At 68.7% G+C, this 114,444-nt stretch carries 98 protein-coding genes and 1 pseudogene (2 of these 99 running past the window's edge); 58 read left to right on the top strand and 41 right to left on the bottom strand.

Annotated features, from left to right (window positions below; all coding sequences use genetic code 11):
• From AC27L4_RS06705 to AC27L4_RS06695, 3 genes are all read right to left on the bottom strand, one after another.
• Positions 1–1,547, bottom strand: partial view of an adenylate/guanylate cyclase domain-containing protein gene (locus tag AC27L4_RS06705; RefSeq protein ID WP_487141295.1) — the 5' portion only. It extends 130 nt beyond the left edge of the window; only the first 1,547 of its 1,677 coding nucleotides appear in the window; the start codon lies at positions 1,545–1,547; its stop codon lies beyond the left edge, outside the window.
• 74 nt (positions 1,548–1,621) lie between these two features.
• On the bottom strand, positions 1,622–2,068 hold the full coding sequence (locus AC27L4_RS06700; protein WP_487141294.1) for a cyclic nucleotide-binding domain-containing protein: 447 nt from the start codon (positions 2,066–2,068) through the stop codon (positions 1,622–1,624).
• Positions 2,069–2,108: 40 nt separating this feature from the next.
• Positions 2,109–4,784: an ABC transporter transmembrane domain-containing protein gene (locus AC27L4_RS06695; protein ID WP_487141293.1), complete on the bottom strand. Its 2,676-nt coding sequence runs from the start codon at positions 4,782–4,784 to the stop codon at positions 2,109–2,111.
• 792 nt (positions 4,785–5,576) lie between these two features.
• Here AC27L4_RS06695 and AC27L4_RS06690 point away from each other — a divergent pair.
• Genes AC27L4_RS06690 through AC27L4_RS06650 form a run of 9 tightly spaced genes read left to right on the top strand, consistent with a single transcriptional unit; the run spans position 5,577 to position 18,684 of the window.
• Complete coding sequence (locus AC27L4_RS06690) at positions 5,577–6,863, top strand: glycosyltransferase family protein (protein ID WP_487141292.1); 1,287 nt, start codon at positions 5,577–5,579, stop codon at positions 6,861–6,863.
• Positions 6,860–8,131 carry a glycosyltransferase gene (locus tag AC27L4_RS06685; RefSeq protein WP_487141291.1) on the top strand — a complete coding sequence of 424 codons (1,272 nt, stop codon included), beginning with the start codon at positions 6,860–6,862 and terminating at the stop codon, positions 8,129–8,131. Before AC27L4_RS06690 ends, AC27L4_RS06685 begins: the two co-directional genes overlap by 4 nt.
• On the top strand, positions 8,131–9,276 hold the full coding sequence (locus AC27L4_RS06680) for a glycosyltransferase family 4 protein (RefSeq protein WP_487141290.1): 1,146 nt from the start codon (positions 8,131–8,133) through the stop codon (positions 9,274–9,276). The genes AC27L4_RS06685 and AC27L4_RS06680 overlap by 1 nt, the downstream gene beginning before the upstream one ends.
• Positions 9,273–11,183 carry a glycosyltransferase gene (locus tag AC27L4_RS06675; RefSeq protein ID WP_487141289.1) on the top strand — a complete coding sequence of 637 codons (1,911 nt, stop codon included), beginning with the start codon at positions 9,273–9,275 and terminating at the stop codon, positions 11,181–11,183. Before AC27L4_RS06680 ends, AC27L4_RS06675 begins: the two co-directional genes overlap by 4 nt.
• A gap of 48 nt (positions 11,184–11,231) precedes the next feature.
• Positions 11,232–13,163, top strand: a complete 1,932-nt coding sequence (locus AC27L4_RS06670; protein ID WP_487141918.1) for an ABC transporter ATP-binding protein — start codon at positions 11,232–11,234, stop codon at positions 13,161–13,163.
• The gene (locus tag AC27L4_RS06665; RefSeq protein ID WP_487141288.1) at positions 13,160–15,103 is read left to right on the top strand and encodes an ABC transporter substrate-binding protein; all 1,944 of its coding nucleotides are present in this window, start codon (positions 13,160–13,162) and stop codon (positions 15,101–15,103) included. The genes AC27L4_RS06670 and AC27L4_RS06665 overlap by 4 nt, the downstream gene beginning before the upstream one ends.
• Entirely contained in the window at positions 15,100–16,119 is a 1,020-nt protein-coding gene (locus AC27L4_RS06660; protein WP_487141287.1) for an ABC transporter permease, read from the top strand. The genes AC27L4_RS06665 and AC27L4_RS06660 overlap by 4 nt, the downstream gene beginning before the upstream one ends.
• A gap of 4 nt (positions 16,120–16,123) precedes the next feature.
• Positions 16,124–17,302 (top strand): ABC transporter permease, encoded by a 1,179-nt coding sequence (locus tag AC27L4_RS06655; RefSeq protein ID WP_487141286.1) that lies wholly within the window; start codon positions 16,124–16,126, stop codon positions 17,300–17,302.
• A 35-nt stretch (positions 17,303–17,337) separates the two neighbouring features.
• Positions 17,338–18,684: a nucleotide sugar dehydrogenase gene (locus AC27L4_RS06650; protein WP_487141285.1), complete on the top strand. Its 1,347-nt coding sequence runs from the start codon at positions 17,338–17,340 to the stop codon at positions 18,682–18,684.
• 9 nt (positions 18,685–18,693) lie between these two features.
• Here the strand turns inward: AC27L4_RS06650 and AC27L4_RS06645 are convergent, their stop codons facing one another.
• Positions 18,694–19,173, bottom strand: a complete 480-nt coding sequence (locus AC27L4_RS06645) for a class I SAM-dependent methyltransferase (protein ID WP_487141284.1) — start codon at positions 19,171–19,173, stop codon at positions 18,694–18,696.
• A gap of 180 nt (positions 19,174–19,353) precedes the next feature.
• Here AC27L4_RS06645 and AC27L4_RS06640 point away from each other — a divergent pair, with 180 nt between their 5' ends.
• The 6 genes from AC27L4_RS06640 (at position 19,354) to AC27L4_RS06615 (ending at position 28,994) form a co-directional block, all read left to right on the top strand.
• Positions 19,354–21,576 (top strand): mechanosensitive ion channel family protein, encoded by a 2,223-nt coding sequence (locus AC27L4_RS06640; protein ID WP_487141283.1) that lies wholly within the window; start codon positions 19,354–19,356, stop codon positions 21,574–21,576.
• 178 nt (positions 21,577–21,754) lie between these two features.
• Entirely contained in the window at positions 21,755–23,338 is a 1,584-nt protein-coding gene (locus AC27L4_RS06635) for an ABC transporter substrate-binding protein (RefSeq protein ID WP_487141282.1), read from the top strand.
• A gap of 194 nt (positions 23,339–23,532) precedes the next feature.
• Positions 23,533–24,480, top strand: coding sequence for an ABC transporter permease (locus AC27L4_RS06630; protein WP_487141281.1), 948 nt, complete (start codon positions 23,533–23,535; stop codon positions 24,478–24,480).
• Positions 24,481–24,490: 10 nt separating this feature from the next.
• Entirely contained in the window at positions 24,491–25,324 is an 834-nt protein-coding gene (locus AC27L4_RS06625; RefSeq protein WP_487141280.1) for an ABC transporter permease, read from the top strand.
• Between the two features lie 5 nt (positions 25,325–25,329).
• Positions 25,330–26,970, top strand: coding sequence for an ABC transporter ATP-binding protein (locus AC27L4_RS06620; RefSeq protein WP_487141279.1), 1,641 nt, complete (start codon positions 25,330–25,332; stop codon positions 26,968–26,970).
• A gap of 20 nt (positions 26,971–26,990) precedes the next feature.
• Positions 26,991–28,994, top strand: a complete 2,004-nt coding sequence (locus tag AC27L4_RS06615) for a CocE/NonD family hydrolase (RefSeq protein ID WP_487141278.1) — start codon at positions 26,991–26,993, stop codon at positions 28,992–28,994.
• Positions 28,995–29,028: 34 nt separating this feature from the next.
• Here the strand turns inward: AC27L4_RS06615 and AC27L4_RS06610 are convergent, their stop codons facing one another.
• The 4 genes from AC27L4_RS06610 to AC27L4_RS06595 form a co-directional block, all read right to left on the bottom strand.
• Entirely contained in the window at positions 29,029–30,561 is a 1,533-nt protein-coding gene (locus tag AC27L4_RS06610) for a SpoVR family protein (RefSeq protein ID WP_487141277.1), read from the bottom strand.
• Positions 30,558–31,874 carry a YeaH/YhbH family protein gene (locus tag AC27L4_RS06605; RefSeq protein ID WP_487141276.1) on the bottom strand — a complete coding sequence of 439 codons (1,317 nt, stop codon included), beginning with the start codon at positions 31,872–31,874 and terminating at the stop codon, positions 30,558–30,560. The genes AC27L4_RS06610 and AC27L4_RS06605 overlap by 4 nt, the downstream gene beginning before the upstream one ends.
• Positions 31,875–31,893: 19 nt before the next feature.
• Positions 31,894–33,843 carry a PrkA family serine protein kinase gene (locus AC27L4_RS06600; RefSeq protein WP_487141917.1) on the bottom strand — a complete coding sequence of 650 codons (1,950 nt, stop codon included), beginning with the start codon at positions 33,841–33,843 and terminating at the stop codon, positions 31,894–31,896.
• Positions 33,844–34,528: 685 nt separating this feature from the next.
• A complete protein-coding gene (locus AC27L4_RS06595; protein ID WP_487141275.1) occupies positions 34,529–35,437 on the bottom strand; it encodes an SDR family oxidoreductase in 909 nt (302 codons plus the stop codon).
• Positions 35,438–35,530: 93 nt separating this feature from the next.
• Here AC27L4_RS06595 and AC27L4_RS06590 point away from each other — a divergent pair, with 93 nt between their 5' ends.
• Positions 35,531–36,100 (top strand): TetR/AcrR family transcriptional regulator, encoded by a 570-nt coding sequence (locus AC27L4_RS06590; RefSeq protein WP_487141274.1) that lies wholly within the window; start codon positions 35,531–35,533, stop codon positions 36,098–36,100.
• A 14-nt stretch (positions 36,101–36,114) separates the two neighbouring features.
• Here AC27L4_RS06590 and AC27L4_RS06585 read toward each other — a convergent pair whose 3' ends face one another.
• From AC27L4_RS06585 to AC27L4_RS06570, 4 genes are all read right to left on the bottom strand, one after another.
• Entirely contained in the window at positions 36,115–36,933 is an 819-nt protein-coding gene (locus tag AC27L4_RS06585) for an inositol monophosphatase family protein (protein ID WP_487141273.1), read from the bottom strand.
• A 54-nt stretch (positions 36,934–36,987) separates the two neighbouring features.
• The gene (locus AC27L4_RS06580) at positions 36,988–38,052 is read right to left on the bottom strand and encodes an ABC transporter ATP-binding protein (protein WP_487141272.1); all 1,065 of its coding nucleotides are present in this window, start codon (positions 38,050–38,052) and stop codon (positions 36,988–36,990) included.
• Positions 38,049–40,280, bottom strand: a complete 2,232-nt coding sequence (locus tag AC27L4_RS06575; RefSeq protein WP_487141916.1) for an ABC transporter permease — start codon at positions 40,278–40,280, stop codon at positions 38,049–38,051. The genes AC27L4_RS06580 and AC27L4_RS06575 overlap by 4 nt, the downstream gene beginning before the upstream one ends.
• Positions 40,281–40,446: 166 nt before the next feature.
• Positions 40,447–41,472, bottom strand: a complete 1,026-nt coding sequence (locus AC27L4_RS06570) for an ABC transporter substrate-binding protein (protein WP_487141271.1) — start codon at positions 41,470–41,472, stop codon at positions 40,447–40,449.
• A gap of 177 nt (positions 41,473–41,649) precedes the next feature.
• On the opposite strand from AC27L4_RS06570, the gene AC27L4_RS06565 reads away from it, so the two are divergent.
• Positions 41,650–42,723: a LacI family DNA-binding transcriptional regulator gene (locus AC27L4_RS06565; RefSeq protein WP_487141270.1), complete on the top strand. Its 1,074-nt coding sequence runs from the start codon at positions 41,650–41,652 to the stop codon at positions 42,721–42,723.
• Complete coding sequence (locus AC27L4_RS06560; protein WP_487141269.1) at positions 42,723–43,166, top strand: NUDIX hydrolase; 444 nt, start codon at positions 42,723–42,725, stop codon at positions 43,164–43,166. Before AC27L4_RS06565 ends, AC27L4_RS06560 begins: the two co-directional genes overlap by 1 nt.
• 168 nt (positions 43,167–43,334) lie before the next feature.
• On the opposite strand, the gene AC27L4_RS06555 is transcribed toward AC27L4_RS06560, so the two are convergent.
• From AC27L4_RS06555 to AC27L4_RS06535, 5 genes are all read right to left on the bottom strand, one after another.
• Complete coding sequence (locus AC27L4_RS06555) at positions 43,335–44,513, bottom strand: mandelate racemase/muconate lactonizing enzyme family protein (RefSeq protein ID WP_487141268.1); 1,179 nt, start codon at positions 44,511–44,513, stop codon at positions 43,335–43,337.
• A gap of 170 nt (positions 44,514–44,683) precedes the next feature.
• On the bottom strand, positions 44,684–45,565 hold the full coding sequence (locus AC27L4_RS06550) for a branched-chain amino acid ABC transporter permease (RefSeq protein ID WP_487141267.1): 882 nt from the start codon (positions 45,563–45,565) through the stop codon (positions 44,684–44,686).
• Between the two features lie 5 nt (positions 45,566–45,570).
• The gene (locus AC27L4_RS06545) at positions 45,571–46,275 is read right to left on the bottom strand and encodes an ABC transporter ATP-binding protein (RefSeq protein WP_487141266.1); all 705 of its coding nucleotides are present in this window, start codon (positions 46,273–46,275) and stop codon (positions 45,571–45,573) included.
• A gap of 4 nt (positions 46,276–46,279) precedes the next feature.
• A complete protein-coding gene (locus AC27L4_RS06540; RefSeq protein WP_487141265.1) occupies positions 46,280–47,455 on the bottom strand; it encodes an ABC transporter substrate-binding protein in 1,176 nt (391 codons plus the stop codon).
• A complete protein-coding gene (locus tag AC27L4_RS06535; protein ID WP_487141264.1) occupies positions 47,448–49,310 on the bottom strand; it encodes a branched-chain amino acid ABC transporter ATP-binding protein/permease in 1,863 nt (620 codons plus the stop codon). The genes AC27L4_RS06540 and AC27L4_RS06535 overlap by 8 nt, the downstream gene beginning before the upstream one ends.
• A gap of 122 nt (positions 49,311–49,432) precedes the next feature.
• Here AC27L4_RS06535 and AC27L4_RS06530 point away from each other — a divergent pair, with 122 nt between their 5' ends.
• Genes AC27L4_RS06530 through AC27L4_RS06520 form a run of 3 tightly spaced genes read left to right on the top strand, consistent with a single transcriptional unit; the run spans position 49,433 to position 51,755 of the window.
• Positions 49,433–50,323, top strand: a complete 891-nt coding sequence (locus AC27L4_RS06530) for a MurR/RpiR family transcriptional regulator (RefSeq protein WP_487141263.1) — start codon at positions 49,433–49,435, stop codon at positions 50,321–50,323.
• On the top strand, positions 50,320–50,982 hold the full coding sequence (locus AC27L4_RS06525; protein ID WP_487141262.1) for a cysteine hydrolase family protein: 663 nt from the start codon (positions 50,320–50,322) through the stop codon (positions 50,980–50,982). Before AC27L4_RS06530 ends, AC27L4_RS06525 begins: the two co-directional genes overlap by 4 nt.
• Positions 50,979–51,755, top strand: a complete 777-nt coding sequence (locus tag AC27L4_RS06520) for an N-formylglutamate amidohydrolase (protein WP_487141261.1) — start codon at positions 50,979–50,981, stop codon at positions 51,753–51,755. The genes AC27L4_RS06525 and AC27L4_RS06520 overlap by 4 nt, the downstream gene beginning before the upstream one ends.
• A 112-nt stretch (positions 51,756–51,867) precedes the next feature.
• Here AC27L4_RS06520 and AC27L4_RS06515 read toward each other — a convergent pair whose 3' ends face one another.
• Positions 51,868–53,952 carry an oxidoreductase gene (locus tag AC27L4_RS06515; RefSeq protein WP_487141260.1) on the bottom strand — a complete coding sequence of 695 codons (2,085 nt, stop codon included), beginning with the start codon at positions 53,950–53,952 and terminating at the stop codon, positions 51,868–51,870.
• A gap of 237 nt (positions 53,953–54,189) precedes the next feature.
• Between AC27L4_RS06515 and AC27L4_RS06510 the strand changes: the two genes are divergently transcribed.
• From AC27L4_RS06510 to AC27L4_RS06500, 3 genes are read left to right on the top strand one after another with little or no spacing between them, the layout of a single operon-like run.
• Positions 54,190–55,062, top strand: a complete 873-nt coding sequence (locus AC27L4_RS06510) for a MurR/RpiR family transcriptional regulator (protein WP_487141259.1) — start codon at positions 54,190–54,192, stop codon at positions 55,060–55,062.
• A gap of 25 nt (positions 55,063–55,087) precedes the next feature.
• Positions 55,088–56,401, top strand: a complete 1,314-nt coding sequence (locus AC27L4_RS06505; protein WP_487141257.1) for a type I glutamate--ammonia ligase — start codon at positions 55,088–55,090, stop codon at positions 56,399–56,401.
• Between the two features lie 10 nt (positions 56,402–56,411).
• A complete protein-coding gene (locus AC27L4_RS06500; protein WP_487141256.1) occupies positions 56,412–57,545 on the top strand; it encodes an amidohydrolase family protein in 1,134 nt (377 codons plus the stop codon).
• Between the two features lie 134 nt (positions 57,546–57,679).
• Here AC27L4_RS06500 and AC27L4_RS06495 read toward each other — a convergent pair whose 3' ends face one another.
• The 4 genes from AC27L4_RS06495 to AC27L4_RS06480 form a co-directional block, all read right to left on the bottom strand.
• Positions 57,680–58,453: an SDR family NAD(P)-dependent oxidoreductase gene (locus AC27L4_RS06495; protein ID WP_487141254.1), complete on the bottom strand. Its 774-nt coding sequence runs from the start codon at positions 58,451–58,453 to the stop codon at positions 57,680–57,682.
• 70 nt (positions 58,454–58,523) lie between these two features.
• Complete coding sequence (locus AC27L4_RS06490) at positions 58,524–59,501, bottom strand: substrate-binding domain-containing protein (protein WP_487141252.1); 978 nt, start codon at positions 59,499–59,501, stop codon at positions 58,524–58,526.
• A gap of 70 nt (positions 59,502–59,571) precedes the next feature.
• Positions 59,572–60,522, bottom strand: coding sequence for an ABC transporter permease (locus AC27L4_RS06485; protein ID WP_487141250.1), 951 nt, complete (start codon positions 60,520–60,522; stop codon positions 59,572–59,574).
• Between the two features lies 1 nt (position 60,523).
• Positions 60,524–62,068, bottom strand: coding sequence for a sugar ABC transporter ATP-binding protein (locus AC27L4_RS06480; protein ID WP_487141249.1), 1,545 nt, complete (start codon positions 62,066–62,068; stop codon positions 60,524–60,526).
• Positions 62,069–62,384: 316 nt separating this feature from the next.
• Here AC27L4_RS06480 and AC27L4_RS06475 point away from each other — a divergent pair, with 316 nt between their 5' ends.
• Positions 62,385–63,116: a GntR family transcriptional regulator gene (locus tag AC27L4_RS06475; protein ID WP_487141247.1), complete on the top strand. Its 732-nt coding sequence runs from the start codon at positions 62,385–62,387 to the stop codon at positions 63,114–63,116.
• A 37-nt stretch (positions 63,117–63,153) separates the two neighbouring features.
• On the opposite strand, the gene tkt is transcribed toward AC27L4_RS06475, so the two are convergent.
• Complete coding sequence (tkt, locus tag AC27L4_RS06470) at positions 63,154–65,181, bottom strand: transketolase (RefSeq protein WP_487141246.1); 2,028 nt, start codon at positions 65,179–65,181, stop codon at positions 63,154–63,156.
• A gap of 252 nt (positions 65,182–65,433) precedes the next feature.
• Here tkt and AC27L4_RS06465 point away from each other — a divergent pair, with 252 nt between their 5' ends.
• Positions 65,434–66,669, top strand: coding sequence for an AGE family epimerase/isomerase (locus AC27L4_RS06465; RefSeq protein WP_487141245.1), 1,236 nt, complete (start codon positions 65,434–65,436; stop codon positions 66,667–66,669).
• Positions 66,670–66,676: 7 nt separating this feature from the next.
• On the opposite strand, the gene AC27L4_RS06460 is transcribed toward AC27L4_RS06465, so the two are convergent.
• Positions 66,677–67,030 carry an antibiotic biosynthesis monooxygenase family protein gene (locus AC27L4_RS06460; RefSeq protein ID WP_487141244.1) on the bottom strand — a complete coding sequence of 118 codons (354 nt, stop codon included), beginning with the start codon at positions 67,028–67,030 and terminating at the stop codon, positions 66,677–66,679.
• Between the two features lie 249 nt (positions 67,031–67,279).
• Here AC27L4_RS06460 and AC27L4_RS06455 point away from each other — a divergent pair, with 249 nt between their 5' ends.
• From AC27L4_RS06455 to AC27L4_RS06385, 15 genes and pseudogenes are all read left to right on the top strand, one after another.
• On the top strand, positions 67,280–68,422 hold the full coding sequence (locus AC27L4_RS06455; protein ID WP_487141915.1) for a transporter substrate-binding domain-containing protein: 1,143 nt from the start codon (positions 67,280–67,282) through the stop codon (positions 68,420–68,422).
• Between the two features lie 9 nt (positions 68,423–68,431).
• Positions 68,432–69,049: an ANTAR domain-containing response regulator gene (locus AC27L4_RS06450; RefSeq protein WP_487141243.1), complete on the top strand. Its 618-nt coding sequence runs from the start codon at positions 68,432–68,434 to the stop codon at positions 69,047–69,049.
• Positions 69,050–69,297: 248 nt separating this feature from the next.
• On the top strand, positions 69,298–70,545 hold the full coding sequence (locus tag AC27L4_RS06445) for a transporter substrate-binding domain-containing protein (protein ID WP_487141242.1): 1,248 nt from the start codon (positions 69,298–69,300) through the stop codon (positions 70,543–70,545).
• 86 nt (positions 70,546–70,631) lie between these two features.
• Positions 70,632–71,522, top strand: a complete 891-nt coding sequence (gene urtB / locus AC27L4_RS06440; protein WP_487141240.1) for an urea ABC transporter permease subunit UrtB — start codon at positions 70,632–70,634, stop codon at positions 71,520–71,522.
• 29 nt (positions 71,523–71,551) lie between these two features.
• Positions 71,552–72,673, top strand: coding sequence for an urea ABC transporter permease subunit UrtC (gene urtC / locus AC27L4_RS06435; RefSeq protein WP_487141239.1), 1,122 nt, complete (start codon positions 71,552–71,554; stop codon positions 72,671–72,673).
• A 38-nt stretch (positions 72,674–72,711) separates the two neighbouring features.
• Positions 72,712–73,512 (top strand): urea ABC transporter ATP-binding protein UrtD, encoded by an 801-nt coding sequence (gene urtD / locus AC27L4_RS06430; protein ID WP_487141238.1) that lies wholly within the window; start codon positions 72,712–72,714, stop codon positions 73,510–73,512.
• Positions 73,505–74,200, top strand: coding sequence for an urea ABC transporter ATP-binding subunit UrtE (gene urtE, locus AC27L4_RS06425; protein WP_487141236.1), 696 nt, complete (start codon positions 73,505–73,507; stop codon positions 74,198–74,200). The genes urtD and urtE overlap by 8 nt, the downstream gene beginning before the upstream one ends.
• Before the next feature lie 11 nt (positions 74,201–74,211).
• Positions 74,212–74,673 (top strand): urease accessory protein UreE, encoded by a 462-nt coding sequence (gene ureE, locus AC27L4_RS06420; protein ID WP_487141235.1) that lies wholly within the window; start codon positions 74,212–74,214, stop codon positions 74,671–74,673.
• A complete protein-coding gene (locus tag AC27L4_RS06415; protein WP_487141234.1) occupies positions 74,670–75,347 on the top strand; it encodes an urease accessory protein UreF in 678 nt (225 codons plus the stop codon). Before ureE ends, AC27L4_RS06415 begins: the two co-directional genes overlap by 4 nt.
• A gap of 21 nt (positions 75,348–75,368) precedes the next feature.
• Positions 75,369–76,070, top strand: a complete 702-nt coding sequence (locus tag AC27L4_RS06410; RefSeq protein WP_487141232.1) for an urease subunit beta — start codon at positions 75,369–75,371, stop codon at positions 76,068–76,070.
• A gap of 4 nt (positions 76,071–76,074) precedes the next feature.
• Positions 76,075–77,787, top strand: a complete 1,713-nt coding sequence (gene ureC / locus AC27L4_RS06405) for an urease subunit alpha (RefSeq protein ID WP_487141231.1) — start codon at positions 76,075–76,077, stop codon at positions 77,785–77,787.
• On the top strand, positions 77,784–78,428 hold the full coding sequence (gene ureG, locus AC27L4_RS06400) for an urease accessory protein UreG (protein WP_487141230.1): 645 nt from the start codon (positions 77,784–77,786) through the stop codon (positions 78,426–78,428). Before ureC ends, ureG begins: the two co-directional genes overlap by 4 nt.
• A gap of 2 nt (positions 78,429–78,430) precedes the next feature.
• Positions 78,431–79,309, top strand: a complete 879-nt coding sequence (locus tag AC27L4_RS06395) for an urease accessory protein UreD (RefSeq protein WP_487141229.1) — start codon at positions 78,431–78,433, stop codon at positions 79,307–79,309.
• A 364-nt stretch (positions 79,310–79,673) separates the two neighbouring features.
• A pseudogene (locus tag AC27L4_RS06390) lies at positions 79,674–79,910 on the top strand (helix-turn-helix domain-containing protein); the annotation flags it as partial.
• A gap of 88 nt (positions 79,911–79,998) precedes the next feature.
• The gene (locus AC27L4_RS06385) at positions 79,999–80,940 is read left to right on the top strand and encodes a LysR family transcriptional regulator (RefSeq protein ID WP_487141228.1); all 942 of its coding nucleotides are present in this window, start codon (positions 79,999–80,001) and stop codon (positions 80,938–80,940) included.
• Positions 80,941–81,162: 222 nt separating this feature from the next.
• Here the strand turns inward: AC27L4_RS06385 and AC27L4_RS06380 are convergent, their stop codons facing one another.
• A complete protein-coding gene (locus tag AC27L4_RS06380) occupies positions 81,163–81,993 on the bottom strand; it encodes an alpha/beta fold hydrolase (protein ID WP_487141227.1) in 831 nt (276 codons plus the stop codon).
• On the opposite strand from AC27L4_RS06380, the gene AC27L4_RS06375 reads away from it, so the two are divergent.
• Together AC27L4_RS06375 and AC27L4_RS06370 are read left to right on the top strand one after the other, a co-directional pair.
• On the top strand, positions 81,992–82,345 hold the full coding sequence (locus tag AC27L4_RS06375) for a hypothetical protein (protein ID WP_487141226.1): 354 nt from the start codon (positions 81,992–81,994) through the stop codon (positions 82,343–82,345). The two genes, AC27L4_RS06380 and AC27L4_RS06375, sit on opposite strands and share 2 nt — an antisense overlap.
• A 100-nt stretch (positions 82,346–82,445) precedes the next feature.
• Positions 82,446–82,625, top strand: coding sequence for a hypothetical protein (locus AC27L4_RS06370; RefSeq protein ID WP_487141225.1), 180 nt, complete (start codon positions 82,446–82,448; stop codon positions 82,623–82,625).
• Positions 82,626–82,910: 285 nt separating this feature from the next.
• Here AC27L4_RS06370 and AC27L4_RS06365 read toward each other — a convergent pair whose 3' ends face one another.
• The 8 genes from AC27L4_RS06365 to AC27L4_RS06330 all read right to left on the bottom strand — a co-directional run bounded on the left by AC27L4_RS06365 (position 82,911) and on the right by AC27L4_RS06330 (position 91,181).
• Entirely contained in the window at positions 82,911–83,603 is a 693-nt protein-coding gene (locus tag AC27L4_RS06365; protein WP_487141224.1) for a response regulator transcription factor, read from the bottom strand.
• Positions 83,604–83,620: 17 nt separating this feature from the next.
• Positions 83,621–83,983, bottom strand: a complete 363-nt coding sequence (locus tag AC27L4_RS06360; RefSeq protein ID WP_487141222.1) for a response regulator — start codon at positions 83,981–83,983, stop codon at positions 83,621–83,623.
• Positions 83,984–83,985: 2 nt separating this feature from the next.
• Positions 83,986–84,627 carry a response regulator transcription factor gene (locus tag AC27L4_RS06355; RefSeq protein WP_487141220.1) on the bottom strand — a complete coding sequence of 214 codons (642 nt, stop codon included), beginning with the start codon at positions 84,625–84,627 and terminating at the stop codon, positions 83,986–83,988.
• On the bottom strand, positions 84,617–87,547 hold the full coding sequence (locus AC27L4_RS06350) for a PAS domain-containing protein (protein WP_487141219.1): 2,931 nt from the start codon (positions 87,545–87,547) through the stop codon (positions 84,617–84,619). Before AC27L4_RS06350 ends, AC27L4_RS06355 begins: the two co-directional genes overlap by 11 nt.
• Positions 87,548–87,864: 317 nt before the next feature.
• Complete coding sequence (locus AC27L4_RS06345; RefSeq protein ID WP_487141218.1) at positions 87,865–88,812, bottom strand: mechanosensitive ion channel family protein; 948 nt, start codon at positions 88,810–88,812, stop codon at positions 87,865–87,867.
• Positions 88,813–88,880: 68 nt separating this feature from the next.
• The gene (locus AC27L4_RS06340; protein WP_487141216.1) at positions 88,881–89,306 is read right to left on the bottom strand and encodes a cupin domain-containing protein; all 426 of its coding nucleotides are present in this window, start codon (positions 89,304–89,306) and stop codon (positions 88,881–88,883) included.
• Positions 89,307–89,369: 63 nt separating this feature from the next.
• Complete coding sequence (locus AC27L4_RS06335) at positions 89,370–90,122, bottom strand: SDR family oxidoreductase (RefSeq protein WP_487141214.1); 753 nt, start codon at positions 90,120–90,122, stop codon at positions 89,370–89,372.
• 141 nt (positions 90,123–90,263) lie between these two features.
• A complete protein-coding gene (locus AC27L4_RS06330; RefSeq protein ID WP_487141212.1) occupies positions 90,264–91,181 on the bottom strand; it encodes an MBL fold metallo-hydrolase in 918 nt (305 codons plus the stop codon).
• 691 nt (positions 91,182–91,872) lie between these two features.
• On the opposite strand from AC27L4_RS06330, the gene AC27L4_RS06325 reads away from it, so the two are divergent.
• The 6 genes from AC27L4_RS06325 to AC27L4_RS06300 are packed head-to-tail and all read left to right on the top strand — an operon-like array spanning position 91,873 to position 97,778.
• Positions 91,873–92,508: an ABC transporter ATP-binding protein gene (locus AC27L4_RS06325; protein WP_487141914.1), complete on the top strand. Its 636-nt coding sequence runs from the start codon at positions 91,873–91,875 to the stop codon at positions 92,506–92,508.
• Between the two features lie 17 nt (positions 92,509–92,525).
• The gene (locus AC27L4_RS06320) at positions 92,526–93,419 is read left to right on the top strand and encodes a branched-chain amino acid ABC transporter permease (RefSeq protein ID WP_487141210.1); all 894 of its coding nucleotides are present in this window, start codon (positions 92,526–92,528) and stop codon (positions 93,417–93,419) included.
• Positions 93,416–94,513, top strand: coding sequence for a branched-chain amino acid ABC transporter permease (locus AC27L4_RS06315; protein ID WP_487141209.1), 1,098 nt, complete (start codon positions 93,416–93,418; stop codon positions 94,511–94,513). The genes AC27L4_RS06320 and AC27L4_RS06315 overlap by 4 nt, the downstream gene beginning before the upstream one ends.
• 43 nt (positions 94,514–94,556) lie before the next feature.
• Entirely contained in the window at positions 94,557–95,756 is a 1,200-nt protein-coding gene (locus tag AC27L4_RS06310) for an ABC transporter substrate-binding protein (protein ID WP_487141208.1), read from the top strand.
• A gap of 39 nt (positions 95,757–95,795) precedes the next feature.
• On the top strand, positions 95,796–96,500 hold the full coding sequence (locus tag AC27L4_RS06305; protein WP_487141207.1) for an ABC transporter ATP-binding protein: 705 nt from the start codon (positions 95,796–95,798) through the stop codon (positions 96,498–96,500).
• Positions 96,501–96,515: 15 nt separating this feature from the next.
• A complete protein-coding gene (locus tag AC27L4_RS06300; RefSeq protein WP_487141206.1) occupies positions 96,516–97,778 on the top strand; it encodes an amidohydrolase family protein in 1,263 nt (420 codons plus the stop codon).
• 121 nt (positions 97,779–97,899) lie between these two features.
• Here the strand turns inward: AC27L4_RS06300 and AC27L4_RS06295 are convergent, their stop codons facing one another.
• The 4 genes from AC27L4_RS06295 to ehuR all read right to left on the bottom strand — a co-directional run bounded on the left by AC27L4_RS06295 (position 97,900) and on the right by ehuR (position 102,650).
• Positions 97,900–98,802 carry a 2-hydroxy-3-oxopropionate reductase gene (locus AC27L4_RS06295; protein WP_487141205.1) on the bottom strand — a complete coding sequence of 301 codons (903 nt, stop codon included), beginning with the start codon at positions 98,800–98,802 and terminating at the stop codon, positions 97,900–97,902.
• A gap of 84 nt (positions 98,803–98,886) precedes the next feature.
• Positions 98,887–100,659: a glyoxylate carboligase gene (gene gcl / locus AC27L4_RS06290; protein ID WP_487141203.1), complete on the bottom strand. Its 1,773-nt coding sequence runs from the start codon at positions 100,657–100,659 to the stop codon at positions 98,887–98,889.
• 183 nt (positions 100,660–100,842) lie between these two features.
• Complete coding sequence (locus AC27L4_RS06285) at positions 100,843–101,130, bottom strand: hypothetical protein (protein WP_487141202.1); 288 nt, start codon at positions 101,128–101,130, stop codon at positions 100,843–100,845.
• Between the two features lie 116 nt (positions 101,131–101,246).
• Positions 101,247–102,650, bottom strand: coding sequence for a MocR-like ectoine utilization transcription factor EhuR (gene ehuR, locus AC27L4_RS06280; protein WP_487141201.1), 1,404 nt, complete (start codon positions 102,648–102,650; stop codon positions 101,247–101,249).
• Positions 102,651–102,803: 153 nt separating this feature from the next.
• On the opposite strand from ehuR, the gene AC27L4_RS06275 reads away from it, so the two are divergent.
• From AC27L4_RS06275 to AC27L4_RS06235, 9 genes are all read left to right on the top strand, one after another.
• Positions 102,804–104,012: an ABC transporter substrate-binding protein gene (locus tag AC27L4_RS06275; RefSeq protein ID WP_487141200.1), complete on the top strand. Its 1,209-nt coding sequence runs from the start codon at positions 102,804–102,806 to the stop codon at positions 104,010–104,012.
• Positions 104,013–104,146: 134 nt separating this feature from the next.
• Positions 104,147–105,007 carry a branched-chain amino acid ABC transporter permease gene (locus tag AC27L4_RS06270; RefSeq protein ID WP_487141199.1) on the top strand — a complete coding sequence of 287 codons (861 nt, stop codon included), beginning with the start codon at positions 104,147–104,149 and terminating at the stop codon, positions 105,005–105,007.
• Positions 105,008–105,017: 10 nt separating this feature from the next.
• Entirely contained in the window at positions 105,018–106,034 is a 1,017-nt protein-coding gene (locus tag AC27L4_RS06265) for a branched-chain amino acid ABC transporter permease (RefSeq protein ID WP_487141198.1), read from the top strand.
• 4 nt (positions 106,035–106,038) lie between these two features.
• On the top strand, positions 106,039–106,809 hold the full coding sequence (locus tag AC27L4_RS06260; protein ID WP_487141196.1) for an ABC transporter ATP-binding protein: 771 nt from the start codon (positions 106,039–106,041) through the stop codon (positions 106,807–106,809).
• The gene (locus tag AC27L4_RS06255; RefSeq protein ID WP_487141195.1) at positions 106,806–107,522 is read left to right on the top strand and encodes an ABC transporter ATP-binding protein; all 717 of its coding nucleotides are present in this window, start codon (positions 106,806–106,808) and stop codon (positions 107,520–107,522) included. The genes AC27L4_RS06260 and AC27L4_RS06255 overlap by 4 nt, the downstream gene beginning before the upstream one ends.
• Positions 107,523–107,532: 10 nt before the next feature.
• A complete protein-coding gene (locus tag AC27L4_RS06250) occupies positions 107,533–108,270 on the top strand; it encodes an aspartate/glutamate racemase family protein (protein ID WP_487141194.1) in 738 nt (245 codons plus the stop codon).
• Between the two features lie 37 nt (positions 108,271–108,307).
• On the top strand, positions 108,308–109,213 hold the full coding sequence (gene puuE / locus AC27L4_RS06245) for an allantoinase PuuE (protein WP_487141193.1): 906 nt from the start codon (positions 108,308–108,310) through the stop codon (positions 109,211–109,213).
• A gap of 47 nt (positions 109,214–109,260) precedes the next feature.
• A complete protein-coding gene (locus AC27L4_RS06240) occupies positions 109,261–110,508 on the top strand; it encodes an allantoate amidohydrolase (protein WP_487141191.1) in 1,248 nt (415 codons plus the stop codon).
• A gap of 2 nt (positions 110,509–110,510) precedes the next feature.
• Complete coding sequence (locus AC27L4_RS06235) at positions 110,511–111,773, top strand: M20/M25/M40 family metallo-hydrolase (RefSeq protein ID WP_487141190.1); 1,263 nt, start codon at positions 110,511–110,513, stop codon at positions 111,771–111,773.
• A 670-nt stretch (positions 111,774–112,443) separates the two neighbouring features.
• On the opposite strand, the gene AC27L4_RS06230 is transcribed toward AC27L4_RS06235, so the two are convergent.
• The 4 genes from AC27L4_RS06230 to AC27L4_RS06215 form a co-directional block, all read right to left on the bottom strand.
• Positions 112,444–112,926 carry a hypothetical protein gene (locus tag AC27L4_RS06230; RefSeq protein ID WP_487141189.1) on the bottom strand — a complete coding sequence of 161 codons (483 nt, stop codon included), beginning with the start codon at positions 112,924–112,926 and terminating at the stop codon, positions 112,444–112,446.
• Positions 112,927–112,977: 51 nt separating this feature from the next.
• Positions 112,978–113,172 carry a hypothetical protein gene (locus AC27L4_RS06225; protein WP_487141187.1) on the bottom strand — a complete coding sequence of 65 codons (195 nt, stop codon included), beginning with the start codon at positions 113,170–113,172 and terminating at the stop codon, positions 112,978–112,980.
• Between the two features lie 382 nt (positions 113,173–113,554).
• Positions 113,555–114,112, bottom strand: a complete 558-nt coding sequence (locus tag AC27L4_RS06220) for an HlyD family secretion protein (RefSeq protein WP_487141186.1) — start codon at positions 114,110–114,112, stop codon at positions 113,555–113,557.
• Positions 114,113–114,145: 33 nt separating this feature from the next.
• Positions 114,146–114,444 carry the 3' portion of a hypothetical protein gene (locus AC27L4_RS06215; RefSeq protein WP_487141185.1) on the bottom strand. The gene runs 220 nt beyond the window's last position, so 299 of the gene's 519 nt are visible here — the last part of the coding sequence; its start codon lies off the right edge, out of view; the stop codon is at positions 114,146–114,148.

Here is a 114,444-nt window from a genome sequence, read left to right as displayed (position 1 = left end):
CCGGACGCCTTGGCGGTCTGGGCCGACACCAGCACATCGGTCAGATAGTCCTTGGTGGCGCTCTCCAGGCGGCTGGCGATCGTCACCGTCTCGCCGAGCGCCGTCATCATGACGCCGTGCTCGGCGTCGCCGATCTGGGCGATGATGGCCGGGCCGGTATGGATGCCGATGCCGACCCGCAGCGGGATCGGCAGCGCCGCGCCGAACTCGCGGTTGAGGCCTTCGACCACCTTCATCATCGCCCGTGCCGCCAGCACGGCCTCCCTGGCGCCGGCGTCGGCGGTCGAGCCCAGGCCGAAGATCGCCATCAGTCCGTCGGCCATGAAGGAATCGACCCGGCCGCCATGGGCGGTGGCGGCCTGCGTCATCTCGCCGATGAAGCGGTTGAGCAGCAGCACGAGATCGTAGGGCAACTGCTTGCGGGCGAGCGTGTTGAAGGCGCGTATGTCGACGAACAGCACGGTGACATTGCGCTCGACGCCCCAGCGATAGGCCTCGTCCTTGGCGGTCAGACGCCCGCCGGTCGGCAGGATCGGCAGCAGGATCTGCACCGCCAGGTTGCTCGTCGGTCGCAACTGGCAGCCCAGGCGCACATTGGGCGGGGCGGAGATGCGCTGCAGCATCGCCCGCTCGGTCGGTCCGAGCGACGGCAGGTCGTCGACGCCGGCGATGACGGCGACCCGGCAGGTCGAGCAGCGGCCGCGGCCGCCGCAGATCGCCGGATGGGGGATGCCGTTGATGCGGCTGGCTTCCAGCACGGTCGTGCCGCGGCCGATCTGGACGGAGCCGTGGCCGATATATTTGATGGTGATCAGGCCGGAGCGGTGGCGCTCCATGATCCGCCACAACACGATCGCCAGGACGGAAAGCAGCCCGGCGATGAAGATGGCGAGGGACCAGCGGATGGCGCCGAGCAGCTCGAAATAGTCGGCGCGGGTCAACGGCCGGGTCTGCAGGGCCATGCCCTCGACCTCGCGGGCCGCCGAGACGAAGCCGGCCAGGGCGAGCAGCGGCAGCAGCCCGGCGAAGACCATCAGCGGGTCGCGCCAGCGGACATACCAGCTGCGGCCGCGGAAGGTCTGGCCGATGCCGATGCAGCCATGGGTCCAGGCGCAGATGACCAGGGCCGTCTGCTTGATGGCGGGGTCGCCCCACAGCCGCAGCAGCACGTTGCGATAGTCCTGGGGATAACCCAGCAGCGACTGGCCGCGGGTGCCGACGACATGGTCGATGATCAGGAAGGGAATGAGCACCCCGAGGGCGATCTGCAGCGCCTCGTCCGGAGGCAGGCGCGAGAAGCGCCGCCGCGCCATGCGCTTGAGGGCCAGGACGATGTGCACGAAGAAGGCGCCGTAGAGCAGGAGGGTGCCGGGCACCGACTGCCACAGCGCCATGCGTGGCCTTTGCACAGCTTCCATCACCGCGACGCCGAAGACGCCGAGCGCATGGTTGAGCAGATGCATCGTCACGAAGACGAACAGCACGATGCCCGCCCCCAGGCGCGCCTCGCGCTCCCACGCCCAATGCTTGGTGAGGGCGTCGATCATCCGCGGCGTCGCGGGCGGCTGGCCGCTATCGCTCATCGGACTGATGACACAGGATTGGCCCCGGGCGCCACGCCCTAATGGGTGATCTCGTTGCCGGCCCGCTCGGCCAGCCGCAGCACGCGGTGCGCCAGCTCCCGGGCGATCGACATGGAGAATTCGGCATTGTCCTGCATCAGCTGCAGCAGGGATTCCTTGTTGATGCGCATCACCGAGAGCGGCGTGACCGCCCGCACCGAGGCGAAGCGGTCGCGGTCGCACAGCAGGCCGACCTCGCCGAAGATGGTGCCCTTGCCCTGGCGTCCGAGGATGGTGAGGCCGGTGGGCGTGTCGACGACGAACTCGACCTCGCCGGAGAGGATGAGGTAGGCGGCATCGGAGGGCTCGCCGTGTCGGCAGATATATTCGCCCGCGTCAAAGGCCTGCTGCTCGCTCATGCAGCAAAGGAGACGGGTCTTCGAGGCGCAGAGCCCCTCGAAGATCGGTGCGCTACGGATGGTTCTCACTTCCGTGTCGAGATCCATGCGGGCCCTCCGTCGGCGGATTGGCGGAACTGAGGCAAATCTATGATGAAAGCGCGGGTTCTTCAACCTCCCGGGCGACGATGCGGGCGCCCTGGAAACGAATCACGCGGCTGAATCCGTGGATGGGCGCATTTGTCGCGACCGTCGCGATCAGCGTGCGACCCTGGAACTCGGTCTGCAGCCGCGCCATCATGGCGTCCGCCTCCGCCGCCGGCAGGGCTCCGAGCGCGTTCTCCATGACCAGGATGTCGGGGTGGCCGATCAGCGCCCGTGCCACGGCGATGCGGGTGCGCTGGGCCGGCTGCAGCAGCTTGCCGGCGCGGCCGACCTCGAAATCGAGGCCGAGGCCGTAGATGAAGGGGTCGAGCCCGAGCTCGTTCAGGACGGCCCGGGCGATGGTGATGATCTTGGGCTGGGCGTTGGCGACGCCGTAGGCGATGCGCCCGAACAGGATGTTGTCGCTGAGCGGGGCGGCGCGCATGTAGCGGTCGGGGTCGTAGAATTCGACGGCGCCGGCATAGTGGATCGGCAGGTAGCGGCGGAAGCTGGCGCGGGCGCGCAGCACGCGCAGCGTGAACGGCGTGTCGATCAGGCCCAGGCGGTGGCGCGGCTCGACATAGGCGAGCCCGACGGCGAGGAGCTTGCTGCGGGCGGAGGCGGACAGGCCGGCGGCGCTGCCGCGCGCGCGGACGGAATCGACGATCTCCTTGTAGCGATCGAGGTCGCTCGGCTGGATCACGGAGTAGCGCTCGAACACCGGATGTTCCGGCGGCAGGCCGACGAAGGTCTCCACCGCCATGTCCGCCAGCCTGAGCCCGATGTCGATCAGCGGCTCCAGCAGCGCCTCGGCCTCGAGGATGGAGCGCATGAACGGGTCGCTGGCCAGCCCATCCTGGGCCAGCCGGGTGCCGACGGCGACGCCGAACAGCAGGTTCTCGCCCACCGGCGCGCTCATGTTGTAGCGCGCGGGATCGAAGGGTTCGACCAGGTTGGACAAGCCCTTCTCGCGCATGCGGGCCCGGATTTCGCGACGGGCCTCGACGAAGCGGTCGAACACTTCCGGCGGCTGGTCGCGGTCGAAGCGCCCGAGGACGCCGAGGCGATAGACATCTTCCAGCGCGCCCGCCACCCCGAGCGCCTGCAGCAGCGCGGCGTCGATGTCCCCGGCGAGGCGGATGTGCATGGCCTCGTAGTCGATCCAGTCGGCATCGGCCGAGACCAGCGGGTTGCCGGACCGGCGCGCCTCCTGGCGGCGGCGGCGCTCGCTCTCGTCGACGTCGCGGTCGTCGAGGCTGGGCGCACGCCGGCGCACCGAGAACAGCAGGTTGTCGCGGATCGACGTCGGGTGCAGGGCCGGATCCGGGCCGAGGAAGGTCAGGAAGCGGCTCAGCGTGCTGTCGGAGAAGGTGGACATCTCGACATGGCCGATCCGCACCGAGCCCTGGTAGGCGAGGATCTGGCGGCCGAGGACGCGGGCGAACACGTCGCGGCTGCCGCCGGCCTCGCCGACCAGGGCGACCAGCGCCGGGCGTTCGATGACGACATTCAGGCGGTCGAGCAGGGCGGTGCCGCGGGCGTCGGCGACGACAAGGCCGGCGATATCGATCGGCGCATCGGCGGCCGGCGGGGGCTCGTCCGACGCCTGGCCGTTGTCCGGCAGCAGCTGCGGCGGCGAGAACTGCGCCGCCACCTGCTCATATTTGATCGCCACGTCCTGGCGCTGCTGGTCCCAGTCGATCAGGTCCTTGATCGGCGGCGGCAGGTCGCGATAGGCGGCGATGACCGCGACGAGCTGGCCGATGTCGAGCTGCTGCTTCAGCGCGAAATAGCCGCCGACGGCGTAGAAGATGAACGGCGTCACCTGGGCCAGCAGGTTGTTGAGGAACTTGACCGCGAACTTGCGGCGGAACAGGTCGGCGCGGATGGTGAAGAGATGGCCGAGCCGGTCGCCGATCTCGGCTTCGACATAGGGCGAGGCGCCGTAGCTGTGCACGGACGGCGCCGTCTCCACCACCTCGCCGATGCGTCCGGCGAGCTGGCGCGAAGCCAGCTGGCGCTCGCGGCCGAGGCGCAGCTGCTCGCGCCGCAGGATCGGAATGATGATCGCCTGGACGAGGACGACGACCGCGGCGGCCAGGCCCATCCAGAAGCTCTGGACCATGATGAACAGCAGCGCCGTCGCCGCCTGGCTGGCCAGGAACACCGGCTGGATGAAGGCGTCGCCGATGAAGCCGCCGATCGGCTCGACCTCGTCCTTGATCATGCTGGCCACCTCGGCCGGCTTGACCACCGCCACGTCCTCGGGGCGGAAGCGCATCAGCAGCGCGAACAGGTCGAAGCGCATGCGCCGCAGCATGCGCTCGCCCAGGATGCCCTTGCGGATGTTGATATAGTATTTGAAGGCGCCGTTGATCAGGACCAGCACCAGGAACCACAGGCTCAGCCCGAGCAGGAAGGGCAGCTGCTCCAGCTCAAGGCCCCTGAACAGGGTGAGCTTGCCGCCGCCGAGGAAGCCCGGCACCGAGACGGTCCATTCCAGCAGCACTGCCGTGGACTTGTTGGTGAAGGCTCGGCCCTGGATGGCGTCGTTGACGATCTGCTTGGGGACCTCCAGCGAGATCCAGTAGAAGGGCAGCGAGGCAAGAATGACCAGCAGCAGGAAGATCTGCTCGCGGCGGCTGTTCTTCCAGATGTAGCGAAAGAGGCTGGAGTCCAAGGGGCGTGCCCGGCGGCGCTATCCATGGCGGGAAGGGCAGCCGCAGCCCGTCCCGCCTTCCGGCGCGATCCTTCCGCGAACGGCCGGGGGCTTGGTTCGTGGGGGACCGCTTCGAACGCCGCGCCGACCGCCCCTCCCACCCGCCGGGACAAGATCGCCGACGCTACGCTCCACTCATCGAAATCCGCCGGGAGGCACGATCCGCAAGGCCATCGACATGGTCCTCCGCAGGTATGATCGTGCATCCCGTTCGTCAACGCCGATCTCACCCCGGGGCGAGGTCGAGTGCCCCGGGCATTATCACACAAATGCCGGAAATCGCTGGCTCTGCCGTCATGATTCCGTCACCCGGTCCCGGGGCAAAGGCGGAGCTTGTGGCTTTCCGGCATCACCTTTGCCCGGCTCGCCGCAATGGCCGATTGTCCCGCCCGGAGCGGGACGCTATCATGGGAGACGCTGCGCACGGCGGACGGCTTGCCCGTCCGCCGTGCGCAGGCACGGTGGGCCGGTGGCCCTTGCTGGAATGTCGGGGCCTCACGTGACGGTACAGTCCGACCGCACTCGTCCACGTTGCGCAGGCGCTTCCCTCCCGCAGGCGGCGTGGCGCATCCTGTCCGACCCGGCCACGGGAGACCGGAAGCCGGCCTGGAACCGCCGGAACGCCGCGGCATGGCCGGGGCGACCCGGTCCCGTTGCGCCCGGCTTGCCCGGCGCGGCCTGACCGCCCACCTTATCGACCCAACAGACAAGCGTTTGCTCGACCCGGTGCGACACTTCGGAGATCATTGAGGCATGTTGCACTATCTCAGCGGAGGAGGGGGGGCTCGCCATGGGCAGCGTGAGCGTCGCCCGCCGCGCGTGCTGATCTACAGCCACGACACCTTCGGTCTCGGACATCTGCGTCGGTCGCGCGCCATCGCCAACCGGCTGGTGCAGGCCAATCCGAGCGCATCGGTCGTCATTATCTCCGGATCGCCGATCATCGGCAGCTTCGAGTTCGGCGACGGCGTCGACTATGTGCGGGTGCCCGGCGTGGTGAAGCTGCCGAACGGCGACTACACCACCCTCAGCCTCAACCTGCCGCTCGACGAGGCGGTGGCGATGCGCGAGGCGATCATCCTGCAGACGGCGCGGACGCTGCGGCCGGACCTCGTCATCGTCGACAAGGAGCCGACCGGCTTTCGCGGCGAGCTCCTGCCGGCGCTCGAGGAGATGCGGTCGCAGGGCGCACGCATCGTCCTGGGCATCCGCGACGTGATGGACGACCCGTCGGTGCTGGTGCCGGAATGGGAGCGCAAGGGCGCGGTCGACGCCCTGATCCGCTATTACGACGACGTCTGGGTCTACGGCCTCAGCGAGATCTACGAGCCGCTGGCCGGGCTGCCCCTGCCCGACAGCATGATGCGGCGCATCGTCTACACCGGCTATCTCCGCCGCGAGGTGCCGCCGCAGCCGGGCCTGGTTCGCTATCCCAAGCTCACCAAGGGCCCCTTCGTGCTGGTGACCACCGGCGGCGGCGGCGACGGCCATGAGCTGATCGACTGGGTCCTGTCGGCCTACGAGACCGATCCGAGCATCCCGACGCCGGCGCTGATCGTGTTCGGCCCGTTCGTCGCCCGCGACAAGCGCGGCCGGTTCCTGGAACGGGTGTCGCGCCTGGCCAATGTCGACGCCATCAGCTTCGATGCCAAGATCGAGCACCTGATGAGCCGGGCGACCTCGGTGATCTCGATGGGCGGCTACAACACGTTCTGCGAGATCCTGTCGCTCGACAAGCGCGCCCTGATCGTGCCGCGCAAGACACCGCGCCTCGAACAGTCGATCCGGGCAGAGCGTGCCGCCCGCCTCGGCCTGCTGCGCCAGCTCGACGGCGCCAACCTCGATCCGGACGCGGCGCGCGACCCGATGGAGATGGCGCGGGCCATCCACGCCCTGTCCGACCAGCCGCTGCCGTCCAAGGCGTTCCTGCCGCACCTGCTCGACGGCCTGGTGCAGATCGAGCGGCTGACGACGCCGTGGTTCGAGGCGGGCGGGCGCATGGCGCCGGTCGAGGTGCTCGGCAAGGCGGCGGGCGAATGACGCCTGGGGCTCCGGTCGCCTCGGCCTCGCGGATCGCAGTGGTGGTGAAGGGCTATCCGCGCCTGTCGGAGACCTTCATCGCCCAGGAACTGCTGGCGCTGGAGCAGGCCGGCCTGCCGCTCGAGATCTGGTCGCTGCGCCGCCCGACCGACAAGGCGGTGCACGAGCTGCACCTGCGCATCGCCGCGCCCGTGCACTACCTGCCGGAATATCTCTACCGGGCGCCGATCCGGGTGCTGAAGGGGGCCATCGCCGCCCTGCGCCGACCGCGGCTGCGCCAGATGCTGGCGACGTTCTGGCGCGATCTCAGGCGCGATCCGACCGCTAATCGCGGCCGGCGCCTCGGCCAGGCCCTGGTCCTCGCGCGCGAGCTGGACGAGGACGTCGCCCATATCCACGTGCATTTCCTGCACACGCCCGCTTCGGTCGCCCGCTACGCCGCGCTGCTGACCGGCCGCACCTTCAGCTTCTCGGCCCATGCCAAGGACATCTGGACGACGCAGGACTGGGAGAAGCGCGAGAAGATCGCCGACAGCGCCTGGGGCGTCACCTGCACCTGCGTCGGCGCCGACGAGCTGCGGCGGCTGTCGCCGCAGGACCGGCCGGCCAAGGTCTCGCTGGTCTATCACGGGCTCGACCTTGCCCGCTTCCCCGAGCCGCCGTCGTCGCGGCCGCCGGCCGATGGCCGGGACCCCGGCCAGCCCGTGCGCATCGTCGCCGTCGGCCGGGCCGTGGCCAAGAAGGGCTTCGACGACCTGCTCGAGGCGCTGGCGCGGCTGCCGGCCGATCTCAACTGGCGCTTCACCCATGTCGGCTCCGGCGAGTTGCTGCCGGGCCTGAAGCAGCAGGCCGGGCGGCTGGGCCTTGCCGAGCGGATCGTCTGGAGCGGCAGCCTGCCGCAGCACGACGTGATCGAGGCGCTGCGGGACGCCGACCTCTTCGTCCTGCCTTGCAAGGAAGGCGAGGCGGGCGACCGCGACGGGCTGCCCAACGTGATCATGGAAGCGGCGACCCAGGCCCTGCCGATCCTGTCGACGCGCTTTGCCGGGGTGCCGGAATTCGTGCGCGAGGAGGTCGACGGCGTCCTGGTGCCGCCGGCCGACATCGCCGCCCTGGCGTCGGCGCTGGAGGCGCTGATCCGCGACCCGGCCCGCCGCGCCGCGCTCGGCGCCGCCGCCCATGCCCGGCTCCGGAGCGCCTTCTCGTTCGAACGAGGCATCGCCGAGCTGGTCGCCAAGTTCGACGCGACGCTGGCGCGCGCCGCCTGATGGCCTCGCCCTTTCCCGTCGCCTTCTATGCGCCGCTGAAGCCGCCCGGCCATGCCACGCCGTCCGGCGACCGGGAGATGGCGCGGCTGATGCTGCGGCTGATCGAACGTGGCGGCGGCCGGCCGGAGGTCGCCTCCGAGTTGCGCAGCTTCGACGGCGCAGGGGATCCGCTGCGGGCCATCGCGCTGATCGTCGAGGCCGACCGGGAAGCGGCGCGCCTCGTCTCGGCCTATCGGGAGCGTCCCGCCGGGGAGAGGCCGGCCCTCTGGTTCACCTACCACGTCTATTACAAGGCGCCGGATCTGGTCGGGCCGCGCGTCGCACGGGCCCTGGCCATCCCCTATGTGGTGGCGGAGGGGTCGCGGTCGCCCCGGCGCGGCGAGGGGGCCTGGGCCGTCGGCCACGGCCAGGCCGAGGCGGCGCTCGATGCCGCCGACCTCATCCTCATCCTCAATCCGAAGGACCGGCCGGCGCTCGAAGCCGCCCGGCCGCCCGGGCAGCGGCTGGAGACGCTGGAGCCCTTCCTCGACCCGGAGGACTGGCGCGCGACGCTGGAGGACAGGCCGCGCCTGCCGGACGGCAGGCCGCTGCGCTTCCTCGCCGTGGCGATGATGCGCGCCGGCGACAAGCTCGCCTCCTACCGCCTGCTGGCCGAGGCGCTCGCCGGCCGCGCCACGCCGGACTGGCGGCTCGACATCGTCGGGGACGGACCGCGGCGAGCCGAGGTCGAGGCGCTGTTCGCGCCCTTCGGCGAGCGCGTCCGCCTTCTCGGCCTGGTCGAGGAGCGCGGCGACCTCGGCCGGCTCTATGCCGGTGCCGACCTGCTGCTCTGGCCGGCGGTGAACGAAGCTTTCGGCATGGTGTTCCTGGAGGCCGCGCTGCACGGCCTGCCGGCGGTGGCCGGCCGGTTCGGCGGCGTCGGCGCGGTGGTGCGGCACGGCGAAACCGGGCTGCTGGCCGAGCCCGGCAGCGCTTCGGCCTTCGCAGCCGGCATCGACCGGCTGGCGGCCGACGCCGGCCTGCGCCGGCGGCTCGGGGCCGCGGCCCGGGCCTTCGTCTGTGCCGAGCGCTCCCTCGACAGCGCGGCAGCGACCTGCGGCGCGATGCTGCGCGACCTGCTGGCGCACCGGCGGGAGGCGTCATGAGGCTGTCCGTCCTGATCGTGGTGACGCATCTCCTGGGCGTCGGCCACCTGACCCGCGCCGCGGCGCTGGGGCGAGGCCTGGCTGCGGCCGGGCACCGCGTCACCCTGGCGAGCGGCGGCAGGACCGCGCCGCTGGTGCCGCGGGACGGGCTCGACTGGGTGCAACTGCCGGCGGTGCATTGCCGCGGCGTCGATTTCCGGACGCTGTTCGCCGATGACGGCGAGCTGGCCGGCGCCGACCTGCTCCGGGCTCGCATCGACGGGCTGCTCGCGGCCTTCGCCCGCGCCGATCCGGATGTCGTCGTCACCGAGACCTTTCCGTTCGGGCGGCGGCAACTGGCGGCGGAGTTCCTGGCGCTGCTGGAGGCGGCCCGGGCGCGGCCGCGGCCGCCGGCGATCCTGGCCTCGATCCGCGACATCCTCAACCCGCCGTCCAAGCCCGGGCGCGCAGACGAAGCGCTGGAACGCCTCGGGCGCTTCTATGACGGCGTGCTGGTGCATGGCGATGCGGCGGTGACGCCGCTTTCCGCTTCCTGGCCGGTCGGCGCCGGGCTCGAAGGGCGGCTGACCTATACCGGCTACATCGGCGACGCCGGCGCGCCTGCCGTTGACACCCAGCCGGAAGACGGCGGCGAGATCCTGGTCTCGGGCGGCGGCAGCGCGGCCGGCCTGCCGCTGTTCGAGGCCGCCGTCGAAGCGGCCGGCCTGCTGGCGCAGCCGCAGGCCTGGCGAGTGCTGGTCGGTCACGGTGTCCCGGACGCGATCTTCGAGGCCCTGGCGGCGCGGGCCGGCGAGGGGGTGACGGTGGAGCGGGCGCGGCCGGACTTCCCGGCGCTTCTCGCCGGTGCGGCGGTCTCGGTCAGCCAGGCCGGCTACAACACCATGATCGAGCTGGCGGTCGCGCGGGCGCGTTCGGTGCTGGTGCCGTTCGAGCGCGGCAACGAAGCCGAGCAGCGCCTGCGCGCCGAGCGCTTCGCCGCCAGCGGCGCGGCCGAGATCGTGCCGGAAGCCGGATTGACGCCGGCGAGCCTGGCCCGGGCGGTGGCATCGGCGCTGGCCAGGCCGCGTCCCCGGGCCGCGGCGCTCGATCTCGATGGCGTCGCCGGCAGCGTCCGCGCCATCGAGGACCAGGCCCGCCGCCGGGACGAACGGGCATCCGCCTGGGAGCGGCTCGACCGGGCGCTCGCCGGGGCGGAGGCCGCGCGGCGGACGATCCGCCTCTGGTGGCGCGACGACGACGCGACGGCGCCGGGAGAGGCGCTGGACCGGCTGCTGGCGCTGGCCCGCCGGCACGCTGTTCCTCTCGCCCTGGCGGTCATCCCGGCCGAGGCGCAGCCGGCCCTGGCCGAGCGGCTCGCGCGGGAGCCGCTGGCGAGCGTGCTGGTGCATGGCTTCCGTCACCGCAACCATGCGCCGCCGGGCGCGAAGAAGCAGGAGCTCGGCCATCGCGGCATCGCCGCGGTCGAAGCCGAGCTCGGTGAAGCGCTGGCGCGGCTCGCCGGGCTGTTCGGTGCCCGCTGCCTGCCGGTGCTGGTGCCGCCCTGGAACCGCATCGACCCCTCGCTGGTGCCGCGCCTGGCCGGGCTCGGCTTCGCCGGCCTGTCGACCTACGGGGCGCGAACCGCGACGCGGCTGGGAGCGGATCTCGCCGTGGTCAACACCCATCTCGATCCGATCGACTGGAAGGGCGGGCGCGGCCTCGCCGACGAGGCCGGGCTTATCGCCGGGCTCGCCGGCCATGTCGAGCGCCTGGCAGGCGAGGCAAGCAGCGAGCCCGTCGGCATACTGACACATCATCTGGTGCATGATGCCTGGGTGTGGGGCTTCATCGACCGCCTGCTGGCGCGCCTAGCCGCCAGTCCCGCCGTGCACTGGGCCTCGGCGTCGGATGTGTTCGTCCGGCGGTGAACCGGAGAAGACGCTGGATCATCGGACGGCAGGCGAATAGGGTTGTCGGTGTTGGTGCATCCCCGGCTGGTCGAGGGCAAGAGTTTGGGCAACGAGCCTCTGCTGAGCGTTCGCGATCTCAGCGTCGATTTCGAAAGCGACGCCGGCCTCGTCCATGCCGTCCGTTCGGTCAGCTTCGACATCATGCCGGGCCGGACCTTCGCGGTGGTCGGCGAGTCCGGCTCGGGCAAGTCGGTGACCTCCCAGGCGATCCTCGGCATCCTGTCGAAGCGGGCCCGCATCGTCAGCGGTTCCATCCTCTTTCGCGACCCGCGCGGCGGCCCGCCGATCGACATTGCCAGGCTCGACCCGGATTCGGCGGCGATGCGGGCCATCCGGGGCGGGCGCATCGCCATGATCTTCCAGGAGCCGATGACGTCGCTGTCGCCGGTCCACACCGTCGGCGACCAGGTGACCGAGGCGCTGCTGCTGCACGCCAAGGTCAGCCGGCGGGAGGCGGACGAGGTTGCGCTCAAGCTGTTCAACCTGGTCGGCTTCCACAAGCCGCAGCGCATGCTGACGACCTATCCGTTCGAGCTCTCGGGCGGCATGCGCCAGCGCGCCATGATCGCCATGGCGCTGATCTGCAAGCCGGCGCTGCTGATCGCCGACGAGCCGACCACCGCCCTCGACGTCACCACGCAGGCCCAGATCCTGGCGCTGATCAGGGATGTGCAGGCCGAGAAGGGCACGGCGGTGATGCTGATCACCCACGACCTCGGCGTGGTCGCCAACATGGCCGACGACGTGCTGGTGATGTATCGCGGCGAGGTGATGGAGCGCGGCGGGCGCGACGACATCTTCCTCAGGCCCCAGCACCCCTACCTCAAGGCGCTGATCCGGGCGGTGCCGCATTTCAACATGCCGCAGGACCAGCGGCTGATGCCCTTGCGCGAGATCGCGGTGTCGGGCGTCGGCGTCTACTCCCGGCACCACAAGGTCGGCGTTCCGGCCGGCGGCAGGCCGGTGCTGGAGATCGACGGCGTCAGCAAATCCTTCACCCTGCGCGCCGGCCTGTGGTCGGGCCGGCGCGAGACCATCACCGCGCTGTCGCGGGCGAGCCTGTCGATCCCGGCGGGCCGTACCGTCGGCCTCGTCGGCGAGTCCGGCTCGGGCAAAACCACGCTCGCCCGCATCATCATGCGCGCGATGCCGCCCGATGCCGGGCATGTGCGGTTCGACGACGGCACCGGCCCGCGCGACGTGTTCGCGCTCGATGCGGCGGCGCTGAAGGCCTATCGCCGCACCGTGCAGTTTGTGTTCCAGGACCCGTTCTCCAGCCTGAACCCGCGCATGACGGTGTACGACATCCTGTCGGAGCCGCTGATCGTCCACGGCATCGGCAGCGAGGACGAGCGGCATGCGCGGGTGAAGACGCTGCTCGACCTGGTCGGCCTCGACCCGCGATACCTCAGGCGCTATCCCCATTCGTTCTCGGGCGGCGAGCGCCAGCGCATCGGCCTGGCGCGCGCCCTGGCGCTGTCGCCGTCGGTGATCCTGTGCGACGAGCCGACCTCGGCGCTCGACGTCTCGGTGCAGGCGCAAATCCTCAACCTCCTGAAGGACTTGCAGAAGGCGCTCGGCATCTCGCTGCTGTTCGTTTCGCACAACCTCGCCGTGGTCGACTACATGGCCAGCGAGATCGCGGTGATGTGCCGCGGCCATATCGTCGAGCAGGCGCCGCGCGACCTCTTGTTCCGGGCGCCGCAGCACCCCTACACCAAGGCGCTGCTGGCGGCGATCCCGGAGCCGGACATCCATCGGCTGCTCGATTTCGCCGTGGTGCGCGAGGCGACCTATTCCGATCCCGCGCGCTGGCCGGCCCCTTACACGATCCGGCCGGACGGGCCGCCGCCCGCCATGGTCGAGGTCGCGCGTGGGCACTGGGTCCGGGTCGGCGAGACCGCGGCGGCCGAGCCGGCGAGGATGGCGATCGCATGATGAAGCGTCTTGGCCGGATCCTGCTCGTTGCGCTCGGCGCCTGCCTGCTGGCGCCGCCCGCCGACGCACGCGAACGCAGCCACATGGAATACAGCGAGGCGCCGATTCTCGCCGCCGCTGTGGCCGCGGGCAAGCTGCCGCCGCTGGCCGAGCGCCTGCCGAGGACGCCCCTCGTCTCCGACCTGGTGGACCGCAGGCGCGAGATCGGGCGCTATGGCGGCGAGATCCGCTCGCTCGCCGTCAAGGCCCGCGACCTGCGCTATGTCACCGTCAACGCCTATACCAGGCTGGTCGGCTACGACGAGAACCTCAACCTCCGGCCCGACATCCTGGAGAAGTACGAGAACGACGGCGACCGGGTCTTCACCTTCACGTTGCGCGAAGGACATCGCTGGTCGGACGGCCAGCCGTTCACCACCGAGGATTTCCGCTACTACTGGGAAGACATCGCCAACAATGAGAAGCTGACGCCTGCCGGCCCGCCGGATCTGTTCCGGGTCGACGGCAAGTTGCCCAAGGTCGAGATCCTGGACGAGCGGCGTATCCGCTACAGCTGGGACAAGCCCAACCCGCGCTTCCTGCCGTCCCTGGCCCTGCCGCGCCCGATCTTCATCTATTCTCCGGCGCACTACCTCAAGAAGTTTCACGCCAAGTACGCGGATCCGGAGGAGCTGGCCAAGCTCGCGGCCAAGAAGAAGATGACCTCCTGGGCGGCGCTGCACAACAAGCTCGACGATCCCTACGAGGCGGGCAATGTCGACATGCCCGTGCTCGATCCCTGGGTCATCGTGACCAAGGCCCCGGCCCAGCGCTTCGTCTTCGAGCGCAACCCCTATTTCCACCGCGTCGATCCGGCGGGGCAGCAATTGCCCTATGTCGACCGCATCGTGGTCGACATCGCCGCCTCCGGCCTGTTCGCGGCCAAGGCCAATGCCGGCGAGGTCGACCTGCAGGCGCGCGGCCTGGTGATGGGCGATGCGCCGGTGCTGAAGGAAGGGGAGAAGCTGCATGACTACCGCACCCTCCTGTGGCCGATCGCCCGCGGCTCGGCCTTCGCCCTCTACCCCAACCTCACCACGAACGATCCGGTCTGGCGCGCGCTGCTGCGCGACGTGCGCTTCCGGCGAGCGCTGTCGCTGGCGATCGACCGGCACACCCTGAACAACGCCCTGTGGTTCGGCCTCGGCATCGAGGGCAACAACACGGTGATGCCCGAAAGCGCCCTCTACCAGGAGGAGTTCCGCTCGACCTGGGCGCAGTTCGATCCGGCACGGGCCAACGAGATCCTCGACGATATCGGCCTTTCCCGGCGCGACAGCTCGGGCTTCCGGCTGCTGTCGGACGGGCGCCTCCTGGAGATCCTGGTCGAAGTCGGGGGAGACGCCGCCGACCTGATCGACGCCCTGCAGATCACCACGGAATTCTGGGCCGATATCGGCGTCAAGCTGGTGGTCAAGCCGCAGGATCCGTCCAACCTGCGCCAGCGCAGCTTCGCCGGCGAGACGGTCATGGTCGCCGCGCCGGGCTTCGACAACGCGCTGCCGACCGCGCTGATGTCCCCGGGCGAGCTGGCGCCGTCGCGTCAGGACAATTTCGCCTGGCCGAAATGGGGCCAGTACTTCGAGACGGGCGGGCTCGCCGGCGAGCCTCCCGACACGCCCGAAGCCGAGCGGCTGATGCAGCTCTACCGTGACTGGCTGGCCTCGAGCGACCTTTCGGCCAAGAGCCATGCCTGGACCGAGATGCTGCGCCTGCATGCCGAGAACCAGTGGATCATCGGCACGGTGGCCGGCAGCATCCAGCCGATCGTCGTGTCCTCGCACCTGAAGAACGTGCCGACCAGGGCCGTGTTCTCCTGGGAGCCCACCGCCATGCTCGGCGCCTACCACGTCGACGAGTTCTTCTTCGACAACCCGCCAGCACCGAGCGCCACGCAATGATCGTCTACCTGCTCCGCCGCCTTTTGACGATGGCCGTGACGCTGTTCATCATCTCGGCGCTGGTGTTCGTCATCATCAAGCTGCCGCCTGGCGATTTCCTCACCAACCAGCTCGACGAACTGCGTGCGCAGGGGGATGCCGCCAGCGCCGCCAAGGCCGAGATGCTGCGGGCCGAATACGGCCTGGACAAGCCGGTCTGGCAACAATACGCCACCTGGGTCGGCATCTGGCCGGGGCCGAGCGGCTTTTCCGGCCTGCTGCAGGGCGACTGGGGCTGGTCGTTCGAATACCAGATCCCGGTGAGCGAGGTGGTGGGCAGCGCCCTGGCCATGACGCTCGTGGTCAATCTGGCGACGGTGATTTTCATCCATCTGGTGGCGATCCCGATCGCCATCTACGCGGCGACGCACCGCAATTCCGTCGGCAGCCACATCGTCACGTTCCTGGGCTATATCGGGCTGGCCACGCCGAGCTTCCTCCTGGCGCTGGCGCTGCTGTTCTATCTCAACCGATGGTTCGGCATCTCCATCGGCGGCATGATGGATCCGGTCTATGCCGACGCGCCGATGTCCCCGGCCAAGTTCGGCTCGATCGTCGGCCACCTGATCGTGCCGGTGACGGTGATCGGACTGGCAGGAACGGCCGGCATGATCCGGCGCATGCGCGCCAACCTGCTCGACGAACTCACCAAGCAGTACACCGTCACCGCCAAGGCCAAGGGCATGCCGCCGATGCGGGCGCTGCTCAAATATCCGTTCCGGATCGCCCTCAATCCCTTCGTCGCCGATATCGGCAACATCCTGCCGCACATCGTCTCCGGCTCCGTGCTGGTGTCGCTGGTGCTCAGCCTGCCGACGGTCGGACCGATCTTGCTGCAGGCGCTCAAGATGCAGGACCAGTATCTCGCCGGCTTCATCCTGATGTTCGTGGCGGTGCTGACCGTGGTCGGCATGCTGATCGCCGACCTGGCGCTGGCGGTCCTCGACCCGCGCATCCGCCTGGGCAAGCAGGGCTGAGCCGATGGCTGTTTCAACCACCGACGCCGCACCGCCCGACGAGGGCCACTACGTCAATCCGGCGCCGTTCGACCCGCATGTCACAAAGGCGCTGACCGCGGCGGAGGAACGGTTCTACCGCGCCTCCTCGCTGCAGCTGATCTGGTGGAAGTTCTGCAAGAACCGCGTCGCCCTGGCCGCCGCGGTCTTCCTGCTGGCGCTCTATGTCAGCCTGCCCTTCGTCGAGATGCTGGCGCCCTATCCGCTGGCGCAGCGCCATGGCGACTTCATCTATGCGCCGCCGCAGCCGGTGCACCTGTTCCACCAGGGACGCTTCGTCGGGCCGATCGTCTATCCCTACACCTTCAAGTTCGACCTGGAGACATTCCGGCGCACCTATGTCGTCGACAAGAGCCAGCCGCAGCCGGTGCGCTTCCTGTGCCGGGGCGAGCCTTATCGTTATTGGGGCGGCATCACGCTCGACGTCCACCTGATCTGTCCGCCGAAGGACGGCACCATGTTCCTGTTCGGGACGGACAGGCTCGGCCGCGACCTGTTCTCGCGCATCATCTACGGCGCCCGCATCTCCCTCACCGTGGGCCTTGCCGGCATCCTGGTCTCCTTCGTCATCGGCCTTACCCTCGGCGGTCTCGCCGGCTACGTCGGCGGCTGGATCGATGCGGTGGTGATGCGCCTGATCGAGGTGCTGCGCTCGCTGCCGGAACTGCCGCTCTGGCTGGCTCTGTCGGCGGCGCTGCCGGCGAACTGGAGCCCGATCCTGGTGTTCTTCGGCATCACCATCATCCTCGGCCTGCTGGACTGGCCGGGCCTCGCCCTGGCCGTGCGCGCCAAGCTGAAATCGTTGCGCTCGGAGGACTTCGTCCATGCCGCCGAGCTGATGGGCGCTTCGCGAGCGCGCATCATCGCCCGCCACCTCATCCCCAACTTCATGAGCCATCTGATCGCCAGCGCCACCCTGTCGATCCCGGCGATGATCCTGGGCGAGACGGCGCTGTCCTTCCTCGGCCTCGGCCTGCGCCCGCCGGTGACCAGCTGGGGTGTGCTGCTCAACGAGGCGCAGAACCTCGCCGCGGTCGACATCTATCCCTGGCTGATGATTCCGATGATCCCGGTGATCCTGGTGGTGCTGGCCTTCAATTTCTTCGGCGATGGGCTTAGAGACGCAGCCGACCCCTATCACTGACCGCTGCCCGGGAGGCGGCGAGGGACGATTGCGACATGACCTCTGCAACGAGCGCGGCCGCGGCCGATCTTGCCGCCCGTATCCGCGACCGGCGCGCCCTCGTCGGCATCATCGGCCTGGGCTATGTCGGGCTGCCGCTGGCGCTGGCGATCTGCGGCGCCGGCTTTCGCGTGCTCGGCTTCGACATCGACGAGCGGCGCGTGGCGCATCTCAACCGCGGCGACAGCCTGATCAGGCATATTCCGTCCGAGCCGATCCTGGCGGCGCTGGAGCGCGGGCTGTTCGAGGCGACCGCCGATTTCGACCGCCTCACGGAGCCGGACGCGATCCTGATCTGCGTGCCGACGCCGCTGACGAAGCAGCGCGAGCCCGATCTCTCCTTCGTGGCGAAGACGGCTGCCTCGATCGCCGAACGCCTGCGGCCGGGCCAGCTGGTGGTGCTGGAATCCTCGACCTATCCCGGCACGACCGACGAGGTGGTGCGGCCGGTGCTGGAGCGGGCGGGCCTCACCTCGGGCCGGGATTTCTTCCTGGCCTATTCGCCCGAGCGCGAGGACCCCGGCAATGCCAGCTTCAGCACCCAGACCATCCCCAAGGTGGTCGGCGGCGACGGCCCCGACGCCCTTGCCCTGGCCGCAGCGCTCTACGATGCCTTCGTGACGCGCACCGTGCCGGTGTCGACCCCGGCCACGGCCGAGGCGGTGAAGCTGACCGAGAACATCTTCCGGGCGGTGAACATCGCCCTCGCCAACGAGCTGAAGGTCATCTACGGGGCCATGGGCATCGACGTCTGGGAGGTGATCGACGCAGCCAAGACCAAGCCCTTCGGCTTCATGCCGTTCTATCCCGGCCCCGGGCTCGGCGGCCATTGCATCCCGATCGACCCGTTCTACCTGACCTGGAAGGCCCGCGAGTTCGACGTCACCACCCGCTTCATCGAGCTCGCCGGCCAGGTTAACACGGCAATGCCGCGCTATGTCGTCGACCGCCTGGCCGAGGCGCTGGACCGGCGCTTCCGACGCGGCCTCAACGGCGCGCGCATCCTGATCCTCGGCGTCTCCTACAAGAAGAATGTCGACGACACCCGCGAGAGCGCCTCGTTCAAGCTGATCGAGCTCCTGGAGGAACGCGGGGCCGAGACCGCCTACCACGACCCGCATGTCGCGGTGCTGCCGCAGACCCGCGAGCATCCCGGCCTCGCCGGCCGGCGCTCGCTGGCGCTGGAGCCGGCCGTGCTGGCGGAGCACGACGCGGTGCTGATCGCCACCGACCACGACGGCGTCGACTACGCGCTGGTCGCCGGCCATGCCCGCCTGGTGGTCGACACGCGCAACGCCTGCGCCCGGGCGGGGGCGTCGCTCGACCGGGTGGTGCGGGCGTAAGGAGGCGGCTCAGCGCCTGCGATAGATGAAATAGCGGTCCTCCGGCACCTCGGCCGGAGGCTGCAGGCGCTCCAGCCCGGGGTGGGCCAGGGCCAGCCCGCTGGCGACGATGCCGCCGGCGCGCAGGGCCTGCGCCGCAATGCGCGGCAGCCAGCCGGCCGTCTCCTCGTCGATCTCGGCATAGCCTGTCTCGATGTCGGCATGCAGGAGGGCGGCGCCGACGCCGGCGAAGGCGGCCGCGGTGGCGCGGATCTCGCCGAGCACCAGATCTTCGCCGGACGGGGTCGAGCCGCGATGGGCCGCGAGCGCCCGGTCGAAGGCAATGATGCGCCGGCCGGGCAGGTTTTCGCGCAGATGGTCGTAGGTGCGGCCATTGCCGAGGCCAAGCTCCAGCACCGGCCCGTCGAGCGTCGCGATCAGGCTGCAGACGTGGTCGAGCACGGCGCGCTGCGCCGTGACGCGGCGGATGAAGCTGTCGAGGCGGCTCATGGGGGCGGCAGGTCCGGGGTGAGTTTGGCTCGGGCGGGTTCTCTCCCATGCGAGCGCGCGCAAGCCAAGTCCGGCCGCCCGGATCTCGTGCTTGATTCCCGGCCGATGTCGCGCGCATAGCTATGGTGCCGGCTGCCGCCACGGGATGCTGCGAGAGGCGGTGCGATCCGGGGGAAGATCATGCGTTGTCTGTGCCGCGTCCTGATCGCGCTCATGCTGCTGGCGCTGCCGACGCTTGTTCGGGCTCAGGCTCCGGCTGCGCCACCGCCGGCCCCCCTGACCCAGCAGCAGTTCGACGGCCTTGTCGATCAGATCGCCAAGGCCGTGGCGCAGCGCCTGAAGGAAGATGCGGCGAAGCCGGCATCGGCCGCGCCCGCCCATCCGGCAGCGGGCGCCGCAAGCCCGATGGCGACGGTGGGGATGGACAGTGAGACCGACCGGGCCTTCATCGCCTTCATCGGGCAGGCCCGGCAGGTCGTCATGGCCTTTCCCGATCTGCTGGCCAATCTTGCCCGGATCCCCTCCTTCTTCGAAGACTCGATGAACGAGGGGCGAAGTCCCTGGGCCTTCTTCGTCCTGCTGGCGATCGCCGCGATCGCGGCTGTCGGCGTGGAGACGGCGTTGCGCTGGGCGGTGGCGCCGCTGCAGCAGCGTCTCGCAGCGCATATCCACGGGCCGCAGGGACTGTGGCGCCTGGCCGGTATCGCCTGCTTCGACGCCCTCGCTCTCGCCATGGTCTGGTTGGTCAGCTACGGCTTCGTCGTCGTCTGGTTCCAGGGCGTCACGCCGCAGGCCCGCTTCGCCTATCTCGTCCTCACCGGCATCTTCGCCTGGCGCCTGTTCATGGTGGGGTTCCGCATCGCCCTGAGGCCTGCGCTGGCGGCGGCACGCCTCGCTTCGATCGACGATGCCGACGCCAAGGCGATCTACCGGCGGATCAGTGCCGTCGTGGTGCTGACCTTGATCCTCATGGACGTCGTCCGCATCCTCTCGGCGATCGACACGCCGCCCCACGCCGTGGCGCTGGCGGATATCTTCAATGCGATCATCGTTCCCGGCGCTTTCATCTGGGCGGCGGTGAGCGTGCGCGAGCCGGTGGCGCGCTGGTTCCTCGGCCTGTCGCGGGCCGGCCAGCCCGGACGCGTTCCGGCGGCCCTGGCCGAACACTGGCTGGTGATCGCCGTTCCCTATTTCGTCGCCCTCGGCCTCGCCCGCGCCTACGGCTCGATCGCGGCGCAGGCGGCGATCCCCAATGCCGTCATCCTGACCATGGAGATCCTGATCGGTCTCCTGCTGCTGGAAACGCTGCTCGACAGGGCCGGGCGGCTGCTCGGACGCGACCCGGACGACACCGTCGGGTCGACGCGCCAGCGTATCGTCGAGATCCTCGTGCGCTGCCTGCGCGTCGCCGTGCTGATCGCGGCGGTCGGCGGCCTCGCCGGGATCTGGCTGGTCGACGCGATCGGCGTGATGGACAAGTCCGGCTATCGCAGCATGCAGGCCCCGTTCCTCGCCGCCGGCATCACCCTGCTCGCGGCCTACTGCGCCTGGCAGTTCGTCAAGTTCCTGACGGACACCTACACCGTCGCTTCCCGCCCGGTCGTGCCGGGCCACCCGGACGACGGCGGCGGGGGCGCCGGCGGCTCGCGCCTGGGAACGTTGATGCCGCTGCTGCGCGTCGCCGCCCTGGTGGTGATCTGCATCGTCGCGGTGCTGACGGCGCTGTCGCAACTCGGCGTCAACATCACGCCGCTGATCGCCGGCGCCTCGATCGCCGGTCTCGCCATCTCCTTCGGCAGCCAGACGCTGGTGCGCGACATCGTCTCGGGCGTGTTCTACCTCGTCGACGACGCCTTCCGCGTCGGCGAATACATCGACTGCGGCAAGGCCAAGGGCACGGTGGAGGGCTTCACCCTGCGCTCGATCAAGCTGCGCCACCAGAACGGGCCGGTGCACACCATCCCGTTCGGGCAGCTCGGGCAGATCACCAACTTCAGCCGCGACTGGGCGACGCTGAAGTTCAACCTGCGCTTCGCCCGCAACACCGACCTGGAGAAGCTGCGCAAGCTGGTCAAGAAGATCGGCCAGGATATGCTGGAGGATCCGGAGATGAAGGACGAGTTCCTCGTCCCCCTCAAGATGCAGGGCGTCGCCGACGTCATCGACAGCGCGCTGATCTGCCGTTTCAAGTTCACGGTGAAGCCGAGCAAGCCGACCTTTATCCAGCGCGAGGCGATCAAGCGCATGATCCGGCAATTGCCGGAGGCCGGCATCGAGTTCGCCAACGCCACCGTGGCGGTGCAGACCCTGGGCGGCTCGGCCGAGCAGGCGGCCGCGGCGGCCGCCGCCAGCAGCGCCCTGGCCAAGGCCGCAGCCGAGCGCGCTGCCGCCGCGGCGGGCTGACCGGCGCCGGCCGCCGGTCTCCCGCAGCGCAAAAAAATCGACGAACGTCGCGCAGCTTTCAATTGTTGTCGTTTGTAGGTTGCTTGCCTGGAGCCCGCCGAACCACGATAGTGGGCGAGGCGAAAGCTCATCCAAAAGAGCAAGCCGACCAGACGGATACTTGCAGGGGACAACGAACATGGCAGACAAGCAATCCAGGCAGGGGTCGTCGGGGCTGATCCTCGACCGCCGCGAGCTGATGGCAGGCGCCGCGGCGCTCGGTCTCGGATTCGGCTTCGGCACGGGACCGATGATGGGACCGGCTCTGGCGCAGGAACAGCCGAAGAAGGGCGGGACGCTTCGCCTCGGCATGGAGGGCGGCAGCGCCTCCGACAGCCTCGACCCGCGCACCTACGCCGACTCGATTCCGATCTCCTATGGCTGGCAGATCTGGAACGGTCTGACGGAGGTCGACGAGAAGGGCGACATCGCCCCCGAACTGGCGGAGAGCTGGGAGGCCAAGCCCGGCGCGACCACCTGGATCTTCAACATCCGCAAGGGCGTGACCTTCACGTCGGGCAAGACGCTCGACGCCGACGACGTCATCTATTCGCTCAACCTGCACCGCGGCGAGACCAAGTCGGGCGCCAAGGACCTGATGAGCGGCATCGCCGACGTCAAGAAGCTCACCCCCAACCAGATCGAGATCACGCTGAAGAGCGGTGATGCCGACCTGCCCTTCGTCTTCGCCGACTATCACATCCTGATCGTGCCCAACGGCTTCACCGACTGGTCGAAGGCTGACGGCACCGGCGCCTATGCCCTGGAAAGCTTCGAGCCCGGCGTGCGCGTCATCACCAAGAACAAGGGCAACTACTGGAAGCCGAACCGCGGCAATTTCGACAGCATCGAGCTGCGCTACATCCCCGACGCGGCGGCCCGCACCCAGGCGCTGATCTCCGGCCAGGTCGATGCGATCAACCGGCTCGAGGCGCGCACCGTCGACCTGCTGATGAAGGCTCCGACCGTCCACGTGGTGCGCACCAAGGGCACCGGCAACCGCTTCGCCTTCGTGGCGCGCTGCGTCGACGACCCCTACACCAACAACGACATCCGCCTCGCCCTCAAATACGGCATCGATCGCCAGAAGATCATCGATACCGTGCACAAGGGCTATGCGACCATGGGCAACGACACCACGATCGCGCCCTCGGCCAAGTACTATGCCAAGGACGTACCGCAGCGCCCCTATGACCCGGACAAGGCGGCCTTCCATTTCAAGAAGGCGGGGATGGCCAACGCCAAGCTGGAGCTGCAAGTGTCCGAGGGCGCCTTCTCCGGCGCGACCGACTCGGCGGTGCTCTACCAGGAGGCGATCAAGAAAGCCGGCATCGACCTGCAGGTCAAGCGCGTGTCGGGCGACGGCTACTGGGACAATATCTGGCTGAAGGTGCCGTTCTGCGCCGTCTACTGGGGCACCCGCCCGACCGTCGACAACCAGTTGTCGCAGACCTTCCTGTCGACGGCGAACTGGAACGACACGGCCTGGAAGCGTCCCGACTTCGACAAGATCATCTTCGAGGCCCGCGCCGAGCTCGACGAGGCCAAGCGCCAGCAGCTCTATTCGGAGGCGCAGCGGATGATCAACGAGGACGGCGGCATGGTGTGCTTCGCCATCGGCGATTATCTCGACGGCTATTCCAAGAAGGTGAAAGGTACGGCGCCGCATCCGCACTACGACATGTGCGACCAGCGCATCGCCGAAAAAGGCTGGTTCGCCTGACGGGCGCCTTTCGCCCGGGCCGGCCGGCGCGGATCGCAGACCTGTCCGGTCCATGGCGGTGCGCAGAGCCTGGGCGATGCTCGGGGAGTCCGGGGAGCCCCGGACCGTGTCCTGACTTCCCACGGGGGCGACCGATCCGGCCCGGATCGGTCGCCCTCCAGGTCAATCTTCCTCCGACATGAAAGGACTTGCCTTTGCTGCGTCTTGTCGCGACACGGGCCGGCCTCGGGATCTTGACCCTCTTTGCGGTTTCGGTGCTGATCTTTTTCTGCACGCAGATCCTGCCCGGTGACGTTGCCTCAGCCGTGCTCGGCAACCAGGCGACGCCGGAAGCCCTCACGGCCTTCAGGCTCGAGCTCGGCCTCGACCGGCCCGCCTATCTGCGCTACCTCGACTGGTTGTGGGGCGTTCTGCATGGCGATCTGGGCAAGGCGCTGACCAACAAGCGCGACATTCTCAGCGAGCTGTGGCCTCGCTTCCTCAACACCCTGTTCCTGGCCGGCTACGCGGCCCTGATCGCCGTGCCGCTCGCCGTGGGCCTCGGCATTCTGGCCGCCATCCGCGAGGGCCGCTGGTCGGATCGGCTGTCGAACGTGCTCACCCTGGTCGCGATCTCGATGCCGGAGTTCTTCATTGGCTATCTCCTGATCATCCTGCTGGCGATCCAGTTCCCGCTCTTTCCGTCGCTTGCCACGGTCTTCTCCGGCATGCCCGTGGGCGAGCGCTTCTACGTCACCACGCTGCCGGCGCTGACGCTGACGCTGCTGGTCACCGCGCACATGCTGCGCATGACGCGCAACTCGGTGCTGGCGATCATGTCGACGCCCTATGTGGAAATGGCCTTCCTCAAGGGGATGACGCGCTCGCGCGTGGTCTCGCGCCATGCCCTGCCCAACGCCGCCGGCCCGATCGTCTCGGTGGTGGCGCTCAACCTCGCCTATCTCGTGGTCGGCGTGGTCGTGGTGGAGAACGTCTTCACCTATCCCGGTGTCGGGCAATACATGGTCGATGCGGTGTCCAAGCGCGACGTGCCGGTGGTGCAGGCCTGCGGCCTGGTCTTCGCCGGCGTGTTCGTCATCCTGAACACCGTCGCCGACATCGCGGCGATCCTGGTCAATCCGCGCCTTCGGCATCCAAGGTAGAGAGGCGCCCATGACCCTGCTCGGACACAAACCCCCGCTCACGGCGCAGATCGGCATCCTGATCATCGCGCTCAACCTGTTCGTGGCGATCTTCGGACCCTGGCTCGCGCCCTACTCGGAATCCCAGTCGGTCGGGGGCACGTGGGATCCGGCGTCCCCGGCGATGTGGCTGGGCGCCGACCAGATCGGCCGCGACATGCTCACGCGCCTGATCTACGGCGCTCGCATGACCATCGGCATCGCGCTGGCCACCACCCTGATCTCCTTCGCCATCGGTGTAACGCTCGGATTCGTTGCCGCCGTGATGGGCAAATGGGTCGACGTGATACTGTCGCGCCTCGTCGACGTTGTGCTGTCGATTCCGCTCCTGATCTTCGCCCTGATCATTCTGGGCGTGTTCGGCTCGTCGATCCCGGTACTGGTGCTGACCATCGCGGTGCTCGACTCCACCCGCGTCTTCCGTCTCGCCCGCGCGCTCGGCATGAACCTGGCGGTGCTCGAATTCGTCGAGGTGGCGCGCCTGCGCGGCGAGGGGCTGTGGTGGGTGATCAGCCGCGAGATCCTGCCCAACGCCGCCGCGCCGCTGATGTCGGAGTTCGGCCTGCGCTTCTGCTTCAACTTCCTGTTCGTCGCGGCGCTGAGCTTCCTCGGGCTCGGCGTGCAGCCGCCCTATGCCGACTGGGGCGGCATGGTCCGCGAAAACGCGGCTGCGATCAATTTCGGCATGTTCGCGCCGCTCTACCCGGCGGCGGCGATCGCCCTGCTCACGGTCGGCATCAACCTGGTGGTCGATTGGCTGCTGTCGATCGACGCCCGGCCGTCGGGCGCACAAGCGGAGATGTGAGGGCCATGAGCGGCACGACCACACGCGAGAAGACCGCGGGCGAGGACAACATCCTGGTCCTGGAGAAGCTGCGGGTCGAGACCATCTCCGGCAAGGTGTTGGTCCACGACGTCGACGTCACGCTGAAGCGCGGCGAGATCCTCGGGCTGATCGGCGAGTCCGGCGCCGGCAAGTCGACGATCGGCCTGGCCTCCATGGCCTATGCCCGCGCCGGCATGCGCATCACCGGCGGCAAGATCATGCTCGACGGCACGGAGCTGCGGGCCTCGACCGCCGCGCACCGGCGCACGATGCGCGGCAAGAGCATCGCCTATATCGCCCAGAGCGCCGCCGCCTCGTTCAACCCGGCCATGTCTCTGATGGACCAGGTGTGCGAGGCCCCGGTCGTGCATGGGGTGATGACCCGCCCCGAGGCCGAGGCCTACGCCAAGAAGCTGTTCCGGACGCTGCAATTGCCCAACCCCGACACGTTCGGGGACCGCTACCCCCATCAGGTCTCGGGCGGCCAGTTGCAGCGCGCCATGGCGGCCATGGCGATGAGTTGCCGGCCGGATGTGATCGTGCTCGACGAGCCGACCACGGCGCTCGACGTGACCACGCAGATCGAGGTTCTGGCGCTGCTGCGCGACCTGATCCGCGAGTTCGGCACGGCCGGGCTCTACATTACCCACGACCTCGCCGTGGTGGCGCAGATCGCCCATCGCATCATGGTTCTGCGCCACGGCAAGATGGTCGAGGTCGGCGGCGCCAAGCAGATCCTGGAAGAACCCAGGACCGATTATGCCCGCGCCCTGGTCAATGAGCGGCGTGACGCCGAGCACCATGCCCTGGAGGAGCCGCCGCGTCATGTCGAGCCGGTGCTGCGCATCGACAATGTCGATGCGGGCTACGGGCCGGTGCTGGTGGTCAAGAAGGCCAGCGCGGTGATCGCCAAGGGCGAAACCCTGGCCGTGGTCGGCGAGTCCGGCTCGGGCAAGAGTTCGATGGCCCGCATCGTCGTCGGCCTGCTGCCGCGCTGGAGTGGCGACGTCAGGCTGATGGGCGAGAGCCTGTCGCCGGCCTTGGCGCAGCGCCCGCGCGAGGTGTTGCGCCGCCTGCAGATGGTGCACCAGATGCCGGACGTGGCGCTCAACCCGCGTCAATCGCTCGAGGCGATCATCGGCCGCCCGGTGGATTTCTACTTCAAGCGGTCGGCCAAGGCCGTGCGCGAGCGGGTGATGGAGTTGCTGACGCTGGTCGGCCTGCCGACCGAGTTCGCCAGCCGCCGGCCGGGCCAGCTCTCCGGCGGCCAGAAGCAGCGCGTGTGCATCGCCCGCGCGCTGGCGGCGGAGCCGGATGTGATCATCTGCGATGAGCCGACCTCGGCGCTCGATCCGCTGGTGGCCGAGGAGATCCTCAAGCTGCTGAAGCGCCTGCAGGACGATCTCGGCCTCGCCTACATGTTCATCACCCACGATCTCGGCACGGTGCGCCGCATCGCCCATCGCACGGCGGTGATGCTGAAGGGCGAGATCATCGCCCAGGGGCCGACGGCCGACATCTTCGCGCCGCCGTTCCATCCCTATACGGAGAAGCTGATCTCCTCCGTACCGGAAATGGACACGACCTGGCTCGACCAGATCCTGGCCAAGCGCAAGGTTGCCTGAGCCTGGCGCCGGAGCCTGCCATGACCGACGGCGTCGACGTCACCGAGCACCTGCTCATCCCGCTGGCCGACGGCACGCGGCTGGCCGCCAGGCTCTGGCTGCCGAAGACGGCGCTGCAGCGCCCGGTCCCGGCTATCCTGGAATATATCCCCTATCGCAAGCGCGACGGCACGCGTGGGCGCGACGAGCCGATGCACGGCTGGTTCGCCGCCCAGGGCTATGCGGCGATCCGCGTCGACATGCGTGGATCCGGTGAGTCCGACGGGCTGATGGCGGACGAATATCTGCAGCAGGAGCTCGACGATGCCTGCGAGGTGATCGCCTGGCTCGCGGCCCAGCCCTGGTGCTCGGGGCGGGTCGGCATGATGGGCAAGTCCTGGGGCGGCTTCAATGCGCTGCAGGTGGCGGCGCTGCGGCCGCCGGCGCTGCATGCGATCATCACCGTCTGCTCGACCGACGACCGCTATGCCGACGACATCCACTACATGGGCGGGGCGCTGCTCAATGACAATCTGTGGTGGGCGACGATCATGCTCGGCTACCAGTCCCGCCCGCCGGATCCGGCGCTGGTGGGCGAGGGCTGGCGGGAGCAATGGCTGGAGCGGCTGGAGAACCTGCCCTTCTTTCCGGCGCTGTGGCTGGCGCATCAACGGCGCGACGCCTATTGGCGGCACGGCTCCGTTTGCGAGGATTTTTCCGCCATCACCTGCCCGGTGTTCGCCGTCGGCGGCTGGGCCGATGCCTATTCCAACGTGGTGCCGCGCCTTCTCGCCGGGCTCTGCGTCCCGTGCCTCGGCCTGATCGGCCCCTGGGCGCATGTCTATGCCCAGGATGGCAACCCGGGCCCGGCGATCGGCTTCCTGCAGGAGGCGCTGCGCTGGTGGGACCATTGGCTGAAGGACGAGGACCGCGGCATCATGGCCGAGCCGATACTGCGCGCCTTTGTCGAAGAGTGGACGCCCCCGGGCCATCGCAACCCCGTGCCGGGCCGGTTCGTCGGCGAGACGGTCTGGCCATCGCCGCGCATCCGCCCACGCAGCTTCGCGCTCGACCGGTCCGGCCTGCGCGGGGCCGGGGGCGAGCCGGCCGATCTGCCTGTCCGCTCCCCGGCCTGGACCGGTCTTGCCGTCGGCGAATGGATGGGCACCGGCGTCGCCGGCGAGGAGGCGGCCGACCAACGCCATGACGATGCCTTCTCCCTGGTGTTCGACAGCGAGCCGCTCGGCGAGCGCATGGAGATCCTCGGCGCGCCGGAGCTTATGGTCGAGCTCGCTTCCGACAAGCCGGTGGCGCAGCTCTGCGCCCGGCTGTGCGACGTGGCGCCCGACGGCTCCTCGCGCCGCGTCGCCTACGGCGTGCTCAACCTGACCCACCGCGACAGCCATGCCGAGCCGGCCGCGCTGGAGCCCGGCCGCTTCGTCCCCGTCCGGCTGCAACTCAACGATTGCGGCCATGCCTTCGCGCCGGGCCATGTCGTCCGGCTGGCGCTGTCGAGCGCCTACTGGCCGCTGGTCTGGCCGGCGCCCGAGGCGGCGACGCTGACGCTGCGCTGTCCCGGCCGGCTCGTCCTGCCGGAGCGCCCGCCGAGCGAGGCGGACGCGACCATCCGCTTCGAGCTGCCCGTGCGCGGCAGGCCGGCGGCGACCAGCAGGGTGGCCGAGGGGCGCATGACCCGCACCACGGCGCTTGACCTGCTCACCGGGGTCGCGACCTACGTCACGCATGGCGAGGGAGGGCTGTTCGGCGAAGGCGTGCTGCGCTTCGACGAGATCGACACCACCCTGTCCCACAGCCTCAGGCGCGAGCTGACGATCGGGCGCGACGATCCGCTCAGCGCCCGCTACCGACTCGCCCAGGACTACGAGATGGGCCGCGAGGGGTGGCGCATCCGCATCGAGACGCGCACGGCGATGCGGGCGACGCTGACCGAATTCGTGCTGGACGGTGCCGTCGACGCCTATGAGAACGGCACCCTGGCCGCTTCGCGCCGCTGGTCGCAGACCATCCCGCGCGATCTGCTGTAGCGCGCCTCTCCGGGCCGGAAAGGCGCGGGCAGGCCTACGCGTCGACGGAGTCCTCAAGCCGGACGTCATAGCCCCAGAGGCCGCGGATATGACGCAGCACCTGGTCCCGGTTGTGATCCGACAGGCCGACGCCGTTGCGTGCGGTGTGCCGGAGCAGGAGCTCGCGGTTGCCGAGCAGGTCGACGTCGGCCACCTGGACGTCCGGGTCCGCGGCGCCGGCATCGTAGCTGTCGGCGAGCGCGTTGCGCACCCGACGATAGCCATCCTCGTCGTGGATCGCGTCGATGCGGTAGGTCGGCTCCTCGGCCCTGTCGGTCAGGAGAAAGAGCTTCAGCTTGCGGATGAGGTTCGGGCTCAGGAACTGCCGGATGAAGGATTCGTCGCGATAATTCGCCCAGATATCCTTGAGCGTGCCGCACCAGTCGCCGTTGCCGGCGATATCGGGGAACCACTCCCGGTCCTCCCGGGTCGGGGCGACGCAGATGCGCTCGATGTCCTGCATCATGGCGAAGCCGAGGGCATAGGGGTTCATGCCGCCATAGCGCGGATCGTCGAAGCCGGGCTGGAACACCACATTGGCGTGGCTGTGCAGGATCTCCAGAAGGGCGCCTTCCGAGATCAGGCCCTTGTCGTAGAGCCGGTTGACGATGGTGTAGTGGACGAAGGTGGCGCAGCCCTCGTTCATCACCTTGGTCTGGCGCTGGGGATAGAAGTACTGCGCCAGGTTGCGAACGATGCGCAGCAACTCGCGCTGCCAGTCCTTCAGGGTCGGGCTGTGCTTCTCCAGGAAGTAGAGGAGGTTCTCCTCCGGCAGCCGCAGGCCCTGCTTGCGAGCCTGGATCTCGACCTCGCTGAGCGTCGGCTGATGGGCGCGCCCGGTGGTCGGCACGGTGCGCCAGAGATCGCGATAGGTGCGATCCTCGTGCTGCAGCCGTTCGCGGCGCCGCTTCTCGTACTCGCCCATCTTCAGCTTGGCCGGGCGCTTGTAGCGGAACACGCCCTGGTTCATCAGGGCATGGGCGGCGTCCAGAACCGGCTCGACCGCGTCGATGCCATGGTGCTCCTCGCATTCGGCGACATAGTGCTTGGCGAAGTCGAGGTAGTCGAGGATGCCTTCCGGGTCGGTCCACTGCTGGAAGAGGTAGTTGTTCTTGTAGAAGTGGTTGTGCCCGAAGGCGGCATGGGCGAGCACCAGCGTCTGCATCGCCATGGTGTTCTCTTCCATGTAGTAGCTGATGCAGGGGTTGGAATTGATGACGATCTCGTAGGCCAGCGCCTGGTAGCCCTTGCGGTAAAGCATCTCGTCGCGGACGAAGCGCTTGCCGAACGACCAATGGGCATACATCAGCGGCATGCCGATCGAGCAATAGGCGTCGAGCATCTGCTCGGCCGAGATGATCTCGATCTGGTTGGGGAAGACGTCGAGGCCGAGCTCGCCGACCGCGATCTCCTTGATCGCGTCGAAGGTGCGCTGCATCGTCTCGAAGTTCCAGTCGGCCGCTTCGAACAGCAGGCGGGTCCCGGCCCGGCCGGCGCCCGCAGCTGCGTGACGGGTCGCGTGGGTCATCGCACCGCCCCCTTCCGGTTCTGCTTGGCGAAGAGCTCGCGGAACACCGGGTAGATGTCGGCCCGTCCTCCGACCTGCTTCATGGCGAAGTTGGGCGCCTTGCCAGCCAGCGTGGAGTAGCCGCGCCACAGTTCCTTGGCGCGTGTGGGCACCACCGGGCTGTCGTCGAGGCGGTCGGCGATCTCGATATAGGCGTAGTACTGCGACAGCGGCAGGATGGCGGTGCGGATGAGCTCGACGCAGCCGAGCGTGTCGCTGCCCGGGTTGTCGCCGTCCGAGGCCTGGGCACAATAGACGTTCCAGTCGGCGACGGGATAGCGCTTCTCGCGGATCTCCAGCATCTTCTTCAGGGCCGAGCTGACCACCGTGCCGCCCGACTCCCGGCCATAAAAGAATTCCTGCTCGTCGACCTCCGCCGCCTCGTGGGTGTGGCGGATGAAGACGATGTCGACCCGGTCGTAGCGGCGCTTGAGGAAGAGGTGCAGCAGGATGAAGAAGCGCTTGGCGAGGTCCTTCTCGCGTTCCCCCATCGAGGCCGAGACGTCCATCATACAGAACATCACCGCCTTGGTGCGCGGCACCGGCTGCGGCTCGAAGCGGTTGAAGCGCACGTCGATCGGGTCGATGTAGGGGATGGCGCGGCGGTGGCGCTTCAGCCGCTCGATCTCGGCGAAGGTCTCGGCAATGCGTTGGCGCTGGGCGATGTCGGGGGAATCCTCCTCCTGCAGCGCCGCCAGCTCGTCGTCGAGCTGCCGGATCTGGTCTGCCGTCGGCCGGCGCAGGGCGAGGCGCCGGCTCAGGCTGTGGCGCATGGTGCGCCGGATATTCATGTTGGGCGTGGTGCCGTCGCTGGAATAGCCGGCACGGCGGAATTCCGTGGCCGTACTCTCCTTCAGCGAGGCCTTGACTAGGTCGGGCAGCTCGAGATCCTCGAACAGAATGTCGAGGAACTCGTCCTCGGACAGGGCGAAGGCGAAATTGTCCTCACCGTCGCCGCCGTCGGACGGCTCCCGGCCCGAGCCGCTGCCGCCTCCGGAAGGCTTGTCGATGCGGTCGCCGGGCACGAACTCCTTGTTGCCGGGAAAGACACGCTCCCGACTGCCCCCGACATCGGAGAGCTGGAACTGCGGCTCGCCGATGCCGCCGGACGGGATCGAGACCGATCCGCCCTTGGCGGCGTCGGCGACGGTGCGGTCACGGACTGCCTTGTCGACCGCCTCGCGGAGCTGTCCCCGGGTGCGGCGGAGGAAGCGCTGTCGGTTACCCAGGCTTTTGTCCCTGGGATTGAGGCGGCGGTCGATAAACTGTGGCATTGCCGTTACTCACTGTCCATCACCCGGCCTTGTTGACCCGCATATACCATTCAACCAGACGGCGGACCTGTCGTTCCGTGTAGCCGCGAGCCTTCATCCGATCGAGGAAGTCGGCATGCTGCTTCTCGGTCTTGGAGTCCTTCTTGGTGCCGAAGCTGATGATGGGCAGCAGATCCTCGACCTGGCTGAACATTCGCTTTTCGATAACCTCCCTGATCTTCTCATAGCTGGTCCAGGCCGGGTTGCGGCCCTGGTTGGCGGCGCGCGCCCGCAAGGCGAACTTGACGATCTCATTGCGGAAGTCCTTGGGATTGGCGATGCCCGCAGGCTTCTCGACCTTCGACAGCTCGGCGTCGAGGATCTGGCGGTCGAAGACCTGGCCGGTGTCCGGGTCCTTGAAATCCTGCTCCTCGATCCAGGCGTCGGCATAGGCGATGTAGCGATCGAACAGGTTCTGGCCGTACTCGCTGTAGGATTCGATATAGGCTTTCTGGATCTCGCGGCCGATGAACTCGGCATAGCGCGGCGCCAGGATCGACTTGATGAAGTCGAGGTAGCGCTCCTCCATCTCCCGGGGGAACTGCTCGCGCTTCAGGGCCTGCTCGAGGACATACATCAGGTGCACCGGATCGGCTGCGATCTCCTCGGTGTCGTAGTTGAACGTCTCGGACAGCACCTTGAAGGCGAATCGTGTCGAAATACCGGTCATGCCCTCGGAAACGCCGGCGGCCTCGCGATATTCCTGGATCGACTTCGCCTTGGGGTCCGTGTCCTTCAAGTTCTCGCCGTTGTAGACGCGCAGCTTGGAGAAGAGCGGGGAATTCTGATGCTCCTTCAGGCGCGAGAGCACGCAGAAGCGGGCCAGGATCTCCAGCACCTCCGGCGCGCGCGGGGCGCCACCGAGGTCGCTGCCTTCCAGCAGCTTGGCATAGATCAGCGCCTCCTCGTTGGCTCGCAGGCAGTAGGGCACCTTGACCACGCAGATGCGGTCGAGGAAGGCTTCGTTGTTCTTGTTGTTCTTGAAATGCTCCCATTCCGACTCGTTGGAATGGGCCAGGATCAGGCCCTGGAAGGGCAGGGCGCCGAGGTTCTCGGTGCCGGCATAGTTGCCCTCCTGCGTCGCGGTCAGCAGCGGATGCAGCACCTTGATCGGCGCCTTGAACATCTCGACGAACTCGAGCAGGCCCTGGGTGGTGCGGTTGAGTCCGCCCGAATAGCTGTAGGCGTCCGGATCGTCCTGGGCGAAGTGCTCCAGCTTGCGGATGTCGATCTTGCCGACCAGGGCGGAGATGTCCTGGTTGTTCTCGTCGCCCGGCTCGGTCTTGGCGACGCCGATCTGGCGCAGCTTCGAGGGGTACATCTTGATGACGGAGAACCTCGACAGGTCGCCCTCGAACTGGTCGAGCCGCTTGGTCGCCCAAGGCGAGCAGATGCCGGTGAGGCGGCGGGGCGCGATGCCGTACTCCTTCTCCAGGAGGGGCGCCATCGTCTCCGGCCGGAACAGGCCGAGGGGCGACTCGAACACCGGACTGACCTCGTTGCCGGCCGCCAGGACATAGATCGGCTGGGCCTCCATCAATTGCTTGAGCCGCTCGGCCAGCGAGGACTTGCCGCCGCCGACCGGACCGAGCAGATAGAGGATCTGCTTGCGCTCCTCGAGGCCCTGGGCGGCGTGCTGGAAATAGCTCACCACCCGCTGGATCGTGTCCTCCATGCCGAAGAAGCCGGCCATGGTCGGGAAAATCTTGATCGTCCGATTGAGGAAGATGCGGCCGAGGCGGGGATCGGTGCTGGTATCGATCACCTTCGGGTTGCCGATGGCGGTCACCATCCGCTCCGCCGCCGTGGCATAGAAGCTCGGGTCCTCCCGGCAGCCCGCGAGGTAGTCGGTCAGGCTCATGACCTCGCGCCGCTCCCGCTCATAGGAGGAGGAGAAGAGGTTGAAGATTTCCGCGCTTTTCATCGACATGGCATGGACCGTATCGGCAATGCTGGTCTCAGCCAGCACACGCGCCGCCTTGGCATTCATTGCGAACCTCCAATGCGATCAAGAAAACTCCCGATGCATTCGAGGCTGGGCCCGAATAGTTAAAAAGGTATTTAAATTTGTGTCGATCTGAGACGATGTCAACCTCCGAGGCATTTCCGCACACCCTCGGCCGGGGGATGCGGCGGATGCTGGCAGGTCGGGCGATCTGAGGAGAGTTTGCACAAGGACTTCGTGGGCGTACTGCCCCTTTGCGCACTGTCGACAGCCGATGCCCAGCCTTCCATAACTCTCTCTGGCAACGTGGTGCTGACCATAGGGGACAGCAAGTGCGGTCACGAGATCGTGAGATCTATACTGCCACGGGCTCGTCTTGTTCCCCAGTTACAATAACTTCATTCTACTCAGAAATATTTCCCGGCCTGTTTCTCAGGAAGCACGCTGGCGCCGTCATGTGCAACGAAATTCCAGGGTGGGTGCAACTCGTCCCACGGCCCCGTCCACCATCGGGACAGTCGGTACCTCGCTGGCAGTCAAGCAAAAGTCGGGCCAGATTCTGCCGCCGTCTGGCGCAGAGAGGGCGTCGTGGGGATGTTTCGTTCAGGGGCGGCATGATCCAGGATCGGCACAGGCCGGTGTGCCATGCCGGCCGGCTTCCGGCGGCCCCTCAGCGATAGCCGGTGGCGTCGGCCGGCTTGCCGGCGTCCTGCACCTCCACGACATAGCGCCAGGCATCGGGACGGGAGCCGTCGAGGTCGGTGAAGCCGTAGACCTTCGCGAGATCGCCGCTCGACAGGGACTGGCCGTTCCAGCGCCCCCGGTCCGGATCGGCGGCGAGGGCGGCGACGGCGCGGCCGACGAAGCGCGGCGTCTCGGAGATGATGAAATGCGGCACGGCACGCGTCGCCTCGCGCCAGGTCGCCTCGGTGACGCCATAGGTCGCCAGCATCATCTCCGAGCGCAGCCAGCCGGGCGTCAGCGACAGGGCCGTCGCACCGTGGGGGGCGAGGTCCTTGGCATGGGCCCAGGCCATGCGGTTCACCGACACCTTGGCGAGGTCGTAGAAAGGCGAGAGGCGGTAATGGCCGGCATTGTAGGCTGCCGTGCCGTCGGTGACCTCGACCAGCAGGCCGCCCGGGCGCTCGATCAGCAGCGGCAGGGCGTGGTGGGCGGTGATCAGGTGGGTGTCGACGCCGAGCCGCAGCAGCCGCAACCCGTTCTCCAGATTGTGGTCCCACACCGGCTTGTTCCACTCGAACAGAAGTTCGCCGCCCCAGACGTCGTTGACCAGAATGTCGAGCCTTCCCTGCTCGGCGCGGATGCGCTCGACCAGGACGCGAACCTCGTCGCTGACGAGATGGTCGACGCGCACCGCAATGCCGCGGCCACCGGCGGCCGAGACCAGATCCGCGGTCTCCTCGATGGTCTCGGGCCGGGCATAGTCGGATCGATGCTCGCGGGTGGTCCGTCCGGTCACGTAGACGGTGGCGCCAGCCGCCCCCAACTCGACTGCGATGCCGCGCCCGGCGCCGCGGGTCGCACCGGCGACAAGCGCCACCTTTCCCTGCAATGTCATGAGAATCTCCCCGGCCGCGCTGCCCAAGAGCAGGTTGGCTCTCGTCGTTGCGGTGATATATAAACAATCGTTCGGTTATATTTGGAAGTCAAGATGCCCCGCCCCAAGACGCGCCCCGACAGCGACGTGCTGGCTGCCGCCCTGCAGATCATCCATGCGCGGGGCCCGGAAGCGCTGACCTTCGCCAGTCTTGCCCAGGCCTGCGGCCTTTCGGCGGCGACGCTGGTGCAGCGCTTCGGCAACAAGGAGGAGCTGAAGCGCGCCGCCCTGCTGCATGCCTGGGACCGGCTCGACGCCGAGACCCGGCGCCTTTCGGCGGCGTTGCCGCGCACGCCCGACGGCGCGGTCCGGATGCTGGTGGCACTGTCGGGCAGCTATGGTGGCATCGAGGCCTATGCCGAAGGCCTGCTGGTGCTGCGCGAGGATCTGCGCGACCCGGCGCTGCGCGCCCGCGGCGGCGCCTGGAAGGCGATGCTGGTCGAGGCGCTCGACGGATGCTTCGCCGGCATGCCCGGCGCGCCGCGCGACATCGGCTTGCTGGCGGCCTCGCATTGGCAGGGCGCCCTGCTGTGGTGGGCCTTCGAGCCGCAGGGCGCGGTGGCCGATCAGGTCGAGGCGAGCCTGCGGCGTTTCGTGGCCGCCCTGGCCGTGCCCCGCGCCTGAGCGGGGGGCGGCGCTCAGGCCGCGTCGGCCTCGGGCGTCGCTTCGATCAAGCGCACCAGCCCGTCCCAGGCGCCCGGCGCCGCGGCGACGACGCGTGCACCGTCGGCAAGCGTGCCGCGCTCGAGGAACTCCTCGGTCCGGCCGCCGGCCTCGCGGACCAGGCAGAGCCCCGCCAGACAGTCCCAGGCGTTCATGTGCGGCTCGTAATAGGCGACGAGCCGGCCGGCCGCGACATAGGCCAGCATCAGCGCCCCCGAGCCGTTGCGGATGAACATGCCGCCTTCGTGGAGCAGGCGGTTGAGGAAGCCGGTGATCGCTTCCGGCGGGACGCGGTGGTTGGCGCCGATGCCGAGAACGCCGTCGGCGAGGCTGCGGTCGCCGGCGAGCCGCAGCGGCGCTCCGTTCAAGGTCGCGCCGCCGCCGATGGTGGCCGCGAAGAGCTCGTCGCGGACGGGGGCGTGGATGACGCCGAGCACGGTCTGCAGTCCGAGGGTCACCGCCACCGAGACGCACCAGGACGGCAGGCCGAAGACGAAGGGGCTGGTGCCGTCGACCGGATCCATCACCCAGCAATAGCCTGACGTGCCGGCCTCCAGGCCGTATTCCTCGCCGAGCAGGCTGTCCTGCGGGAAGGAGGCGTGGATGCGCTCGCGCAGCAGCCGCTCGCACGCCTTGTCGGCGGCGGAGACCACGTCCTGGGCATTGGTCTTGGTTTCGACCGCGAGCGAGGCGCGGTCGTTGAAATAGCCCAGCGCCAGGGCGCCGGCCTCGCGGACGGCGCTGCGGGCGAGGTCGAGGCGGGCGGCGATCTCGGCGGTCTGGGGGGCGGTCATGGTCGGTCCGATGCAAGGGGCGGGAGCAGCCCGGTTCCGGGATGGCGGGCGGTGTCAGCCCGGTACGAGGGCGAGGCCGCGATGATGCAGGTCGAGGCCCACGGTCGTGCCGGGTGCCAGGATGCGGTCGGTGCCGCCGTCGATGACGAAGAGACGGCCGGCCGCGGTGTCGATCTCATATTCGACATGGTCGCCGAGATAGGCGGCGTGGCGCACCTCGCCCGACAGCGCCGCGTCGCCCTCGACGCGCAGGGTCACGGCATTGGGGCGGATGGCGAGCTTGGCCGGGCCGGGCTCGAGGCCATGATCGGCGAGGCTGTGCTCGCCGCTGCCGAGGCGGATGCGGGCCTGGCCGCCGGCAACCGCCATCACCTCGCACGCCACCACATTGGCCTCGCCGATGAAGTCGGCGATGAAGGCGGAGGCCGGCCGCTCATAGAGCTCGCGCGGCGTCCCCGCCTGGGCGATCCGACCCTGATGCATGACGATCACCCGGTCGGAGACGGCGAGCGCCTCCTCCTGGTCGTGGGTGACATAGACCGCGGTGAAGCCGAGGCGCTGCTGCAGGTCGCGGATCTCGGTGCGCACGCGCCGGCGCAGCCGCGCGTCGAGGTTGGACAGCGGCTCGTCGAGCAGCAGCACCTGCGGCTCGATCACCAGGGCCCTGGCGACGGCGACGCGCTGCTGCTGCCCGCCCGAGAGTTCGCTCGGCAGCCGCTCGCCATAGCCGGAAAGGCCGACCAGGGCGAGGCCGTCGGCCGCCTTCTCGCGCGCCTCCCGCTTGCGCAGGCCGGAGGAGACCAGGCCGTAGGCGACGTTGTCGAGGACGCTGATATGCGGGAAGAGCGCGTAGGACTGGAACACCATGCTGACGTCGCGCTCATTGGCGGGCAGGGCGGTCACGTCCTGGCCGCCGATGGCGATGCGGCCGGCGGTCGGATGCTCGAGGCCGGCGATCATGCGCAGCGTCGTGGTCTTGCCGCAGCCGGAGGGGCCGAGCAGCGTCACCAGCGTGCCCGGCTCGATGGCGAGGGACAGGCCGTCTATGGCCCTGACCGATCCGAAGCTCTTGCCGACGCGTTCGAAGGTGACCGAGCCCGGCCGGATGTCGATGCTCATGCCGGGGTCTCCCTGGCGATGGGGGGCGAGGATGGCGAAGGCCGGCCGGCCACCCGGGTCTCGCGGCGCAGCCGCCGTTCGCCGACCAGGGCCTGGAAGCAGCCGATCACCGCCACCATCACCACGATCAGCACGCTGGAATAGGCGATCGCGACGCCATAGGCGCCGTTCTCGACCAGGCCGACGATATAGGCCGTCGCCATGTTGTGTTCGGCGCTCACCAGGAAAATGACGGCGCTGATCGAGGTGATCGAGCGCACGAAGCTGTAGACCAGGGCCGCGACGATAGCCGGGCGCAGCAACGGCAGGATGACGCGGCGGGCGGTGGTGAAGCTGTCGGCCCGCAGCGTCAGCGAGGCCTCGTCGAGGCTGCGGTCGATCTGGCTCATGGCGGCGACGCCGCCGCGCACGCCCACCGGCATGTTGCGGAACACGAAGCAGACGACCAGGATCAGGGCCGTGCCGGTCATCTCGACCGGCGGCAGGTTGAAGGCCATGACATAGCTGACGCCGATGATGGTGCCGGGGATGGCGAAGCTCATCATCAGCGCGAACTCGAACGCCGAGCGCCCGACGAAGCGCTGGCGCACGATGATGTAGGCGGTGAGCAGGCCGACGGCTGCGGTCAGCGGCGCGGCGATCAGCGCGATTTCCATCGTCGTCCAGAACGAGCCCCAGGCGACGCCGCGCCAGAGCAGCCGGCCGTTCTCGAAGGCGATGGCGAAGGCCTTGACATAGTGCTCCAGGGTCAGGGTGTGGTCGAGGCCCCAGGTTCGCACGAAGCCGCCGAACATGATCATGGCGTAGACCACGAGCGTGAACAGGCCCCAGACCAGGACGACGCCGATGCACAGGGCGGCGAGGCCGCGGCTGAGGCCGGCATGCTGGCCTGAATCGCCCTTGCCGGTCACCGTGGTGAAGCTCCTGCCGCCGAGCCAGAGGCGCTGGGCGACAAAGGCGGTCAAGGTGAAGGCGAGCAGGATCAGCGCCAGCACAGCCGCCCGGGCCGGGTCGGTCTGGGCGCCGACCACGGCGAAGAAGATCTCGGTCGACAGCACGCCGCGGCTGCCGCCCAGCACCATCGGGTTGCCGAAATCGGCGAGGCTCTCGATGAAGCCGACCAGGAAGGCGTTGGCCAGGCCCGGGCGCATCAGCGGCAGCGACACCGTCAAGAAGGTGCGCCAGCGGTCGGCCCGCAGAGTCTGGGCCGCCTCCTCCATCGACGGGCTGACGCCCTGGACCACACCGATCAGCACCAGGAAGGCGATCGGCGTGAAGGACAGGACCTGGGCGATCCAGATGCCGGTGAGGCCGTAGAGCCAGCGCCCGGGAGGGATGCCGAGCAGGGCGGCGAGAGCCTGCGTCACCACGCCCGAGCGGCCGAACAGCAGGATCAGGGCAAGGCCGATGACGAAGGGCGGGGTGATGATCGGCAGGATGGTGAGCATGCGCAGGCCGCGCTTGAACGGAAAGCGCGTGCGGGTCGCGACCAGGGCGAAGGCGAGGCCGAGCAGGGTGGAGCCGGCGCCGGTGGCGACGGCCAGGGCGAGGGTGGTCCAGGCGACGCCGCAACGCCCGGCGCCGGCGAGGCAGCCGAGCGTCCAGATCGAGGGATCGCCGAGCTTCCTGAGGAAGCCGGCCGGGTCGAAGGCGCCGTCGACGTCCTGGACGGCGCCGACCAGAACGGAGCCGACGGGATAGAACACGAAGGTGGCGACGAGGGCGATCAGCAGGGTGATCGAGGCGACGATGAAGGCGTCGCCCCGCATGGCGCCGCGCTCCGCCAGGCCGAAGCCGAGCAGCAGCAGGAAGGCGGTCGCGAGCGCCGTCGCACCGACGCCCATGGCCTGCTGGCCGACGGGCAGCGGGCCGAACAGGCCGGCGAGAGCGGGCCAGTGCCAGCCGTCATAGCTGATGGCGAAACCTTCCAGTGCGAGCAGGAGCGTCCCGGCGATGCCGGACGCGACAAGCAGCCCGGCACGGCCGTTGCCGGCGGCCTTGAGCCGCGCCAGCACGGCCGGCACCAGGGCGGCGACCGGCGGCAGGAGCCACCAGCGGCCATGCCGCAGCATCTGAAGCAGGGCCGGGGCCGCATCCTCGCCGCCGGGATAGTGCGCCAGCCAGGCGGTCGAGGCGAAGCCGGCCTCCAGGCGATACCAGGGCAGGACCAGGACGCCGAGCGCCGCCAGACAGAGGACCCAGTCGAGGCGCCGGTTGCGGCGATGCATCGTCGTCATCCCTTTCCGCTGCGGCGGGACCTCCGGGCGGCCCGGCCAAGCAGGTTCTCTCCGGCCTGCTTGGCCTGGTAAGTTTGAGCAGCATTGATTTTGCATTGAAAATGCCAAATCACCCGTGGCGAGAGCCACGAGAAGCTGCCTGGGAGCGGGGACGGCCTCAGTTGGCGTTGGCGCCGATTTCCCGGTCCCAGCGTTCCAGCAGGGCCTTGCGGGTGGCCGGCGCGCCGTATTTGGCGAAGTCGTAGTCGATCAGCTTGATGTCCTCGAAGCGGGGCGCCTCCGGCGGCGGCTCGGCCGCCTTGTTGGACGGCAGTTGGAACGACTTGACGGTCTTGGCCAGCGACTGGATCTCCGGCTTCAGGGCCCAGTCATACCATGTCCTGGCGCTGTCGAGGTTGCGCGCGCCCTTGATGATGCTCATCGAACCGATCTCGTAGCCGGTGCCTTCGCAGGGCGCGACCGCCTTGACCGGGAAGCCCTCGGCGGTCTGGGCCACGGCGTCGTGCATGAAGACGATGCCGATGGTGGTCTCGCCGCGGGCCGCTGCCTTGACGGGCGCCGAGCCCGACTTGGTGTATTGGGAGACGTTGGCGTTGAGCTTGCCGAGATAGTCGAACGCCTTGTCCTCGCCCATCAGCTGCGCCAGCGTGGCGAGGGCGGTGTAGGCGGTGCCGGAGGAATTGGGGTTGGCGATCTGGATCTCGCCCTTGTAGGCGGCGTCGACGAGGTCGGACCAGCAGGCCGGCGCCTTCAGGCCCTTCTGGGCCAGCAACTCGGTGTTGTAGCCCCAGCCGAGGGCGCCCGCATAGATGCCGACCGTGCGGTAGCCGGACTGCTCGGCCTGGCGCTTGGCCCAGTCCTGCAACTGGTCGAGCATGGGCGACTTGTATTCGAGGGTCAGGCCCTCCTGCGCAGCCTGGAGATGCGGGTCACCGGTGCCGGCCCACCAGATGTCGGTCTTCGGATTGGCCGCCTCGGCCCGGATCTTGGCATAGGTCTCGCCCGACGACAGGCGCACCATGTTGACGCCGATGCCGGTGTCCTGCTCGAACTTGTTCTTCATCATCTCGCAGATCGCCACGTCGGCGCTGCAGATCAGGTTGAGCGAGCCTTCGGCCCGTGCCGCGGCTGGCAGCATCGGCACGGCGGCCAGGGTTGCCGCCACGGCAAGAATCCTCAGCATTTTTCCTCCTCGGCGCGTCGTTTGTCGATATTTTGCACGCGTGTGCAGAGGCTGCATCAGCGACAAGGGCGTGTCAACACGCCGGACCGGCCGGCGATGTCGGGGCTTGCATGCGCTGTGATCCCAGGGGCTTGATCGATCTTGAAAACGCGTGCAAACCGTGCCGCCATGTCTGTGATGCGCACCGATTCGGCCAAGTCCAGCCGATCCTTCGTCAGCGCCCAGGAGGTCGCCGACCTTGCGGGCGTGTCGCGTTCGGCCGTGTCGCGCACCTTCACCCCGGGCGCCAGCGTATCGCAGGACACGCGGCGGCGCATCCTCGATGCAGCCGAGGCCCTGGGCTACCACGTCAACCACCTCGCCCGCGGGCTGATGCGCCAGCGCAGCGGCATCGTCTGCCTGATCGTCGCCGCCGTCGAAACCCCGCTGCAGTCGCGGTTGGTCAAGCTCATCACCGGCCGCCTGCAGGAGGCGGGCAAGGTGACGATGGTGATCAACTCCTCCGGTGCCGAGGCGGACGTGGCCGCCGCCCTGCGCCTGACCCTCAACTATCGTGCCGACGCGACGGTCGTCGTCTCCGGCACGCCCGACCGTTCCATCGCCAAGACCTGTCTCGACAACGGCCAGGACCTGATCCTGATCAACCGGGACCAGGACTTCGAGGAGGCGCACAGCATCGTCGTCTCCAACCGGGCGGCGGCGCGCCAGGCGGCGCTGGCCTTTGCGCGCGCCGGCTGCCGGCAGCTCGCCTGCGTCACCTCGGCGGCCGGCACGCCGAGCTTGGTGGAGCGCGAGCGCGCCTTCGTGGAAGCGGTGCGCGAGCAAGGCCTCGAGCCGCTGATCTGGCGCCAGGGCCGCACCACCTATGAGAGCGGCGCCGCGGCGGCGCGGGCGCTGTTCACCGGCGAGGCCGTCCCGGACGCCGCCTTCTGCGTCAACGACCTGATGGCCTGCGGCTTCATGGATGTGGCCCGCCGTGCCTTCGGCCTGCGCGTGCCCGAGGATCTCTGCGTCATCGGCTTCGACGATATCGAGCAGGCCGGCTGGGGCTCCTACGACCTCACCACCTTCGCCCAGCCGCTCGAGGCCATCGCCGACCATGTCATCGCCCTGCTGGAGGCCGATCCGCAGGCGGGGCGGCTGGGGGTGCGCCGGTGTTTCGACGCACCGCTGGTCTGGCGCGGTTCCGTGCGCCAACCGCGGCTGGCTCGCGGGGCGGCGGGCGAGGCTTGCGAAGCGGAGCCGGCGTGATGGCGAAGCGAGCGCGAGCCGTGCGGCCCAAGAAGGAGACCGGAGACGAGCGGGTGCAGGTCGCCGCGCTGCCGCTGCGCGTGCGCAACGGCCGGCGGGAGGTCTGCCTGATCACCACGCGCCAGACCCGGCGCTGGACCATCCCCAAGGGATGGCCGATGAAGGGGCGGAAGGACCATGCCGCGGCCTCGATCGAGGCGGAGGAGGAGGCGGGCCTCGTCGGCGAGATCGCCACGGAGCCGGTGGGCTCCTACCTCTACTGGAAGCGCCTCGACGCGCATTTCGCCCTGGTGCGCGTCGTCGTCTACCAGCTTGACGTCACCGGCCAACGTGACAGCTGGAGCGAGCGCGGCCAGCGCGACATGCGCTGGTTCTCGCCGGCGGATGCGGCGCGCCTCGTGGAGGAGGCCGGCTTGGCGTCGCTGCTCGAACGCACGGCCTGAGAGCCGGCCAGGCGGAAGCCGATGGACCGGGCCAAGCTGGTGCCGCCCCGGAGCCGGCGTATCTGCGCTCACCGCCGGGCGTCAGACCCCGAACGCTTCCAGGCGGTAGCGGATCGACGGCGGCCTCTCCGGATCGAGCTGCGGCGCCGGCGAGCGCGACCGGGGCCATCAGAGCAGCGCCGGGGTCGAGAACAGGCGCTGGCCGCGGACCTTGATCTCGACGTCGACGATGTAGTCGCGGATGGCGGCCTCGCTCACCGCGATGCCGAGGCCGGGCGCGTCGGGCGCGACGATCTCGCCGGCATCGTCGCGAGTGATGTGGTTGGCGGTGAGATCCCGGGCCAGCGCCTTCGGTGCGGCGGGATACTCGCAGATGCGGTGGTCGGCGAGGCCGGCATAGGGCTGCAGCGAGGCGCTGAGGGCGAGGTGCGAGGTGAAGGTGTGGTTGACATAGGTCACGCCCTTGGCGACCGCATGGTCCGCCACCTTCTTGGCCGGGCCGATGCCGCCGATGCGGCCGCAGTCGATCTGCACGAAGCCGATGCCGCCATAGTCGATGAGGTGGCGGGCCATGTGCACGTTGTGGGCGCCCTCGCCGCCGGCCAGCCGGACCTTGGGGCTGCGCCCGGCGAGGCCGCCATAGGCTTCGAGCGCGGCGGCCTGGAACGGTTCCTCCAGCCAGACGGCGCGGGCCGCTTCCAGCGCCGGCAGCCGCGCCGCGGCGGCCTCGACGTCCTCGCCGAAGATCTGGCCGACATCGACCAACAGGATGCCGTCCGGGCCGATGCCTTCGCGGGCCGCGGCGAAGTGATCCGCGTCGGTGGGCACCCCGCCGCGGCCGATCGGCCCCCAGCCGAACTTGACCGCCCGGAAGCCGCGGTCGCGCGCCCGGCGGCCGAGCTCCAGGGTCTGCTGCGGCGTGTCGCCGAACAGCTGCGAGGCGTAGGGCGTCTTCTTCTCCGAGCGGGCATAGCCGAGCAGCTTCCAGACCGGCTCGCCCCGGGCCTTGCCGAGGAGATCCCACAGCGCCATCTCGATGCCCGACCAGGTGTGCGCCGCCTGCAGCAGGTCCATGCTGTCATATTCGACGATCGCGGCGATGCGGGCGATGTCGGCCGGGCCCTCGACCTCCTGGCCGAGCACCGAGGCGCCGACCGGACGGCAGGCGCCGTGCGACATCGGGCAGACGAAGGCGGCGATCGAGACCAGCGGCGAAGCCTCGCATTCGCCCCAGCCGACATGGCCCCCGGCGCTGACGCGCACCAGCAGGGCGTCCTGGCTGCCGTCCGCCTCGGTGGTGACGACGGGCATGGCGAGGTAGAAGAAGTCGACGGCGTCGATTTTCATGAAGGGGAGAACTCCAGGGGGCGGAGCGCGCGGTTGCCGGCGCGTCGTTGGGCAAGGCCGATGGCTCGGGATGCAAGGAGCCGCGACAGGGTGATATATCGTATTATTCGATCCATGCGGAAAGCATGGCCGGCGCCACCGGAGAGATGGCGGCCGCCGTCGGCGAGGGCTCAGCTCCTCTGCGCGGTCGCGGCCGGGATCAGGCCCTGCGGGCGCAGCAGCAGCACCAGGATGACGCCGGCCAGCACCAGGGCGTCGCGATAGGCGGCGAGGTTCGCCGGCAACACCGCCTGGAGCGTCACCTCGATGGCACCGAGCAGCAGGCCGCCGGCGACCGCGCCGGGCAGGCTGCCGAGCCCGCCGACCACCGTGGCGATGAAGGCCTTCAGCACGGGCGTGAAGCCCATCAGGGGATCGACCGAGGCGCGCTGCGCCACCCAGAGCAGGGCGGCGATGCCGGCGAGCATGCCCGACAGCATGAAGGCCGTGGCGATGACGCGGTTGGCGGGAATGCCCATCAGGCGCACGACGTTGAAGTCCTCGGCGGCCGCGCGCATCGCCTTGCCCATGATCGTGCGCCGCAGGAACAGCTCGAGGGCGGCCAGCGCCAGCACCGTGGCCAGGATCGAGATCAGCGGTCCGACGCCGATCGAGACGCCGGCGAGGGAGCAGGCGCCGGTCATCCATTCGGGCATCGCCACCGGCTTGCCGCGGGCCGAGACGCCGTTCTGCAGGAGCACCTTCAGCAGGCTGGAGACGGCGAAGCTGGTGAGCAGCAGGCTGGTGACGCTCGCCCCGCGCATCGGCCGGAAGGCGACGCGCTCCATCGCCACCGCCGCCATCGCCCCCGTCGCCACCGCCACGAGGGCGGCCACCGGCAGCGGCAGGCCCATCAGCAGGCAGGCGAGCAGGCCGTAGCCCGACACGGTCATCAGCTCGCCATGGGCGAAGTTGATCAGGCCGACGATCGAGAAGACGATGGCGAGGCCCAGCGCCAGCAGCGCGTAGACGCCGCCGAGGCTGATGGCATTGACGATCTGCTGCAGCAGCATGCCGGTCAATCTCCGAGATAGGCCTGCCGGACGAGGTCGGAGGCCGCCAGCTCCCGCGCCGTGCCGGCAAGGACGACCTCGCCATTGGCGAGCACGACGGCGCCGTCGGCGATCTCCAGGGCCAGCGCCACGTTCTGCTCGACCAGGAGGATGGTCAGGCCCTTGCGCCGGAGTTCGGCGATGAGGTCGAACACCGCGTCGATCACCTGCGGTGCCAGGCCGAGCGAGGGTTCGTCGAGCATCAGGAGCTTGGGCTTGGACATCAGAGACCGGGCGATCGCCAGCATCTGCTGTTCGCCGCCGGAGAGGTTGCCGGCCTTGCCACGGTAGAGCCGGCGCAGCGCGGGGAAGAGGTCGAGCATCTCCTCCTCGCGCATCCGCAGCTCCTCGCGCGGCAGGTGCATGGCGCCGCCGAGCAGCAGGTTGTCGGCCACCGAGAGGTTGGCGAAGACCCGACGGCCTTCCGGCGTCAGGGCGATGCCGAGGCGCGCGCGCGCCTCGGCCGGCAGGCCGGCGATGTCGGTGCCCTCGAAGCGGATGCGCCCGGCCGCCAGCGGCGCGAGGCCGCTGATCGCCGCCAGCGTCGTGCTCTTGCCGGCGCCGTTGGCGCCGACCAGCGCCAGGATGCGCCCGGCCTCGACGACGAGGTCGAGGCGCCGCACGGCTTCGACCTCGCCGTAGCTGACCTTCAGGCCTTCGACCGCGAGCATCGGGTCACTGCGCCGGCGGCGGGACGTCCCCGAGCGGCGGCACCTGCGCCTTGACGAAGGTCCGCACCCCGTCCTGATAGCGGATCAGCGACACCGAGCGCAGCGGCATGCGGTCGGTGCCGGCATAGGTGATGGTGCCGTTGATGCCTTTCAGCTCCTTGATGCCGGCGATGCCGTCGCGGATCGCCTTGGAATCGCTGGAACCGGCCGCCTTGACGGCGGCGTCGAGGATCAGGCCGACCTCGTAGCCGTTGGCCTCGTAGGCGGACTCGGCATCGTGGCCGGTCGCGGCCTTGTAGCGCTTGTTGAAGGCCTCCAGGTCGCTGCCCTCGGTCGGATAGCCTGCCGCGGTGTAGACGGTGCCGTCGACGACCTTGCCGAGGCCGAGGACGGTGGCGGTGCCGATGGCGTCGGCCCCGTAGACCGGCATGGTGACGCCGGCAGAGCGCAACTGCTGCATGAAGGCCGGGAAGTCCGGCTCATAGGCGGCGGTCATGATCAGATCCGGCTTGTCGGGCAGGTTCTTGATGGCGGTGACGATGGCCGAGAAGTCCGGCTGGTTCATCGAGAAGCTGGACTCGCCGAGCACGGTCCCGCCCTTCTTCTTGAACACTTCCGCGAAATATTCGGGCAGCTTGGCGGTGTAGCTGGAGTCGGGCGAGACCACGAGATAGGCCTTGCGGAAGCCCTGCTCATAGGCGAATCCGGCCAGCACGGCCGCCTGGAGGTTGTCGCCGGGATAGGTGCCGAACAGGGCGTCGCCGACCGCCGTGGCCAGGATCGGCGCGGTGCCGCAGAAGGTCAGCGTCGGGATGGTGAGCGGCTGGGTGATCTGGCCGGCGGCGATGGTCGGATCGGCGTCGCAGGGCGTGATGATGATCTTGGCGCCGGCGTCGACCAGCTCCTGCACCGCCGTGACCGTGGCGGCCGTGTCGGTGCGGGTATCCTTGATCGCCAGCTTGGCCGGATACTGGCCGCCGAGGCCGCCGCGGGCATTGATCTCGTCGATCGCCATGCGCAGGCCGGCGAGGGAGGGCTGGTCGTAGGGGGCGAGGCCGCCGGTCTGGGCGGTGGCGACGCCGATGGTGATGTCCTCGGCGCGGGCGCTCCCGGCGCCGGCGAGGGCGAGGGCCAGGACGGCGAGGCCGCAGCCGCGCATCAGGATGGTCGATCTAGGCATGTGACAGGTCCCCTCTGTTCCGTTGGCCTTGTTGTTGGTGCGTCTGTGCCATCACCCGCGCGCCGGTGCGGCTGCCGAGATAGGCCTGGATGACGCCCGGATCGGCCTTGACCGCCTCGGGCGTGCCCTCGGCGATGACGCGGCCGTGGTCGAGCACGACGATGTGCTCGCACAGCTTCATCACCAGGCGCAGATCGTGCTCGATCAGCGCGATGCCGAGGCGGCGGCTGCGGCGGACCTCGGCGAGCAGGGCCATCAGCTCCGCGGTCTCCACGGGGTTCATGCCCGCCGCCGGCTCGTCGAGCAGCAGGAAGGCCGGGCGCAGGGCGAGGGCCCGGGCGACCTCGAGGCGGCGCCGCAGGCCGTAGGGCAGGGTGCCGGCGAGGCGGTCGCGCTCGGCCGCGAGCCCGATCCGGTCGAGCTCGCGCAAGGCGGCAGCCTCGGCGGCGGCAAGATCCGGCTCGACCTGGCGGGCCGCCACCGCGACGTTCTCCAGGACGGTCAGGCGCGGGAAGATGCGGATGTTCTGGAAGGTGCGGCCGACGCCGGCGCGGGCGACCCGCCAGGCCACGGGCCGGTCGATGCTCCGGCCGCCGATGAGGATATGGCCGCCGCTCGGCGGCACATGGCCGGAAATCAGATTGAGCAGGGTGGTCTTGCCGGCACCGTTCGGGCCGATGATGCCGACGATCCGGTCGGGCGGCAGCTCGATCGACACGTCCTCGACCGCGGCGACGCCGGCATAGCGCTTGCCCAGCCCTTCGGTGCGGATCGGCGGCGCCGCCGCGCCGGCCTCCGGCTCCGCGGCCGGCGCGATGCCGCGACCCCTGCCGAAGCGGCGCAGCAGGTTGAGCTCGTGGCCGCCGCACAGGCCCTCCGGGCGGCGCCAGATGATCAGGATCATGCTGATCGCCAGCGCCGCCTCGGTCAGGCCGAAGATCTGCGGCACGTGCAGGCCGAGCACATCGCCGCCCTCTTCCAGGCGGCGCACCACCTCGATCAGCAATGTCGTGACCGCGACGCCCGAGAGGGCGCCGAGGGTCGAGCCCATGCCGCCGACGATCAGCATGGCCAGGGTCTCGAAGGCAAGGTCGAAGTAGAAGTCCTGCGGCTTGAAGGCGCCGAGGAACTGGGCGGTGAGGCCGCCGGCGACCATGGCGACGATGACGCTGATGACCCAGCTCGCCATCACGCCGCGCCGCCGGTCGATGCCGAGGGAGGCGGCGCCGCGCTCGTCGCTGGCCACGGCCCGCGCCTCCAGGCCGATCCGCAGGTCGCGATAGAGGCGGGCGACGACGAGCACGGCCACGGCGATCCCGGCGGCCGTCCACAGGCCGACCCCGCGCGGCACGCCGTAGAAGGGCTGGCTGCCGCGGGTGATCTCGCGCGCCGCCGCCAGCACGGTGACGATGATGATCAGCATGGCCAGGGTGGCGATCGAGGCGCTCGATCCGGCAAGGCGCAGCAGCGGCGCGCCGCTGGCCAGGCCGACGACGAGGCCGAGCAGCACGACGACGGCGAGGGCGGCGGCGAGGCTGAGCTGGTGGCCGGCCAGGAAAGCCGGCAGGTCCTTCAAGGCCGTCGCCTGGACCTGCGGGCTCACGGTCAGCACGCCGACCGCATAGGCGCCGAGCCCGGCGAAGCCGGCATGGCCGAAGGAGACGATGCCGGTGTTGCCGGAGAAGATCTGCAGGCCGACGACGGCGGTGAGCAGGATGGCGGCGTTGGTGCCGACCCGCTGCCAGGCGGGCGTGCCGAAGAGCGCAAGGGCGAGGGCGACCGCGAGCAGGATCGCCGCCATGGCGGCGGCATCCACGGCCGCCCCTTTCAATCCCATGGACAGCCTGACAGGCATCCGCCCTCCGATCCTTGCCGCGCGGGGCAGTTAAGGACCGTTGCGCGAGAGTGTCAATATCATTTCAGAATTGACGTCATCGGCTTCGAATGTCATTTCATCAACATTGGGAGGCCGATGGAATGCGCGTCCGCGAGCTGCTGACACGGAGCGACCTGACCTTGACGCCGTCCGAGGCGAAGATCGTCCAGGTGCTGCTGGCCGACTATCCGCTCGGCGGGCTCGGCACCGCGGCGGCCCTGGCCAAGCGGGCGGATGTCAGCGGCCCGACCGTGGCGCGGCTGATCGCCAAGCTCGGCTTCGACGGCTTCGCCGACTTCCAGGGGCGGCTGCTGGCCGAGGTGGAGTCGCGCATCCATTCGCCGCTGCTGATGATGGAGGCGAAGCGTCCCGCCGCCGCGAGCGACCATGCCGCCGCCACCTATCTGCAATCGGTGGCGCGGCAGGTGGCGGCGACCTCCGACAGCGTGCCGCCCCAGGTCTATGACGAGGTCTGCAACCTGATCATGGCGACGAGCGGCCGCGTCCTGCTGCTCGGCGGGCGGTTCAGCCGGCACCTGGCCGGCATGTTCGCGGGCTATCTCTGCCAGTTCCGGCCGGGGGTGCGCGATCTCGGCGTGTGCTCGTCCGAGAGCTTCGACCTGCTGGTCGATCTCGGCAGGCGCGACCTCCTGCTGGCGTTCGACTATCGGCGCTACCAGTCGGACGTGGTGCGCTTCGCCGAGCAGGCGGCGCGGCGCGGCGTGCGGATCGTGCTGTTCACCGATCCCTGGCTGTCGCCGGTGGCCGAGCATGCCGAGGCTGTGGTCGTCTCGCCGGTCGACGTGCTCTCGCCCTACGACACGCTCGTACCGGCCATGGCCCAGGTCGAGGCGATCTGCACCCAGATCATCGCCCGGCGCAACGAGCGCATGCAGGACCGCATCGAGGACCTGGAACAGGCCCGCAAGGCGAACGGCGTCACCGTCGACGCGCCCGAGCGCGGCCGCCCCAAACCGGATGGAGCAGCATGACCCAAGCCTTCGACCCCCGGCGGGACGCGCCCTACGAGCCCGGCGAGGTGGCGCTGCTGCTCGTCGACATGCAGCGCGTCTGGCTGGAGCCGGGACTGGATCCGGCGCATCGCGACCTCGGCCCGGATCACCCCTTCTACCGCTGGACCGCCACGCGGACCGTCCCCAACCAGCAGCGCCTGCTGGCCGCGGCGCGGGCGAGCGGGGTGGAGGTGCTGCACACCATCATCCGGAGCCTGACCCGCGACGGCCGCGACCGCTCGCTCGACCACAAGCTGACGCCGATCCACGTGCCGCCCGATGCGCCCGAGGGTCTGCCGGTGCCGGCGCTGGCGCCGGCCGGCGACGAGATCCTCCTGCCCAAGACCTCGTCCGGCGTGTTCGGTTCGACCAATATCGACTATGTCCTGCGCAATCTCGGCATCCGCAGCCTGGTCATCGCCGGCATCGTCACCGACCAATGCGTCGACATGGCGGTGCGCGGCGCCGCGGATCTCGGCTACCGCGTCACCTGCGTCGCCGATGCCTGCGCCGCCTGGAGCCAGGAGCGGCACGAGGGCGCCCTGCGTGCCTTCGGCGGCTATTGCTGGATCGCCGACACCGACACCGTCGTCGCCCGTTTCGAAGCGCTGGCCGGCGCCGGCCGGAGGACGTCATGACACTGCCGCGGCCCGATGCGCAGATCCCGCCCGAGGCCGGCCCGGACTGGCCGCCGCCGGTCGAGGTGCTGAACGAGGAGGGGCGCTCGCCCTTCGTGCTCCTGTGCGAGCATGCCAGCGTCCATGTCCCGCGCGAATACCGGCAGCTCGGCCTCGACGAGGCGGAGCTGCGGCGTCACATCGGCTGGGACATCGGCGCGGCCGAGGTGACGCGGCGCCTGGCGGAGCGCCTCGACGCCCCGGCCTTCCTCGGCACTTATTCGCGCCTGCTCATCGATCTCAACCGGCCGCTCGCCGCCGCCTCCAGCATGCCGGCCCGGTCGGAGCTGACCGAGATCCCCGGCAATGTGAGCCTGACGCCGGCTGAGATCCGCCGCCGCGCCGACACGATGTTCGCGCCCTTCCACGCCCGGGTCGCCGCGCATCTCGACCAGCGGCGGCGGCAGGGCCGGGAAACGATCCTGGCGACGATCCACAGCTTCACGCCGGTGTACAAGGGCGTGGCCCGGCCCTGGCATTGCGGTATCCTGTTCGGGGCGTCCGAGGCCTATGCCGGGCGGATCCTCGGCCGGCTCGCCCGGGACACCACGCTCAACGTCGCGGCGAACCAGCCCTACGAGATCACGGCCGAGGAGGACTACGCCATCCCGATCCATGGCGATGCCCGCGGCCTGCCGGCCGTGCTGGTCGAGATCCGCAACGACCTGATCGACACGCCGGCCGGGGCGGCCCTCTGGGCGGACCGGCTGGCCGAGTCGCTGCCCGACCGCTGAGGCAGCCGGAGACGCGGCGATGACCGGCCCAGCCCCCGCTCCGCGCCCTGCCGGCCGCCGCACGCGGGCCGGCGCCGTCCGGGACGGGGGAGGAAGCGCGGAACGCCCGGCGCTACGGCGCCAGGCTCGGCATCTCGCGCCGGAAGAACTGCGCCTCGATCTCGGCGACGGGTTCCTCGAAGGCCCGCGCCGCCGCATGGCCGGAATAGACCGCGGCAGCGATCAGCCCCGGCGCCAGGGCGTCGCCGATCACCTGCAGCGTGCGGATGCCGGCCGCCTCGAGGCGTTCGGGCCGGGCGGCGAGGGCCGTGGCGAGCCCGTCGTTCGGGCGGCGCTCCGTCACCGCGACGATGGCGTCGCAGGCGATCCGGGTCAGGCGGCCGGTGTAGACGCAGGCGAGATCGGCGCCGTCGGCATGCAGGGCGGCCGGCGCCTGCGCGGTGAGGACGCGCACGCCCTGCTCGAGCAGGCGGCGCTGGATGCGTGCCTGCTCCAGGGTGTTGACGGTCCAGGTCGAGACTTCCGACGCCGGCGTGACCAGGATGGTGTCACGGCCGGCGGCGCGGATCGCCTCGGCGACGACGCCGCCGAGATAGGCATGGTCGTCGTCATAGACCATGACCGTGCCGGCCGGGATGGTCCCGGCCATGATGTCGTCCGGGCCGAGGCTGCGCCCTTCCGCCTGCCAGCGCTCGATGCCGGGGATCGGCGAGCGGGTGCGCCGGCCGACGCCGTCGGTGCGCCAATGCGCCCCGGTGGCCAGGAACACATGGGCGAAGCCGAAGGACAGCACGTCGTCCTCGCCGAGGCTGCTCTCGCGATAGATCTCGACATGGGGCAGGGTGCGCAGCAGGCCTTCGCGGTAGCTCGCCACCCGCGAATAGCTGGCGAGGCCCGGCAGGCCCGCCTCGCGCAGGGCCCGGCCGCCGAGCTGGCGGGAGGCCTCGGCCAGGGTGACGGGGTAGCCGCGCCGGGCGAGCTGCAGGGCGCATTCGAGGCCGGCCGGGCCGGCGCCGACCACCAGCACCGGGTCCTCCGACCGCCGGGCCTGGATGCGTTCGGGGTGCCAGCCGCGGCGCCATTCCTCGCCGACCGTCGGGTTCTGGGTGCAGCGCATCGGCACGGTCCGCATGTCGCCGGAGACGCAGATGTTGCAGCCGATGCATTCGCGGATGTCCTCGAGCCGGCCGGTGCGGATCTTCTCCGGCAGGAACGGGTCGGCGATCGAGGGCCGCGCCGCGCCGATCAGGTCGAGCATGCCGCGGCGCACCTGGGAGACCATGACGTCGGCGGAGGTGAAGCGGCCGACGCCGACCACGGGACGGGTGGTCAGGCGCTTGACGAAGCCGGTATAGCTCTCCTGGTAGCCCTCGTTCGGCTCGAAGCGGGCGGTGACGCTGTCGTTGCTCCAGCCCGAGACGTTGACATCCCAGAGGTCGGGGTGCTCGGCCAGCATGCCGACCACGTCCTCGGCCTCGGCGGCGGTGAAGCCTTCCTCGCCCATCAGTTCGTCGACGGCGAAGCGGAAGGCGACGGCGCAGTCGTGGCCGACGGCCTCGCGCGTGTCCTCCAGCAATTCACGGGTGAGCCGGACGCGGTTCTCCAGGCTGCCGCCATAGGCGTCGGTGCGCTCGTTGAAGCGCCGCAGCATGAAGTGCTGCGCCAGCGTCATGTTGTGCCCGGCATAGACGTAGATGACGTCGAAGCCGGCCTCCCGCGCCCGCAGCGCGGCCTGGCGGTGCCAGCGGCGCAGGTCGCGGATGTCGGAGAGCGACATCGCCCGCGCCTGGACCGGGTCGAGGTTGTCGATGACCATGTGCCCGGGCGCCAGCGGCGGCATGCGCGAGATCAGGTTCGCCGCATGCCGGCCGTTGTGCACCAGTTCCACCGCCGCCAGGGCGCCGTGGCGATGCACCGCCTCGGTCATCAGGCGCAGCGCCGGGATATCGCGATCGTCCCACAGCCGCTGCTCGGTCGCGGGTCCGATGTCGGAGGTCGGATGGATCTCGGCCTCCTCGGTCGAGATCACGGCCCAGCCGCCCTCGGCCTTGACCTCGCGCATCGCCGCATGGGTGCGCGGCCGCAGATGGCCCATGCCGTTGCAATGCGGCACCTGGAAGAAGCGGTTACGCGCCAGCTTCGGGCCGATGCGGACGGGCTCGAACAGCACCGCGAACCGGCTTTCCAGATCCGTCATGTCATCCTCCCAAGCGCCGTTGCGGCTTCCGTAGAACTATTCTATGGTCAATTTCGGATCGCATGGCCAGAGGATTTTTCGGCGTATCCTGCGCTACGCGAAGGGACGATTGTGCAGATCGTCGAAGTTTGGCACGATCTGCGTTTTCCTATTTTGACGAACTTGGAAAATAATGTATCGAACTGGAAACCCGTTGTCGGAGGGCTTTCCGGTTTGTCGGGCCTGGATCATCCACCCATGCTGGGCCGGCGGCTGCGCCAGGCCCTGCCGTCCCTGACCCCGGCCGAGCGGCGGCTGGCGCGGCTGCTGCTCGGGCAGGGCGAGGCCTCGGCCTTCGACACGCTGCAGCGGCTGGCGGAAGCCTCCGGCACCAGCCCGCCGACCATCCTGCGCTTCGCCGACAAGCTCGGCCTGACCGGCTATGCCGCGCTCAAGGCCGCGGTGCTGGAGGAGACGCAAGCGCGGCGGGACTCGGCGCTGAGCCAGTTCACCCGCAGCCGCGGCGTGGCCTCCCGGCAGGGGCGGCACAGGGAACGGGCCCGTGACCACTATCCCGCCGCCCTGGCCGAGACCTTCGCGACGACCGCGGAGGCGGACTTCGATGCGGCTGCGGCGCTGCTGGCCGACACCTCCCGCCAGCTTGTCTTCGCCGGCGGGCGCTTCAGCCAGTCCGTGGCCGAGCAGTTTTACCGGCACATGACGCTGCTGCGCCCGGGGGTCGACCTGATCGCCTACGGCGCGCAGAACCGGCTCGAGCGGGCGGCGGATCTCGGGCGCGGGCACATCCTGTTCATCCTCGACTTCCGCCGCTACCAGGCCGACAGCGTCAACCTGGCGCGCCTGGCCAAGCGCAACCGCGCCATGGTGGCCCTGCTCACCGACCCCTGGCTGTCGCCGATCGCCGACCGCGCCGACCTGGTGCTGACCGTGCCGGTCGCCTCCGCCTTCGCCTTCGACACGCTGGTGCCGGCCTTCGCCCTGGCCGAGGCGCTGGTGGCGGCGGCGGCCGAGCGGCTGGGCGAGGGCGCGACCGTCCGCCTCGAGCGCATGGACGACCTCAACCGCGCCTTCGACCGGCTCGCCGGGCCGGACGGCGCCGCCGAACGATGACACCCGAACCGGGCATGGAGCGATCATGACGCGCGAGCCGATCACCTACCTCCTGTGGAGCGACCTCGTCGGCGTCGTGCGCACGCGCGGCGTCCCGACGGCCGACCTCTCCGGCAAGCTTGAGACCGGGCTCGGCTGGGCCTGCGCCGGGCAGGCGCTGACCGCCTTCGATTCCATCGTCGACAATCCCTGGGGACCGATGGACGAGGTGCGCCACATCCCCGACACCCGCACCCGCTTCTCCTACGCCAGCGCCGTGACGGGCGAAACCTGGGATGCGGTGATCTGCGACTCCAGGGCGGCGGTCGACCGGGACTGGGACTGCTGCGTGCGCAGCTTCTATCGCCGGGCGCTGGCGGAGCTGGAGGCGGAGACGGGGCTGACGCTCGCGGCCAGCTTCGAGCACGAGTTCCTGGTCGAGGCTCCGACCCCGCCGGAAGCATCGTTCTCCTTCGCGGCCGCCCGGCGCGGCAACGCCTTCCTGCAGGCCTGCTGCGCCGCCTTGCGACAGGCCGGCGTGATGCCCGAGAGCCTGGAGCCGGAATATGGCTCCTCGCAATACGAGATCAGCTGCGCGCCGGCCATCGGCGTCGCCGCCGCCGACGCGGCTCTCATCGCCCGCGAGCTGATCCGCGCCGTCGCCGCCGATCACGGCCTCAGGGCGAGCTTCACGCCCAAGCCGGGGCGCAGGGCGGTCGGCAACGGCGCCCATATCCATTTCAGCCTGGTCGAGGCCGGCAGCCATGCCAACGTCACCCATGCGCCGGAACGCCCGCTCGGCCTCAGCGAGACCACGGCCTGGTTCTGCGCCGGCATCCTCGACCATCTCGAGGCGCTCGTCGCCATCACCGCGCCGACGCCCGTTTCCTATTATCGCCTGACGCCGCATGCCTGGAGCTGCGGCTTCAAGGCGATCGGCATGCAGAACCGCGAGGCGGCGCTGCGGATCACGCCCTCGGCCTCCGCCGATCCGGCCCGGCGGGCTCGCGGCTTCAATGTCGAATATCGCCCGGCCGACGCCTGCGCCTCGCCCTATCTCACCCTCGGCGCGCTGGTGCTGGCCGGGCTCGACGGCATCCGCCGCAAGCTCGTCCTGCCGCCCCCCATCGACCGCGACCCCGCCGATCTCAGCGCCGCCGAGCTGGCCGCCGCCGGGATCACGCCGCTGCCGTCCTCGCTCGATGCCGCGCTCGCCGCCCTCGACGCCGACCCGGTCGCCCGCAACTGGTTCTCGCCGACGCTGCTCGACGTCTATCGCCGGCTGAAGCTCTGGGAATGCGCCCAGGCCCATGACAGCGAGGAAGCCGCATTGTTCACCCGCTACAAGTCCGCCTATTGAGGAGGCCGCCATGCGTTCGTTCATCGAACAGGTTCCGCTGATCGATCATCACTGCCACGGCGTGGCCAACCGTGACCTCGACCGGGCCGCCTTCGAGGCGCTGTTCAGCGAGGGGCACCGGCCGGTGCCGGGCTGCACCCAGTTCGACAAGCCGCTCGGGCTGATGATCCAGCGCTGGTGCGCGCCGGTGCTCGGCCTGGAGCCGCACGCGGCGCCGGAGGACTATGTCGCGGCGCGGTTGAAGCTGGGCGCGGCTGAGGTGACCCGCCGGCTCGCCGGCGATACCGGCGTGTCGCTGATGATCGTCGACACCGGGCACCGGGCCGACTCGATCCTCGACACGGACGGCATGACCGCGGCCACGGGCGTCGCCTCGCGCGAGGTGGTGCGGATCGAGGCGGTGATGGAGGAGGTCGCGCGTGCCGGCGCCGCGAGCGGCGCGGCGCTGCGCCGGGGCTTCGACGTGCGGCTGGCGGAGAGGGCGGCCACGGCGGTCGGCCTGAAGTCGATCGTCGCCTACCGCACCACCTTCGACATCGACCAGACCACGCCCTCCGAGGCCGAGGTCGAGCGGGCCGGCGACGCCTGGCTCAAGGCGCTCGCCGCCGGCACCGCGCGGCGGCTGGAGGATCCGGTCCTGATCCGGCACGCGCTCTGGCAGGCCGGCGCGCTGTGCCGCCAGCACCGCTATCCGCTGCAGCTGCATGTCGGCTTCGGCGACCGCGACATCCTGATGCCGAAATGCGATCCGACCGTGTTCACCCCCTTCATCGCCGCGATGGAGGAGTGGGACGTGCCGATCACGCTGCTGCACTGCTATCCCTTCGTCCGGGAAGCGGGCTGGCTGGCCGAGGTGTTCTCGAACGTCTACATCGATATCGGCGTGATCCAGAACTACACCGGCCCCTCGGCGCCGCGCATCCTGGCCGACGCCATGGAGCTGACGCCGTTCTACAAGCAGCTCTACAGCTCCGACGCCTTCGGCCTGGCCGAGCTGCACTTCCTCGGGGCGCGGCTGTTCCGTAACGCCCTCGCCGAGGTGCTCGACGGCTGGATCGCCCGCGGCGACCTGACGACGGCGCGCGCCGAGGCGATCGTCACGGCGCTCGCCTCGGGCAACGCCCGGCGCATCTATCCGGTGTGAGGTCGGCGAGGGGCCGGCGGCCGCGCATGGCTTGGCGCCGGCGGGGGGCCGGTCGAGGCGGTCGCCGGACCGGCAGGCCCGCCGATGCCCTCGCGCCTTGTCCGGGCGAGCTCCGGGCCGGCCCCGGGGCCGGCCTACCAGGCGGTGTAGCCGCCGTCGGCGAGGACGATCGAGCCGGTCATCAGGCTCGCGGCCTCCGAGGCCAGGAACAGGACGACGCTGGCGATCTCGGAATCCTTGCCCATGCGGGCCATCGGCGTCCCGTCGATCCAGCGCCGGTACATGTCCGGGTTCTGCTCGACCAGGGCATTGAGCGGGGTGTCGATATAGGTGGGCGCGACGGCGTTGACCCGTACGCCGCGCGGCGCCCATTCGGCCGCCAGCGAGCGCGTGAGGTGGTGCACCGCCGCCTTGGAGGCGTTGTAGTGCGCCTGTGGCTGCGGCCGGTTGACGATGAAGCCCGACATCGAGCCGATGTTGACGATCGAGCCCTTGCCCGCCGCCAGCATGTGGCGCCCGAAGGCGCGGCAGCACCAGTAGGTGCCGTTGAGGTTGACGTCGAGCACCTTGAGCCAGCGCTCGTCGGTCATGTCCTCGGCGGGAATGTCGCTGAGGGCGATGCCGGCATTGTTGACCAGGATCGAGGCGCCGCCGGCCGTGGCGGCGAGCTCGTCGGCGATCTCGGCGACGCGGGCCGACTGGGTGACGTCGCACAGATGGGCGCTCGCCTCGTAGCCCTTGGCGCGGAGCCGGGCGAGGCCGCTTTCGGCCAGGGCCGGATCGTGCTCCAGGATCGCGAGCCGGGCGCCCGCCTCGCCGAGCGCCTCGGCGCAGGCCAGGCCGATGCCGCGCCCGCCGCCGGTGACGACGGCCAGCTGATTTTCAACCTTGAACAGTTCGAGATACATGGGCCGTGCGGTCCTGGCTGGGATGAAGGCGGAGAGGGATGGGGCAGGGTGCCCCATCCCGGCAGGCGGATCAGAAGGTGCTCTCCGGATCGTAGAACTCGCCGATGTTCTCGCAGCCGATACCGGCGACCTTCGTGAAGACGAAGGGCTGGTCGTGGGTGGGCTGCTTGGTGCCGGTGGCGACGTCGAGCGCCAGCTGGAAGGCGTCGCGGGCGGCGAGCGTCGGCGAGTTCAGGCCGGTCGAGACGTAGCGCCCTTCACAGCCGCCCTCCTTGATGGCCTTGAAGGCTTCCTTCTGGCCGTCGATGCCGCCGACCAGGATCTTGGAATCGGGCTTGAGCACGGAGAGAGCGCCGAGCGCCATGGCGTCGTTGTAGCCGAAGATGACGTTGAGGTCGGCATGGGCGGTCAGCATGTCCTCGGTGGCGGGCACCGCCTGGTCCTGGGCATAGCCGGCCTTGCCGCGGACGACGACCTCGTACTTGGTGCCGCCCTCGGTCAGGCCGGCGAGAAAGCCGCGCTCGCGCGCCGGCCCGACGAACTTGTCGGCCGGGAAGCCTTCCAGGATGCCGATCTTTACCGGGCCGGCGCCGGCGCGCTTGGCCATGATCTTGCCGGCGAGCCTGCCGATGCCCTCGTTGTCGGCGCCGAAGGTGGCGTTGGCGCCGACGCTGGGGATCTCGGTGTCGACGAAGACGACCTGCAGCCCCTTGGCGATCGCATCCTTGACCGCGGTCTCGGTGGTGACGGGGTCGACGGCGTTCATGACCACCGCGTCGACGCCGCGGGCGACCATGTCCTCGAGCTGCTGCATCTGCTTGACGGGGTCGCCGTCGGCCTGGCTGGCGACGAGCTTGAAGCCCTTCTCCGCCGCCAGGCGCTCGGCCTCCTTCCACATCGCGACATAATAGGGCGCGACCATGGTCCGCTGCAGGAAGCCGATGGTGACGTCCTTGGCGTCCTTGGCGCCGGCGAAGGTCGCCGAGCCCAGCAGCGTGGCGGCGGCAGCCGTCATCGCCAGGAATTTTCCGAGTTTGCTCGAGGTCATGTTTCCTCCTTGCGGCCCGCCCCCGGGGCGGGCCCGTTACCCCTTGCAGGGGATCGAGACCGGCGCGCCGTCAGCGGCCGCGGAGGTTGCCGAAGATCATCGCCGCGATGATGATCGCGCCGCGCACGGCGTCCTGCCAGAAGATGGGGACGTTCAACAGGTTGAGGATGTTGACGATCAGCACCAGGATGATCGTGCCGACCACGGTGCCCGAGACCGTGCCGCGACCTCCGGCCAGGCTCGCCCCGCCGATGACGACGGCGGCGATGGCGTCGAGCTCGTACATCTGGCCCATGGTCGGCGTGGCGACGCTGACGCGGGAGGTGAGCAGGATGCCGGCGATGCCACTGAGCAGGCCGCTGATCGTGTAGACTGCGAACAGCGTCCAGCCGATCGGCACGCCGGAGGCGAAGGCGGCGTTGCGGTTGCTGCCGACGGCGAAGACGCGCCGGCCGAACACCGTCCGGGTCAGCACGAAGGTGACCACCAGGATCAGCGCCAGCCAGAACAGGCCGATGGTCGGCAGGCCGAGGATCTCGCCGCGGCCGGGGAACACGAAGATCTCGCGCGTCTCGGCCGCCGGCTGCAACGGCCCGCCCTCGGTGTAGGCGTAGGTCAGGCCGCGGGCGAGGGCAAGCATGCCGAGCGTCATCACGAAGGGCGAGACGCGCAGGAAGGCGATGATGGCGCCGTTGAAGGCGCCGAGGCCGACGCCGACGGCGAGGCCGGCGAGGATGGCGACCGGCAGCGGCAGGTGGGCCTGGGTGCCGACGGCGATCACGCCGGCGAGCGCGGCCATGGAGCCGACGCTGAGGTCGATGCCGGCGGAGATGATCACCAGCAGCATGCCGAGCGAGATGATGCCGATGACCGAGCTCTGCCGGATGAGGTTGAGCTGGTTGACCTCGGTGAGGAACTTCGGGACGAGCAGGCAGGCCAGCAGATAGATGCCGAGCAGGATCAGCAGCGGATAGTTCTGCGCCAGCCGGCTGGCCCAGCGGGGAAGCGGTGCGGCGGCCATGTCAGGTCCTTCCATTCGCGGCGCGGCGCGCGCGCAGCTCGTGCCCGAGCGCGATCGAGATCAGTTGCGTCTTGTCGTAAGCGCCGGCGGCAAGCTCGGCGGCGATCTCGTACTCGACCATCACCAGCGCCCGGTCGGCGAGGTGCATCAGCTCTTCGGCCTCCGAGGAGATCAGCAGCACGCCTTTGCCCTCGCGGGCGAAGCGCTCGATGATGGCGTAGATCTGGCGCTTGGCGCCGACGTCGACGCCCTTGGTCGGCTCGTCGATGATGAACAGGCGGGCCGAGGACGCCGCCCATTTGGCGACGCAGACCTTCTGCTGGTTGCCGCCGGAGAGGTTGACGGTCATGCCGTCCAGCGTGCCCTTGATCTGGAACTCTTCGATCAGCCGCGTGCCGAGCCGCGCCTCTTCCCGGCGGTCGACGACGCCGCGCCGGGAGAGCTTGTCGAGGGTGACCAGCGACATGTTGAACTGGTTGGAGAAGTCGGGGACGAAGCCTTCCCTGTGGCGATCCTCGGTGAGGTAGCAGACGCCGGCGGCGATGGCTTCGCGCGGCGAAGCGATGCGGGCCAGCCGGCCGTCGACGGCGAGGCCGTCGGCGGAGAAGCCGAAATGGCCGCCGAGCGCCTTGCCGATGGTCGAGCGGCCGCTGCCGACCAGCCCGTAAAGGCCGACGATCTCGCCCGGGCGGACGGTGAGGTCGATGCCCTGCACGCGGCCGCAGTGGAAGCCCTTGAGGTCCAGCACCGGGGTCGCTTCCGCGGCCGCCGGCGAGGCCTTCGGCTCGAGCGCCGACAGGCGCTCGCCGATCATCATGGCGCTGATGTCCTCCTCGGTGCGGCCGGCGGCGGGAACCACGTCGATCAGGCGGCCGTCGCGCAGCACCGCGATCCGGTCGGCCAGGACCTGGACCTCGTTGAGCTTGTGCGAGACGAAGATGATGCAGCTGCCGGCCGCCCGCTGCTCGCGGACGATGTCGACGACGATGTCGAAATGCTCCTCGTTGGTCGAGGCCGTGGTCTCGTCGAGGATCAGGAGCTTGTGCGGGACGACGAAGACGCGGGCCAGCGCCAGCATGTGCCGGTTGCCGGGCGTCAGCTCGCCGGCCGGCTGGTCGAGGTCGATGCCGTGCAGGCCGACCTTGTCGAGCAGGGCGCGGCTGCGGGCGCGGTCGCGGCGCAGCGTCAGGGCGGACCAGGGGCGATTGAGGTCGAACAGCCAGAGGTTCTCCTCGACGCTGAGATCCTCCACGACCAGCGGTTCCTGGTACATCATCAGGACGCCCGCCTCGATGCCGTCGCGCGGCATGGTGTGGCGCAGCGGTGCGCCGGCAAGGCGGATCTCGCCGGCGGATGGCGGCATGAGGCCGGCCAGGAGCTTGGAGAGCGTCGACTTGCCGGCGCCGTTCGCCCCGCAGATCGCCAGCACCTCGCCGGGATATCCGGCGAGCGTGACGTCCTCCAGGGCGCGCACCCCGGGATAGGTCTTCGACACCGCCGCGACCTCGAACACGGGAGCCGACGATGACGCGGCGGCCGGGGTCATACGCTCCTCCTTGTCACAGTGCGGGCCGGGCGACGGCGGGCACCGGCCTGCATCCGATTTGTTATCGGCATATGCGGTTGTCCGTATAACCTATCAAGCTGCTATCTTGAGTCAATCGGATTGTCGGTTGAGGCGCCTGGAAATAGGGCCGACAATCGAATTTGGATGGAAATCCAGGCTGATGGCCCGGATTCGCAAGCAACCGGACGGCCGGGGCGGTCCGTCCCGGAGCGAGGGCGGGGGCGGAGGCAATCCTGTTGTGCGGACATCACGCCTGGTATAGGCTCCGACTTGAAAGAGCCGTTCCAGAGTGCCCATGCTCGATCGAACCACGCCGATTCCGCTCTACTTCCAGCTCGCCGAGACCATCCGCGCCCAGATCGCGGCCGGCACCTATGCCAGCGGCGGCAAGCTTCCGTCCGAGCATGAGTTGTGCACGCAGTACGATGTGTCGCGCAGCGTCGTGCGCCAGGCGCTGCAGGCGCTGTCGCAGGACGGGCTGATCGAGACCGAGCGCGGACGCGGCGCCTTCGTGCGCGAACGCAAGGTGCCGATCGCCCTGACGCAGCGGCTCGACCCGCTGCATCAGGACCTGGCCAAGGCCGGCTTCAAGCTGACCACCAAGGTGCTGCAGCAGCGCCTGATCGATGCCCCGCCGCGCATCGCCGAGCGAATCAACGACGCCAAGGCGGTCTATCTGGAGCGGCTGCGCTACGCCGACGGGCAGGTGCTGCTGCTGGTGCAGAATTACCTGCCGGCAGGGCGGGTGCCGGGGCTCCTCGACTTCCAGGGCCTGGAGACCGTGTCGCTCTACGATCACCTCAAGGAGCAGTTCGGCATCATCGCCACCACCGGCCAGCGCATCATCGAGATCGGCCGGGCCAGCGAGGAAGTCGCCCGCCACCTCGGCCTGGAGCCGGGCGAGCGCGTGCTGTTCAACCGCGAGGTCACCTATGACCAGGACGGCGCGGCGGTGGAATACTACGAGTCCTGGCACCATCCCGACCGGACGCGCCTGACCATCCAGCTCAACCGCCAGGCCGACTGAGCGGCCCCGGCGCGCCCCGTGAGGCGCGCCGCCGCGGTCAAGCTTCCAGCGAATGCACCTCCGACGGCAGATAGGTGCGGGCCTGCGCCAGAATCCGGTCGGCGGTGAGGCCGAAATGGACGTAGAGCTCGGGGCCGGGCGCCGACTCGCCGAAGCTGTCGATGCCGATCACCGCGCCGGGGCCGCGCAGGAACTGATACCAATAGAGCGGCGAGGCGGCCTCGATGAAGAGGGTCGGCACGTCCGCGGGCAGGACCGCGTCGCGATAGGCCTGCGGCTGGCGCGCGAACAGGTTGCCGTTCGGCACCGAGACCACCCGCACGGAATGGCCTTCGCCGGCCAGCGCCCTGGCCGTCTCGACCGCGAGGCCGAGTTCGGAGCCGGTCGCCGCCAGGACGAGGTCGGGGCGTGACCGGCTGCCTTCGGACAGGACGTAGCCGCCCCGGGCGATCCGCTCCTCGTCGCCCGCGGCGTGGGCGATGGGCGCGGCGTCCTGGCGCGCGGCGACGATGACGCTCGGGCCGTTGCGCCGAAGCGCCTCGGCCCAGGCGACGGTCGCCTCCAGCTCGCTTGCCGGGCGCCACAGCGACATGCCGGGGATGGCCCTGAGCGCCACCAGCTGTTCCGCCGGCTGGTGCGTCGGCCCGTCCTCGCCGACGCCGATGGAATCATGCGTGTAGAGGAAGACGGTGCGCAGCTTCATCAGCGACGCGAGACGGACGGCGTTGCGGCTGTAGTCGCTGAAGACGAGATAGCAGGCGCCGTAGGGGATCAGGCCGCCATGGGCGGCCATGCCGTTCATGATCGCCGACATGCCGAATTCGCGCACGCCGTAATGCACGAAATTGCCGGAGATGTCGTTCGGGCGGATCGACTTCGATGCCGAGGTCCAGGCCAGCGTCGACTGCGACACGTCGCCCGAGCCGCCGATCACCTCCGGCAGCACCGCCGCGAGCTTGCCGAGCACCGTGTTCGAAGCCTTGCGGATCGGCTGGCGGCCGGGCGGCGTCGCATGCAGCGCCGCGACATGCGCGGCGACGGTGTCGTCGAACCCGGCCGGCAGCTCGCTGGCCATGCGGCGGCGGACCTCGGCGGCAAGCTCGGGATGCTTCTGCGCATAGGCGGCGAACAACTCGTCCCACCGGGCCTCGGCGTCGGCGCCGCGGGCGCGGGCGTCCCAGCCGGCCCTGACATGGTCGGGCAGGACGAAAGGCGGGTGATGCCAGCCGAGCGCCTCGCGGGTCAGCGCCACCTCGGCGGCGCCGAGGGGAGAGCCGTGGACCTCTTCCTTGCCCTGCTTGTTGGGCGAGCCGAAGCCGATGATGGTCTTGCAGCAGATCATGGTCGGGCGGTCGGCCGAGCGGCGCGCCGCGGCGAAGGCCGCCTGCACCGCCGCGGCGTCGTGGCCGTCGACATCGGCGATCACGTTCCAGCCCATGGCGCGAAACCGCATGGCGGTGTCGTCGGCGAACCAGTCCCTGACCTCGCCGTCGATGGAGATGCCGTTGTCGTCGTAGACGGCGATCAGCTTGTTCAGCTTCAGCGCGCCGGCGAGCGAGGCGGCCTCGTGGGAAATGCCTTCCATCAGGCAGCCGTCGCCGACGAAGACATAGGTGTGATGGTCGAAGACCGGGAAGCCGTCGCGGTTGAACTCCCCGGCCAGCTTCTTCTCCGCCAGCGCCATGCCGACGGCGTTGGCGAAGCCCTGGCCCAGCGGACCGGTGGTGGTCTCCACGCCCGGCGTGATGCCGTATTCGGGATGGCCGGGCGTCTTCGAGCCGAGCTTGCGGTGGGCGCGCAGATCGGCCAGCGACAGGTCGTAGCCGGCGAGGTGCAGCAGCGAATAGATCAGCATCGAGCCGTGGCCGTTCGACTGGACGAAGCGGTCGCGGTCGATCCAGCCGGGATTGGCCGGATTGTGCTTGAGGAAGCCGTTCCACAGCACCTCGGCGATGTCGGCCATGCCCATGGCGGTGCCGGGATGGCCGGTCTTGGCCTCCTGCACCGCATCGACGGTGAGGAAGCGGATGGCGTTCGCCAATTCGCGATGTGGACGCTCGTTCATGGACGCGATATCCCCCGAAGTCTGCCGCCTCAGCCGGTGCATCCGCTGCCCGGTGATCCGTGCTTGAGCTGCCTATGTTGTCATCCTGTACGTACATCTAGAGGGGATGATGGGACGTGTCAAACGCCATCTCCGGCCGCGGCGGGGCGGCTTGATTCCGCCGGGTGCTTATGGGCAATCTCCCGCCGCCCCGGGCTTTCGCCGGCGGGCTTGCCCGGCACTGCCCTGCCTCTTCCCGACGACGAGACCGACATGACCGCATCGAGCACCGCGCGCGCCTGGACCAGCCTGCCGAGCCATCGCCACTGGCTGTTCGCGCAGGCCGGCAGCCTCCTCGACTTCTTCCAGGGCGCCATCGACCCGAGCGGCGGTTTCCACGACCTCGACGATGCCGGCCGGCCGCTGCCGGGCGCGAGCGGGCGCCAGCTCCACACCACCACCCGCATGGTGCATTGCTACGCCATCGGCCAGCTGATGGGGCGGCCGGGCTCGGACCTCGTCGTCGACCACGGCCTCGACTTCCTGTGGAACGGCCATCGCGACACCGTGCATGGCGGCTATGTCTGGGGCGTCGGCTCGGACGAGGCCAAGCAGGCCTATGGCCACGCCTTCGTGCTGCTGGCCGCCTCGAGCGCCAAGGTCGCCGGCCATCCCGACGCGGACCGGCTGCTCGCCGACATCTCCGATGTGCTGATGCAGCGCTTCTGGGAGGAGCGGCACGGGGCGGTGGCCGAGGAGTTCTCGCGCGACTGGACGCCGCTCGGCCCCTATCGCGGCCAGAACTCCAACATGCACCTGACCGAGGCGCTGATGGCCGCCTTCGAGGCGACGGGCGATGCCCAGTACCTGCGCATGGCCGAGCGCGTCGCCGACCTGATCGTCGCCCGCCATGCCGCCGCGAATGGCTGGCGGCTGCCCGAGCATTTCGACGCGGAGTGGCGGCTGGACCGGGAGTATTCCGGCAGCCCGGTGTTCCGCCCCTATGGCACCACCCCCGGCCACTGGCTGGAATGGGCGCGGCTGCTGCTCCAGCTCTGGGAGCTCGGCGGGCGCACGCTCGCCTGGCTGCCCGACGCGGCGCGGGCGCTGTTCCTGCAGGCGGTGGGCGAGGGCTGGGATGCGGTGAAGGGCGGCTTCTACTACACGCTCGACTGGAGCGGTGCGCCGCGCATCCGCGACCGCTACTGGTGGCCCTGCACCGAGGGCATCGGCGCCGCCTATTTCCTGCAGGCGACGACCGGCGAGGCCGTGTTCGAGGATTGGTACCGCCGCATCTGGAATTTTTCCGCCGCCCGTTTCATCGACCGGCGCAATGGCGGCTGGCATCCCCAGCTCGACGACGACCTCGTGCCGAACACCAACCCGTTCCACGGCAAGCCCGACATCTACCACGCGCTGCAGGCCTGCCTGATCCCGCTGCTGCCGACGACCGGCAGCATCACGCGCGGACTGCAGGCGGGAGGCATCGTGCTCGAAGGACAGGGGTGAGGGGGCTTCACCCGGCCCCGTGCCGTGCCTGGCTGTCGGCCGGAGCCTGGTCGCGGCGCTCGGTCATGCCGTAGTCGCGCACCACCTCGGCGACCCGCAGGCGGTAGTCGGCGAAGATGCCGCCGCGGCCGGTGGCCTGGGTGGCGCGGTGGCGCTCGTGGTTGCGCCAGCGGGCGACGGCCGCCTCGTCGCGGAAGAACGACAGCGACAGCATCTTGCCCGGCTCGCTCAGGCTCTCGAAGCGCTCGACCGAGATGAAGCCGTCGATGGCTTCGAGCTCGGCGCGCAGGCGCGCCGCGTGGTCGAGATAGGTGTCCCGGCGGCCTTCTGCCGGCCGGACCTCGAAGATGACGGCGATCATCGGCTCCTCCCTCGCTTTGCGGCCGAAGCCGCCTTGATGGGCCTCGTCGCGACGATCCGGTTGACGCGGATCGGCGGCTGCGACAAGCATGATGCTCCCGTCCAGGCCGCGCGTCGGCCGGACGCCGCAACGAGGCGGCGGCAGGACGGGCAGGCAGCGCCGCCATTCGACAATCCTGCATCCGGGCTCCGCCGCCGAGATGCGGGATCACGCCCCACCCCGCGCAAGCCGGAGTAACCAATCTTGAGCATGCCTCCCTGGAAGGTCGGGATCCTCGCTTCGCAGACCGGCGTCACCGCCGCGACGGAACGCACGCTCCTGGCTGCGGCCCTGCTCGCTATCGAGGAGATCAACGCCGCCGGCGGCGTCGACGGCCGGGAGATCGTCCCGGCGATCTACGACCCCGGCGGCAACCCCGAGCACTGCGCGGCCCAGTGCAAGCAGCTGGTCGCGCATGACAGGGCCAACATCATCTTCGGCTGCTACACCTCGTCCCAGCGCAAGGCGGTGCTGCCGGTGATCCACGCCCATGACGCGCTGCTGTGCTATCCGACCATGTATGAAGGGTTCGAATACTCCGACAACATCTTCTATGCCGGAGCAGCGCCGAACCAGAACAACCTGCCGCTCGCCGAATACATGATGAAGCATTGCGGCCACCGGTTCTGCATCGTCGGCTCCGACTATCTCTTTCCGCGCGAGGCCAGCCGCATCTTCAAGGAGGCGGTCGGCCAGCGCGGCGGCAAGGTGCTGTCGGAGGTCTACCTGCCGATGAACGCCTCCGGCGAGCATATCAAGCCGGTGGTCGAGACCATCCTGCAGCTCAAGCCCGACGCCATCTTCTGCGCCCTCGTCGGCGACTCCGTCATCCCCTTCTACCAGGGCCTGCATCGCGCCCGGCGCGGGGCTGCCGGCATCACCGTCGGCAGCCTGAACACCAGCGAGGCGGATCTGGTCTCGATCGGGCCGGAGGCCTCGCACGGGCATCTCCTGTCGATGCCCTATTTCTCCAGCGTCGAGACGGCGGCGAACCGCGCCTTCGTCTCGCTCTACCACCGGCATTTCGGCGCCTCGAGCAGCATCACCAGCTGCTCGGAGGCCGTGTATTTCCAGGTCCACCTGGTGGCGCGCGCCCTCGCCGCGACCGGGGCCGACGACCGGCGCCTGCTGCTCGATGCCCTGCGCGGGGCGGAGTTCGACGCGCCGCAAGGCCGCATCCGCGTCGATCCCGACAACAACCACACCTATCTGTGGCCGCGCATCGGGCGGATCGAGAACGGCGCCATCCGGGTGGTGGAGAGCGGCAGCGAGCCGGTGAAGCCCGATCCCTATCTCGTGCATCCCTCGCCGGTGACCGGCGAGAGCGGTGTCCGCGACGACGTCACGGCCTGAGGGACGCCGATGTCGCCGGTCACCGACGCCCTGCTGCGAGACATCCGCCTGCTGCGTGTCGCGGTCGGCCACCCGGAGGACACGGATTGCGAAGTGCTGGTGCGCCAGCTCATCCGCATCGGCTGCCGGCTGGAGATCGTCTGGCCGCTGGGCGAGGCCGTGCCGCTCTGGGCGGACGTGCTGTTCTTCAAGGCGGACCAGGCCATGGATGCGGGCTTCCGCAACAGCCTGACCGGGCTGTCGGCCCAGGATATGCCGGCGCTGATCGCCCTGGTCGACTTCGAGGATCCGACCACCATGCGCGCCATGCTGGAGCTGCGGCCGAATGCGGTGATCGGCAAGCCGATCCAGCCGCTCGGCGTGCTCGCCAACCTGGTGGTGGCGCGCCAGGCGCGCCTCAGGCTGCGCGAGATGACGGCGCACGCGGAAAAGCTGGAGCGCAAGCTCAGCTCGATGAAGACGGTCAATCTCGCCAAGTCCATCCTCATGCGCCAGCTCGGGCTCGCCGAGCCCGAGGCCCACGACCTCCTGCGCAAGCAGGCCATGGAGAGCCGGATCTCGATCGAGGACATGGCCGAGAGCGTCGTGCGCTCCAGCAACATCTTCGCCCGGGCAAGCAAGCCCTGATCGGATCGATCGCGATCGACGGCTTGACAACAGGGCAAGGCCGCGCTTAGCTTGATGCCGGCACAAATCGCTGACGATTTGCGTCCCCATAATCTGGGCAAAGACGCCCGGACTTGAAGCATTGAAGCTCCGTCGAGGTTTTTACCTCACGGGGTTTTTTTGTTTTTGTCATCCATCCCAAGCCCAGCAAGCGCGTTTCGACCGAAACATCTCAACCGTCCGCCAGAGACGGCCCAGGGGAGGACACGATGAATCCAATCGACAGGCGGAGTCTGCTCAAGGCGTCCGGCCTCGCGGCTGCCGGGGTGTTCGCGCCGGCGATCCTGCGCGGCTCGGGCAGCGCCTGGGCGGCGGAGGAGATCCCCGTCGGCGTGATGTATTCGCTGACCGGCACCACCGCGATCGTCGAGAAGTCGATGAACCAGTGCGCGCTGATGGCGATCGCCGAGATCAACGCCCGGGGCGGCGTGCTCGGGCGCCAACTCAAGCCGATCGTCGAGGACCCGGCTTCCGATCCGCGCACCTACAGCGAGAAGGCGCGAAAGCTGATCATCGACGACCAGGTGCCGGTGGTGTTCGGCTGCTACACCACCGCCAGCCGGAAGGCGGTGCTGCCCGTGGTCGAGCGGCGCAAGAGCCTGCTGGTCTGGCCGACCTGGTACGAAGGCGAGGAGTGCTCCAAGAACATCCTCTATGCCGGCTCCGCCGTGCCGAACCAGCAGCTGGAGAATTCGTTGCCCTGGCTCAAGAACAAGCTGGGCAAGAGCAAGCTGTTCATCGTCGGCTCCGACTACGCGTTCCCGCGCGGCATGGCCAAGACGTCGCGGACCATCTGCCAGAAGATCGGCATGGAGGTGGTGGGCGACGAATACCTACCGCTCGGCCACACCGAATGGGCGTCCCTGGTCTCGAAGATCGGCTCGAGCGGAGCCGACGTGATCTTCTCCAACGTCGTCGGTGATTCCATCGTCGCCTTCTATCGCGAGTTCAAGAACCAGGGCTACGACTTCGAGAAGCTGCCATTGTGCTCCTCGACCACCACCGAGGTCGAGATCAAGGCCATGGGGCCGGAATATGCCCTCGGCAGCTATGTGTCGCTGCCCTATTTCCAGACGGTCGACACGCCGCAGAACAAGGCCTTCGTCCCGGCCTTCAAGGCCTTCGCCGGTGCCGACGCCGTGACCCATGCGGCGATGGAGGCGGTCTATATCGGCGTCAACATCTGGGCGATGGCGGCCGAGAAGGCCAAGGACGCCTCGCCCAAGGCCGTGCTCGCCAATGTCGGCGGCCTGTCCTTCGACGCGCCGCAGGGCAAGGTGACGATCGACCCCGCCAACCTCCACACCTATCTGACGCCGCGCATCGGCCGCACCCGCGCCGACGGCCTGCTCGACATCGTCGACCAATATGCCGAGCCGCTGGTCCCGCTGCCCTATTCGAGCGCGGGCGAAACGGCGGACAAGCGCATCTGCACGGAAAAGGGCGCAACCCTCTGACGTGTGGGTGCAGCCTCGGCAATGGCCGCCGGCGCCGCTCCTCCCGGCGCCGGCGGTCCTCCTGCTCCAGGCATGGGTAGCTGGCTATGGAAACCATCGTCATCGGGCTGAGCATCGCCTCGATCCTGTTCATGGTCGCGCTCGGCCTGGCGATCATATACGGGACGATGAAGGTCATCAATCTTGCCCATGGCGAGATGCTGATGCTCGGCGCCTACGTCACCGTCCTCGCCACCAAGCATCTGGGCCTCAGCCTCTATGCCTGCATTCCGCTCGCCTTCCTGGTCGCCGGCCTCTTCGGCATGCTGATCGAGCGCCTGGTGGTCTGCCATCTCTACGGCCGCGTCCTCGACACGCTGCTGGCGACCTGGGGCATCTCGCTGATCCTGCAGCAGCTGATCCGCATCCATTTCGGCCTGGCCCTGTTCGGCATCCACATCGACGGACTCGGCTCGGACCTGCAGAACGTGCCGGTGCCGCCGGAACTGCAGCGCGCCTTCGTACTGTTCGGCGCCCAGGTGCCGGTGTACCGCGCCTTCGCGCTGCTCGTGGCGGTGCTGCTCGGCCTCGTCAGCTGGTGGCTCATCTACCGCACCCGCTTCGGCAGCCAGTTGCGCGCCGTCGCGGTGGCACGCAACACCGCCGCGGCCTGCGGCGTCAACGACAGCCGCGTCAACGCGCTCGCCTTCGCCTACGGCTCGGGCCTGGCCGGCGTCGCCGGCGTGGTGGTGTCCGGCTTCAAGACTGTCTCGCCCGACATGGGCACGCCCTATGTCGTCGACGCCTTCCTGGTGGTGGTCGCCGGCGGCGTCGGCCATCTCGCCGGCACGGTGTTCGCCTCCGGCATCCTCGGCGAGGTCCAGGCGTTCGTGGCGATGCTGCTCAACGACGTCTACGGCCGCACCGTGCTGTTCGCCGTCGTCATCCTCATCCTCCTGTTCAAGCCCGCCGGCCTGTTCGTCACCAGGAGCCGCTGAGTGCCGGACCAAGACCCCTGGAGCGACGCATGAGCCGCCGGACCGTCACCATCGCCGCCTATGCCGCCTTCTTCGCGGTGATCCTCGCCCTGCCATTGGTGCTGAACGGCTTCTGGACCAACCGTATCGCCACCTATCTCGTCTATGCCATCTGCGCGGTCGCGGTCAGCATGTCCTGGGGCTATGGCGGCGTGCTCAATCTCGGCCAGGGCTTCTTCTTCGGCATGGGCGCCTACATGCTCGCCATGTCGCTGACGCTCGGCGTGCCGGACAACAACCCGGTGCCGCAGCTGATGCTGCTGAACATGAAGCCGGACGCGGTCCGCGACCTGTGCTGCGTCGTGCCCGGCTCCTTCCTGTGGATCCCGTTCCGCTCGGTGACGGTCGGCGTCCTGGCCGGCGTGCTGGTGCCGCTGGCCTGCGCCTTCGTCTTCGGCGCGGTGATGTTCAGGCGGCGCACCGCCGGCGTCTATGTCTCGATCATCACCCTGGCGATCGCCCTGATCGGCCAGCTCCTGATCATCAACAACCAGCCGCTCACCGGCGGCTTCAACGGCCTCGCCGACCTTGCGCCGCCGGCCATCGGCGACTTCGAGTTCGATCCCTACGGCCCGAGCATCTACTATCTCGTCGCCGGCGTGCTGCTCGTCGTCATCCTCCTCGCCCGCTTCATCCTGTCGGGCCGGGTCGGCCAGGTGCTGAAGGCGGTGCGCGAGGACGAGGCCAGGGCCCGCTTCCTCGGCTATGCGGTCGACGACTACAAGCTCTTCATCTTCTGCCTGTCCGCCGCCGTGGCCGGCATCGCCGGCATGCTGTTCACCCTGACGGCGGAGTTCGCCTCGCCGGCCCTGATGGCGACATCGCTCAGCGTGTCGATGGTGATCTGGTCGGCGGCCGGCGGGCGCAACTCGCTGCTCGGCAGCTGCGTCGGGGCGCTGGTCGTCAATCTGGTGGCCTCGCTGGCGAGCGAAAGCCCGACCTTCCAGCCGGTCTGGCCGATCATCCTCGGTCTGATGTTCGTCCTCGTCGTGCTGGTGATGCCGAACGGCCTGGCCGGCGCCGTCCAGGCCCTGCTCGACCGCACCCTGTTCCGGAGCGAGGCCGCCGGCGGGGACGCAGTGGCGGCGCAGGCGGCGGAGGCGCGCGGCTGATGTGGGCGGAACCGCTGGACACGGCCCAGGACGGAGGGATGAACCAGGTGTCGGCATCGCAAGCTTCGCAGGCGGCGGCGTCGCAGCCGTCCGTGATCCTGCAGACGGTCGACCTGACCGTGCGCTTCAACGAGTTTCCGGCGATCTCCGCCGTCAACCTCGGCGTCGCCGACGGCGAGCTGCGCGTCATCATCGGCGCCAACGGCGCCGGCAAGTCGACGCTGCTCGATCTGATCTGCGGCAAGACGCTGCCGACCAGCGGCGAGATCCGCCTGCGCGGCCGCGACATCACTGGTATCGGCGAGGCCGAGATCGCCCGCAGCGGCATCGGCCGCAAGTTCCAGACGCCGACGACCTTCAAGGAGATGACGGTGCTGGAGAACCTGCAGGTGGCCAGCAACCGCCGCTTCGGCGTGTTCGAGAACCTGCTGCGCCGGGTTGCCGGCCGCCCGACCGAGCGGGAGGTGGCGGTGGCCGAGCGCACCGGCCTCATCGGCGTGCTCGGGCGCAAGGCATCCGAGCTGTCGCACGGCCAGTTGCAATGGCTGGAACTCGCCATGGTTCTGAGCCAGGATCCGAAGGTCATCCTGCTCGATGAGCCGGCGGCCGGTATGACGGCCGCCGAGACCGACAAGACCGCCGAGCTGCTGCTCGGCCTGGCGGGGGCGCACACGGTCCTGGTGATCGAGCACGACATGGCCTTCGTGCGCCGCATCGCCAGGACCATCACCGTCATGCACGAGGGCAGGGTGCTCGCCGAAGGCACGGCCGAGGCGATCGAGCACAATCCCGATGTCGTCAGGGCCTATCTTGGATCGCAGTCGCTCAGCCATGCTTAAGCTCGGCAACCTCGACGTCTTCTATGGCACCAGCCACATCATCCACGAGCTCGACCTCGAGATCCGCAAGGGCGAGACCTTCTGCATCCTCGGCCGCAACGGCGTCGGCAAGACCACGCTCTTGCGCAGCCTGCTCGGCATCGACGTCAGGACGCGCGGCTCGATCGAGCTCGAAGGCGCCGACATCAGCCGCTGCCCGACCTATGAGCGTGCCCGGCGCGGCCTCGGCTACGTGCCTCAGGGACGCGAGATCGTGCCCGGCCTTTCCGTGCTCGACAACATCCAGCTCGGCTGCAACGCCCGGCAGGACGGGAGCATGACCGTGCCGCCGCTGATCTGGAGTCTGTTCCCGTTCCTGAAGGAGCACCTGTCGCGGCGCGGCACCAACCTGTCCGGCGGCCAGCAGCAGCAACTCGCCATCGCCCGGGCGCTAACCACCGATCCGAAGATCCTGATCCTCGACGAGCCGACCGAGGGCATCCAGCCCAACATCGTCGAGGACATCGAGAAGACCATCATCGCGCTCAACCGCGATCACGGCCTGACCATCATCCTGGTGGAGCAGAAGATCCGCTTCGCCCGCACCGCCGGCCACCGCTTCGCCATGCTCGAGAAGGGGCGCGTGGTCGCCTCCGGCAATACGGCCGAGCTCAGCGACGGGCTCATCCGCAAGCACATGGCAGTTTGAAGGAGCTTCCCATGTCCCTCTCCCTGGCCTGCGTCGGCATCGTCGCCGACATTGCCGATCCCGCCGTCCACGACCGCATCCATCGTCTCGAGCACCAGGACGCCGTCGAGACCATCCGCCTGCCGCGCGGCGATCTCGCCCGCCACCGCTTCCGCGCCACCACCGACAAGGGCACGGACTGCGCCGTGGCGCTGCCGCGTTCCGAGCAGTTGTTCGACGGCGCCGTGCTCTATCTCGACGCCGGGCGCGCCGTCGTGGTGCGGGCCGAGCCGGAGCGCTGGCTGGTGTTCCGGGCGGCAACCGTGGCGTCGGCGCTCGAGCTCGGCTACTTCGCCGGCAACATGCACTGGCCGGTCCGCTTCGAAGGCGACCACCTCTACGTGGCGGCCGGCCCCGGCGCCGCGCATGTGCTGGAGCGGCTGCATCACCTGATCGACCGCGGCGCCGTCAGCTTCGTGGGCGAAGATCCATGACGGCCGACGCCGAGGCGATCCTCGTCGCCCTGCAGCACGCCGACGCCTTCTTCCCCTCCGGCGCGATCGCCTTCTCCTGGGGGCTGGAGACGCTGGCGGCCGACGGCCTCGTGCGGGACGCTTCCATGCTGGAAGGCTTCGTGCGCGGCCAGATCCGCGAGCGCTGGGCCTCGTTCGACCGGCCCTTTCTCGTCGCGGCCATGCGGGCCGACGCCGAGGCGGCCTATGCGCTGGACCGGGACGTCGAAGCGCTGTCCCTGGCGCGCGAGCAGCGCGAGGGCTCGGCCCGGGCCGGGCGCTCGCTGCTGGCCGTGCACGAGCGGCTCGGCACGGCGGACAGCGCCGCCTATCGGACGGCGATCCGCGAGGGCCGCGCCCATGGCCACCTGCCGGTGGTCCAGGGCGTGCTGTTCGCCCGCCTCGGCCTCGCCGGCCCGGCCGCCGAGGCGACCTCGGCCTACGGCGTCGCCGTCGGCGCGGCGAGCGCCGCGGTGCGGCTCGGCTTCGTCGGGGCGATCGACGCCCAGCGGATCATCGCCGCCGTCCGCCCGGACATCGCCGCCATCGTCGCGACCGCCGCGCCCGGCATCGAGCAGGCCTCGGCCTATGTGCCGCAGGCCGAGATCGCCGTGATGCGCCACGAAACCCAGGCGAGCCGCCTGTTCGCCAACTGACCGTGAGAGGAGGGGGAGGCCATGCTGCTGACACCGACCGAGTATGAACGCCTGACCATCTACACCGCGGCCGAACTGGCGCGCCGCCGCCGCGGGCGCGGCCGGCGGCTGAACCATCCCGAGGCGACGGCGATCATCGTCGACGAGATCCTGGAAGGCGCGCGCGACGGGCGCAGCGTCGCCGACCTCATCGGCTTCGGCTCCACCATCCTGACCACCGACGACGTCCTGCCCGGCGTCGCCGACCTGATGCCGATCCTGCAGATCGAGGCGACATTTCCGGACGGCACCAAGCTGGTGACGGTGCACGACCCGATCCGGCCGGGAACGCTGCCCATTGCCGCCGCCGATGCCTGCCGGCCCGGCGAGATCATCGCGGCGGAGGGCGAGATCGAGCTGAACGCCGGCCGGCCCAAGGTCCAGCTCACCGTCACCAACAGCGGCGACCGGCCGATCCAGGTCGGCAGCCACTATCATTTCTTCGAGGTCAACCGGGCGCTGGACTTCGACCGGGCCGCCGCCTTCGGGCTGCATCTCGACATCCCGGCCGGCACCGCCGTGCGCTTCGAGCCCGGCGAGACCAAGGCGGTGGAGCTCGTGGCCTTCGGCGGAAGCGGCGAGCTCTACGGCCTCAACAACCTGACGGACGGGCCCTCCCGCGCCGCCGGGACCAAGGCGGCGGCGCTGCAGCGCGCCAGGGACCGCGGCTTCAGGGGAGCGTGACGACATGGCCAGGATGACGCGACGCGAATACGCCACGCTCTACGGCCCGACCACGGGCGACGCGGTGCGGCTGGGGGACACGTCCCTGCTCGCCGAGATCGAGCACGACCATGCGGTCTATGGCGATGAATGCCTGCACGGCGGCGGCAAGACCCTGCGCGACGGGCTCGGCCTCGTGCCGGGCCTGGACAGCGCCATGGGCTCGCTCGACATGCTGATCTCCAACGCGGTGGTGATCGACCCCGTGCTCGGCATCGTCAAGGGCGACATCGGCATCAAGGAGGGCCGCATCGTCGCCATCGGCAAGGCGGGCAATCCGGCGATCATGGACAATGTCCATCCCCAGCTGGTCTGCGGTGCCGCCACCACCGTGCGCGACGCCGAGGGGCTGATCGCCACGCCCGGCGGCATCGACGTGCACGTGCATTTCGACAGCGCCCAGCTCTGCGAGCACGCCATCGCCAGCGGCATCACCACCATGATCGGCGGCTCGCTCGGCCCGATCACCGTCGGCATCGACTGCGGCGGCGCCTGGAACGTCGGCAAGATGCTGCAGGCCTCCGAGGCCTGGCCGATCAATTTCGGCTTCCTCGGCCGCGGCAACACCTCCAAGCCGCAGTCCATGCTCGACCAGATCGCCGGCGGCGTCATGGGCATGAAGATCCACGAGGACTGGGGCGCCATGCCGGCCACCATCGACACCTGCCTGTCGGTGGCGGACGAGTACGACTTCCAGGTGCAGCTCCACACCGACACGCTGAACGAGAGCGGCTTCCTGGAGGATACGCTGGCGGCGGTCAAGAACCGCACCATCCACATGTACCACACGGAAGGCGCCGGCGGCGGCCATGCCCCGGACATCATCCGCGTCGCCGGCGAGCCCTACTGCCTGCCGTCCTCGACCAACCCGACCAATCCCTACACGGTCAACACCTTCGATGAGCACCTCGACATGATCATGGTGTGCCATCACCTCAATCCGAAGGTGCCCGAGGACGTCGCCTTCGCCGAGAGCCGCATCCGCGCCCAGACCATCGCCGCCGAGGACGTGCTGCACGACATCGGCGCCATCGCCATGCTCGGCTCCGACAGCCAGGGCATGGGCCGCATCAACGAGGTGATCTGCCGGACCTGGCAGCTTGCCTCGAAGATGAAGGACCAGTTCGGCCGGCTGCCGCAAGAGCAGAGCCGCATCGGCGACAATGAGCGTATCCGGCGCTACATCGCCAAGTACACCATCAATCCGGCCATCACCTTCGGCATCGCCGACCATGTCGGCTCGCTGGAGCCGGGCAAGCTCGGCGACATCGTGCTGTGGCGGCCCGGCTTCTTCGGCATCAAGCCGGAGCTGGTGATCAAGGGCGGCTTCATCGTCTGGTCGGCGATGGGCGACAGCGCCGCCTCGCTGATGACCTGCGAGCCGCTGGCCATGCGCCCGCAATGGGGCGCCTTCGGCGAGGCCAAGAAGGTGCTGGGCGCCAACTTCGTCTGCCAGGCGGCGCTCGACGCCGGCCTCGGCGGCAAGCTCGGCCTGACCAAGCCGCTGCTCTCGGTCAAGGGCACGCGCAAGCTGCGCAAGGAGCACATGCTGCGCAACGACGCCTGCCCCGCCATCACCGTCAATCCCCAGACCTTCGACGTCTTCGTCGACGGCAAGCTCGCCACATGCGAACCAGCCAGGAGGGTGCCGCTGTCGCAGCGGTACATGATGCGATGAACATCCAGTCCAAACCCGTGCCGGCCAAGACCGCCGGCGCCGCGCGTGTCGGCATCGGCGGGCCGGTCGGCTCCGGCAAGACCGCCCTGGTCGAGCAACTGATCCCGCGCGCCATCGCCCGTGGCATCGACATCGTCGTGATCACCAACGATCTCGTCACCAAGGAGGACGCCGAGCGGCTGAAGCGCAGCGGCCTGATCGACCCGGCCCGCGTGGTCGCGGTCGAGACCGGCGCCTGCCCGCACACGGCCATCCGCGAGGATCCGAGCCTCAACATCCAGGCGGCGGACGACCTGCAGCTGCGCTTTCCCGCGGCCGAGCTGATCCTGATCGAGAGCGGCGGCGACAACCTCGCCTCCTCCTTCTCGCTGGATCTGGTCGACTACTGGCTCTTCGTCATCGACGTCGCTGGCGGCGACGACATCCCGCGGAAGCGCGGACTCGGTGTGCTGCAATGCGACCTCCTGGTCATCAACAAGGTCGACCTCGCGCCGCATGTGCGGGTCGACCTCGACCGCATGGTCGGGGAGGCCCGCGACGTCCGGGGCGGGCGGCCGGTGATGCTGACCAATTGCGCCACCGGCGACGGCGTCGACGCGGTCCTCGACCGCATCGCGCAAGCCGTGCTGTTCCGGGTCTGACCATGGCCGCCGACGGGACGGCCGCGGTCGACCGGCGGGCCGCGGCCGAAGCCGCCTTTCCGCGCCAGGCCCGGCTGGGCTTCGCCCGATCGCCCGACGGGGTGACCTATCTGCGCGACCAGCGGGTGGGCTACCCCTTCCACATCTGCCGGCCCTTCCGGGTGGAAGGCGATCCGGCGGGCATGGCCAGCCTCTACCTGCAGTCCTGCGCCGGCGGCATCTTCGAGGACGAGGCGCTCGGCCTCGACGTGACGGTGGATGCCGGCGCCTCCGTTCACCTGACGACCCAGGCCTCGACCATCGTGCACGCGATGACCGGGGGACGCGCCAGCCTGACCTCGGCCCTCGCCGTCGGCGCGGGTGCCCTGTTCGAGATGATCTCCGATCCGCTGATCCTGTTCCCGGGCTCTTGCCTGACGACGGCGACGCGGCTGGTGATCGATCCGAGCGCGGTCGCCGTGCTGGCGGACGCCTTCCTGCTGCACGATCCGGCCGGGCAGGACCGTCCCTTCGACCGGCTGGCGGCGGAGACGGTGGTCGAGGTCGCCGGCCGCGGGCGCCTGGCGGTCGACCGCTATGCGGTCTCGGGCACCGCCATCCTGGCGGCGACGCCGGGCGTGACCGGGCGCTGCCGGGCGCAGGGGACGCTGCTGGCGGTGGCGCCGGACGGCCGCCTTGCGCCGCTCGCCGACGGCCTGCGCCAGGCCGTGGCGGAGACGGGCGGCGCCTATGCCGGCGTCTCGGCCCTGCCGGGCGAAGCCGGCCTGTGGTGCCGTGTCCTGGCCGAGGACGCGGTGGCGCTGCGCCGGACGCTGGACGGGGCCTGGTCGGCCCTGCGCACCGGTCTGACCGGCCGGGCGCCGCGCCGGCGGCGGAAGTAAGCCGTGACGCAGCAGCGCAGGACGATTCTCGTCGCGCCGATGGCCGATGCGCCGTTCCTGCTCTATGGTCTTGGCCGATGGAGATGAGGGGGCCGGCGAGCCGCCGGCCCGACGCCCGGGAGGATGCGAGATGCGGCGCAGGACGCGGATGATCGGAACGGCCAGGCCGCCTCCGAAGGTCGCCAAGTCCCGGCTCGATGCCGGCGCGCAGATGCCGCTTCCGGCCAGGAGCCTGCGCGACCATGACCTGGTGCCGGCCGGCTTCCGGCAGGCTGCCAACCCGACGCCCTCCAACGATCCCATTCCCGGCGAGAATCTCTTCGCCGATGCCTTCCCGACCCGAGGCTACCCGCTCCCGACCGTCGAGCCGCGCAGCGACAACCGGCTCGAGACGCTGATCGGCGGCGAGGTGCGCGCCTTCCGCATCGGCCTGGGCATGACGCTGGCCGAGCTGGCGACGGCGAGCGGCCTGTCCCTCGGCATGCTCTCCAAGATCGAGAACGGCGGCATCTCGCCGTCCCTCACCACGCTGCTCGCCCTGTCCAAGGCGCTCGGCGTGACCATGGGCGCCTTCTTCGTCCGCTACGACGAGGAGCGCCACCCCGATTGCGGGCGCCTGCCGTGACGACGAGGCGGCCGGGGCAGGCAGGCGTCCCGTCGCCGGCGCGGCGCGTCGCGGGCTGACACGCATGGATCTGCTGGCCGGCATGGAGATCTTCGTGCGCGTCGTCGAGACGGGCAGCTTCACGCAGGCCGCGCGCGACCTGAACCTGACCCAGCCGACCGTCACCCGCAGCATCGCGCTCACCGAGGAGCACCTCAAGGCCCGCCTGCTCAACCGCACCACGCGCCGCGTCACCGTGAGCGAGATCGGCGCGCTCTATTACGAGCGCTGCAAGGCGATCCTGCGCGAGGTCGAAGCGGCCCGCGAGGACGTGCAGCTCAAGCGCGGCGAGGTCGAGGGCACGGTGCGGGTCGGCACCTCGGTGGCCTTCGGCCGGCGCGTCGTCGCCCCGCTGCTGATCGCCTTCATGCGCCGGCATCCGAAGGTGCGGATCGAGCTGGCGTGCGAGGACCGCTATGTCGACCTGGTGGCGGAGGGGATCGACCTCGCCCTGCGCGTCGGCCGCCTGGCCGATTCGACCTACGGCGCCCGCCATCTCGGCCACAACCCCTGGATGATGGTGGCTTCGGCCTCCTATATCGAGGCTCGCGGCGAGCCGCGGCGGCCGGAGGACATCGAGGCGCATGACTGCCTCGTCTACAGCAGCGTGCAGGGCGACGACCAGTGGCGCCTGGAGGAGCCCGGCGGCGGCCGGATCTGCGTGGCGCTGAAGGCCCGCATGCGCTCCAACAACCTGTCGGCGCTGCTGGCGGCCGTCCGCTCGGATCTCGGGCTTGCCATCCTGCCCAATTATGTGGCGATGCCGTCGGTGGCAGCCGGGGCGGTGCGCCGGGTAATGCCGGGCTACGCCCTGCCGGGCCAGGACATCCACGCCGTGTTCCCTTCGCCGAAGCTGGTGCCGCTCAAGGTGCGGCGGCTCATCGACTTCCTGAAGCGCCAGTTCGACGGCGAGTGGTGGCGCGAGCCGCCTCCCGCTGCGGCAGGCGCCATGGCCGCCGAGGACTGAGTTCGGCCCGGAACGGACGCGGATACCAGGGCGGACTGGTGCCGAGCGGCTTGCTTGAAAGCTTGATCGAGCCAAACCCGAGGAGTTTCTCGATGACGCGCTGCAGAAGGCCTTCGGCGGCGGCGTCCCAATCCTCGTCATTGTCGTCGAACAGGGTAAAGCCGGCCTTCTCGAAGCATGGTCAGGACGAGGCGATCCTGTTCGCCGCCTCGTCCTCGACCGTTAGCCTCGGACGAATGCGAGGATGTCCTTGTTGACAATATCCGCGTGGGTGGTTGCCATGCCGTGAGGCAACCCGTTGTAGATATTCAGCGTCGCTCTCTTCAGCAGCTTTGCCGACAATGGGGCACTGGCGCCGATCGGGACAACCTGGTCGTCATCGCCGTGCATGACGAGAGTCGGCGCTTCGATCGTCTTGAGATCCTCGGTGAAATCGGTTTCGGAAAAGGCCTTGATGCCGTCATGCTGCGCCTTGGCCGCGCCCATCATGCCCTGGCGCCACCAGTTCTGGACGAGGCTGGGATTCGCCTCGACCCCGTCTCGGTTGAACCCGTAGAACGGTCCCGCCGCGAGGTCGGTGTAGAACTTGCTGCGATCGGCCGCGAGGCTCGTCCGAAAGCCGTCGAAAACTTCGATCGGCAGGCCGCCGGGGTTCCGGACTGTCTTGACCATGATCGGCGGGACCGCACCGATGAGGACGAGCTTTGCGGTGCGTTTTCTGCCATGGCGGGCCACATAGCGTGTGGCCTCGCCCCCTCCGGTGGAGTGGCCGATATGGACGGCGTCGTGCAGGTCGAGATGCTCGACGACAGCCGCGGCGTCGGCGGCGTAATGGTCCATGTCATGGCCCTCGCTGGCTTGGCTGGAGCGGCCATGTCCGCGTCGGTCGTGAGCGACGACCCGGAAGCCCTGCGCCAGGAAAAAGAGTAGCTGGGCGTCCCAGTCGTCCGAACTGAGCGGCCAGCCATGGTGGAAGACAAGCGGCTGAGCCGATTTCGGGCCCCAGTCCTTATAGAAGATCTCGACGCCATCCCGGGTCGTGACGTAGTTCATGCGTTGGTTCCTTCTGCTGTTCTGGGAGGAAACGATGGTGGGGTGTGCGAAAGACTGGAACGGAAGCGTGCCAACCGCCGCCATGCCGGCACCGCCGCACAGGAGGTCTCGCCGGCTGAAATCGGTCGAGCTGGATGATGCTGTGTTCGACATCTGCGCCTCCAAGGCGCGGCTATGGAGTTGCGATCCGAAAACCTCGAGAGGGAGGATGACTGCGTATCTCTTGAGGTATCGACTTCGAGTTCGCAGCAATACTCAGGCGTCTGACGATTTTTCGAAGCTTGCCGAGCTTATAATCATTCCGCTGGCGATCAATATGACTCGAGGATATCTATTCTATGCCAATGTATAGGATGGATTGCCTTCGGCGTCGTTTGATTTCGACCGAGATCGTCCCAGATTCGGATCAACCAAATGGAGGTCGATATGGAAAGCTGTCGAACAAGGTCGCCGTGATCACCGGCGACAACAGCGGCATCGGCTTCGCCGCGGCGCGCATCGTCGTGACCGAAAGCGCGATGGTCTCGGTCGTGGGGGGCGCGAAGAAGCGGTCGACGAAAACGAACCCGTCACGATACTGGAGCCACGAACGATCGGGCTTGCGGGCGGCTCGCCGATCCCGCCACGCATGAACGCGTCACCACTCTCTTCCTCGGCCCGGTCGAAAGCGAATTCGCAACGGGCGTCAACCTTGCCGCCGACACAGGCCCGGCCCCTCCGCGCCGGAGACGCCGGCGGATCGTGCGCGGCGGCGGGATGGCCGCATCGCAGCGGTCGTCGCGGCTGGAGCGTCTCGCTCGTCTTGCGACGCAATGTCCAGCGCAAAGCGCGTTTTGGTGGAAACGCACTTTGCTCCAGCTCCTTGTTTCGGCGCGTCTTTGCGACTTGACGCGAGGCCGTCAAATCGCAAAACGCTGCTAAGCGGTGCTCGTCTGGCGCATTCCGACCGGCAGAGCCTCCCACGCCCGGATGAGCTCGCCGATGGAGGTGACTTCCATCTTCCGCATCAGGTTGCCCCTGTGCAGCTTGACCGTCACCTCGCTGATGCCGAGGTCGAAGGCGATCTGCTTGTTGAGGCGTCCCCGCGCCACCTCATGCATGATTTCGCGTTCCCGGGGTGTCAGCGTCTGCAGGCGCTCGACATAGCTCCTGATCTTCGCTGCTTCCGCCCTTCGTGCCGTATCCAGCCCGATCGCCGCGCTGACGGCGTCCAGAAGCGTTTGATCGCGGACCGGCTTCGTCAGGAAGTCCACCGCGCCGGCCTTCATGGCCTGGACGGTCATGGGGATGTCGCCATGCGCAGTCAGGAAGATGACCGGCTTGGGATTTCCGCTCGTCGTCAGATGGCGCTGGAGGTCGAGCCCGCTGGAGCCGGGCATGCGTACGTCGAGGATCAGGCATCCCGGCTTGTCGAGTGCGCTGGTCCCGAGCAGGGCTTGCGTCGAGCTGAACGAAACCGTCTCGAAGCCGGCCGACAGCAGCAATTCGGACAGCGCTTCCCGAACCGAGGCGTCGTCGTCGACGATGATGACGAGGGGGGGCTCCGCCTCGGCTTGGCGCTGTGCCGGGAGCGGCATCGATCTCCGCGAGAGTAAGCGATCAACGATCATGTTCACCTTCCCGATTTCTATTGATGCAAGGCTCTTGCGATCGCCGCGAGCAGGATCTGGCCATCGAAGGGCTTGCAGAAGAAGCCCTCCACGGCGCGTGCCCGGACCTGGTCGGCGATCTCGTGGCGCCCGGTGATGAGAAAGACCGGCAGGTCCGGGCGTTCCCCGTTCACGAGGTCGCGCAGCTCGAAGCCGTCCAACCCCGGCATGCCGATATCCGTGATGAGAAGATCCAATCCGGAGAAGCCGACCGCGGTCAATGTTGCCGCAGAAGGGAAGCTGCGCACCGCATATCCGGCCGACTCGAGCAGATCCTCGAGCGATTCGAGCAGTCTCGGATCGTCATCGACGACAGCCACGACATATTTATGCTTGCTCAAGCTCAGGTACCTCCCATCCGGCGCGAGTACCGGATCGGAATTTCCAGCCGCTCCGCAATTCGCACCAGGTCGGCGAACGATGACGCCGCCATTTTTTGCATGACGTTTCTTCTATGGATCTGAAGGGTGACTTCGCTGATGCCGAGCTCGGCGGCTGCCTGCTTGTTGAGGAGCCCGCTCACCACCAGAGGCAGGACTTCACGCTCGCGCGGAGATAACTCCCGATAACGCTGTCTCAGCAGCGCAAGCTCCGCCCGCTTCGCCCTGGTGACCCGATCCTGCGCGATCGCCGAGCGGATCGCCCCCAGAAGCGCCGTGTCGCTGAACGGCTTGGTCAGGAAATCGACGGCGCCATGCTTGATGGCGCGCACCGATGAAGGAATGTCGCCATGCCCGGTAATGAACACGATCGGCGGATAGTCTGCGTGCGCGATCTGCCGTTGCAGATCGAGGCCGTTGATGTCGGGAAGCTCGACATCGAGGATCAGGCAGGCCGGGAGGTCGGGCTTGTTCGAGCCGATATACTCACCAGCCGACTTGAACAGGGCGGATCGGACCCCGTTTGCCGCCAGCAGCTCGCCTAGGGCCTCCCCGAGAGCGTCGTCGTCGTCGACGACGAACACGATGGCGTCGTCAACGGTCATGATCCGCCTTCACTTCGACAGGCAGGGTGAAGATGAACGTCGACCCGCTGGGCTGGTTGTTCTCGGCCCACAGACGCCCACCATGGGATTCGATGATGGTTCGCGATATCGCCAGCCCCATGCCCATGCCATTGGATTTGGTCGAGAAGAAGGGCTCGAATATCTTTTCCGGGGCGCCAATACCCTCGCCCGTGTCCCGGACTTCGGTCCGGATCAGGTCGTCGGCGCGCGTGGACCTGACGTGAAGCGCCCCAGGCTGTGCAGGCGCCATCGCCTCCATGCCGTTGCGGATCAGGTTGACGAGAACCTGCTGGATCTGGATGCGGTCCAGGGCCAGCGGCGGAAGCCCTGCCTCGACATCGATCTCGATACGGATGCGGCGCCGGGTCGCTTCTTCCAGCATCAGATCCCGGGCCTCATGGAGAATGGTGTCGAGCTGGCAGAGGCTTCGCGCTTCGACCGTCTGCCGGAACAGGGCACGGACCCTGCCGACGACGTCGGCCGCGGAGTTTGCGTCGCGGATGATGCGCTCGACGGTCCTCTGCGCCCGCTCCAGATTGGGCGGGTCCGAGGTGAGCCAGCGTTGGCACGCATGGGAATTGGCGACCACGGCGGCGAGCGGCTGGTTGACCTCGTGGGCGATCGAGGCGGAGAGCTCCGCCAGGCTCGCGGCCTGTGCTGCACGCGCCAGGCGCTCCTGCGTCAATGTCAGCGCTTCCTGCGCACGCACCTGATCTTCGATCTCGAAGCAGATGCCGTTCCACTGAACGATCCTTCCTTCGACGTTCCGCATCGCCGCGGTTCGCGTCTCAACCCAGCGAAATTCGCCGTCCGCCCGTCGGAGGCGGTGCTTCATCGCATAGGGGGAACCCGTCGCCAGCGAGAGCCCATATTTCTCTCTGACATCGGGGAAATCGTCGGGATGGATGATCGCCTCGAGAGTGCCGGCCAGGCGTGTCCTGCCCTCCTCATCCTTGTCCCCGAGCCCGAAGCCGAGAAATTCCCGCAGCTTCTCGCTGCGATAGATGGGCTCTCCGTTCGGCGCGGCGCAGTAGATGAGGGCAGGCAGGGTCTCGACCAGCTGACGCAGCGAACGTTCGCTCTCCCTGAGCGCCTCCTCGCCCCGCAGCTGATCGTCGATGTCGTGGGATAGTCCATGCCACTGGATGATGCTGCCGTGTTCGTCGCGGAGCGGCTCCGCGCGCCCATCCATCCAGCGATAGACGCCGTCATGACGGCGCAGGCGATAGCGCATCGAGAAAGGTTGGCCGGTGAGAAGGCAATGCTTGAGCTCGGCCCACAAACGGACGGCGTCGTCCGGATGGATGGCGGCATTCAGGGCGGCGACATATTGCTCCGTCCGGGGCGTTTCGAGGCTGCTTTCGTTGAGGCCCAGGAAGTCGATGAAACGGCGATTGAAGAAATTCGGCTCGCCGGCCGGCGTCAGACGCCAGATATGGCTCGGCACCAGATCGACGAGGCGCGTCAGCTCCTGCTTGCGCAAATGCAGTTCCGTCTGCGTGGTGATCAGGTCGTGGATATCGACGGATACGCCATACCAGCGAACGATCCTGCCCGTTTCGTCGCGCAAGGCCTCCGCACGTGTTTCAGTCCAGCGATACGTGCCGTCGGCGCGATGCTGAAGATATTTGATGTTGTACGGCATGCCCGTCGCGACGGACTTGCTGAATGTCTGCTCCGCCAGATCCAGAAAATTGGGATGAATCATCTTCTTCAACGATAGAGATCCGTCTGGCGCCATGACGGTCTCGAGCGTGGCGCCGGTTACCTCCATCATCCGCTTGTTGAGATAAGCGGGGTGGCCTTCCGCCGTCATGCTCCAGATCATGGCAGGGACCGTGTCGATCAGCTGCTCGAGGTGCTGCTCCCTTGCCCGCAGGGCGGCCTCGGTCTTCTTGTAGACGTCGATGTCGATCGATGTGCCGAACCAGCCCGTGATGCGGCCTTCGCCATCCCGTGTCGGCCGCGCCGAGATGCGGTGCCAGACATAGTGGCCCGTCGCCCGCAGCATCCGGTATTCGATGTTCCACGGCTCGCCCGTCTTCAGGCAATGACGCAGGGTCGAGGCGGCCCTGTCGACATCGTCCGGATGGACGCCGCGCATCCAGCCGGCTTCGCCGCCGTCGATGAACTCACGCTCGCCCAGGCGGCGATTGAGATCCTCCAGGGCCATGTCGATCGCGACCTGAGCGGCCGGCGTGACATAGGTGAACTTCCCCATCGCGTCGAAGGCCCAGGCCTTCCCGTGCAGGCTTTCGATCACCTTGGCCGCCTTTACGGCTTCTACGGTCGTTCCAAGGGATTCCGCGACGGTCCAGCGGTCGCCCGGGCCGGAAACCATCGCGTCGACATCGACGCTCACGCCGTAGCCCGGCTCGGCGCGCAGTTCGGTCCAGCGATAACTGCCGTCCGGCTGGCGCAGCCGATAGCTCGTCACTTGCGGCACGCCCGTCCAGAACGCGTAGGCTGCGGCCTGTGCGATCGCGGGCCGGTCATCCGGATGGACGGCGCCTTGGGCGGCGCCGTCCGGAGCGGCGCCGAACCCGTCCGGGGGACCAGGCGCCTGCCGAGGCGCGGTTCCGAGCCGGCTGCTTCGAGGGGATGGGGCGGGGACAAGGAGCAGGCCGATACACACGGCCACCGGGACAAGTGCTGCGAGCGCAAGTGCGGCTTCCCGTATGGCGCCGGGATAGAGCAGGGCGGCGAAGGCCGACCCGACGAAGGCGATCAGCAGCCCGACCCAGAGCGCCAGGAGCGCATATCCCCGGGCGTAAAGGAAGAGAGCGCCGACCGGCGCCAGGACGCCGAAGGGAGTGCCGGCCACCCAGCATGCCGCGAGGCCGACGACCAGCGTGACGAACATCAGGGCCGGCGGCGTTCGACGAAGCGCTGCTATCATGATCTGCTGCTCCTTTCGGAGACGGGATGCCTGGAAACCGTCACAGCTTCATCTAGCACCAGCCCTCGAAGACCCGACTGGCAAATTCACCTTGAAACTAGCGCCGGGACGCTGCAGCCGCACTTATGGAAATCCATGACTTGCAGGGAGACCGGCCGGCAGGGCGTCGGAGCGTGCAGTCGTCTCTCCGGACCTTCGAGGCCGGGTCATGCCGGTCCATGCCGATGTTCCGGGGGGATCCGAGCCGCACGGGGCGAGCCGCGTCAGCATCCGGGCGAAATGCCGCCGTGGGTTGTCATCGGCACCGGAAGCGAGGCCTAGGCGGGCGCGGCCAGCGAAAGGCCGCCTGCTTCGCACCGATCATGGATGAGGTCGATGATCTCGTTCCTGGCGGACGTCCCTGCGGCGAGGCTCGCGACACGGAACTGCAGCTCCACTTCGACTGCCGTCGCGTCGATGGCTTTCAGGGCAACGGCCGGCGGCGGATCCTTTACGAGGCGGGTACTGGCTTCCAGCACGGACCGCATGGCCTCCTCCACAATGCGTGGCCTTTGTCCGGCGGCAAAGCGCACGCTCAACGTGATCAGATGCGACTCATCGGGGCGGCTCAAACTGGTCAGGCTCTGCTTTGCCAGCATGCTGTTCGGCAGCACGACGATGTTGTTCAACCCGGTCAGCAGGTTGGTGGAGCGCCAGTTGGTTTCGGTGACGCGCCCCGCGGTGCCGTCGCTCAACTGCACCCAGTCGCCGATGGCATAGGCCTTGCCGAGCGTCAGCGCTATGCCGGAAAAGACGTCGCCGAGCGTATTCTGCAACGCCAGGCCCAGGATGAGCGCGACGACACCCGAGGTCGTCACCAAGGTGGCGACCGGCAGGCCGAAGACCAACCCCATGACCGACAACGCCACGCCGAGATAGATGGCGGCAACCGCCATATCCAGGATGAGATGCGCTTCCCGCGGCTTGCGATTGAGCCTGACATAGATGTGGATAAAGCCGATGATCGTCCAGGCGAGATGGGTCCACCAGAGAATCCTGGCCGATTTGGAGAGCAGCGTGGTCAAGCCCTCGGTATAGACGTCATCGGACTGATGCGGAGTAATCCCTCCCATGTAGAGCACGAGGCTCATGCCGGCGAAGAACAGGATCTGGACGATCAGGCGGCCTGTCGGGCGGCTGCAGCCCTGAACGTGCCACACGGCGATACCGGCAATTCCCAGGATGTTGATCAGAACAAGAGGGACAAAGTGGTCATCGCCGAACATGGGAGGAGATCTCGATAACGATTGCTTGTGTCGAAGAACGGCAACGCGCCCGGAGCGGCCCCGCTCACTTACTTCTCGAGCGGGAACGTCAGTTCCTGCTGGGCGGTATCGACCACGAAGACGGCGAGCAGTTTTGCCGGATGAGCCTTGCTGGCATTTTCGCTGACGCCGTGGCGGTCGCCGGGGAGCTCCGAAAAGCTTTCGCCGGCTTTATAGACCTTGACGGGGCCATCATTGACCTGGCTGCGGATCGCCCCTTCGAGCACGGTCGCATAGATGAAGGCCGATGCCGGATGCGTGTGGCCCTCCGAGAAGCCGCCCGGAGCATACTCGACGAGAACGCCCCTCATGCTCTTGCCCGGGACGTTCGGCAGCTTGTGGTCATAGACTAGTGTAACCTTTGCGCCTTCGCCGCCGCCGGGCGTGTCATGCGCAAGAGCTGAAGCTGACAGGAGGGGCGTCAACGCGACAGCACACGCCAATGACTTGAACATGTCTATCGTCCTTTCATGATTTAAGCTGATGAACCGTCGTGAAGACGGCTCAACCGCGAGCCTTTATTTTCGGCTTGCCGTCGCGAGCCAACGATCGAAATCAATGCGGCCGATGCGAGGGCTGTTGTCGGAGACGAGCGAACCGTCTTCCAGCTTGGTCCCGAAATACCGGGCCTCCGGATCCGCGACGACGGTACGAGGATCTCCGATCGCCTTGAGGTAACGCGCGACGAAATCGCAGAGGCGTGCCCGTTCGGGGCCGGAGATTTCGACGATGCCATTGGCCGGTTCGGCCAGAGCGGCCTCCGCCACGAAATCGGCGACGTCGTCGGACGCGATCGGCTGCAGATAGCCCGTCGACAGGTGGGTCGTGCCGCCGACCGTTCCCGCCTGGGCGATGCCGCCGAGGAATTCCAGGAACTGCGTCGACCGCACGATCGTATAGGGAATGCCGGCTTCCCGGATGATCGTTTCCTGCGCAACCTTGGCGCGAAGATAGCCGCTGCCCGGCAGCCGATCGGTGCCGACGATGGAGAGCGCGACATGGTGTTTCACGCCGGCCTTCTTCTCCGCCGCCATCAGGTTCCTGCCCGATGTCTGGAAGAATTCGAGCACGGCCTTGTCCTCGAAGGAGGGCGAGTTCGCGAGGTCGATCACCACCTCGCTGTCCTTGAGCACCTCTGCCAGGCCTTCGCCGGTGATCGTATTGACGCCGGTATTCGGGGCGGCGGCGGCGACCTCATGCCCCTTCCGGCGCAGGCGCTCCGTGGTCTTGGAGCCGATCAGGCCGGTTCCGCCGATAATCACGATTTTCATCAGATGTCTCCGTTCGCAGCCAGCCAGCCGGCGCGCCGTTCGATAGGTCTGTGGACGAACGTCCCGCCGGGGCCGGCTTTGTGAGCCGAACCGGACGCGGCCCAGAGGGCGCGTCCGGGATCGGCCCTGGCCAATAAGGGTTCAGTAGTCCCAGAAAGCCGGGACCCATCGGAAGGCGTCGCCGTCGACGGCCACCCGGCCGACGGACGGGAACGGCAAGTGGGTGGCCACCAGCTGTTCGCCGGTCGCCGCGAGCTCCGTCAAAAGACGGATCCGAACGCGGGCCGCTTCCTCGGGGTCGTGCTCGAAGCCGTTGTACCAGTCGGGGTGGTCGAACCCGACCGTGAAGACGGCGTCCCCGGCGAAGGTCAGCCGGTCGCCGCCGGATGCCAATCGGACCACGCTATGCCCGGGCGTATGGCCGCCAGTGCGATGGACAACCACGCCCGGCGCGACCTCGTGTTCTTCGTCGAACAGGCGCAGCTGGCTCCGATATTCCTGCGCGAACCGCTTTGCGGCCGCCCGAAGCGCGTCCGGGAATCCCGCGGGCATGTTGACATGCGTGAAGTCGGGCGCTTCCCAGAACTTGACCTCGGCGGCAGCCACATGGATCCGCAGGTCCGGGCGCAGCCGGTCTTTCACTCCCTCGACGAGCAACCCGCCGACATGGTCCATGTGCATGTGGGTCAGCACCACGTCAGTGACGGACGCCAGATCGATGCCGGCGGCCTGCAGTCGCTTGATCAACTGCCCGGCCCGCGGCAAGTTCAGGTCGGGATCCAGGCCCAGCCCGGCGTCGATGAGGATCGTCTGACCGCCGCTGCGCACCACGACCACGTTCAGCGACCAGTCGAAAGCGTCCGGCGGCAGGAACATGTCGTTCAGCCAGGCCGCTCGCACGGCGGGATCGGCATTGTGTCCCAGCATCTTGGTCGGAAGCGGCAGCACCCCGTCGCTGATGACCAGCACGTCAATCTCGCCAACCCGTACCGCATAGCGCGACGGAACCAGTTCTTCGGGCCCCGTCCTGCCGGGGCGTGAGGCGATGTCCAGGCTCATGTTTGTCTCCTACTGACCACCGTTCTACGCACGGTATCGCCGACGTTAAGTCGAGGTGCTTTCGCGGTCGATTGGGCCGAGGGATAGAGTGATCTATACTATGTGATAGGGTCCGGATAATCAGTTTCGTGGGCACCTATTATTGGATCGGCCCTTGTCATGGTTCTCGCGGGAACAGTTTTGAATGGCGGCCGTCGGGCCGCGGGCTTCGGGCGTAAAAAGCGGCAGCAATCGGCCGGGGGCATTTCGGAGGCGCTGCAAAAATCCTCCGCCGATGCCGCCAGGCCCGGCTGATCTGCCCGAGGTAGGATTCCGTCGGAATGTTGGTGGCGCCTGCCCGATCAGGCGTGACAAGGCCGGTCACGCCGCCGCCCAAAAGGGCAACGCGCTTCGGCGGGAAGGCGCCGGCGGCCTCACAGGACCTCTCGTCCGCCCCGGTTCCTGGCGACGCCGCGGGTGGGATCGGGCGCACCGACAGGCTTTCGGCGCAGGGCGCTACCCTTGCCAGCCAATCTGTTGCATGGTACGCATGTAGATACGATATCCATATAATGGATAGTGAGTTGAGATGCTTTCCTCGGCGCAAGCGCATTTCGACCCCGCCTCTTCGCCTGCCCCGGCGAAGACGATCCTCCGGATTTCCAGGCTTTCGGTTGCTTACGGATCGGTTGAAGCGGTGCGTGCCGTGGACATGGAGATCGCGCAGGGCGAGACGATCGTGCTGCTCGGGGCGAATGGAGCCGGCAAATCGAGTACGCTGAATGCGATCGTCGGCCTGGCTCCGCGTTCGGGCGGCTCGATCGTCTTCAACGGCGCGGACATCGCGCAGGAGAGCACCGAAACAATCGTCCGGCGCGGTATCGCCCTGGTGCCCGAAGGCCGCCGCCTGTTCGGCAACATGACGGTCCGCGAAAACCTGCGGCTCGGCGCGGCGGCGCTCGGCTGGGCCGAGTTCGAGCGCGAACGGCTGCGGCTGGAGGAGATGTTTCCGATCATCCACACCCGCGCCCACGAGCAGGCGGGCCTCCTGTCCGGCGGCGAGCAGCAGCAGGTGGCGATCGCGCGGGCGCTGCTGGCCCGGCCGCAGCTTCTGCTGCTCGACGAGCCTTCCCTCGGTCTCGCGCCGATCATGGTCAACCGGATCTTCGAGATCATCGCGGCGCTGAAGGCGCGCAAGGTGACGATCCTGCTGGTCGAGCAGAACGCCGACCGGGCGCTGAAGATCGCCGACCGGGCCTATGTCCTGGCGAGCGGCAGCGTCGAGCTGTCGGGCGCCGCCGGCGACATCGCCGGCAGCGCCATCGAAAGCGCCTATCTCGGACATTAGGGCACTAGGACACGGCGATGCAGCTTGCGTTCCAGCAGATCATCAACGCGCTGTCCCTGGGATCGATCTATGCGCTGGTGGCGCTGGGCGTGGCGATCCTGTTCGGGATCCTGCGCCTGGCCAACTTCGCGCATGGCGAGCTTATGACGGTGGCGGGCTACACCCTGTTCGCGACGCTGTCGGCGGGCATGCATTGGATCATCTCGGCCATTGCCGCGGTGATGGCGGCCGTCGCGGCGGCGCTGCTGCTCGAGCGCGTCGCCTATCGCCGCCTGCGCAACGCCCAGCCGATGACGCTGCTGATGACGTCCTTCGCGGTGTCGGTGGCGCTGCAGAGCCTGTTCCTCCTGGTGTTCGGCGCGCGGCCCAAGGGCATCGAGCTGCCGCTCTTCGTCGACGCCACCCTGCAGATCGGCACGCTGCGCGTGCAGTGGCTGGACGTCGCGATCATCCTGATCACCGGCCTGATCGTCGTCGGCCTGACGCTGTTCCTGCGCAGGACGGTGATCGGCCTGGCGCTGCGCTCCGCCGCCGACGATTTCCACACCACGCGGCTGATGGGCATCAGGGCCAACGCGCTCTTCGTCGGCGCCTTCGCGCTGTCGGGCGCCTTGGCCGGCATCGCCGCGCTCTTCTACTTCGCGACGGTGCCCAACGTCGTGCCCTCCTCCGGCTTCGGGCCGATGATGAAGGGCTTCATCGCCTGCGTCATCGGCGGCCTCGGCAGCCTGCCGGCGGCGGTGGTCGGCGGCTTCCTGCTCGCTTTCCTGGAAGTGGGGTCCAACGCGCTCCTGTCGGACAGCTTCAGCCCCTATCTCGACGCGATCGTCTTCGGCATCACCATCATCATCCTGCGCTGGCGCTCGGGCGGGCTCTTCGGCGTGCGGCAGGTCGAGGAGCAGCGGGTATGAGCCGGCCTGACACCAAGTGGTGGGCGCAGTCGCTGCAGGGCTCCGCCCTGATCCTGGTCCTCGCCGGCGCGGCGATCGGCCTCGTCCTCCTGGTCGGCTCGTCGACCGATGAACGCATCCTCACCGTCTTCCTGATCAACGCGACCGCCGCGGTGGCGCTGCAGAGCTATGCCGGGAACTCCGGCGTGATCTCCTTCGGCCATGTCGGGTTCATGGCGCTCGGAGCCTACGGCTCCGCCCTGTTCACCGCCGACCCGGCGATCAAGGCGGCGGCTATCCCGAACGCGCCGGCCTTCATCCTGAACGCCGAACTGCCGTTCCTGCCCGCCATGCTCATCGGCGCCGGCGTGGCCACGGTCGTCGCGGCGATCATCGGCCGCGTCATGGTCAGGCTCAGCGGGGCGGCCGGCGCCGTGGCGACGCTGGGCTTCATGGTCATCGTCTTCACGGTGCTGTCGAATGCGGAGGATCTGACGCGCGGGTCGAAGGCCTTCAGCGGCATCCCGGCCTATACGACGCTGGGCTGGTGCGTCGGCGTCTTCGCCCTCGTCCTGGGCGCGGCGCGCCTGCTCCGGGACTCCGACATCGGCCTAGGCCTGCGGGCCAGCAGCCAGGACCATATCGCGGCGAAGGCATCGGGCGTCGACATCATCAACGCCCGCTACGTGATGTGGCTGTTCAGCGCCGCCGGCTCTGCGGTCGCCGGGGCGCTCTATGCCCATTACATCGGCGCCATCCTGCCCAAGGCCTTCCACTTCGAGCTCACGTTCCTCCTCGTGACCATGGTCATCGTCGGCGGAAGCTCGATGACCGGAGCCGTCGCCGGAACCGCGCTCATCACCGTCCTCGCCGAGGGCTTGCGGCGCCTGGAGAACGGCTTCTCGATCGGGCCGTTCAATCTCAGCGAAGCGCCCGGCCTGACCACCGCGGTGCTGGCGCTGCTCATCGTCTTCACCTTGACGGTCAGGCCGCAGGGCCTGCTCGGGCGCTGGGAGATCGAGGATCTGCTGCGGACATGGCTGACGCGGGCGCAGTCCGCCGGCACGTCCCCGGCGATCCGGCCGAACGACGTTCCGGGCTCCGCCAAGTCCTAGGGGAGCCCAGGACGGCAAAAACCAGAAAAGAGGGGAAACGAAAATGATCGACACGTCGAAACAGCGCCACAGAGCGCAGCTGCTCTCGGTCGCGATGATCCTGGGCCTGCCGGCCGGCGCCGGTGCCGCCGGCCTCGAAGCCGGCACCAGCTACAAGATCGGCTGGGCGTCCGACAAATCGAACTACCTGTCCTTCGTCGACGAGCCGCTGGCGAAGGGCATGGACGTCGCCATCGACGAGATCAACGCCAAGGGCGGCATTGCCGGCAAGGTGAAGATCGTGCTCGACCGGCGCGATATGAAGTCCGATCCGATGCTCGGCGCCACCGTCGTCCAGGAACTGATCAATGACGGCGCCGATTTCATCGTCACGACCTGCGACACCGACGTGTCGCTGCCCGGCGCCCAGATGGCGGCCAAGGCCTCCAAGCCGGTGATCAGCAGCTGCGGCGCCGACGCGGCCGGGCCGAGCCAGGTGCCCGAGGGCTTCGGCTTCCTGAACGTGCCGGGCACGCAGACCCAGGGCGCCTTCCTGGCCGAGCATGCGGCCAAGCAGGGATACAAGAAGGCCTTCACGCTGAAATCCAAGAGCGAGGGCTATACTCACACCCTGGCCGCGGCGTTCGAGCAGCGCTTCCGCGAGCTCGGCGGCGAGATCGTCGGCGAGGCCTCCTACACGCTCGGGGACAGCAGCTACCGCGTGACCGCCGCCAAGATGGTCAACAGCGACGCCGACGTCATCATGTCCAACACCTTCCCGCCGGATACGACCGGCTTCCTGAAGGACCTCGACCGCCTCGGCAACACCAAGCCGATCCTGCTGGTCGACGGCAACGACACGCCGGTGATCTTCGAGGCCGGCAAGCAGCTCGCGCTGTCCGTCATGTCCACCTATGGCGGCAACCGCACGCCCGGCTCGACCTTCGAAAAGTTCGAGGCCGAGTACCGGACCAAGTTCGGCTCGGACCCCGAATCCCTGCAGACGGCGCTCGGCTACGACCTGGTCGTGAGCGTCGCCGCCGCCGTCGAGGCGGCGAACAGCACGGACGGCAAGGCGGTGCGCGACGCGCTCGACGCCATCGAGAACGTGCAGGGCGCCACCGGGCCGATCACCTTCAAGAACAGCCCGATCGGCCGCGGCATTCCGAAGAAGGACTATGCGCTGGTCAAGTTCGACCTGGAGAAGCGCAAGTTCCTGACCGACTCCGTCGGCTTCCCGGAAAAGTTCCCGGCGGTGAAGTGACGGGCCCGGCGGCTTCCTCATCGGGATCGGGGGCGGACCATGCATCTTGAAGCAAGCGGCGTCGTCATGAAGTTCAAGGGCGTGACCGCCCTGGCCGGGGTCGACATCGATATCGCCAAGGGCGAGATCGTCGGCCTCATCGGCCCGAACGGCTCGGGGAAGACGACGCTTCTCAACGTCATATCCGGCGTGTTCGTGCCGAGCGGCGGGCGCTTTCGCATGGGCGAACGGACCTGGTCGAGCGTGTCGCTGCGCGACGCGGCCCGCCTGGGCATCCGGCGCACCTTCCAGAACATCCGCCTGTTCCCGGCCTTCACGGTGCTGGAGACGGTCGAGGTGGCGGCCGCCTGCCTCGACCGCGGCAACCGCCGCGAGAATGCCTGGCGCGCGCTCGAGGAGCTGAGCTTCACCCAGCATCACGGGCGCATCGCCTCGGAACTTTCCTACGGCATGCAGCGCCGCCTGGAGATCGCCCGCGCCATCGCCGGGAAGCTGGAGTTCCTGCTGATCGACGAGCCGACCGCCGGCCTCAACCACGCCGAGTCGCGGGAACTGGTCGGGGTCATCCAGGGCATCCGCGAGCGCAGGGGCTGCGGGGTCGTGATCATCGACCACGACCTCAACGTGATCATGAATGTCTGCGACCGGGTGGTCGTCCTGGCCGAGGGACGGGTCATCGCGTCCGGCACGCCGAAGGAGGTGCGCCACAACCCGCTCGTCATCAATGCCTATCTCGGCTCATAGACTGGAGACATCGCCGTGACCGACACGCCCGGGGCCATCAGCCTGGATTCCTGCGATATCCTGATCACCGGCGCGCGGCTGCTCGACCGCCCCGGCGCCTGCGACATCGCCATCGCGAACGGCCGGATCGCGGCCATCCACGACAGGATCAGGACGTCGGCTGCGCGGGAGATCGACGCGGGCGGCGGGCTCGTGACGACCAGCTTCGTCGACCCCCATTTCCATTTGGACAAGGTCCTGTCGCGCGACTATGTCGGCGCCACCTCCTATGGCGAGGCCTTCGCCCGCGCCCGTGAGGCCAAGGCGCAGTTCACGGTCGCCGATGTCGAGGCCCGCGTCTGCGCCGCGCTGGATCTGGCGGTGGCGCAGGGGCTCGGCTGCATCCGCTCGCAGGTCGACGTGGATTTCGCGACCCGGCTCATCTCGCTCGAGGGGGTGATGCGGGCGCGCGAGCGCTTCGCCGGCCTGATCGACGTCGAGATCGTGGCCTTTCCGCAGGAGGGCATCGTCACCGATCCGGCGGCGCCGGATCTGCTGCGCGAGGCGCTGCGCATGGGCATCAAGCTGGTCGGCGGCCTGCCGGAATTCGAGCGGACGGTGGAGGACCAGCGCACCCACATCGCAACGATCCTCGACATCGCCGAGGCGTTCGACGCCAAGGTCGACATGCACTGCGACTATACCGACCTGCCGCAGTTCAAGACCCTTGAGATGCTGGCGGACATGACGCTGGAGCGCGGCCTCCAGGGCCGGGTGGCGGCCGACCATTGCTGCGCGCTCGCCGTCTATCCCGACGACGAGGCCGCGCGCGTGATCGACAAGGTCCGGCAGGCGCAGATCGACGTGATCATCCTGCCGATCGCCAACCTGCAGATGCTGGGCGGCAACGGCGTCACCCCGGTCAACCGCGGATCCTCGCGCGCCAAGGAACTCCTGAACGCCGGCGTCAACGTCTGTGCCGGAGCCGACAACATGTACGACATCTGGTTCCGCTTCAACCGGATGGATCCGGTCGACACCGCCTACATGACCTGCCTCAGCACCGGCATGCGAACCGACGCGGAGGTGCGCGAGGCCTTCGAGATGACGACGTCGCGGCCGGCGCGCCTGATCGGCATTGAGGGCTACGGCGTCGCGGCCGGCGCCCGCGCCGACCTCGTCGTGCATTCGGCGGCGAACCTGGTCGACATGTTCCGCAACGTGCCGGGCCGGCGCATCCACATCAAGAACGGCGCCGTGGCCGGCGGCGTCGAGGGCAGGGCCTGGTCCGCGCGCTGACGCCAAGGAGGACGGACGGCCGCATTCCCCGCTCGCAGGGCCCGAGGCGGGGCGTCAGCCTCCACGATGAGACAAGGGCCCGTTCCCACGGTCGCGGGAACGGGTTTTTGCGCTCCGGCCCTTAAGCGGACGGTTCCTGCGCCGGCGCGGCCACCGTGTGATCGGCCATGATCTCCAGGGCCCGGACGATGGCGGAATGGTCCCAGGCCTCGCCGCCATGGGCGACGCAGGTGTTGAACAGCTCTTGCGCCGTCGCCGTGTTGGGCAGGGGCATGCCGAGGGCGCGGGCGCTCGACAGGGCGAGGTTCAGGTCCTTCTGGTGCAGGGCGATGCGAAAGCCCGGATCGAAGGTGCGCTTGATCATCCGCTCGCCATGCAGCTCCAGGATGCGCGAGGTGGCGAGGCCTCCCATCAGCGCCTGGCGAACCTTGACGGGATCGGCGCCGGCGCGCGAGGCGAACAGCAGCCCTTCGGCCACGGCTTCGATGGTGAGGGCGACGATGATCTGGTTGGCGACCTTGGTGGTCTGGCCGTCGCCGTTGCAGCCGACCAGGGTGATGTTCCTGCCCATCAGGGCGAACACCGGCTTCGCCCGCTCGAAGGCCGCCTGCGGCCCGCCGACCATGATCGAGAGCGTGGCGGCCTTGGCACCGGCATCGCCGCCGGAGACCGGAGCGTCGAGGTAGTCGCAGCCCAGCGCGTTGATGCGGGCGGCGAAGTCCTTGGTCGCCACCGGCGAGATCGAGCTCATGTCGACGACGACCTTGCCGGCCGAGAGGCCCTTGGCGACGCCGTTGTCGCCGAACAGCGCGGCTTCCACGTCCGGCGTGTCCGGCACCATGGTGATGATCAGCTCGGCCTGCCGGGCGGCCTCAGCCGGGCTCGCGCAGGCGATGCCGCCGGCTGCGACCAGGCTGTCGGGCACGCGCGAACGGGTCGCGAGATAGAGCTGATGCCCGCCCGCGATCAGGTGGCCGGCCATGGGCGTGCCCATGATGCCGAGGCCGACGAAGCCGATCTTCATGCCTCTTCACTCCTCTGTTGCGCACGGCTTGGCGCGCCGGGCCAGCATAGCCGGCCCGCTGCTGCGGGTCGAACCGGTCGGCCGTCAATCCGCGAGCAGCGCCAGCGGTGCGTCGGCCGGCTCCTGCGCGGGCAGCTCGAACTCGACGATCTCGTCGATCTCCGGGCCCATGGCGATGTTGGTGACGCGCTCGAGCATGATCTCGACCACCACCGGCACCCTGAACTCCTTCATCCAGGCCCGGGCCTGCTCGATGGCGCCGACGATCTCGCCGGGCTGCGTCACCCGGATCGCCTTGCAGCCGAGCCCCTGGGCGACGGCGACATGGTCGACGCCATAGCCCTGCAGACCGGGGGCGTTGACGTTGTCGAAGGAGAGCTGGACGCAGTAATCCATCTCGAAGCTGCGCTGGGCCTGGCGGATCAGGCCGAGATAGGCGTTGTTCAGGAGGATCTGCAGGTAAGGCAGGTTGAACTGGGCGCCGACGGCCAGTTCTTCCATCAGGAACTGGAAGTCGTAGTCGCCGGCGACGCCGACGATCTCGCGCCCGGGATCGGCGGCGCGCACGCCGAGCGCCGCAGGGACGGTCCAGCCGAGCGGGCCGGCCTGGCCGCAATTGATCCAGCTGCGCGGCTTGTAGACGTGCAGGAACTGGGCGGCGGCGATCTGCGACAGGCCGATGGTGGCGACATAGGTGACCTCGCGGCCGATGGCGCGGTTCATCTCCTCGTAGACGCGCTGCGGCTTGATCGGCACGTCGTCGAAATGGGTGCGGCGCAGCAGTTGGCGCCGCCGCTGCCGGCCGGCCTCGACCCAGGCGCCGTAGTCCTTCAGGCGGCCGGCCGCCTTCCATTCCGTCGCCACGGCGACGAACAGCTCCAGCGCCGCCGCCGCATCGGAGACGACGCCGTAATCGGGCATGAAGACGCGGCCGATCTGGGTCGGCTCGATGTCGACATGCACGAACTTGCGGCCCCTGGTGTAGGTGTCGATGCCGCCGGTGTGGCGGTTGGCCCAGCGATTGCCGATGCCGAGCACGAAATCGCTGTCGAGGAAGGTGGCGTTGCCGTAGCGGTGGCTGGTCTGCAGACCGACCATGCCGGCCATCAGCCGATGGTCGTCGGGAATGGCGCCCCAGCCCATCAGGGTCGGCACCACCGGCACGCCGAGGATCTCGGCGAACTCGACAAGCTTGTCCGAGGCGTCGGCGTTGATGATGCCGCCGCCGGCGACGATCAGCGGCCGTTCCGCCTCGCCCAGCATGGCGAGGGCCTTCTCCACCTGCGCCCGGCTGGCGCGGGGCTTGTAGACCGGCAGCGGCTCGTAGGTCTCGATGTCGAACTCGATCTCTGCCAGCTGGACGTCGATCGGCAGGTCGATCAGCACCGGGCCGGGCCGGCCCGAGCGCATGACGTGGAAGGCTTGCTGGAAGACCCGCGGCACCAGAGCCGGCTCGCGCACGGTCACCGCCCATTTGCAGACGGGGCGGGCGATCGCCTCGATGTCGACGGCCTGGAAATCCTCCTTGTGGAGGCGCGCGCGCGGCGCCTGGCCGGTGATGCAGAGGATCGGGATGGAGTCGGCCGAGGCCGAGTAGAGGCCGGTGATCATGTCGGTGCCGGCCGGGCCGGAGGTGCCGATGCACACACCGATATTGCCGGCCCTGGCGCGGGTGTAGCCCTCGGCCATGTGCGCCGCGCCCTCGACGTGACGGGCGAGGATATGGCGGATGGTGTTGCGCGGGCGCAGCGCCGCATAAAGCGGGTTGATGGCGGCGCCGGGAATGCCGAAGGCCGTGGTGATGCCTTCGCGTTCCATCACCAGAACGGCCGCCTGAGCGGCGGTCATGCGAGCCATGGCCGGTTCTCCCAAGAATGTCGGGATGGAAGTCTTGCCGGGTTCGCTGGCCGGTCCAAGGCGGCGGCCATCATAACACTTATTCGATCGGCGAATGAATCACGACGCCGGCTCCGGCGGGGGCCGCACAGCCGCGTCCCGCCGCCGGCCGCTTGGGGGAAGGCTCGCGGTCGCGTGCCCGCTTCAGCCCGCGCCGATGCCGAGGGTTGCCAGCATCATCGCCAGGATCACGGCCAGAGGCTTCCAGCCGAGGTCCCGGAAGGCCAGGCCGACGGCCGCCCCCAGCATCGCGACGGCCATCCAGAATCCAGCCACCACCCAGTGATGCTCGGTGCCGCCGATGGCGAGGCCGACCACGAGGCTAAGCACGAGCAATGCGACGACAAAGACGACGCGCACGACGCCGGCGAAGGTGCGCCGGTGCTCCTCCATGTCGGCAGAGGGAACGGGGTGAGAGATCTCGATCGACATCGCTGACCTCCTGTCGCGTCGAGGACCGACGCCTGACAGGAAGAACGCGATGGAGGCCCTTTGGTTGCGCCGGCCGGCCGAAATGCCGGCAGGGAGCCGGGGGGATTCTCGCCCGCTCAGATCAGCGAGTCGAAATCCATGCGCGGTCGCACCTTGGCGGCGAGCAGGTCGCGGATCTGCGCCGTGGCGAACTCGATCTGGTGCAGCGACAGCGCCGCGCCCAGGCACAGGCGCACGGCGTGGGGGGCGTGGTCCCGCTTCACCGCGAAGGCATCGGCGGTGATGACGCGGATCCCCTGCTTCAGGGCGGCGGAGGCGAAGGAATCCATGCGCCACTGCTCGGGCAGATGCACCCAGAGATGGTAGCAAGCCGGCGAAGCATCGCCGATATAGGCTTTGAGGATGTCGCGGACCACGCTCTGGCGCGACCGGGCCTGCTGGCGGTGCCAGTCGACCAGGCGCGCGGCCTGGCCGTTGCGGATCCAGAGCGCGGCGATCTCCGAGAGGAGGGGCGGGGACATCCAGTTCGCCATGCAGCTCAGCTCCGCCAGGGTGCGGCTGAGCTGCGGCGGCGCCGCCAGGAAGCCGATGCGCAGCCCCGGCGCCATGCTCTTGGAGGCGCTGGAGATGTAGACGGTCCGGTCGGGGACGTGGGCGGCGATCGGCTGCGGGCGCTCGTCGGTGAGGAAGCCGTAGACGTCGTCCTCGATCACCCAGATGTCGTAGTCCCTGGCCACGGCGGCGATCTCGCGCGCCCGTTCGTCCGGCATGGTGACGGTGGTCGGGTTCTGCAGCACCGGCATGCAGTAGAGCGCCTTCGGCCGCCGGGTCTCGCAGATCTCGCGCAGGGCCGCGGGGTCGAGGCCATGGGCGTCCATCGGCACGCCGACGAGCTGCAGGCCGAGCTGATGGGCGATCGCCTTGATGCCGGGATAGGTCAGGTGCTCGGTGGCGATGACGTCGCCATGGGCGGCGGTCGCCATCAGGCTGAGCAGCAGGCCGTGCTGGCCGCCGTTGCAGACGGTGATGCAGTCCGGGTCCACCGCGAGGCCGAAGCGCTCCAGCCAGCGCGCGGCCTCGACCCGATGCGCGCGCATGCCGGTCGCAGGCTGGTATTTCAGCAGCTCTCCCAGGGTGTTGAGGCGTGAGAGGTCGCGCAGGGTCTCGCGCAGCATCTGCTCGCTCTCGCCCACCGCCGACAGGTTGAGGCCGAGGTCGATGACTTCCGCCACCTCGCTCTCCTCGACCAGGAGCTGGGTGGTCTCGGTCCGCCGGCCGGAGAAATCGGTGACGAAGGTGCCCCGCCCGACCTCGCCGACGATCAGCCCGCGCCGCGTCGCCTCGCCATAGGCCCGGGCGACGGTGCCGACCGTCACGCCGAGCTTGAAGGCGAGGTCGCGGTGGGGCGGCAGCCTGGCGCCGGCCGGCAGCCGGCCGGCAACGATGTCCTCCGCCATCGCGTCGGCGATCGACGCATAGATCGGTCCATTACCCTTGCGGACGACAGGGGTCCAATTCACGCCCGATCTCCAAATTGACACCGTGGCAAAGAATCAATTGACACCGTCAAAGCCAACAACAAACATGGGTTCAAATCAACAAGAAAACGCAATTGTTTTAGAATGAATCGGTGTCAATTCCGATCGACCCAAACATCCAGATGGGGATAGTCGATGACCAGACTTGCTGAGACCCCTGCGCGCTTGCGCCGATTTCTGCTCGGCGCCGCCGCGGTCGTGCCGCTGCTTGCCGCCGGGCCGGTCGCGGCCGAGGAAACGCTGAAGTTCGGCGCCCTCGGCGTGATGAGCGGCCCCTATGCCGGCTGGGGCGGCGTGATGTGCCAGACCTTCAAGACCCGCGCCGGCATGTGGAACGACGCCGGCGGCGTCAAGATCGGCGACCAGACCTACAAGGTCGCGGTCGAGTGCGTCGACGACAAGGGCGATCCCAAGGGCGCCCAGACCGGGGCCGAGCGGCTGGTCGCCGCCGGCGTCAAGTACATCCAGGGCCCCAACACCGATTCCACCGCCGAAAGCGCCAAGGCGGTGATGGAGGCCAACAAGACCATCAACATGCCCTACGCCTTCTCGAAGTCGCTGTACAAGCCGCCGGCTTCGCAATCCATCCTGGGTATGGTGGCCTCCTACCAGGTCGGTCCGGTCATCTACAAATGGCTGATGGACAACAAGGGCGTGAAGGCCATCGCCTTCCTGTGCGAGAACAACGCCGACCCGCTGAACCAGCGCAACGAGGGCGTGGCCGCGGCCAAGGCCCTCGGCCTGCAGGTCGTCTCGGACCAGGAGACCTATGAGAGCGGCACCACCGACTTCTTCCCGGTGCTGACCAAGGTGATCGGCACCAAGCCGGACCACATCGTCCTTTCCGGCGTCTCGCCCTCCGATGTCGGCCCGCTGATCAAGGCGGCGCGCGAACTCGGCTTCACCGGCACCATGAGCACCGAGACCGGCCAGGACCCCAAGGCGATCTCGGAGGTGGCGGGCGATGCCGCCAACGGCTTCATCGCCGCCGGCGGCGCCAGCACCGAGGCGATCCGCAGCGACTTCATGGCCTCCTTCATCGAGCGCTACAAGAAGGAATGGGGCGAGTGGAACGACGTCGCCGGCCTCTATGTCTACGGGCCTGAGATCCTGGTGCAGGCGCTGCAGGCCGCCGGGCCGAAGGCCCTCACCGACACGGAGTACTTCAAGTCGACGCTGGACGGCTTCAAGGGCACCAACCCGTTCCTGAAGGACGCCTCGACCCTGCACTTCGTTGGCCGCAAGGATTACGGCCAGCCGCGCCAGGTCTCCGTGCCGATCGTGGTGCAGACGATCCAGGACGGCGCTTTCCAGCCGCTCTTCGTCGGCCAGCTGGCGGACTGAGCTCCCTGCCGCCTTGGGAATGCGCGGGCTTCGCGCATTCCCCCTTTTCCGCATGGCCGACAGGCCTGATGCTGGAGGGTAGTGCGGGCCGTGCCCCGCGTTTCCCGCGACCTTCGGACAGGGACGCTCCATCCATGACACAGGTGCTTCTCAACGGGCTCGTCGTCGGCACGACCTACGCCCTCATCGCCCTCGGCATCACCATCGTCTTCAGCATCATGAAGGTGGTGAACTTCGCCCATGGGCAGCTCTACATGATCGGCGGCTTCATCGTCTATTACGTGAACGTCGTCTTCGGCCTGCCGTTCTGGGTCGGCCTCGCCTTCTCCTTCCTGATCGTGGCGCTGCTCGGCGTGGTGATGGAGCTGGCGCTGTTCCGCCCGGTGATGCAGCGGGTGAAGCGCGAGGAGGTGACGATGCTGCTCGCCATGGGCACCGCGGTGTTCCTGGAGAGCCTGGCGCTCCTGGTGTTCGGCGAGAAGCAGCGCGGCGTTCCGGCCATCGCCACCGGCGTGGTGGAGGTGTTCGACGCCCGCCTGCCGATGGGGCGCGTCGTCGTGCTGATCGTCGCCGGCCTGCTCATCGCCGGGCTGATGCTGTTCATCGAATACACCCGCGTCGGCCGCGCCCTGCGCGCCATGGCGCAGGACCGCGAGGCGACGGCGCTGCAGGGCGTCAACCTCAAATGGCTGTCCGCTTTCGGCTTCGGCCTGGGCGCCGGGCTGGCGGGACTGGCCGGCGGCCTCCTGGTGGCGATCTTCGCGGTGCATTCCGGCGTCGGCAACGCGGTGTCGATCAAGTCCTTCCTGATGATCATGATCGGCGGGGCCGGCGTGCTCTCGGGCGCCATCCTCGGCGGCTTCGTGCTCGGCTTCATGGAGTCGGTCGGCTATGCGCTGCTGCCCGGCTCGCTCACCTACCTCATCATCTTCCTCCTGGTCATCGCATTCCTGATCGTCCGCCCCCAGGGGATCATGGGCAAGCCCTGGGGCTGAGGAGACCGGCATGTCGCTCGATATCACCATGTCCGCCACACCCGCCTCGACCGCGCCCGGACGCGCCCGCGGCTTCCTCCTGGGCCTGGCGCTCTTCGCCGCCGCCTACTTCGTCGCCGTCCCGCTGCTGTTCGGCGACAAGGGCTACGTGCTCAACGTCGTCACCACCATGGCGATGGTCAGCTTCATCAGCCTCGGCGTCTGGCTGACCTTCGCCATCGGCCGCATCAACCTGGCCCAGGCCGGCTTTTGCCTGATCGGCGGCTATGTCGCCGCCATCCTGGTCTCGCGCTTCGGCTGGTCGTTCTGGCTGTGCCTGCCGGCCTCGGGCCTGGCCGCGGCCCTGGTGGGCGCCGCCATCGGCTGGCCGGTGCTGCGCCTGAAGGGCGTCTACTTCGCCATGATCACGCTGTGCATCACCGAGGCCTGCCGCCTGGCGGCCCTGTCCTTCCCCTCGATCACCCAGGGCGCGCAGGGCATCGTCGACCTGCCGTTGCCCGGCGCGCTCTCGCTCTTCGGCGTGACGATCATCCCCGCCTTCGAGAAGGGCGCGCGCCTGCCCTTCCTCTTCCTCAGCGGCGCCATCCTGATGCTCGGCATCGCCTTCATGTGGCTGCTCGACACCAGCCGCGTCGGCGCCGTGTTCCGCTCGCTGCGCCAGAACGAGGATCTGGCGGCGAGCCTGGGCATCAACGTCGCCAAGTACCGCCTGGTCGCCTTCGTCATCGCCTGCTTCTTCGGCGGCGTCGGCGGCGCCTTCTTCAGCGCGCTGCAGCAGAACGTCTATCCCACGACCTTCCAGGTGATCGATTCCGTCTACTTCATGGTCTACTGCTTCGTCGGCGGCCTCGACTATGTCATCGGCCCGATCGTCGGCGCGGTGCTCCTGATGGCCGGCTTCGAGATCCTGCACGAGTTCCAGCGCTACCAGACCGTGATCTTCTCGGGCCTGATGATCCTGTGCATCCTGTTCATGCCCAACGGCGTGCTCAGCGTGATCCGGCGCCGGCCGGCCGGCGGGAGGTGAGGCCATGCTCGAGGTCAACGGCCTGACCCGGCGCTTCGGCGGCCTCACCGCGGTCAACAACGTCACCTTCTCGCTGACAGCCGGCGAGATCCTGTCGATCATCGGCCCGAACGGCGCGGGCAAGAGCACCTGCTTCAAGCTGATCTCCTCCTTCCTCGCCCCGAGCTCGGGCGAGATCCGCTTCTGCGGCGAGACCGTCACCGGCCTCGGCCCGCACATCCTCGCCCGCAAGGGCATCGTCCGGACCTTCCAGGAGAACACCATCTTCAAGGAAATGTCCGTGATCGACGCGGTGCTGCTCGGCCATCACAAGTCCTGCCGGGCCGGCCTCGCCGGCATGATCTTCCGCAGCCGCCGGGCCCGGGCGGACGACCGGGAGGCGCTCGACTATGCCGGGCACGTGCTGCGGCTGCTCGGCATGCAGCAGGTGCGCGACGAGCTCGCCGGCAACCTGCCGCACGGGCTGCTGCGCAACCTCGGCATCGCCGTCGCGCTCGCCGCCAGGCCGAAGCTGATCCTGCTCGACGAGCCCTTCGCCGGCCTCGACCCGGAGGAGACGCGGCGGGGCGTCGAGCTGATCCGCAAGATCCGCGACGAGGGCGTGACGCCGATCCTGGTCGAGCACGACATGGGGGCGGTGATGTCGGTCAGCGAGCGCATCGTCGTGCTGAACTTCGGCACCAAGATCGCCGAGGGCACGCCGGCGGAGATCCAGCGCAACGAACGCGTGATCGAAGCTTATCTCGGCGCCGTGGACGAGGAGATCGGGCTGTGACCTCCTATCTTCAGATCAGCAACCTCAAGGTCAATTACGGCCATGTCTCGGCGCTGCGCGGCATCTCGCTGGCGGCGGCGCAGGGCGAGATCGTCGCCCTGATCGGCTCGAACGGCGCCGGCAAGACGACGACGCTGCGGGCGATGACCGGCCTGTCGAAGGTCGCCTCGGGCGAGATCTGGTTCGACGGCGCCCGCATCGACGCCCTGGGCACCGACGCGATCGTCGGCCGCGGCGTGGCGATGGTGCCGGAGGGCCGGCGCATCTTTCCCTACATGACCGTGTTCGACAACCTGATGATGGGCGCCTACGGCCGCAAGGACCGCAAGGCGATCCCCGACGACATCGAGAAGATGTTCGTCCGCTTCCCCCGCCTCAAGGAGCGCCGGACCCAGCAGGCCGGCAGCCTCTCCGGCGGCGAGCAGCAGATGGTCGCCATCGGCCGGGCGCTGATGTCGCGGCCGCGGCTGCTGCTGCTCGACGAGCCCTCGCTCGGCCTGGCGCCGATGGTGGTGCGCGACATCGCCCGCATCATCACCAGCGTCAACCGCGAGGACGGCGTCAGCGTCGTCCTGGTGGAGCAGAACTCGCGCATGGCCCTGAAGGCGTCGAGCCGGGCCTATGTGCTGGAGACCGGCCGCATCACCCTCTCCGGCACCTCGCGGGAGCTGGAGAACGACGACCAGATCCGGCGCGCCTACCTCGGCGGATAGGAGCCTTCCAATGCGCATCATGATCGTCAACCCGACGACGACCGAGGCCTTCGCCGTCAAGAACCTCGCCGCCGGCCGGCGCGTCGCCGCCGCCGGCACCGAGATCGTGTCGCGCACCGTCGGCAGCGGCCCGCAGTCGATCGAGAGCCATTACGACGAGGCGCTGAGCGTCATCGGCATCCTGGAGACCGTGCGCCAGGGCGAGGCCGAGGGCGTCGACGCCTATGTCGTCGCCTGCTTCGGCGATCCCGGCGTGTTCGCCGCCCGCGAGATCGCCCGCGGGCCGGTGATCGGCATCGCCGAGGCCGCCTTCCACGTCGCCAGCATCATCTCGACCCGCTTCTCGGTGGTGACCACCCTGGCGCGGACCAAGATCATCTGCGAGCATCTCCTGCAGATCCACGGCTTCGAGCACCAGTGCCGCCGCGTCCGCGCCTCCGGCCTGGAGGTGCTGGCGCTGGAGGAGACCGGGCCGGCCGCCTGCACCGGCATCATCGAGGAGTGCCGGCGGGCGGTGGAGGAGGACGAGGCCGGGGCCATCGTGCTCGGCTGCGCCGGCATGGCCGACCTCGCCGACCATATCCAGCAGGTCGTCGGCGTGCCGGTGGTCGAAGGCGTCGCCGCCGCGACCAAGCTGGTCGAGAGCATCGCCGCCCTGGGCCTGGGCACCAGCAAGGTCGGCGACCTCGCCTTCCCCCTGCCGAAGCGGATCAGCGGCGCCGTCAGCCATCTGGAAGTCAGGCCGTGACGGATTGCCACGCCATCCCCGACGAAAGGACCATGCCATGACCTATCCCCGCGACCTCGTCGGCTACGGCCGCAACCCGCCCCAGGCGAACTGGCCGAACGGGGCCAAGCTCGCCCTGCAGATCATCGTCGCCTACGAGGAAGGCTCGGAGAACTGCATCCTGCACGGCGATGCCCATTCGGAGAACTTCATCTCCGACATCATCGGCGCCCCGCCGCTCTACGGCGTGCGCAACATGAACATGGAATCGATCTACGAATACGGCACGCGGGTGGCGTTCTGGCGCATCTTCGACGAGTTCAAGGCGCGCGGCATCCTCACCACCGTGCTGGCCAACGGCATGGCCCTCGATCGCTATCCGGAGGCCGGCAAGATCATGCACGGCCTCGGCCACGAGATCGCCAGCCACGGCTGGAAGTGGATCGACCACCAGTACATGGGCGAGGAGACCGAGCGCCATCACATGAAGCTGGCGATCGAGGCGATCCGCCGCGCGACCGGCGAGCGGCCGGTCGGCTGGTACACCGGCCGCTGCAGCCCCAACACGCTGCGCCTGGTGGTGGAGGAGGGCGGCTTCCTCTACGATGCCGACACCTATGCCGACGACCTGCCCTACTGGGAGAAGGTCGGGGGCCGCAACCATCTGCGCATCCCCTACACGCTCGAAGCCAACGACATGCGCTTCGTCGCGGCCGCCGGCTTCAACAGCGGCGACCAGTACTTCACCTATCTGAAGGACACGTTCGACGTGCTCTACCGCGAGAGCGACCGCATCCCGCGGATGATGTCGACCGGGCTGCACCTGCGCATCGTCGGCCGCCCCGGCCGGTGGGCGCCGTTCCTGCGCTTTCTCGACTATGTGCAGAAGCATGACGCGGTCTGGATCTGCCGGCGCGTCGACATCGCCCGGCACTGGCACGCGCATCACCGCCCGGAAGACTGATCCTCCGGGCCGCGCCGGCTTCCGCCCACCTCACCGGGATGACACCCATGTCCATCGACACCGCCGAGCCCGTGGCGGGCCGGCGCATCATGCGCCGTTGCGACGAACTGGCCGCGATCAGCAAGCCGGGGCCCGGCGTGACGCGCCTCTATCTCACCGACGAGCACCGCCGGGCGATCGACCTGGTCTCCGGCTGGATGCGCGAGGCCGGCATGGAGGTCCATGTCGACGCGGCCGCCAACATCGTCGGGCGCTACCATGCGGCCGGCGGGGGCGGGCCCTGGCTGATCCTCGGCTCGCATATCGACAGCGTCATCGAGGCGGGCAAGTATGACGGGCCGCTCGGCGTCATCTGCGCCATTGACTGCGTCGCCGAACTCCACGCCGCCGGCCGGCGACTGCCCTTCGGCATCGAGATCCTGGCCTTCGGCGACGAGGAGGGGACGCGGTTCCGCACCACGCTGGCCGGCAGCAGCGCCGCCGCCGGCTCCTTCGCGCCGGCGACCCTGGAAGCCCTCGACGCCGACGGCGTGTCCCTCGGCGAGGCGATGCGCGCCTTCGGCCTCGACCCCGCGCGCATCCCCTCCGCGGCGCATGACCGGGCCGAGGCGCTGGCCTATGTCGAGATCCATATCGAACAGGGGCCGGTGCTGGAGCAGGAGGACCTGCCGGTCGGCATCGTCACCGCCATCAGCGGCCAGACCCGCCAGCTGGTGACGCTGCGCGGCCAGCCCAACCATGCCGGCACCGTGCCGATGCGCCTGCGCCACGACCCGTTCCTGGCCGGGGCCGAGATCGCGCTCGCCGCCGAACGGATCGCCGCCGGGCTGCCCGACGCGGTGGCGACGGTCGGGCAGGTCGAGGTCCGGCCGGGTGCCGTCAACGTCATCCCGGGGCAGGCGACGCTGAGCCTCGACATGCGCGCGCGCTCCGACGATGTCCGCCGCGACCTCGTCGGGCGGATCGAGGCCGAAGCGCACCGCATCGCGGCGGCCCGCGGCGTCGGGATCGAGATCGTGCCGCTGCTCGACCTGCCGGCCTCGCCCTGCGCCCCCTGGCTGGTCGACCGTATCGCGGCGGCGGTCGCCGCCGGCGGCACGCGGGCGCTGCGCCTGCCCAGCGGCGCCGGCCATGACGGCATGGCGATGATCGGGTTGACCGACATCGGCATGATCTTCGTGCGCTGCAAGGCGGGGATCAGCCATTCGCCGCTGGAGTCGGTCGAGCCGGGCGACGTCGCCGTCGCGGCCCGTGCGCTGCTCCGCTTCATCGAGACCTTCGAACCCCGAGAGTGACCATGCCCGATTCCGTCCCGCCTTCGCGCAGCGCCGCCGAGCGCGCGCAGCATATCCGCCGCTTCGTCGAGGCACACCACGAGCAGGCGGTCGGGATGCTGGCCGAGCTCGTCAAGCTGCCCTCCGACAACCCGCCGGGCGACTGCGCCCCGCATGCCGAGCGGGTGGCCGAGCTCTATCGTGGCCTCGGCTTCGAGGTCGAGCATCACCCGGTGCCGCGCGAGGCCGCCGCCGAGGTCGGGATGATCAGCGCGGTCAACCTGATCGTCCGTCACCGCTTCGGCCCGGGGCCGACCCTCGCCCTCAACGTGCACGGCGACGTCGTTGCGCCCGGCGTCGGCTGGACCGTCGATCCCTACGGCGCGGTGGTGAAGGACGGCTGGATGTACGGCCGCGGCGTCGCCACCTCCAAGTCCGACATCGCCACCTATGCCCATGCCCTGCTGGCCCTGCGCGACCTCGGCGAGCCGCTCGGCGGCACGGTCGAGATCCACGTCACCTATGACGAGGAGACCGGCGGCGACATCGGCCCGCTGCGGCTGCTGCAGCAGGGGCTGACCAAGCCCGACTACGTCATCTGCGCCGGCCTGTCCTACGGCGTGGTCACCGCCCATAACGGCTGCCTGCACCTGGAGATCGAGGTGCTCGGCAAGTCCGCCCACGCGGCGCGGCCGGAGACCGGGATCGACGCGCTGGAGGCCGCGACCGAGATCGCCCGCGCCCTCTACGCCATGCGCCGCGGCTTTGCCTCGCAGCACTCCAAGGTCGAGGGAATCACGACGCCCTCGCTGGTGATCGGCCTGATCTCCGGCGGCGTGAACACCAATGTGGTGCCCGAGCGCATCGTCATGCGCCTCGACCGCCGCATGATTCCCGAGGAGGACGGCGAGACGGTCGCGCGCGAGCTGGCGGCCTTCATCCTGGAGCAGGCCAGGGCCATCCCCGGCATCGCCTGCAATGTCCGCCGCGTGCTGCTCGCCTCGCCGCTGAAGCCCGTGCCGGGGACGGACCGGCTGGCCGACACGCTCTGCCGCCACGCGACGGCGGTGTTCGGCGAGCCGATCAAGGCCCATGGCGTGCCGCTCTACACCGACGCCCGGCATTATTGCGCCGCCGGCATCCCGACCGTGCTGTACGGGGCCGGCCCGCGCACCATGCTGGAGGCCAATGCGCACCGCGCCGACGAGAGGCTCCGGCTCTCCGACCTGAAGAAGGCCACGGAGGTGGTCGCACTTGCCGCCTGCGACCTGCTGACGGAGGCCTGAGCCCGGTCCGCATGTCCCGCACGGGAGGGCGCGCCGGGGTGACGGGCGAGCCGAAGTTGTTGCTCGGCAATAGCTTGGAGCCCGTCACAGGAAGTCCCCGGTGCCGACGGGGCGTCGTCCAGACCTGATCGGTTTTGCACCCGCTGCAGGCCGGCCGATGGTGGCCTGCGACTGCGGGGCGATAACCCTGGATGCCGAGGCGCTGCTCCCGGGCGCCACGACGCGGCGTGCTGGCATTGCGGTGCCCGGGGGAAGGTCGAGCGGATCCCGCGTCGGAGCCGCCTGCCCGCCGCGTGTGCGCATCCTGACGCGGCTCGACTCGGGCTTCGTTTGCGCGGCGTCGATGGTCAGGCGCAATGTCGGCCTCGGAACCGCGACCTTCCCGGCACGTGCAGGCGCCCCGCACGCCTGCTTGCCGGGCCGAGCCGCACCGGATATGCAAAAACTATTCATTTCGTGCCAAAGAGGCTGTTCAGGTGCGCCTTCTCGCAGCGGCAGTCCCTGTCATCTCCAGCCACGTTCTGCGGAGTCTGCCCGCATTCATACGTGATGAAATCGGGGAAAGGACGCTGCAGCGAGCCAACCGCGCCACCGGATTCGATGACGAGCTTGTCCTACCCTTCGGGAAGGCGCCACATGCCTCTCATGAACGTCAGGGTGCGTGCACTGATCAATCTTTACGCGGCAGTTCCGTGCCGGCCTTTGATTGCAGCGAATTCGCCAGGCGATCGAGTTCCAGGCTGTAACAGTAGAGACAGAATAGCATTGCCAGAAGCATTGCAGTCCGTGGAGCAAGGACGAGCGCACCTTCGCTTGAGCTTAGTTCCGGTGCGTGTCGAAGAAAGAACAGACTGAAGAGCGCTCCGCCAAAGATAAAACTGAGACGGCTGGCAAACCCGAGGAGATGACCGAGCACGGAGCTGCGCCATGCCGGGATCTCGATATTCCTGACGCGAAACCAATAGATGGCCTGGAACACGCAAAGGATGACGGCGAGCAGGGCCGCCTCTGCCGGGGACACCGCGTGCAGCATCCCCAAATTGTCGACGACCGTCCGGAATGCTCGTTGGATCGCCGTGAGAATCGCGAAGGCGGCCGTCGATTGAAGGGCGAGGCATGTCAGATAGGAACGGGCGGATGCAGATGCCTTCATGCAAATCGATCCGCCCTTTGGAGGACCGGAGTCCGAGGCGCTCCCGGGTTCTTACGGACGCATCTCGGTTCCCATCTTCGCCCGCATGTCCTTGAAGACGGCGGCGATTGCTTCGATGATGAGTTTGTCCGGATTGGCCTTGCAACACACGATGACCTCATGCTCGGCCTCCTTCGCTTGCGCGATGTTCAGCATGTGCTTGTAAGCGAGGCCGTTGTACCAGCCGCTGTACCAGGTGGCGAGCATGTCGGCATCCTGTTGCCAGATGCCGGCGAGCCGGGCGCATGTCAGCTTCCGGACGTCCAGGCCGGTCCCCGAGAGTCGGCCCAGGCCCGTTCTCCGGCGAGATCTCTTTGACGGCCGGAGGCCATCGGGGCCGGGCAGGCGCTGAAAGTCCTGCCGCCGTTGCCGTGGACGGCTCCGTTCCCCCCGGGGCGCGGGGAAACGATGGCAAGCCTTCATCCGTCTTGCCTCGGCTGTTTCGACGATGCGGCCCGCTCGAACCCGGCAGGCCGAAGGGCCTCGCCGCGGGAATCCGGGGCTGAGAGGCCGCCTGCATCGCCGCCATGGGCGTTCGAAGATCAGAGGTAAGCCAGGCAGGACTGGATCCAGAGCAGGATGTAGGCGATCAGTCCGATGACGCCTGAGGTGTCGGAAAAGACGGTCGCCGCGCCGGCGTTCCCGAGACCGCGATTTCGCCCTGCCCGACGCCCTTGGGAATCGCGAGGATCGTCGTTTCGTAGATATGCCCCGGATCGGCGTCGAAAAACAGCGGGACGGTCGCGCCGGGCCGAATGGTCCGGAATCCATTCTGCAGGAAGGTGCCGACGATCGTGATGTCCGACTCGACGATGAAGGACATCGCCGCACGGGCTTGCAGAGCCCGCGCTCCGACCGCGGGCGCGACGGTGCTGGCATATCCGTCCGACGGTGCCCTGACCGTCGTCCGGTCGAGCTCCCATTTCGCGTCGTCGAGCTGCGCGCGGATCTGGAGCACGGTGGTGTTGATGCCGCTGATGAACGAATCGAGCGTCGCGCGTGCGCTTTGCCGTTGAGCCCTGGCGACCTGCAACTGCGCCGTGGCGATATCGCGCTGCTCGAGGATGTCCTGCTCCCGGAACTCCGTCGCCGCGCCGCTCTTCGTCAGCGTCGCGATGTCGGCGAGACGCTGTTGATGGAACGTCACCTGCTTCTCGAGTCCGGTGACGTTTGCGTTCGCCTAGTCGAGATTGGCCTGCAGAACCTCGGTCTGGTGCTGCGCGGCGACGAGGGCCGCTTCGAGCTGCCGGACCTTGTACCTGAACGGCTCGGGGTCGATCTGGAAGAGCACCGATCCGGCTCTGACCGGTGCGTTGGGTTCGATCGGAATGCTGATGATCTGGCCGCTGACGTTCGGGGGCACCTCGACCACGCGCGAACCGACGACGATGCTCCCGGTCGGGGTGAGCGAGTTCAGGAGCGCGGCAAAGACGGCAAGAATGAAGATGCCGATCAGCCCGGCCAGGCCGCCGCTCGTCC

The organism is Labrys sp. Lb11 (assembly GCF_057554225.1).
This window is presented reverse-complemented; position numbering and strand designations above follow the sequence as displayed.

Coding starts and splice junctions, on each gene's coding strand:
- AC27L4_RS06700 (WP_487141294.1), bottom strand. CDS start 2,068: ATGGATCTCGACACGGAAGTGAGAACCATCCGTAGCGCACCGATCTTC.
- AC27L4_RS06690 (WP_487141292.1), top strand. CDS start 5,577: ATGTTGCACTATCTCAGCGGAGGAGGGGGGGCTCGCCATGGGCAGCGT.
- AC27L4_RS06685 (WP_487141291.1), top strand. CDS start 6,860: ATGACGCCTGGGGCTCCGGTCGCCTCGGCCTCGCGGATCGCAGTGGTG.
- AC27L4_RS06680 (WP_487141290.1), top strand. CDS start 8,131: ATGGCCTCGCCCTTTCCCGTCGCCTTCTATGCGCCGCTGAAGCCGCCC.
- AC27L4_RS06675 (WP_487141289.1), top strand. CDS start 9,273: ATGAGGCTGTCCGTCCTGATCGTGGTGACGCATCTCCTGGGCGTCGGC.
- AC27L4_RS06665 (WP_487141288.1), top strand. CDS start 13,160: ATGATGAAGCGTCTTGGCCGGATCCTGCTCGTTGCGCTCGGCGCCTGC.
- AC27L4_RS06660 (WP_487141287.1), top strand. CDS start 15,100: ATGATCGTCTACCTGCTCCGCCGCCTTTTGACGATGGCCGTGACGCTG.
- AC27L4_RS06655 (WP_487141286.1), top strand. CDS start 16,124: ATGGCTGTTTCAACCACCGACGCCGCACCGCCCGACGAGGGCCACTAC.
- AC27L4_RS06650 (WP_487141285.1), top strand. CDS start 17,338: ATGACCTCTGCAACGAGCGCGGCCGCGGCCGATCTTGCCGCCCGTATC.
- AC27L4_RS06645 (WP_487141284.1), bottom strand. CDS start 19,173: ATGAGCCGCCTCGACAGCTTCATCCGCCGCGTCACGGCGCAGCGCGCC.
- AC27L4_RS06640 (WP_487141283.1), top strand. CDS start 19,354: ATGCGTTGTCTGTGCCGCGTCCTGATCGCGCTCATGCTGCTGGCGCTG.
- AC27L4_RS06635 (WP_487141282.1), top strand. CDS start 21,755: ATGGCAGACAAGCAATCCAGGCAGGGGTCGTCGGGGCTGATCCTCGAC.
- AC27L4_RS06625 (WP_487141280.1), top strand. CDS start 24,491: ATGACCCTGCTCGGACACAAACCCCCGCTCACGGCGCAGATCGGCATC.
- AC27L4_RS06620 (WP_487141279.1), top strand. CDS start 25,330: ATGAGCGGCACGACCACACGCGAGAAGACCGCGGGCGAGGACAACATC.
- AC27L4_RS06615 (WP_487141278.1), top strand. CDS start 26,991: ATGACCGACGGCGTCGACGTCACCGAGCACCTGCTCATCCCGCTGGCC.
- AC27L4_RS06610 (WP_487141277.1), bottom strand. CDS start 30,561: ATGACCCACGCGACCCGTCACGCAGCTGCGGGCGCCGGCCGGGCCGGG.
- AC27L4_RS06605 (WP_487141276.1), bottom strand. CDS start 31,874: ATGCCACAGTTTATCGACCGCCGCCTCAATCCCAGGGACAAAAGCCTG.
- AC27L4_RS06600 (WP_487141917.1), bottom strand. CDS start 33,843: ATGTCGATGAAAAGCGCGGAAATCTTCAACCTCTTCTCCTCCTCCTAT.
- AC27L4_RS06595 (WP_487141275.1), bottom strand. CDS start 35,437: ATGACATTGCAGGGAAAGGTGGCGCTTGTCGCCGGTGCGACCCGCGGC.
- AC27L4_RS06590 (WP_487141274.1), top strand. CDS start 35,531: ATGCCCCGCCCCAAGACGCGCCCCGACAGCGACGTGCTGGCTGCCGCC.
- AC27L4_RS06585 (WP_487141273.1), bottom strand. CDS start 36,933: ATGACCGCCCCCCAGACCGCCGAGATCGCCGCCCGCCTCGACCTCGCC.
- AC27L4_RS06580 (WP_487141272.1), bottom strand. CDS start 38,052: ATGAGCATCGACATCCGGCCGGGCTCGGTCACCTTCGAACGCGTCGGC.
- AC27L4_RS06575 (WP_487141916.1), bottom strand. CDS start 40,280: ATGCATCGCCGCAACCGGCGCCTCGACTGGGTCCTCTGTCTGGCGGCG.
- AC27L4_RS06570 (WP_487141271.1), bottom strand. CDS start 41,472: ATGCTGAGGATTCTTGCCGTGGCGGCAACCCTGGCCGCCGTGCCGATG.
- AC27L4_RS06565 (WP_487141270.1), top strand. CDS start 41,650: ATGCGCACCGATTCGGCCAAGTCCAGCCGATCCTTCGTCAGCGCCCAG.
- AC27L4_RS06560 (WP_487141269.1), top strand. CDS start 42,723: ATGGCGAAGCGAGCGCGAGCCGTGCGGCCCAAGAAGGAGACCGGAGAC.
- AC27L4_RS06555 (WP_487141268.1), bottom strand. CDS start 44,513: ATGAAAATCGACGCCGTCGACTTCTTCTACCTCGCCATGCCCGTCGTC.
- AC27L4_RS06550 (WP_487141267.1), bottom strand. CDS start 45,565: ATGCTGCTGCAGCAGATCGTCAATGCCATCAGCCTCGGCGGCGTCTAC.
- AC27L4_RS06545 (WP_487141266.1), bottom strand. CDS start 46,275: ATGCTCGCGGTCGAAGGCCTGAAGGTCAGCTACGGCGAGGTCGAAGCC.
- AC27L4_RS06540 (WP_487141265.1), bottom strand. CDS start 47,455: ATGCCTAGATCGACCATCCTGATGCGCGGCTGCGGCCTCGCCGTCCTG.
- AC27L4_RS06535 (WP_487141264.1), bottom strand. CDS start 49,310: ATGCCTGTCAGGCTGTCCATGGGATTGAAAGGGGCGGCCGTGGATGCC.
- AC27L4_RS06530 (WP_487141263.1), top strand. CDS start 49,433: ATGCGCGTCCGCGAGCTGCTGACACGGAGCGACCTGACCTTGACGCCG.
- AC27L4_RS06525 (WP_487141262.1), top strand. CDS start 50,320: ATGACCCAAGCCTTCGACCCCCGGCGGGACGCGCCCTACGAGCCCGGC.
- AC27L4_RS06520 (WP_487141261.1), top strand. CDS start 50,979: ATGACACTGCCGCGGCCCGATGCGCAGATCCCGCCCGAGGCCGGCCCG.
- AC27L4_RS06515 (WP_487141260.1), bottom strand. CDS start 53,952: ATGACGGATCTGGAAAGCCGGTTCGCGGTGCTGTTCGAGCCCGTCCGC.
- AC27L4_RS06510 (WP_487141259.1), top strand. CDS start 54,190: ATGCTGGGCCGGCGGCTGCGCCAGGCCCTGCCGTCCCTGACCCCGGCC.
- AC27L4_RS06505 (WP_487141257.1), top strand. CDS start 55,088: ATGACGCGCGAGCCGATCACCTACCTCCTGTGGAGCGACCTCGTCGGC.
- AC27L4_RS06500 (WP_487141256.1), top strand. CDS start 56,412: ATGCGTTCGTTCATCGAACAGGTTCCGCTGATCGATCATCACTGCCAC.
- AC27L4_RS06495 (WP_487141254.1), bottom strand. CDS start 58,453: ATGTATCTCGAACTGTTCAAGGTTGAAAATCAGCTGGCCGTCGTCACC.
- AC27L4_RS06490 (WP_487141252.1), bottom strand. CDS start 59,501: ATGACCTCGAGCAAACTCGGAAAATTCCTGGCGATGACGGCTGCCGCC.
- AC27L4_RS06485 (WP_487141250.1), bottom strand. CDS start 60,522: ATGGCCGCCGCACCGCTTCCCCGCTGGGCCAGCCGGCTGGCGCAGAAC.
- AC27L4_RS06480 (WP_487141249.1), bottom strand. CDS start 62,068: ATGACCCCGGCCGCCGCGTCATCGTCGGCTCCCGTGTTCGAGGTCGCG.
- AC27L4_RS06475 (WP_487141247.1), top strand. CDS start 62,385: ATGCTCGATCGAACCACGCCGATTCCGCTCTACTTCCAGCTCGCCGAG.
- tkt (WP_487141246.1), bottom strand. CDS start 65,181: ATGAACGAGCGTCCACATCGCGAATTGGCGAACGCCATCCGCTTCCTC.
- AC27L4_RS06465 (WP_487141245.1), top strand. CDS start 65,434: ATGACCGCATCGAGCACCGCGCGCGCCTGGACCAGCCTGCCGAGCCAT.
- AC27L4_RS06460 (WP_487141244.1), bottom strand. CDS start 67,030: ATGATCGCCGTCATCTTCGAGGTCCGGCCGGCAGAAGGCCGCCGGGAC.
- AC27L4_RS06455 (WP_487141915.1), top strand. CDS start 67,280: ATGCCTCCCTGGAAGGTCGGGATCCTCGCTTCGCAGACCGGCGTCACC.
- AC27L4_RS06450 (WP_487141243.1), top strand. CDS start 68,432: ATGTCGCCGGTCACCGACGCCCTGCTGCGAGACATCCGCCTGCTGCGT.
- AC27L4_RS06445 (WP_487141242.1), top strand. CDS start 69,298: ATGAATCCAATCGACAGGCGGAGTCTGCTCAAGGCGTCCGGCCTCGCG.
- urtB (WP_487141240.1), top strand. CDS start 70,632: ATGGAAACCATCGTCATCGGGCTGAGCATCGCCTCGATCCTGTTCATG.
- urtC (WP_487141239.1), top strand. CDS start 71,552: ATGAGCCGCCGGACCGTCACCATCGCCGCCTATGCCGCCTTCTTCGCG.
- urtD (WP_487141238.1), top strand. CDS start 72,712: ATGAACCAGGTGTCGGCATCGCAAGCTTCGCAGGCGGCGGCGTCGCAG.
- urtE (WP_487141236.1), top strand. CDS start 73,505: ATGCTTAAGCTCGGCAACCTCGACGTCTTCTATGGCACCAGCCACATC.
- ureE (WP_487141235.1), top strand. CDS start 74,212: ATGTCCCTCTCCCTGGCCTGCGTCGGCATCGTCGCCGACATTGCCGAT.
- AC27L4_RS06415 (WP_487141234.1), top strand. CDS start 74,670: ATGACGGCCGACGCCGAGGCGATCCTCGTCGCCCTGCAGCACGCCGAC.
- AC27L4_RS06410 (WP_487141232.1), top strand. CDS start 75,369: ATGCTGCTGACACCGACCGAGTATGAACGCCTGACCATCTACACCGCG.
- ureC (WP_487141231.1), top strand. CDS start 76,075: ATGGCCAGGATGACGCGACGCGAATACGCCACGCTCTACGGCCCGACC.
- ureG (WP_487141230.1), top strand. CDS start 77,784: ATGAACATCCAGTCCAAACCCGTGCCGGCCAAGACCGCCGGCGCCGCG.
- AC27L4_RS06395 (WP_487141229.1), top strand. CDS start 78,431: ATGGCCGCCGACGGGACGGCCGCGGTCGACCGGCGGGCCGCGGCCGAA.
- AC27L4_RS06385 (WP_487141228.1), top strand. CDS start 79,999: ATGGATCTGCTGGCCGGCATGGAGATCTTCGTGCGCGTCGTCGAGACG.
- AC27L4_RS06375 (WP_487141226.1), top strand. CDS start 81,992: ATGCGTTGGTTCCTTCTGCTGTTCTGGGAGGAAACGATGGTGGGGTGT.
- AC27L4_RS06380 (WP_487141227.1), bottom strand. CDS start 81,993: ATGAACTACGTCACGACCCGGGATGGCGTCGAGATCTTCTATAAGGAC.
- AC27L4_RS06365 (WP_487141224.1), bottom strand. CDS start 83,603: ATGATCGTTGATCGCTTACTCTCGCGGAGATCGATGCCGCTCCCGGCA.
- AC27L4_RS06355 (WP_487141220.1), bottom strand. CDS start 84,627: ATGACCGTTGACGACGCCATCGTGTTCGTCGTCGACGACGACGACGCT.
- AC27L4_RS06350 (WP_487141219.1), bottom strand. CDS start 87,547: ATGATAGCAGCGCTTCGTCGAACGCCGCCGGCCCTGATGTTCGTCACG.
- AC27L4_RS06345 (WP_487141218.1), bottom strand. CDS start 88,812: ATGTTCGGCGATGACCACTTTGTCCCTCTTGTTCTGATCAACATCCTG.
- AC27L4_RS06340 (WP_487141216.1), bottom strand. CDS start 89,306: ATGTTCAAGTCATTGGCGTGTGCTGTCGCGTTGACGCCCCTCCTGTCA.
- AC27L4_RS06335 (WP_487141214.1), bottom strand. CDS start 90,122: ATGAAAATCGTGATTATCGGCGGAACCGGCCTGATCGGCTCCAAGACC.
- AC27L4_RS06330 (WP_487141212.1), bottom strand. CDS start 91,181: ATGAGCCTGGACATCGCCTCACGCCCCGGCAGGACGGGGCCCGAAGAA.
- AC27L4_RS06325 (WP_487141914.1), top strand. CDS start 91,873: ATGGAGATCGCGCAGGGCGAGACGATCGTGCTGCTCGGGGCGAATGGA.
- AC27L4_RS06320 (WP_487141210.1), top strand. CDS start 92,526: ATGCAGCTTGCGTTCCAGCAGATCATCAACGCGCTGTCCCTGGGATCG.
- AC27L4_RS06315 (WP_487141209.1), top strand. CDS start 93,416: ATGAGCCGGCCTGACACCAAGTGGTGGGCGCAGTCGCTGCAGGGCTCC.
- AC27L4_RS06310 (WP_487141208.1), top strand. CDS start 94,557: ATGATCGACACGTCGAAACAGCGCCACAGAGCGCAGCTGCTCTCGGTC.
- AC27L4_RS06305 (WP_487141207.1), top strand. CDS start 95,796: ATGCATCTTGAAGCAAGCGGCGTCGTCATGAAGTTCAAGGGCGTGACC.
- AC27L4_RS06295 (WP_487141205.1), bottom strand. CDS start 98,802: ATGAAGATCGGCTTCGTCGGCCTCGGCATCATGGGCACGCCCATGGCC.
- gcl (WP_487141203.1), bottom strand. CDS start 100,659: ATGGCTCGCATGACCGCCGCTCAGGCGGCCGTTCTGGTGATGGAACGC.
- AC27L4_RS06285 (WP_487141202.1), bottom strand. CDS start 101,130: ATGTCGATCGAGATCTCTCACCCCGTTCCCTCTGCCGACATGGAGGAG.
- AC27L4_RS06275 (WP_487141200.1), top strand. CDS start 102,804: ATGACCAGACTTGCTGAGACCCCTGCGCGCTTGCGCCGATTTCTGCTC.
- AC27L4_RS06270 (WP_487141199.1), top strand. CDS start 104,147: ATGACACAGGTGCTTCTCAACGGGCTCGTCGTCGGCACGACCTACGCC.
- AC27L4_RS06265 (WP_487141198.1), top strand. CDS start 105,018: ATGTCGCTCGATATCACCATGTCCGCCACACCCGCCTCGACCGCGCCC.
- AC27L4_RS06260 (WP_487141196.1), top strand. CDS start 106,039: ATGCTCGAGGTCAACGGCCTGACCCGGCGCTTCGGCGGCCTCACCGCG.
- AC27L4_RS06250 (WP_487141194.1), top strand. CDS start 107,533: ATGCGCATCATGATCGTCAACCCGACGACGACCGAGGCCTTCGCCGTC.
- puuE (WP_487141193.1), top strand. CDS start 108,308: ATGACCTATCCCCGCGACCTCGTCGGCTACGGCCGCAACCCGCCCCAG.
- AC27L4_RS06240 (WP_487141191.1), top strand. CDS start 109,261: ATGTCCATCGACACCGCCGAGCCCGTGGCGGGCCGGCGCATCATGCGC.
- AC27L4_RS06235 (WP_487141190.1), top strand. CDS start 110,511: ATGCCCGATTCCGTCCCGCCTTCGCGCAGCGCCGCCGAGCGCGCGCAG.
- AC27L4_RS06230 (WP_487141189.1), bottom strand. CDS start 112,926: ATGAAGGCATCTGCATCCGCCCGTTCCTATCTGACATGCCTCGCCCTT.
- AC27L4_RS06225 (WP_487141187.1), bottom strand. CDS start 113,172: ATGCTCGCCACCTGGTACAGCGGCTGGTACAACGGCCTCGCTTACAAG.